The following is a 115343-nucleotide window of genomic DNA, read 5'->3' as shown; positions in this document are numbered from 1 at the left end:
TTCAAAAATCGGATGGAACAGAAAAGGTGCTGCCTTCAACAAAAATCACACCTAAAAGATTGGCGGCATGTTTGAGAGAACAAGTCCACGGAGGTGTGCAATGAAGGTAGATTCTAACTTCTTATGCGATTTATGGATGGCATTATCTCAATTTTCTAGACATGAAAATATGAGTGATAAGATTGTACTGCTCTGGTTGACATCATGAGTTTAGTAGAAAAAGCTTTGATTTTAAAACTTCAAGATGAAGTGCCTATCCTTCTTTCGATATCTTTCTCATCTGACGCTCCATAAAAAAAGCCCCACAAAAGTGGGGCTGGATAAAATGATGTTCTAATCAATCTCGCGTTAATTATAATAAAGTGGCTCGCTACATCCACGGGCGCCTATTTTTTCATCTTCTACATAACGAGAATGCGCAAAATTCCGTACAAGATGATCATTGTTAGAGCCACCAGTCCAATCGCCTCCTTCCAACATAACATTTATGTCTACACGTAAACTGCTTCCTTGCTCCCCTGTATGCCATTTAGTCACTGGATAACAACCAGATAAATATTGCCAAACATAACCGCAACCATCCTCACAACCGATATGCGAAATCATCCGTCTATTGTTTGTATCAACGTGTCCTCCAGACGTCTTAAGAGAAGGCGCTTGATTGCCGACAATACTGGTTGCTTGATTACTTCCATACATGCATGGCGAAAACTCATCACTCGTCAAAAATCTCTTATTAACAGACCAAAAATCAAATGCATGATCCGCATAGCTACGATTGGTCGTAATCGGAACACCATATGCCAACTTTGCATTTGCATCTGTCCCTGATTGAAGATAAATATCAACCCAAATATTCTTCCACGGATCGTAAACCATTCCCTATGGATCACTCCTCGGACAGTGATTTAAACACCAAACAGAATTGGGCAAAACATCCCCGGCTTGGTAACCCGATAAGAGATGACCTTCAATCTCACCAACATCCGCACATAGCGTATGAAATCCACCGATCTTTTCAGAATTATCCTTTGTATAGCCATCAGGAGCCGTCGGATTTTGCGAAAGCTCAAAGGATAGCTCATTCGTCTGATCTTTTAAGATGAGATATATATAATAATCCTTTCCTGCTTCAAGATCTTCGTCAAAAGTCATCCTTCCACGCCCTAGAACGCGGTAAAAGATGGACCTATCCCCATTCTCTCCACCATGATAAAAGCGAAAACATGCCCCGTCATTGATCACAACACCTTTTCTATTTTTCGGATCGGCTTCCAGAATTCTGTCAGGTTGATGAAAACGCACATTCTCTAAAAAATTAGTGGAAAGAGAACCTACCTTACTTTGAAGTTCAGAAAGACTGTCACTGTTCCTCTGTGCCTTCTCTTGAACTTCTGTCAATGCACTCTTCGCTTCTTCCGCTAACATTTTTGCCTCAGAGGCGGCTGTATTCGCAGAATTTGTCGTTGCTGTCACCGTGTCTAATGAACTCTTGACCTCTCCAAGCCCTTACTTTGTCGTATCAGCCTCTTCTTTTGCTTGCTCCGCAACATTTATCGCTTCTTCCGCTGTTATCTTCGCAGTCTCAGCTACTTCCTTGGCTTCTACAACCAAAGGTTCTACCTTATCTGCCTTAACCTGCACCGCTTCACAAATGATCAGATCAAATTCTGATAAACCGTATTTCTCTTGCGCATCCGCAATCACTTGGATTAATTGGTAAGTAGAAAACACCACGGTCATTGCATTCGCTAAGACTTTATTTGTTTTTTTCAAAGCTTTTGAACATCAGTTGGTAGCTGATAGAGCCAAGATCTGAGACATCGAGTTCGACAACAGCATCTTTGTTTTACGACTCTTGCCAACTTATGTATCAGAATACACCACAAAGGAATGAAACAGTACTTCTATATAGCGTGTCCATTCTCTTATCGTTTGTGACATCAAAGCCAGAAAAGGCACGAGAAACAAAACACGCTCTCCAGTTCCGGCTATTTGTTGTGCTATCTTAAAGCTGGTAAAAATCTTCTCCGTTCCAAATGCCATAATAAGTTTGCCACGGTCTGCTTCTTTTTAACCATCACAGACTTTCTCATACTTTTGGATTTGTTGAAAAGTTATCCCTAATTGGTGCCCTAATTGCTTTTACGACATTCCCAGCATTTTTTTTGAAAGCGATTTTTTGCCTATAGAAATGTCGTTAAAATGTGGCTTTTTGCTTTTCACTTTCAAGTCCCCCGCCGGTTGCGAGCACCCTCGCATTAGTATTCCGAGAGCCTGAAAGGATTGAATACGAACCAGATTTTTACTTTTAGTGCTCATAGCACCTAGACATAGAAAAATATCCATAATTCTGAGACACCCACAGAGTAGGCTCATTTATGATCGAACTTTAGGGCTTTCAGACCCTACTAATCGCTGCGTAGACGAGCAAAATCACTCTTTAAGTAATAAAGTAATTTCAGGAGATTAGCAATCAAAATGAAAATAATCTCAAAGACTATAAGATTGAGCACTCTTCAAAAGAGGATAATGCGAAGGGCTGTCATCGTGGTTAGTCATTAACCCACATAATGCTTCTTTTCCAGAAAACGCAAAACGCGATATAAGAAAAAATGTTGTTTGCAAAGTTTTCTCTTGCCTATACAAAGAGAAAATGAAAAATTTGGAGGGCTCCCATGATAAATGACATCTACTGTGTTGGATACAATTATGTTGAACATGTTCATGAACTAGGTAATGTTGTTGAAGATGAACCCGTTATCTTTAGCAAGCCAAAAAGTTCACTCGTTTTAGGCAATGAAATTTATCTCCCTAATTTTTCCAAAGAAATACATTTTGAAACCGAAATTGTACTCAAAATCTCAAAGGACGCTTTCATGATCATGGAGGAAGAAGCAGAAGAATGCTATGATGCCGTAGCAATAGGTCTTGATCTCACCGCGCGGGATTTGCAAACAAAACTGAAAGAAAAAAAGCTTCCTTGGCTTTTATCGAAAGGATTTAAAGGCGCTGCATACGTCTCTGACTTCATAAACAAAGAAAAAATAAACAACCCAATAACCTTTGCAATGAAGTTGAATGGCGAAACAAGACAAGTTGGCAATACGAAAAATATGATCTTTAGCTTTGAGAAGATAATCTCATTTTTAAGTCACTACATTCAGCTAAGACGTGGTGATCTCATATACACAGGCACTCCACAGGGTGTCGGAAAACTTTCTCAGTTTGACAGAATAGAATTGTATCTCGAAAATCAATTAATTTCAGAGCTAAAAGTAAAATGAATCATCAAATACTGACCTTTTTCATTGTTTCATTTTTTTTAGTCATCTCACCGGGGCCGAATATGTCCCTTATCATCGATAATGCAACGAGATTGGGAAGAAAGAACGCATTTGTAAACGTTTTAGGATTGTGTACAGCAACATATGTGCATGGGGCATTTTCCATACTAGGTGTATCAGCGCTCATTCTCAACAACAAAACGCTGTTTTTTTTAGTAAAACTCATGGGTGGCAGCTATTTATTATACATGGGCTTTAAATCAATTAAATCTGGAATACACAGCTTAAATTCAAAAGAAAGAAGTTCAACGAATGAAAAGCATGCTACGAGTGAAACAAAGCTTTTAACCAGCTATATGGACGGTTTTCTGACACAAATACTAAACCCCAAAGTATCTATATTTTACATAGCAGCTTTTCCAAAATTCTTAGCTTCTGGAGGTAGCATTAAAAAAGGTTTTGAACTTGTCACAATACATTCTTTCAACATCTTTGCATGGTTTACTTTAATGACCATTTTTATATCATTTGCCAGTACCGCCTTAAACAAGCAGCGGGTAAAAGGCTCGATTAACATTGCGACAGGAACAGTTTTATCTCTGTTTTCTTTTTTCATTTTCTTTGGATAGTTTTATCTTTGATAACAAATTGTAAAGTTAATAGAGCAATCTTTTCCTGATTCTGTCTCTCACTATGAATAGTGAGATCTCTAACAGAGCTTATACAATCCCCAGTTCTTTTTTTCTTTATATAACTGAATTACGTTGCATTTCTTTATCATACTCTCAAGGACGTTTGTGTAAACAATGTGAGTTTCTCGCAATATTTTATAAAATGTTACCAATATCTAAACAAAATCCTTATTCATCACTTTAAAAAAATAAGCTATGATATTCCTCTTTTCGTTTATGAAACAAAAGTAACTTTTTGATTTATGATAGCACCATACAAACAAAAAAATGATTTAAAAATCATTTTAATTTTCCATTAAAAATTGTTTCTTAAACTAAGATGAGAACTCTCGAGTGCTATTTGAGCAAAAAGTAAACTCTCACCATTATGAATAATAATAAATAATGCACTGATTACAAATAATAAGTTTCAAAAAATTATAAAAACTCCTGACAACTTTCTGAAATAATTTTAAAAGCCCCACGTCTTTTAATGAACAATTAATTTGTTATTCATAACAATAAAAAGCTCCCCATTCAAATATCTGTTACGTTATTTAAGAGGACAACATTCTCTTTTTTCAAAAGCATATTCCTAAAACATATTCTTTTCTTTATCCACACAAAATCATAAAAAACGTTTTTTTCCTTTACACCTCATTTATATCATGCTTCGATACAAAATAATGCTTTTTTAGTGTAATTTAATCTCAAAATAATTAAAGGGAACCCCCAAAAAATGAGCTACAAACAAAATTTAAAAGATAATTCTCAGAATAAGTTACAGCGTGGACTACACAACCGACATGTACAACTTATAGCCATTGGTGGTGCTATTGGAACAGGTCTCTTCATGGGGGCAGGAAAAACAATTAGTGTGGCAGGTCCTTCCATCATACTCGTTTATGCTATTATCGGTTTTGCTCTATACTTTGTCATGCGTGCTATGGGAGAATTGTTGCTTTCTAATTCACAATACCGATCTCTTATTGATTTTTCAACCGATATGCTAGGACCGGGAATCGCTTTCTTTGTTGGCTGGAGCTATTGGTTGAGCTGGGTTGTAACTGGAGCTGCTGACATTATTGCCATCATCACTTATATGAACTTTTGGTGGCCAACACTCAATCCATGGTTTACCGTTTTTACCTGCATTAGTGTCTTTTTAATCTTTAACCTCTTTGCCGTGAAACTATTCGGTGAACTTGAATTCTGGTTTGGCCTTATCAAAGTCGTCGCAATTTTAGCATTAATTGTTGTGGGATTTTATATGATCGTTACGGGCTTTACCTCTCCCAATGGTACGGTTGCTTCTCTCAATCACGTATGGAACGATGGCAATATCTTTCCGCGAGGAATGACAGGTTTTTTTGCTGGATTTCAAATTGCTATTTTTTCTTTTGTTGGTATAGAAATTGCTGGAACAACCGCTGCTGAAGTAAAAGAACCTAAAAAAGTGCTCCCCAAAGCAATTAATGCAATACCGGTCCGTATTGTACTCTTTTACATTTTTTCTCTCGCTGTAATTATGTCTGTCACACCTTGGGATCAAATTGTTCCAGATAAAAGCCCCTTTGTCTCGATGTTTTGGCTTGCAGGCATTCCGATAGCTGCTGGCTTGGTAAACTTTGTCGTTATCACCTCAGCTGCCTCTTCAGCAAATAGTGGTATTTTTTCTACCAGCCGTATGATATATGGACTTGCAACACAAAAAGGTGCCCCTCCAATTTTAGGTAAACTTTCCAGATACCATGTTCCAGCCAATGCTCTATTCTTTTCCTGTTTATGTATTTTAATAGGGTATACAATTGCCTCACTCTCTCCAAGCCTCATAAGTGCTTTTACAATTGTGACAAGCATTTCAGCTATTGCATTTTTATTCGTATGGTCTGTAATTTTGATTAGCTATATTGTGTATCGTCGCAATCGCCCTCATCTACACGCTGAATCCATTTATAAAATGCCAGGAGGTGTTATCATGTGTGGGATAATTTTAGTTTTCTTTGTTTTCATGCTCTATTTGTTGACATTAGAAGCTGATACTCTACTAGCCTTAAAATATAGTATATTCTGGTTTGTTTTCTTAGGTATAATGTATTTTATGTTTGTAAAGAAAAAAATAACTCAAGGTAACAAATAAAGTCTATACATAAAAACATCTCAAAAAAGGGTAATTTTAGTTACCCTTTTTCTACTTAACCTCCTCCCCAAACATCAAAAAACGACGATTCCTACCGGCACCGGTTTGTAAACAATCCGGCTTATTAAGGGGGAATGCTGCTGATCATTTATATGGTTCACCTACATAAGGCTCTATGGGCTAGCCCTGCCCTGAACACTCACCACCCATTCTAAAAATACTTAATGCGTAAAATGTTATATGCTTTATATCACTACTCTACACAACAGTATTTTACTGCACAATAGGATAAGAAACGAGCTATTCTATAAAAAATTCTCTATAAACTTCACTGACATTGTTTACTAATAAAACATGAGATTTATCTAAAACTTTCCCCCCAAAAAAATTTATATTCAATTTTTTATCAAAATTAAAAATATAGCTCTAAACAGAATATATCTTAATAGCTATCTGCAATAAAAAAAGATTCTATGAAAATATTTTTCTATTTGTAATAAATTTTAAATATTAATACTTAAATGTAAATTTAAAATATATTTTTTAATGTTTCAAATAATAGTTTAAATATTTAAAATTATTTTATTTATATACAAAGTTTTATATTTAATAAGTTTACAATTTTATTTATATTTTTATATAGATAACAATATCTATAAATAAATAAATTTAAATATAAAGATATTTATATAAAAATTACTATAAACAAATATACATAAATATAAATTATTATTTATATACATATAATAATATATAATATAAATTATATTATATATTATTATAATAATACTTATGTATAAAACATAAAAAAATCAAAAAAATATAATACAATTTATCTTTTGTTTCTTATATATAAAATAATTATTCCATTAATTAATAATGTTTTTGCTTTATTCACATATAGTCATAGAAAAAAATTCCTTTACTCCTTAACCATAGCGTGTTCCGATAGAAGGAATTACCTTTTTTAGGGTAATTTTTATTTAAAAATAACTAAGGAGAACTCCCCAAAAATGAACAAACAAAATTTAGAAAAAAAACCTAAGAAGAAATTGCAACGTGGACTACATAACCGACACATACAACTTATAGCCCTTGGTGGAGCGATTGGAACAGGTCTCTTCATGGGATCAGGAAAAACAATCAGTGTAGCAGGCCCCTCAATTCTACTCGTTTATGCAATTATTGGTTGTGCTCTATACTTTGTCATGCGTGCTATGGGAGAGTTATTGCTTTCTAATACACAATACCGATCTTTTATTGACTTCTCAACCGATCTTCTAGGGCCATGTGCCGGATTCTTTATCGGCTGGACATATTGGTTGTGTTGGATTGTCACTGGAACTGCTGAAATTATTGCTATTGTCACTTATACACATTTTTGGTGGCCTGAACTCAATCCGTGGATTCCTGTTATAATTGGTCTTATGTCCTTTTTAATTCTTAACCTCGTCGCCGTAAAACTATTTGGCGAACTTGAGTTTTGGTTTGGTTTTATCAAAATCGTAGCAATTCTAGTCCTAATCGTTGTAGGATTTTATATGATCTTTACCGATTTTGTCTCTCCAAACGGTACGGTTGCTTCTCTTAGCCATATATGGAACGGTGGGAATATTTTTCCGCGAGGAATTACAGGCTTTTTTGCTGGATTTCAAATTGTTATTTTTGCTTTTGTTGGCATTGAACTCGCTGGAACAGCTGCTGCTGAAGTAAAAGAGCCTCAAAAAGCTTTACCACAGGCTGTTAATTCAATACCAATCCGCATTGTATTCTTTTATATATTCTCTCTTCTTGTGATTATGTCTGTGACGCCGTGGGATCAAATCAGTCCAGAAAAAAGCCCATTTGTAACAATGTATGCACTTATTGGTATCCCAACTGCTGCAGGTTTGATGAACTTTGTTGTCCTCACAGCTGCCGCCTCTTCAGCAAATAGTGGAATTTTTTCTACCAGCCGTATGATATATGGGCTAGCAACACAAAAAGGTGCTCCTAAATTTTTAGGAAAACTTTCTCGTAACCACGTTCCAGCCAACGCATTATTCTTTTCATGTATATGCATCTTATTTGGTTATGCCGTTGTATCGTTATCTCAAACACTCATAGCTGCTTTTACAATTGTTACGACAATTGCCGCAACTTTGTTTATATTTGTATGGTCTATCATTTTGATCAGCTATATCGTCTATCGCCGCAATCGTCCTCTCCAGCATACTGTCTCTCCTTATAAAATGCCAGGAGGTGTTGTTATGTGTTGGGCGCTTCTTGTTTTCTTTGCATTCATTATCTATTTATTGTCATTAGAAGCTGACACTGCCATAGCTTTAAAATACACTCCAGCATGGTTCATATTTTTAGGAATTGTATACTTTCTTTTTGGGAAAAAGAATTATGCAAAAAATTAAAAAATAAAGCTTATATTACAAAAAACATATAAACAAAAAACATATAAAAAGGGTAACTAAAGTTACCCTTTTTATATTTATCTATAAAATTATAAAAGCTATTGACAAAATATCTCTGTAGAATCTTCAATTACGCTCTTTATCAACCAAAGCATTCGATTTTATCCAAGGCATCATAGAACGAAGTTTTTTACCCACTTCTTCAATAGGATGATTATCATTTAAACGCCGCATACTTTTAAAATGAGCAGCACCAGCTTTATATTCTTGAATCCAATTCGATGTAAATTTACCCGTTTGAATATCTTTCAATATACGTTTCATTTCTGCTCTGGTTTCATCCGTAATCACACGTGGACCAGACATATATTCACCCCATTCAGCTGTATTAGAAATCGAATAATTCATATTTGCAATGCCCCCTTCATACATGAGATCAACAATCAGTTTAACCTCATGCAAACACTCAAAATAAGCCATTTCCGGTGCATAACCTGCTTGTGTTAATGTTTCATAACCTGCTCGAATCAATTCAACAAGACCACCACAAAGAACCGCTTGTTCACCAAAAAGATCAGTTTCGCACTCTTCTTTAAATGTTGTTTCAATCACCCCTGCACGTCCACCACCAAGTCCACATGCATAAGATAATGCTACATTATGTGCATGCCCTGAAGCATCTTGCGCCACCGCTATTAAGCAAGGAACACCACAACCCCGTTGGTATTCATGACGAACTGTATGCCCTGGACCTTTAGGAGCAATCATCACAATATCAACGTTTTTTTTAGGTTCAATCAAGCCAAAATGAATGCTCAAACCATGCGCAAAAGCAATCGCTGCCCCATCGTGTAAATGATCATGAATATGTTCCTTATAAATATCAGCTTGCAATTCATCTGGTGTTGCCATCATAATGAGATCTGCCCATTTTGCTGCTTCAGCAACACTCACCACTTCAAAACCATCAGCCATGGCTTTTTTTACTGTTTCCGACCCTGAACGCAAAGCTATTTGCACATTTTTAACACCAGAATCTTTCAAGTTTAAAGCGTGCGCACGCCCTTGAGAACCATAACCAACAATGGCTACTTTTTTCCCTTTAATGAGATTAACATCCGCATCACGATCATAATAAACACGCATAAAAAATTCCTTCTTTCTCTATTTAAACTGGATTTCAGATTATTTTTATTCAATAAGAAACATTATCTACAGTGCATCACACACTTATAAAGACAAAAAACACCGCTTATAAGAACACAGCAATTGAATAATTTTAAAGTTTACATATTGCATAGAAAAAACTGTAGTCCCCAAACATTCCTAAAACATATACGGATCCCCAAATAAACTTCAACTGCTATTCTACAAAAACAATAATTACACAAAATAAGATTTCTAAAGAAAATTTAGCTAATATTCTACTCTTTTATCGTGCAACAAAACGCTATATTCTAAAAATTAAGATACAACATACAATCTTTAACATGAACCAAATCAATACGGATAGCAAGAAAAATTACAAAATAACAAGTATTGTTTTAATACAACCTTCAAAAGCATATACAACAATATCTTTAGAATAATAGAGAGGATGTTTTTACTTTTTACGTTCTTTTAATATCCACGCCTCTCACACGAAGAAGCCCCCATACGGCTATTATGTTATCCATTTATGGCGCCTTATAAAAAAATTTTAATATGCTCAAGCCCTTTTCAAGAATTCCCTATAATAGTGTAAGATTTATTGCACATCACTCTCTTTACTTCATAAAGCTACAAGTCGATATCATCATTCTATTTAACAGCTCCTATTGCATTAAGCTTATTCATAAGGAGATTTTACGTTATACTATTTACAGATAACCCAAAAATGAGCTCAAATATCAAGAAAATTTGTGTATTAATCCATTAAAATCCTACGCACTCCTTTATAAGGGAAATACTTTCAAAACCCTACTTCTTCTCCATTCAAAGAAATTATAATAAGAAGATTTTAAAACTTCCTCATAATGGATAGTACAAATAAAAAAGCATTTCATACCCTAAAAAACACAAAAAATAGAAAGCTACTAATAAACAGAGGAAAATAGAATATTTTATAATGTATGCTAATAGTGCTATTTATCTCAACATATATAAAATTGTTTTTTAGATAAATTGATAAAGCTTTATAAAAATTTTTTCCCAATTTTATAGAGAAACAAAGATTACGATAATAACCGGATAAAACGCTGAACAGTATCATGCATTCCATACTCTAATGCATCAGCAATAAGCCCATGGCCAATAGAAACCTCATCAAGCCAAGGAATACTTTTGACCAGAGCAGGAAGGTTCATAAGTGTCAGATCATGCCCAGCATTCATACCTAACTGCAACTCTTTAGCTCTTCTTGCTGCTAAAACAAGTTTATTGAGCTCTTGATCTTGTTTTGTTTTATCCTGAAATGCACCACCATAAGGTCCCGTGTAAAATTCCACACGATCAGCGCCCATTGCTTTAGCAATATCAAGACCATCGACAGCAGGATTAGCAAAAAGGGATACACGAATCTTTCTTTTTTTTAAATTCTGAATAATAGGTGCTAAAAATTCTGCATCATGAGCAAAATTCCACCCATGATCAGACGTTGACTGATCTGGATCATCAGGAACAAGGGTAATCTGGTCCGCATAATTTTCAGCGATATCCAAAAATTGATCACTTGGATAACCTTCAATATTAAACTCAGCAGTAGGAAAAGTGTTCTTTATTAAACAGTATATATCTGGCAAATCCGAAAAACGAATATGCCTTTCATCAGGGCGCGGATGAACCGTCAAACCTGTTGCTCCAGCAGCAAGCGCTATATGCCCAATATTCGTTATACTTGGCCACGGAAGATTACGTCGATTACGCAAAACAGCAACAGCATTAAGATTAACCGAAAGTTTTACCGCCATGCCCATTTCCATTTTTTATAGTGTGTAACAAGATAGAAAAAAGGCATTTTCCATCTGAAACTGAGATGATACACATATTTTCTCTATCGAACAATCGTTAAACGCTCTGCTGCGCGGGTAATTCCCGTATAAAGCCAGCGCGCATACATATCACGAAATGCAAAACTTTCATCAAACAAAACGACATTATTCCATTGAGAACCTTGCGCCTTATGAACCGTTAATGCATACCCATAATCAAAATCATCATATCGCTTTTTTAATTGCCATGAAATTTCTTGATCAGGGTTTTCAAACGCTGCTTTTAAAAGTTTAATCTTTGCTACCCCACGCTCACTTTCTTCTGGTTTCACAAGAAGATTAATACTTGGTTTAACGGTCTCCTTCTGTGAAGTCATCACCTTCCATAAAGAGCCATTCAACAAACCTTTAATCGGATCATTTCGCAAACACACCAGCTTATCTCCCGCTTGTGGATAATCTGCTGTAAATCCCTTTAACACACGCAAACGCTGATTATAAAGGTGGCGTGTACGATTAACCCCTACCAAGACCTGATCAGCATCCAAAACCAATTGTTGATTGACCTCTTTACGTGTCACAACGCGCGCTTCTCCATAGTCACCATAAGCAATATCGCGTCCTTCACGTACATCCATAGCAAGACGTATAATCGGATTATCTCGCGCTTGCCGATGAATTTCTGAAAGAAGAAAATCTGGTTCTCCATTAGAAAAAAAGCCTCCACCTGATATAGGAGGCAATTGACCCGGATCACCAAGAACAAGAATTGGCGTTCGAAAACTCATTAAATCACGGGCCAATTTTTCATCTACCATCGAGCACTCATCAACAATAATGAGTTTAGCTTGTGCAGCAGCACTTCTTCGATTTAACGTAAATGTTGGAGCAATAGACTTTTTTCCTGTTATTTCATCGGAAACTTCCTCTTCTCCACGCGGACAATAAATTAGCGAATGAATCGTACAAGCATTGCTTGCACCTTTAGAACGCAAAACCTGCGCGGCCTTCCCTGTAAAAGCAGCAAATTGAACAGAACCATCAACTGTCTCTGCAAAATAGCGTGCAAGCGTCGTCTTACCCGTCCCCGCATAGCCAAAAAGGCGAAAAAGAGGAAAACGCCCTTCCTTCAACCACGCGGCAACAGCCTTCAATGCATTATCCTGTTCCGGCGAAAACTGCATAGCTTACCAACATAAGATTTGCATAAAAAGAGCAGTATTTTGAAAAAAAACGACTATCAAGAAAAACCTTTTTATTAAGAATTGCTGACACACGCCCATCTAACAACTTTCGTAGCACAATTATCAATTATTTACCCATTGTTTTTTCAAGATATTGTAACAATCTAAATTTTATCTATACATCGATCTTCTTGGTAACACCTTATGCGTATCAAATAAAATATCATTTTTTACAACAGTAACACCAACAATGGAAGATGCATATCTTAAATTTAAAATAACACCTATATACGCTTTTTCTAACCAAAATTTAGAATGAGAAAAAGAGCATTGCAATTGCAAAACCCTCACTAGAAAAAATGTCCTTAACAGGATAAAAATAATGTAATTTTTGAACGCTATTTTACACAATCAATCAGCTTTCTTGCACATAAAATAAAGTACATCCACTATTACGAAATAATAATTAAATATATCAAAAACCTTTTAGCAGAAATAAAAATAGCTCTCAACAAAACGACTTAATCCTATGATGATACACCTATAAAGTTCCTATCTCCCTCTCATCATGATTTTAATAAATTTACTCTTCATGCTACAAATAAGTGATATCTCAACGAATAAAGAGAGACATCACACTTATATGAAGCACGCTTTATCTCGCACAAATATGTAGCTTTTTCTGTTTCAACAATAAAATATGGTTCGTAAGTATGGCCTTCTTGGTGGTCTATTATAGAAAACTGGGACATGGCTTTAGTCCAGCGTAGCACTTCAGGTTCGTCCTCTAGAATATGAGAAAAGCGCAATTCTCCATCTACTGAGTCAAACTTTTTCTTTTTGTCGCAATGTTTTAAAGTTTATAAAAACTAACTGATTAATGCTATTCTTATTGCTAGAAATAACAATAAATCAAGGGATATAATTTGTTAATAGGCTTGGCGTTATGTCAAAATATCAGCGATGAGATTGCTTTTTGGTTGTTTTAGAAATGAAATAATGAGCTCAAATATTGATGAATGAAACGGGAGGTTTAAATTGAAAATATTAATTCCAGATGACTATCAAAAAGCCACCCTAACATTACAGTCTATTACAAAATTAATGACATCACATGAAGTGCTGGTTATAAATAATTTAGCTAAAGAATGTGATTTAGAAGATAAGCTCAAAGAGATAGATATTCTTATCTTAATCAGAGAGCGGACTATAGTTGATAGAAATCTTCTCCTGAAACTGCCAAATTTAAAATTAATCTGCCAAACAGGCCCTATAGGTTCACATATTGATATAGAAACTTGTAGAGACTTAGGAATTGAAATATTAGACGGTGGTGGAGATCCAACTTCTGCTGCTGAATTTGCGTGGCTCTTAATTATGTCTGCGCGTAGAAAACTCTGTAAATCTGTATCTGATATGAAAAAAGGACGATGGCAAACAACATTTGGCAACCAAATGAAAGGGGCTACTCTTGGAATATTCGGGTTTGGCCGTATTGGTAAAATGGTTGCTCAATATGCTCAAGCTTTTGGCATGTCCATTTTGGTTTATGGGAGCGAGCGTTCAACGCAAGAAGCAAAAAATTTAGGTTATCATTTTACGCATTCAAAAGATGAATTTTTTACACGTCCTGACGTTATATCCGTCCATTTACGTTTAAGCGATAAAACCAGAGAAATCATAAAATTAGATGATCTATTGAGCATGAAACCTCATGCTATTTTTGTCAACACAGCGCGTTCAGCTTTGGTTGAAAAAGGGGCGATAGAAAAAATACTAAGTTTGGAAAATTCAATTTACTTTGCACTGGATGTTTATGACAGCGAGCCAGTATATGAAAGCAAATTATTGCAATCAGATAGAGTTCTTTGCACACCGCATCTGGGCTATGTGACTGAAGAAAGCTTTGAGAATTATTTTGAAAAAGCTTGCCAAAATATAGCTTCTTTTATAAAGAGCACTTAATGCCGGCTGAGCCAATGTTTGTAAAATTATCTTATATCACTAGCATATCAAATTTGTACGACACATAATAGCTTATTTCCTTAAATTAAGCATATTCCTTAGCTTTCATATTCATACCAATCGTATTGACAGATTTTTATGTAATCAGCATAAAATACCTCATTTATTATTGCAATCATTATTAAAAAAGGCTACTTCATTGGAATGCACTTTAATTGGAGGGGGCATAGTGGGCAATAATAAATTTATAGAAAAAAATTATTATAGATGGATTGTATTACTTGTTGCCACGATCGCTCAAGCATCAGCCTGCTTCTTTGTTCAAGGGATTGGTCCTTTAGCTGAATTTTTTAAGAAGGATTTCTCGCTTAGTGACTCTCAGATAGGTTTACTATCTTCAGCAGCACAGTTCCTACCTATTATTGGATTACTTGTAGCTGGTGAATTACTAGACAAGTTTAACGAGCACTATATTATTGGAGTTGGCGCGATCGGCGTTTCTGTCGCTCTTTTGTTGGAAGCAATCGCAGATAACTATATTTCCCTTTTGGTTTGTTTGCTAATTGTAGGGGGATTTATAGTTCTGCTCAACTCGGTAGTGCTAAATCCGTTTCTTCATGGTTTCCACAATCGCAACGCGGATTTGCAATGGGAATAAGGCAGGCGGGGCTACCATTAGGTAGAGGCATTAGCTGGGTATAGTTATTCCTGCGAGTGCCCTTGTCTATGGCATACAAGGTGCGTTTTTGGTCGGTGCCATCGTTTCTTTTTTAGGGGGATGTATATTTATTATTTTTTATCACGCACCAGCAAAAGTTATCACTATCGTTCCAGAAAGCAAGGCAAAAGTTTCGTTCTATGCAAATGTAAGGTCACGTCTTGCGATGTGGCTGCGCCGCATATGAAGAATAATATTTTTTCAAACGTTTCACTTGTGATCGTTTAATATGTTTTAACCATTTTTATAACGATTTATTTTTATAGAATCTATCACCTGTCTCTAGATAAAAGTGCTTATTTATTTTTTGTTTCACAGGCTTCTGGTGCCTTAGGAAGAATTATTTTAGCAGCGTGGAGTGATCATTGTAGAAAAGGACGATTTTTTCCTGTCTTGTTTTGCATGATTGCAATCGTTTTTGGATTTTTAATATTAATTTTGAGCATGAGTGGATCGATAATTTATTTAACTATTTTATCTGCTTGGTTAGTTTTTGGAGGAATGGGATAGTATGGCCCTTGGGTTGCTTATATTGTAGACTCTTCGCCGAAAGAAAGCGTTGGCTTTTCTCTGGATTTAGGAATGTCTATAAATCAAATCGCAATCATTACTGCTCCACCATTATTTGGATTAATCCAAAATTTTACAGAAACTTATTTACTAACATGGCTGATTTTAATTATTGTTTTTTCACTTTTCTTAATAAGAAAGTAGGGAAATATAATTGGGGAGGAAATTATAATGATAAATGAAAATACTTTTGAGTTGAGCAATATCGAAAGAGACAAACTTTGGGAGGCTTTAGACCATGTTATTTATGATCCATACGGGTGGTATTGAATATTCGGTTGAGCTAAAAAATAGCATTTTCGCTGCTACCCCATAGAATATTAACAATTCTTATGAACCAAAAGGTGTCTATTACTCCCAGACCATATCTAATCTTTGAAAATCTTCCAATTGATAGACAAATTAATACGTCACCTAATCCTTATAATTTAGATGAGTCTTGTAAAAGTGGCTATATTAGCGAAAATTTAATTATGATGTTTTCTTTATTGATCGGAGAGCCTTATTCAATTAAGTTTGAAGGCGAACATATAGTAAATAACCTAGTTCCTTTAGAGGATAATAAAAAAGATTATACAGGATTAGGATCTGAAGTTGAATTAGATTTTTATACAGAAAATGCTGCACTAAAATTTATAACGAGTTTAAATTTATCTCCTAAAGGGGATAATTTTATCTGGTGTTCGCAATGGTGTTGATGGCCCGTTAACGAGAATATCTGATACACGTCTAGCTTTAAAACTTTTAAGTGAGGAGGATTTGAGGAGCTTAAGGGATAATTTATATATAATTAATGTTCCCTATAGATGGAGAAAAAATGGGGTAACCTCTACAAGTAAAGTGCCCCTAGTTCAAGGGGACGGTGAATTCCCAGATATCAGCGCTGTTTTTTATCCAGGCATGTTAGAGCCACAGTCAAAAAAGCCAAGAAAGCTTCAGATCATTTTTATGAAGCTATTAAGGCTGTATCTTTTGGAATTGATGTACAACCCATAAGATTATTATACATTGATAACAGAATGGCTCTACACTCTAGAGATAAATTTTATGGATCATTTGATCGTTATGAAAATCCAATGCGGTGGATTCAAAGAGTGTTTGTGTCTGCAGATTTATGGAATCATAGATATGTAGAACAAATAAAAGAAAGAGTATTTGATTTTCAATGCTAATGTCCTGATAATGATATAATGGTGAGTATTATTCTGATTTATATATATATTGACTACATATCTCATATGTATAGATTCCTCCCGCATAATCAGGTGAGGCTACTACCTGATTATAGGCTATGGTGGCCAATTGATTTTCTATGACTGCATTTGCTTTTTGTTATATTTGCCCTTCTTTTCAAGTCGCTAGGGGATTCTCCTATCAAGCCCTTGAAAGAGTGATTTGGAGTAATTTCATAATGCGAAACCAAAACATAGTGACAAACTTTTCTATTGTTTTCACAAATATGACGGTTTGCATGGTTGCACCCTTCAAGCAGTGTGGCTTTTTTTCTTGCACGATGAAATCATTCATATATGAGACAACATAATTAATTTATAACAGATAATTCAATGTATTATCTAAAAAATGCAACGAAATAGCTATTAATGTGAACATATGAATTAAAAAAACAAACATCGCGTACAAATAAATTCAAACATAATTGTGCACACGACTTATAACATTTTTTAGATGAACAAATAATAATACACCCCATGTCTTTAAACAAAGAATGAAAATCATAAAATGAGCTCTAAGGATAATAGGAACTCTCCACAAAGAAGTGACAGAGATGAAGACTCCAAAGACTTCATCATCACCATCCTTCAGCATTTTGTTAACATATTCATTTTATACAAGAATCTTTCCCTCGGAAGAAATAGCATTTGCAATAGCTTCTTCGCTTGCCTCATCGGGTAATAACATCTCATTATGAGCACATCCCGATGGGATCATAGGAAAACAGTTTTCTAAATGATAAACACGACAATCAAAAAGAACAGGCTTATCACAGTCAATCATCTGCTGAATTTTATCATCAAGTTCATCGGGTTTTGAACAATGAATTCCCACGGCTCCATAAGCTTGTGCCAATTTCACAAAGTCAGGCATAGATTCCGTATAAGAATGAGAAAGACGATTACCATGCAGCAATTGCTGCCACTGGCGGACCATTCCCATATACTGATTATTTAAAATGAAAATTTTCACCGGTGTGTCATGCTGAATAGCTGTTGCAAGCTCTTGAATATTCATCTGAATGGAGGCATCACCAGAAATACACACAACAAGCGCATCAGGATGCGCTATTTGAACACCTATAGCAGCAGGTAAACCATATCCCATCGTTCCAAGACCACCAGAAGTCATCCAATGTTTTGGTTCATCAAAATGATAATACTGCGCTGCCCACATCTGATGCTGCCCGACATCCGTTGTAATATAAGCATTCGCATCTTTGGTAAAAGCATACAGCCGTTCAAGAGCATATTGCGGCATAATGACATCTTTTTTCTCCGCATATGCCAATGAATTACGAGCTTTCCAACGGTTAATTTGCGTCCACCACGCCTCACGGACTTCACTGTTAAACGCTGGTTGCTGTATCTTTAAGAGTTGCGTCATATCTCCTAAAACACAAGCCACATCACCAATAATTGGAACTTCTGCTTTTACAATTTTATTGATAGAAGAAGGGTCAATATCAATATGAATAATACGCGCATGAGGTGCAAATGCATCAAGGCGCCCGGTGATACGATCATCAAATCGTGCTCCAACAGCTAACATGACATCACAATCATGCATGGCCATATTAGCCTCATAGGTTCCATGCATTCCAAGCATTCCAAGCCAATTTTTACCGGAAGCAGGATAAGCACCAAGTCCCATTAATGTTGAAGTAATCGGAAAATCCCCCAATTGAACCAAATTACGTAAAAGCTGTATAGCTTTCATCCCCGATGAAATAACACCACCTCCAGAATAAATAATAGGGCGTTTTGCCTCAACTAAAAGAGAAACGGCAGATTCAATAGCCTTAGTATTCCCTTTCAACGATGGAAAAGAATGTAAAGACTCCTGAACTTGAGGTGCTCTATAAAATCCTGAAGCAAATTGAACATCCTTAGGAATATCAATCAAAACCGGCCCAGGACGACCTGATTGAGCAAGAAAAAAAGCTTCATGAATAATAGCCGCAAGATCATTGACATTTTTAACCAGCCAATTACGCTTCGTACAAGGCTTTGTAATTCCAACTGTATCAGCCTCTTGAAAAGCATTTGTTCCAATCACCGTTGTTGACACCTGCCCAGAAAAACAAATAAGAGGTATCGAATCCATAAGAGCATCTTGCAAAGGTGTAACAGCATTCGTTGCCCCTGGACCAGAAGTCACAAGCATAACCCCTACCTTCCCTGTGCTGCGTGCATAGCCTTCAGCTGCATGCCCTGCGGCTTGTTCATGGCGCACCAAAATATGCTGGAGTGTATCTTGGTGATAAAGAACATCAAAAATAGGCAAAACAGCCCCACCAGGATAACCAAAAATATGTTCAACGCCTTGATCTATAAGAGCTTGAACCACTATTTCAGCGCCCGACATTATTTTTCCATCTGCACTCTCTTGCTTTCTTGGATCATTTCTCATTTTTCCCACTCACCTACTTTATAGGACAATAAAAAAGCCCCTAACGGAGCCCATAAAAAAAGCCCCCAAAGGAGCCCATTACACAACACATACTGTATGATTACCCCCATTATTCCAACGTATAAAATATATAAAAAATTCCTTGTAGAGAGATTTCTAATTCCATTGATACCATTCGTCAATAAAAAATTATATTTTCTAAAAAATTTCTTTTTCACGAATTATCTTTTATCTTTCGATAAGTTTCTTTGCAAAGCTCTAACTCTTTTATCAAAAAGTAAGCATCCATTCTTCATCAAATTGATTACGAAACCATGTCATTTGTCTTTTTGCATATCTCCTCGTTTGTATTTTTACCGCTTCAAGAGCATTCTCAAAGCTTCTATATCCATCCAAATAAGCCATAAATTCAGGTATACCAATAGCCTTCATTGCTGGTAAAGAAGGGGAAAGTTTAAGTTTTTTCATAGCCACCACTTCTTCTAAAGCTCCTCTTTCAATCATAGAATCCAAGCGTTTATGAATACGTTCATAAAGCAGAGAACGTGGTGGCATGAGAAGAATTTTTTCGGTCAAATTCGGCGCAATGATAGGTGTTGTTTTTTGTTTCTGCCACCAACTGAGCGTCTTACCGGTTGCATCATAAACTTCCAAAGCACGGACAATACGCTGTCTATCGTGCGAAGAAATTTTTTCAGCAACAACAGCATCAATCTGCAACAACTGGCGATAAAGACTTTCAGGTCCCTCTTTATCAAGCAGCAAACGCCACTTCTGCCGCACAACATCTGGAACATGAGGGATTTCCGAAATCCCCTCTAAAAGAGCACGAAAATAAAGTCCTGTCCCACCAACAAAAATAACTGATCTTAAAGAAAAAGTAGTCAATAGCTTCTCGACATCACACAACCATTGCCCTACCGAATAATTCAAAATAGGACTCACATGACCATAAAGATAATGGGGAACAATCGCGGTATCAGCCTCCCCCGGCCGTGCCGTTAAAATATTTAAAACATCATAAACCTGCATTGAATCAGTATTAATAATGAGAGCATTTTTTTCTTGAGCCATTTGCAAGGCAAGTTCTGACTTCCCACTTGCCGTTGGCCCCGCTATTAATGTAACTGTTCTCTGTGCCATGAATAGCAATTTCTCCCAATCAATAATTTATTACAACATGCAGACACCCCCAAAGCCTTCCTGTATTTTCTCTCCATTATCATAGAGTAAATACTTCAAACAAAAAATACGAACACAAATTCCCCTTAAGACAAAGCCCCTTATGAAACTTATAAAAAAGAAAAAATGGACTTAATAACAACACCAAAGGAATTTCCAAGCATTTTTTGCTATCGTAATTCAATAACAAACCACAGCTATAATAATTCTGTCCGTTAAGGCCATTAAAAATATACTCTTTGTCATCATTTATGAAAATAATACTAAGTTTAATCTATACAATCAAATAGCTTTATTTTTTCCTATAAAAATAGCATGCTAAGCCGGTTTATAATAAGAGCCTCATAAAGCATCATATCAATACCATTTACTTGCGCATCACAAGCAGAGATAAAAATTGACTTAAGAAAGGTGTACCAATATCTCTTATGCAGCATTTCAAAGTCTAGGCTGTTACAATATTGAGAACTGAAAAATACTATGATGACACCAATTTATACTTTGATATTCAACATAAAGATATAATGATTTCCAATAGATTTTATATTGCACACCCCATGCTCTCTATCGTGAAATGAGCTTGAGAAATATTGGACATCACATGGCTGACTTGCAAAATATCCCACACACTAAGGCTGATAAAAAACAAAAAATAATTTTTTAAGGATCAATCCATTAGGAGCGTTACGAACCGTAACTCTCCATCTGGACGTGCTACAATAAAGAGAGCATTTTTGCGTCCAGCTTCACGTAATTTATGAATACGTTTTTTAGCCTCATCAATTGTTGTGATAGAACTCTGATTGATATCAACAATCACTTCACCAACGCGAATACGCTTTTTATCCGCTGCACTATTTTGTGCAACAGATGTCACCACTAGTCCTCGAAGTTTATCTGAAATTGAATAACGATGACGCAAATCCTCTGTCAGTTCAGATAACGTCATTCCCATAAATTGCATTGTCACGTTTTTCGACAAATCTTGATTTTTTTTATCATCAACTTCTTCTGTATCTTCATTTGGATCTGTTTCAATCAAACGTCCAAGCTTAACTTTTACTGTTGCTTCTTGCCCATTGCGTAAAATAGTAACGTCCACCACTTTTCCTTCTGAACTTTCTGCAACTAAACGCGGCAAATCACGTGCATGCTTAATTTTGGAATTACCAAAGGAAAGAATAACATCTCCAGTTTGTAACTGGCTATTATCTACATTATTTTCTTCCGTCTGTTCTATTTTACCAGCCACCAATGCTCCCACAGCATTGTCCAATTTTAAACTTTTTGCAATATCCTCTGTTACCGGCTGAATACGAATAGCCAACCAACCACGCCTTATTTCTCCAAAATCACGCAATTGATTAATAACAGAAAGAGCCATATCCGATGGAATAGCAAATCCAATACCGATAGATCCTCCCGAAGGTGAAACAATTGCTGTATTAATGCCAATGACTTCACCATTTCTATCAAATAACGGCCCACCAGAATTTCCCCGATTAATTGCTGCATCTGTTTGAATAAAATTATCATAGGGACCAGCATTAAGATCACGGTTACGTGCAGAAATAATACCAACCGTCACACTTCCACCAAAACCATAAGGATTACCAATAGCCATAACCCAGTCACCAATACGTGCTTTTTCTGAGTCACCAAAACGCACAGCTTTTAATTTTTTACTTCCTGCATCGACTTGAAGCAACGCCAAATCAGTTTTGCTATCCTTTCCAAGAAGCTTTGCCTTTAGTTTTGTACCATCCGTAAAATTAACTTCAATATCATCAGCATCTACAATAACATGATAGTTTGTAACAATAATCCCTTTTTGCGCATCAATCACAAAACCAGACCCTAAAGAACGCACCTTTTGAAATTGACTATCTTTTTGACCATCCTTGGGTGTAAAAAAATCACTGAAATATTCCTCCAGCAATGAACCTTTTGGGATAACGGGTACCGAGGTGTTTGCATCCTGTTCTGTTCCTTCAACAGTCTGCGCCGTAGAAATATTCACAACTGTTTCCAAAAGCTCAGAAGCTAAATCAGGAATAGAAAGCAATGCCTTGCTTGTCTCGGCTCCCCAAGACAAACTCACTGATCCTGATAGAAACAAAGTCACACAAAAAACAACTCTTGTGATAAAAAACTTTAAAAACGTATTTTTACTCACGACACTTCTATCCATGACATGCCTTTAATCAAAGATGCAAAGAGCCCCACTAAATTTATCTACGTAAAACCAGCACGGCTCGATACTCTCTACCACTTTTACCATAAAAGAAAATGGTCACAGATCATTCTTTTCATGCAAAATCTCGTATCTGCAATCCATTATTTTATCTATTCTCTCCCGATTTTGGATCAGTTTTACTGAAGCCAGTATTCATTGTCGGTAAGAATGCTTTATTTGCCTGCGGCGGATTACGAAAATAGAAAAAGAAATCCTCATTTGGAGAAATCACCATCGGTGTTTTCTCTAAATTCTTGTATTGTTCCATCGCCAACCAAAAATCGTAAAAAGACGGATTAGCCTCCCTCGCATTCAATAAAAGACGAATACTTTCAGCTTGACCTTCACCGCGGGTAATTTCAGCATCACGCTTTGCAGCTGCTACAATTTCTTCATATTCACGATTAGCTTCTGCCACAATACGATCTCGCTCCTGCTGACCACGAGCCCGGATATTTTCCGCAGCAGCTTCACGTTCAGCTGCCATTTGCCGATAGACATCTTCTGAAACAGCATCAGTCAAATCGGTTTTACGAATACGCACATCAACAATGGTAATACCCAACGAGCCTGCATCTACAGAAAATTGCTTCTGTACTTCAGCCATCATCGCGCCTCGTTCATCCGATAAGGCTGCTTTAAATTCTCGCTTACCATAAACAGCACGCAAAGCGTCAATAAACCGTGGTGCAAGGTTTTCACGTGCCGCAATTTGTGGACGCCCAGAAGCAATGCGCTGTAAAAACAACTTAGGATCTGTAATACGGTAAATAAAGAACGCATCCACCTCATAATACGCACCACCACGAACCTGTACAGATTGTGTAGGAACATCGTAACGCAATAACCGATTATCAACAATGATCATCTTATCGATAAAGGGCGCCTTGAAATAGATTCCAGGATTAGATTCTACCTGAACAATTTGTCCAAAACGCTTAATTGCTACTTGTTGACGAGGATAGACGATAAATACGGACATCCACAAAATCATCAAAACAAACACTATAGCACTAAAAACAAACAAAAAGCGAGATTGCTGCATAATTAATCTCCTCCAGAAATACGAGAATCTAAGAGTAACGCAGGACGCGCTGCTGTTGCCTTTACTTTTTCCGATGACTTGCTACGCAACAATTCATTCAAAGGTAAATAAGGCACCGCTGGAGAATTTGCCTGATCAAGAACCAGCTTATTTGGTGAAGAAAGAATCCGCCCCATCGTCTCCATATAGAGACGGTAGCGAGCAGCTTCTGGTGAAATCGCAGCCTCTCGAGCTATCGCCTGAAAACGTTCAGCACGCCCTGTTGCCTCTTCAACCATTTGTGCCTTTTCACCTTTTGCGATTTCCCGTGTGCGTGAAGCTTCACCATTTGCTAAACCAATTTTCGTAAAACGCACACGATTCCCCTCTTCAATCATTCTTCCACGTTCCTGCTCCGCCTGCTGAACAGAATTAAACGCAGCAGCAACCTTTGTCGGAGGAGCAGCTTCACTGATAGAAACACGGCTTATTTCGACACCAAGTTGATATTTATCCACAGTCAACTGGATAATCTTTCTAACGTCATTAGCAACTTCTTCTTTCTTGTCACGTAAAACATCATCAACCGGCCGCGAACCAATGACCTCACGCATTGCACTCTCAGCAACTTGGCGGACAGTTCCCTCTTGATCATTCACATTGAATAAAAACTGACTAGGGTATGAAATCCGATAATAAACGGAAAAATTAACATTAACGATATTTTGATCACTCGAAAGCATTAAACCATCACTTTGTTGCGCCTGACCGGGCTTCCCACCAATCGCGATTGTTTTTTCCGTTAAAGGGACTTTCATATAGGTCTCAATTGGCCAAAAATGAAAATGCAACCCATCACCAATAATGCCTTCTTTAGGGATGCCAAAGCGCAACTCTACCGCTTGTTCATTTTGCTGAACAATATAAATTGACTGGTATAGCCAAAAAAACACAATAAGCAGAAGGAATAAAACAGAAAAACTGCTTCTCCCGAATTGTTTAAACTGATCCTGCCCTTTGCGCAAAATTTCATTAAGATTAGGACCATTTTCGCCACCATTACCGCCACCAGAACCAAAGAGATTCTTAGCTGGTGTTTTTTTGTCACCACTGTTTTTATCGCCACTCCACGGGCCACCACCATTTTGATTTGTCCAGGGCATTATCACCTCTTTAACTGATTACCACTACTCGAACACCAACCATTTGCTTGATCTTATAGGGTGTCTCTTACCTCATTACAATACAACTGATAAACCCTTCCACTTCATATTACAAAAAATTATTTCCGCTCATAAACAACAAAACGTGTCGGATGACTATCTTTATCCCCTTTTGGAATATCTTGTGTTTGCACAATAGTCCACTTTTCTTTATCAAAAACAGGAAAAAAACTATCACCTTCTATAGAAGCTAAAACTTCTGTAAGGAATATTTTATCAGCCATATGCAACCCTTGTTGAAAAATTTCACCACCACCAATAATAAAAATTTCCTCTACATCATTTTGAGAAGCAACATTTGTTGCAAGAGAACAAGCTTGCGATAAAGAGTGAGCAACAACAGCCCCTTCAGCACAAAAGGTACAATCACGAGTAATAACGATATTTGTACGCCCTGGTAAAGGTCTCCCAATAGAATCCCAAGTTTTTCGCCCCATAACAATGGGCTTACCCAATGTCAAAGCTTTAAAGCGTTGCAAATCCGTTGATAAATGCCACGGCATTACACCTTCACGACCGATAACACCATTTTCTGCAACAGCAGCAATTAAACAAATGGAAATCGTCATATTGCTACCGGCGCTTTAATATGGGGTTGTGCTTCATAATTAAGCAACTCAAAATCCTCAAATTGAAAAGAAAAAAGATCTGTTACCGCTGGATTTATGCGCATACATGGCAAAGCATTTGGTATACGAGACAATTGATATTTTGCCTGTTCAAAATGATTAGAATAAAGATGAGCATCTCCCAGAGTATGAATAAAATCGCCTACTTTAAGACCGCTTACTTGCGCAATCATCATCGTTAGCAATGCGTAGGATGCAATATTGAATGGAACACCTAAGAAAATATCCGCCGAACGCTGATAAAGTTGACAAGATAATTTCCCCTCCGCAATGTAAAATTGAAAAAGACAATGACACGGAGGCAACGCCATTTCCTCTATTAATGCAGGATTCCAAGCTGATACAATCAAGCGACGAGAATCTGGCGTTTCCTTAATCATCGTTAAAAGATTGTTAATTTGATCAATATGGCGTCCATCAGGAGCGGGCCAAGAACGCCACTGATAACCATAAACAGGACCAAGATTTCCCTTTTCATCAGCCCACTCGTCCCAAATTGACACACCATGCTCTTTCAACCAAGCGATATTTGTATCGCCTTTAAGAAACCACAAAAGTTCATAAATAATTGAACGTAAGTGTAGTTTCTTTGTTGTCAACAACGGAAATCCTGCTTGTAAATCAAAGCGCATCTGATACCCAAAGATAGATCGCGTTCCAACACCCGTTCGATCTGTCCGATCAATACCCTGATTTAAAACATGAGATAAAAGAGCAAGATATGATTTCATGAGGGTATTATGTCCGATTCTTCTTATTATAGAAAATAAAAACTGTAAAATCCGTACAAACATAATTCAAATCTTTTTCCAAAAACATCTTACACAAGAAATTATCATGATCTAACTAAATTTTTGATGCAAAAGATAAAATACTATAGACAGCTTCTAAAAAAATGACATAAATGAACAAAGATGGATGAACATCAAATAAAGGGATCGACTATGGAAAAACAAGAAGCTTTAAAACCACATGATACAAGAAAACGTATCTGGGCTATCGTGTCCAGTGCATCAGGTAATCTAGTAGAATGGTATGACTTTTATGTTTATTCCTTTACATCTATTTATTTTGCATCACAATTCTTTCCCTCAGATGGCAATGACGTTACGCAACTTTTAAAAGCGGCGGGTGTTTTTGCTATTGGTTTTCTTATGCGCCCAATCGGCGGATGGCTTTTTGGCTTCATTGCCGATCGTTACGGACGCAAACGCTCAATGCTTATCTCTGTTTTTATGATGTGTGGTGGTTCGTTCTTAATCGCCCTACTTCCTACCTATGAAACCATTGGAATGGCAGCAGGAATTCTTTTACTTTTACTCAGAATGCTTCAGGGGCTTTCTGTCGGTGGTGAATATGGTACAACAGCAACTTATATGAGCGAAGTCGCCCTCAAAAATCGCCGGGGATTTTTTAGCTCTTTCCAATATACCACACTGATTGGAGGTCAACTTCTAGCCAGTCTCGTTATATTCATTTTAGCGCTTTATCTCACCGAAGATCAGCTAAAAGCGTGGGGCTGGCGTATTCCATTTGCCATTGGTGGATGCGGCGCAATTGTTGCGATTTATCTACGCCGCACACTCCATGAGACAACGACCAAAGAAAGTCGTTCTAGTGCACAAGCTGGTAGTATTAGGGGACTTCTGAGCAACCACCGAAAAGCTTTCTTTCTGGTTATTGGCTTTACAGCTGGAGGATCGCTCACATTCTACACCTATACGACTTACATGCAGAAATATCTGATCACAACCACTGGCTTTGATAAACATACAGCCACAACAATCATGACAGCTGCACTCTTTGTTTTCATGTTACTCCAACCCCTCTTTGGTGCTCTTGCAGATAAAATTGGAACAAGAACTTCACTCCTTATTTGGAGTGTCTTATCTATTATCTTTACCATTCCTGGACTTAATATGATTGGTAGTACTGATAGTACATGGATTGCTTTATCAGTCATTACTGGAATGCTCTGCATTATGAGCTTTTATACATCTATCTCTGGCATTGTAAAATCAGAAATGTTTCCCGCTTCAGTACGAGCAATAGGAGTTGGGCTCTCTTATGCTATTGCCAACGCACTGTTTGGCGGTTCTGCTGAATATGTCGCGCTTGGATTAAAAGATCTTGGATATGAATCTGTCTTCTATTTTTATATAACCGGCATGATGATTATTGCATTCATTGCTGTTCTCTTAATGCCAGATGCTCGCAAAAAAGGGTATTTACAAGGAGACGATATTCATTAACCTTTAATGTTAACAAACAAGGATTTTAATAAAAAAGCCCAGAGTACTGGGCTTTTTTATATCCTTTCCGATAGAAGTTTAAAGCTCACAATTTTTTATCCCTTCAAACACTCTAAAGAAGCAATGTTCCCTCCTGCACACGCCGCTTATAAAAATAAATGGCTTCATATTATTATGTAATAAATACTTCTTTAGCTTAATTTAATTCACTGAAGATAAAAAACGTTTGATTTATTTTAATATTCCCATGCCCACTCAAAATCGAAGAAAAGTGATTATCTTTCAAGAAATTTTATCAATAATAAAGATTACACTCATGATTTTGTTTAATACGTTCTTAATAGTACCCCCTCATGCAAAACAAATCCTTTCATGAAAAATAGAAAATACCATTTTATTATGAATTCGCACACTTTTTTGAGAAACATTTCTCAATGCACCCAACTCCATTTCACAACGGCACCCGTGAATGACATCACGTAAAAGCCCCGTAAAGTATAAACATGGGCATCACTCTCTTTACACTTAATAAAAGTGCAAGCCGCTATCATTATACTATTGAGGAACTCTTAATATTGTACTCCCCCTTAACACTTAAGATCATTCCTAAAAAGTATTTTAACTGATACACCAACCTAGCATGCAATAGTCAGTAACATCATTTTACGAAACAACATCAAGCATATAAACTAAAGAGTATCATATCTTCATAAACACTCTGCATATGCAAATAATTCACAATCAAACAAAAAATAATATTTCCTTAAGGATAGTAAAAAGCGTATAATTTACGCAATGTAACAACACCATGAGCCCAAAACACCACTGATAGCTCTAGAAAAAATCTTTATGTTTCCCTAAAAAATTATCATGATACAATAGCGTTTTTATAATGCACATCGTAAATAGCTTAAAAAAGAAGAAAAGTTATAAATCTAAAAGGGGAATACTTCATGAATAATCAAACAACTTTAGATCCACATGATACAAGGAAACGTATTTTTGCTATCATATCCAGCGCATCAGGAAATCTGGTAGAATGGTACGACTTTTATGCTTACTCCTTTGCATCGGTTTATTTTGCATCACAATTTTTTCCTGAAGATGAAGATATTGTTACACAACTGTTAAAAACGGCAGGAATCTTTTTTATTGGCTTTCTTATGCGTCCAATTGGAGCATGGCTCTTTGGATACATTGCGGATCGTTATGGACGTAAACGCTCAATGCTTATTTCTGTTTTTATGATGTGTGGTGGCTCTTTTCTCATTGCCATACTTCCCACTTATAAAACCTTGGGAATAACAGCAGCATTTCTTCTCCTTTTAATCCGTATGTTTCAAGGGCTTTCCGTTGGCGGTGAATATGGTACAGCAGCAACGTATATGAGTGAAGTTGCGCCCAAAAATCGTCGTGGTCTCTTTGCTTCTTTTCAATATGCAACAACGATCTCAGGTCAACTTCTGGCAAGTTTTATAATATTTATTTTAGCCATTTACCTTAACGAGGATCAGTTAAAAGCATGGGGATGGCGTATTCCCTTTATCATTGGTGGCTTTGGAGCAATCGTTGCAATTTATCTGCGTAGCTTGCTTCATGAAACAACAACCCTCAAAAGCCGCTCTGAACAACACGCTGGTAGTCTTAAAGAACTTTTTCGTAATCATAAAAAAGCTTTCTTTTTGGTTGTTGGCTTTACAGCTGGTGGATCTCTCACATTTTATACATACACCACTTATATGCAAAAATATCTGATCACAACCACTGGTTTTGATAAACAAACCGCAACAACGATAATGACTGCCGCCCTCTTTGTTTTTGTGCTACTCCAACCCCTTTTTGGTTCCCTAGCCGATAAAATTGGAGCAAGAGCTTCACTCATTAGTTGGGGGGCATTATCCATTATCTGCACCATTCCTGTACTTAAAATGATCGGTAATGCCCATAATCCATGGACAGCACTCTTAATTATTATTGGAATACTCTGTGTTATGAGTTTTTATACGTCCATTGCTGGTATCATAAAAGCAGAATTGTTCCCTGCTTCAATCCGAGCAATTGGTGTTGGATTTGCTTTTGCCATTGGCAACGCACTCTTTGGCGGTTCTGCTGAATATGTAGCGCTTGGATTAAAAAATATGGGATACGAATCTGTTTTCTTTTTTTACATCGTTGGTATGATGGTCATTGCACTCATCTCTATTCTTCTTATGCCCGATATAGATAAAGGAGGATATCTCGATAAAGACAATAGACTTCATTAAACTTATTTTCTGGATAAAAAAGCCCAAGAAATTGGGCTTTTTTTGATTCCCTCTCCACCCTAGTAAAGAACGAAAAGCCCGCCCCGCATTCGTCTTACAAACAACTCAGTTTCTCTTAAATTGTCTATAGTTACTGCCCTCTTTATGTAATTTACTTGATAAGATTCTATGGGCAGCCCTACCCTAAATATTTATCACGATATCTAAAAAACACCTCATACGGAAAACCTTATCTGAGGCTTACCTCACCCTCCTAAATAATGATGTGTTATGATACAATAAGATAATTAAGGACACAAAATCCCCTTTTACATTACTTAAGCTTTTTGAAATATTTTCAGTTTTGGGGCTTTCTGCTCATAAAGACCATCTCTTCTATAATCTTCCGGTATGCCAATAATTGCATTCTTCTCATAAAGTTTAAAGGTATCTTGATCTACTTTTCAATGTCCTCTCCCTTTAAATGCAACGTGATAACTTTTTATTCTATAACACAAGTAAAAATCTTAAAACGAATGACAACATAACTCTAATAAATCATCTTAAAGAGTTTCCCTAAGAAATTGTTATAATACCATTGAATTTTTCTGGAAATCATAAACAATTATGTTTAGAAAATATGAACTATAAATCCAAAAGGGGAACAATTCATGAAAAATGAAACAACTTCAGCATCACAGGATGCAAGAAAACGTGTTTTTGCTATTATAGCAAGCGCATCAGGAAATCTCGTAGAATGGTATGATTTTTACGTGTACTCATTTGCATCAATTTATTTTGCATCACAATTCTTTCCCTCCGATGGTGATACGATTACACCACTGTTAAAAACCGCGGGTGTGTTTTTTATTGGCTTTCTTATGCGCCCTATTGGAGCTTGGTTTTTAGGATTTGTCGCCGATCGTTATGGACGTAAACGCTCGATGCTTATATCCATTTTTATGATGTGTGGTGGCTCTTTTTTCATCGCCATACTTCCCACCTATGAAACCTTAGGAATAACATCAGCAATCCTTTTACTTTTAGCTCGGATGATGCAAGGACTTTCAGCGGGTGGTGAATATGGTACAGCAGCCACTTATATGAGCGAAGTTGCTCTCAAAAAACATCGTGGGCTTTTTGCTTCTTTCCAATCAGCCACCCTTATTACAGGTCAACTTCTTGCCAGCTTCATTATATTTATTCTAGCATCTTATCTCTCTGAAGATCAGTTAAAAGCATGGGGATGGCGTATTCCTTTTGTAATTGGTGGATTCGGGGCAGTGATTGCGATTTATCTGCGTCGTTCTCTCCACGAAACAACCACGAAAGAAAGCCGCTCTCACAAACACTCTGGCAGTCTTAAGGAACTTCTCACCAAGCATACAAAAGCCGTTGTCGTAATTGCATGCTTTGCATCAGGAGGATCACTCACGTTTTACACCTTTACGACTTATATGCAAAAATATCTGATCACAACCACCGGCTTTGATAAACATACCGCAACAACGATTATGACAGCTGTACTATTCATTTTCATCCTATTCCAACCCATAGCTGGTATCATAGCCGATAAAATTGGAACAAAAACTTTACTTATTATTTGGAGTATACTCTCTGCCATCTTTACATTTCCTGGACTCTGGATAATCGGTAATACGCATAGTATATGGGTTGCCTTTTCCGTCATTATTGGCTTGCTCTTCATTATGAGCATGTATACATCCATCTCTGGTGTCGTCAAATCAGCAATGTTTCCCTCTTCAATACGCGCATTAGGCGTTAGCATCTCTCATGCCATTGGCAACGCCTTATTTGGTGGTTCTGCTGAATACGTTGCGCTTGGATTAAAAAAGTACGGTCATGAATCACTCTTTTATTTTTATATAACCGTCGTGATGATCATGGCATTCATTGCTCTTCTCTTTGTCCCGAGTATGCGTAAAGGAGGCTACCTCCAAGAGGATGAAAAACATTAACCCTTTTTATCAACGAAAAAGCCCAAGAAATTGGGCTTTTTTTTATCATTATCACAAATTTAATATTGTTTAAATTTTATGAAGTGCATTAAGGTGCTTAGCAACTAGATAATAAAAAGTCACACGACTTTTTCTACGCTCTCCAGACATCATCTCAGCCACTTTTGAAACAGCCATTTTAGCACTCTTCTCATCGGCTTCTAAAACATCTTGAACCCATTTTTCAACACGTTCTAACTCTTTTGGATCCGATGTAGCAACAAGCGCTGCATCCTGCTTTTTCATCACTAAAGCTAAACGACGGCTAAGTCGTTCTACTGCTGCTTCATCGGGATTTAAATCATATAGTTTAATATCTGCTAGATTATTTGTCATTTTGCATCATCTCCTCTCCAAAAATGAGCGGACTATACTTTACAGCCGCATCATATAGCTCCATAAATAATTAGAGGATTAAAAATATTAACAACCCCCCTTTTCCTAAGACTGTTCTTCATCTATATTTAGAGGGCTGGTTTACCAGCTATGGTAATAAATGGACGGTGAAATAAACCTATTGGACCCGGGGGCGGTACCCGGCGCCTCCACCAAAATATAAAAAATCAAAATTATATTTTGGTGGGGGCGAAATAGGATCGACAAGGGTGTAAAGATCGCTCTTTTACTCGGCATTGTACCACCGTTATCGGGCTAAATGAGTAGTTGCAAATGACAACTATGCGGAAGCACGTCTCGCCGCTTAAGGTGGTGTGAATGTTTCAATTTAAGTCTTAAACCGTCGCAGGTTTAAGCGGGGTTCGGAGGCACCTGGCAACAGAAGCCTTCACTTTTTTAAATGTTGTTGATTGATCTTTCAGACATTATCAGACATTATTTACCATAGAGTTTCGTATTTATTCGATTTATTGAGGTGCATCGTAGAAAAAATCTGCTAATTTAAAATATATTCTGTCACACAATATCAATACGCCCCATTCTGCTACGTGAAATAAAAGGAATAAACTTCGATGGTTAAAGATCAAATCCGTTACGATATTCTCGTTCAGGATGCGCTTCGTGGAGTTATCCGTAAAGTTTTATCGGAAGTTGCCAAAGCAGGTCTTCCGGGAAATCATCATTTTTTTATAACTTTTTTGACAAATGCCCTAGGCGTTAAAATTTCTCCTCGGCTAAAAAATCGCTATCCCGAGCAAATGACAATCGTCTTACAGCATCAATTTAGAGATCTCAGTGTTTCAGAAACAGCTTTCGAAGTAACTCTCTCTTTCAGGGAAATAACCGAAAAGCTCGTGATTCCTTTTACTTCCATTCAGGTCTTTTATGATCCTGTAGCAGCATTTGAAGCAGCATTTGATCTGCCCTCAAATCTGACCTCTGGAGAAAGTGAAAATTCAGAAAATACCTCAACTACGCCTATTACCTTATCAAACAAACAAAAAATAGAAAATACGCTTACAAAAGAACAAAATCTCAGTACAAATAAAGAACCTTCAAATAACGATGCAAAACAAAATCAAAGTGCTGATGTTGTCTCTTTAGATTCCTTTCGGAAAAAATAATTTTTCTCATGACTGAATTGATTAATCTTCGCCAATTTCGAAAACAAAAAAAACGTACAGAAAAATCTCTTTGTGCTGAGCAAAATCGTTATCGTTTTGGACGAACAAAAACTGAAAAAAATTTTGAGCAGCAAAAATCTTTAAAAATGCAAAAATTTCTTGATCAAAATCGTTTGCGAAACGACGAATAAAGGTGGAAAAATGCACGAAAATAATTCTATCGATTGGTCAAAAGTCATTCCACGAAAGATATCTGTTCGCGTTGATGGACACGCAACAAGCGTCTCTTTAGAACCACCATTTTTAGATATTCTAAAAGATATAGCCCGCAAAAAAGGACAATCTTTAGCCTTTATTATTACCGATATTGATAGCAAAAGACCACAACAAGTAAATCTTTCGGCTTCGTTACGCGTTTATGCCCTTCAAAGCGTTCTCACCCAAAGCCTTTAATGGTTGTGCTTATTTTTTTACGTTCTCTTTCTGTCTGTTCAACTGAAACTGTTGTAACTTTTTAAGAGAAGTTTTTTTAATCTAGAACTTCAATAAAAAAAAGACTACAAAAGAGATATAATGAGTAATTTTTCTGATCACATCATACCTTTCTTTGAAGAAGATTCCCCTCCAGACCATGATAAGAAGAGCTCTGGTTTTTTCTCCCATACTCTAAAAGAACAAAAATCATATAACACAGACTATTTAGAACAACTCAATCCAGAACAGCAACAAGCTGTTATGAATACTGAAGGACCTCTTTTAGTTCTTGCAGGTGCTGGTACAGGAAAAACACGCGTTTTAACAACCCGTATTTCTCACATTTTACGCTCTGGACTCGCCTCACCTCAACAAATACTTGCTGTCACTTTCACCAACAAAGCAGCCCGTGAAATGAAAACACGTATTGGTGAACTTATTGGAGAAGTTGTTGAAGGTATGCCTTGGCTTGGAACCTTTCATTCCACTGGAGCTAAAATTTTACGCCGTCACGCAGAGCTTGTTGATTTAAAAAGAAACTTTACAATTCTCGATAGCGATGATGTTCTTCGACTTTTAAAACAACTTATTCAAGCTGAAGGATTAGACGATAAGCGTTGGCCCGCACGAAACCTTGCCATGATGATTGATTCTTGGAAAAATCAAGGACTTTCACCAACACATATCTCAAAAAGTGATGCTCATTCCTTTGGTAACGGCATGGGACGTGAACTTTATCACAGTTATCAAAATCGATTAAAAGATCTTAATGCTTGTGATTTTGGTGACCTTCTACTTCATTCTATCTCTATCTTCCAACATAATCCAGATATTCTTCGCGAATATCATTCTCAATTTCGTTATATTCTTGTCGATGAATATCAAGATACAAATACAGCACAATATCTTTGGCTTCGGCTTTTGGCCCAACATCCTCAAGGTCAACATGTTAATCTTTGTTGTGTTGGCGATGATGATCAATCCATTTATGGATGGCGTGGTGCAAAAGTCGAAAACATATTACGTTTTGAAAAAGATTTTCCTTCTGCTAAAATTATTCGTCTAGAACGCAATTATCGCTCAACATCTCATATTCTTAAAACCGCCTCCCATCTCATTGCTCATAATGAAGAAAGACTGGGAAAAGTCCTTTTTTCTGCTCAAGTAAAGAGTGAGGAAGAAAAGGTAAAAATTCATTCAGCATGGGATTCGGCAGAAGAAGCACGAGCAATCGGAGAAGAAATCGAACGTGCACAACAAACCGGTCATGCATTAAATCATATGGCTATATTGGTACGCGCATCATTTCAAATGCGTGAATTTGAAGATCGCTTTGTAACGCTTGGCCTTAATTATCGCGTCATTGGTGGTCCTCGTTTTTATGAGCGAATGGAAATACGTGATGCCATGGCTTATTTACGCGTTGTTGTCCAACCCACTGATGATTTAGCTTTTGAGCGTGTTATTAATACACCCAAACGCGGCATAGGAGATGCAACCCTGCGCATTCTTTATGAGAGTGCACGTGCACGTGCTGTTCCTCTCTTTTCTGCTGCCGCTGACATCATTGAAACAGATGAATTAAAGCCTAAGGCACGCAGTGCGTTACGAAGCCTCATTGAAAACTTCCGCCGCTGGCAAAATATGCTTCAAGACACTCCTCATAGAGAACTTGCCGAGATCGTCCTTGATGATTCTGGTTATACAACCATGTGGTTAGAAGATCGCTCACCAGAGGCTCCTACAAGACTAGAAAATCTTAAAGAAATGATTCGTTCCATGGAACAATTTGAAAATCTTCAAAGTTTTTTGGAACATGTTGCACTCGTTATGGAAACGGAAAATAATGAAAATATGGATGCAGTCAACATCATGACACTTCATTCAGCCAAAGGACTTGAATTTGAAACAGTTTTTCTTCCAGGTTGGGAAGAAGGACTCTTTCCCCACCAGCGCTCATTAGATGAAGGTGGACGTTCAGGATTAGAAGAAGAACGGCGTCTTGCTTACGTAGGTCTAACAAGAGCAAAAAAACATTTGCATATATGGTTTGTATCGAATCGAAGAATTCATGGACTTTGGCAACCTGCTCTTCCCTCCCGTTTTCTAGATGAATTACCAGCAGAACATATAGAAGTTGTAGAAATGGAAACATCCTATGGTGGTTATGGAAAATCTTCTTTTCAATATCACGATTCTTTTTATAATGACTATGCAACACCAAGACAAAAGCGTGCACAAAAAAACAAGAATATTGAAGGAAAAATTATCACGCAATCAATCTCTCATGTACCATCAGATTTTTCTGTCAATGATCGGATTTTTCACATAAAATTTGGTTATGGTCATATTACAGCAATAGACGATCATAAATTGACAATAATGTTCGAAAAAGCCGGAGAAAAGCGTGTACTAGACAATTTTGTAAACAAAGCTTAATTACAAGCAAACCATGATCCGTTTTTCCAAGAGATCATTTTGTTTTATTCTGACTATCATTTCCATTTACGAACAAAGGCTTCAATGGGCAGATTTTGCATATCAGGCAATGCGTCGTGAATTTTATCAAGTGGCCAATCCCACCAAGCCATATCTAAAAGGTATTCTATCACATGATTGGGAAAACGCATCCGCAATCGCTTAGCAGGCACCCCAACGACAATCGTATAAGGCATAACATCTTTCGTTATAACAGCGTTCGCGCCAATGATAGCGCCATGACCAATTGTCACTCCAGGCATAATAACCGCACCATGTCCAATCCACACATCATGCCCAATAATAACACGTTTTGCACAACGCCTTTCACGAAAACCACTATCTAATGCCATATAACGAAAATATTCGTTTGGACGATAGGTTATTTTATGCGTTGAAACGCGCTCCATAGGATGCTCCAACGCATTCATCCGTACATGAGATGCAATAGAACAAAAACGCCCAATATCGCTATAAATAGCCTCACTATTACGCTCTAAATAAGAAAAATCTCCAACGGTTACATCCCGTAAAATCACCCGCTCATTAATTTCCACATAGCGCCCTAATTTACAACCATGCAGCCGCGCTGTCGTATGGATACGAGGTTCACTTTCATGAAATCGAAGATCTTTCTCAATATTCATACATCTTTCACCAATGTTTTATCAATAGATATGGAAAGACATACCAATCAAGCCAATAAAATCAACCATGAAACAAACATTGCAAAACAAACCTGCCGATGTTACAATTTCTCGATCTATCTAAGAGAGTCAAACTATGAAAAATGTAATACGCATCTTGGGGCTGACAATCATATTTCTTGCAGGTGTTTTTATTTATGATACGCTGACAAATAAGCCTTTAGGTGATAACTTTACTCTCACTGATTCTAATGGAAAAAATATTACTGAGGCTGATGTTCGAAGCAAGCCTTCAATAATTTTTTTCGGCTTCACTATGTGTCCTGAAAGCTGCCCTACCACACTGATGAATCTTGATCGATGGCTTACAGCCCTTGGGCCTGAAGCTGATAAATTAGGTATATGGTTTGTGACTGTTGATCCTGAACGTGACACACCAAAAGTACTCCATGATTATCTCAGTAATTTTAACAATAAAATTGTTGGCATTAGTGGAGATCCTGATAAGGTTCATAAAATGGTCAATTCTTTCAACATCGTTGCTGAAAAAGTTCCTGAAACAGATGGAAACTATACATATAACCATACAGCAGCAATTTTTTTACTTAAAAAAGGTGGAAAATTAGCTGGCGTTATCCGTTATGACACGAAAGAAAGCGATAGCGAATTAAAAGATGAAATCGCCATTGAACGGTTAAAAAAACTCGTCTTAAACTAAAAAAACCGATCAAAAGAAAGAACAGCATGTCGCAACAAATTCGCCTCTATTATACTGCTTCTAAAAATGAAGCAGAACGGTTCTATACCCTTATAGAAACAGCCTTTGACGAAGAAGGTTATCCTCTTGCTCTTACAGAGATAGATGAACAAAATGCTGTATATGAGCTTTCTCTATATGTCGATCAAGACAATCAAGAGAACGCATTAAAACATTTTGCAAGCGTTCTCTCTATAGATTTTGATAAAATTAATATGGAAGTTTTACCCAACATTGATTGGGTACAAAAAAGCCTAGAAGGACTAAAACCTGTGCAAGCTGGTCCTTTTTTCCTTCATGGAAGTCACAACCGAAACGCCATTCCAGCAAATGTTCTCCCTATTGAAATTGAAGCTAATCAAGCTTTTGGCACCGGACATCATGGAACAACAGCCGGTTGTTTAGAAATGATTGCCAAAGTCATGAAACACGAAAATCCAAAAAATGCCCTTGATCTTGGTACTGGGAGCGGTGTACTAGCCATTGGTATAGCAATGCTCAAACCAATTACTGTGCTTGCATCCGATATTGACCCAATTGCTGTTCAAGTTGCACAACACAATATCGAATTCAATGGTGTCAAGGAATATATTACAGCTATTACAGCAACAGATTTTGCCCATGATGCAATTGCATCACGAACCCCTTTTGATCTCATCGTTGCCAATATCCTTGCTAATCCGCTTATTGAACTTGCGCAAGAAGTGGTAAAGGCACTTCAAAAAGGGGGATCACTTATACTCTCTGGAATTCTTGAAGAACAACATGCCCATGTTTTGGAGACTTATATAAAACAAGGAATGAAGCATATCGAAACATACCACCGGCAAGGATGGGTTACGATACATCTGAAATAAAATAAAAGAAAAGGACGTCGTTATGTATCAATCTTTTGAGGCGACAACAAATCCTGCTTATGCAGCAGAACGCATTTCTTGCCTTCGTAAAGAACTCGATCACCTTGGACTCGATGGTTTTCTTGTTCCGCGGTGTGATGAGCATCAAGGAGAGTACGTCCCTCCTCATGCTCAACGCCTTAGCTGGTTAACCGGCTTTACTGGATCAGCTGGGATTGCACTGATTTTAAAAAACAAAGCCATCATATTTACAGATGGGCGATATAAGCTCCAAATTCGCCAACAAACTGATCCTGATATTTTTAATTATGAAGATCTCATAACTTGTCCTCCCTCACAATGGCTTGAAAAAAATGGTCAAAAACTTTCTATTGGCTTTGATCCATGGCTCCACACGATTGCTGCCACCAATGCATTGAGAAATGCATTAGAAATGAAAGCAGGTGGAAAACTTGTAGAAGTTCAACATAATCCCATTGATTTGCTCTGGCATAATCAACCAAAATTACCACAATCTGCCTTATCAATTCACCCTCTCAAATATGCTGGGTGCGATACAGATGAAAAACTCGCTTTGATTTACAAAGATATACAGCAAACTCATGCAAATGCTTTTATTTTTACAGACCCCTCTTCCATTGCATGGACATTCAATATACGGGGCAATGATGTTTCCAACACGCCTTTTTCCCTTTGTTTTGCTCTCATTCCACTTAACGAAACACCAGCTTTATTCATTGACAGCAAAAAACTTGGTGTAGAACAGAAACAATATCTAGAACGTTATGCAAAATTATATGAACCAGAACAGCTTATTCCCAAGATCAAAGAGTATGTTCAAAAAGGGACAGTGTTTGCCTTAGATCCACAGCTAACATGCGAAAAATTACGAACTGTTATTGAAGAAAAAAATAGCTTTTTTATCACACTTACCGATCCTGCTGCTCTACCACGTGCCATTAAAAATGACACAGAACTCAATGGCGCACGCAAAGCGCATCTACGCGATGGTGTTGCCCTAACCCGTTTTTTTTCTTGGTTAGATAAACAAATACCAGGGTCAATAAGTGAAATTTCTGCTGCTCAAAAATTAGAAGAATTTCGCATAAATACAGCAAAAGAAATGGGAGAAAAACTTAAAGATCTTTCTTTTGATACAATTTCAGCAGCAGGAGAAAATGGTGCCATTATTCATTATCGTGTAACAACGCAAACAAATAAACAACTCAAAGCCGGTGAACTTTACCTCGTTGATTCAGGTGGACAATATCGTGATGGCACGACTGATGTCACACGCACCGTAGCAATTGGGAATATTGGAGAAGAAGAAAAACGCTGTTTTACGCTTGTCCTCAAAGGCATGATTGCTCTTTCAACTATCAGATTTCCAAAAGGCACACGAGGGCAAGACCTTGATGCTCTTGCACGCATTGCATTGTGGAAAGCTGGTTTTGATTATGCCCATGGCACCGGTCATGGTGTTGGATCTTATCTTTCTGTCCATGAAGGACCGCAAAATATTTCTCGCAAAGGGTGCCAAGAACTCATCTCCGGTATGATTCTTTCAAACGAGCCAGGCTATTACCGCGAAGGCGCTTTTGGTATCCGTCTTGAAAATTTGATGATTGTGAAACCAGCACAAAAAATTGATGGCGGAGATATAGAAATGCTCTCATTCGAAACACTCACACATTGCCCCATTGATCGACGGTTAATCCTTCCAGAGCTTTTGACACAAGAAGAACGACAATGGCTCAATGATTACCATGCGCGCGTTTATCAGATGAATGCACCTTACTTAAATGAAGAAGATAAAAAATGGGCAAAAGAAGCAACAATGCCCCTTTAAATGAAGCAACCTATAACTTTTACTCTTTCTACAAAACACAGGATTTTCTCTTTTTAAGGGAAAAATATTTATCTGCGTCAGGAAATATGAAAAATATTTCTACAAGATACTTCAAGTTTTTTGCTGGTATGGTAAACGCTAACCTAGGTGAAGCAAGATGAGATACACCTATACGTGGTAATACTTATCTTGGCGATCTCCATCTAGACATTATTATATCCCTATTTCCTTTATATGGAAACTTTCGTTATATTTTGTAATTTTCCGCGTTATATTTCTATTACGTCATTATAATTGGTTTATTACGGCATTTTGGATTAAATTATACATATTTATTTACAATTTTTACCTTGCTTCACAATGATAGTTTATAAATTTTACTAATAATAACCTTGTATATTCTTCATCATAATAGTTTAAGTTTAATATTTAAGCTCAACGTTAATTATTTTAAATAACGTAATAAATATTAAAATATATGGCGCTCTGTTTTTGCAAAAAACAGCCACTATTATCCCTCTTTTTGATTTCATCCCCCAAAAAATGTAAGAGAGATAATCATACAAACAGCATACGATCTTCTAGAAAACATCCTCTAAACATTATGTTTCTCAATCAGCTGTAGCCAAGCCTCTTCATCGATAACCTCAACACCTAATTCCTCAGCTTTAGCCAATTTGGAGCCCGCTCCAGGTCCTGCAACAAGAAGATCTGTTTTTTTAGAAAGTGAACCAGATGTTTTAGCCCCCAATCGCTCTGCCAATGCTTTTGCTTCATCACGTGACATATGCGCCAAAGTTCCTGTAAAAACAATGATCTTCTCCGCTATTGGTGAAGAATCTGCTATGATAGGCTCCTCATCAAGAGGAGTTACTTCTTCAAGCAAAACAGATAAAATCTCACGGTTATGCTCTTCTTGATAAAAATCAACAATTGCGCTCCCTACCTGTGGTCCAATTCCTTCGATATTGGTAAGCTCTATCCAAGCCTCATTTCCTTCTTCATTTTCCTTATCACATGGCATAAATGCTTCCATAGCCGCAGTCTCAAAAGCTGTATAATTTTTATAAGCACGTGCAAGGCGGCGTGCATTCACTTCGCCAACATGACGAATCCCCAATGCAAACAAAAAACGGCTCAAAGGAATTTCTCGGCGCGCATTAATGGCATCATACAATTTCCGCACTGAAACAGTACCAAAACCTTCCATATTTTCCAAACGTATCAAAGACTTTTCTTGGCGCCGTTGTAAAGTAAAAATATCGGCTGGTGTATGAATACAAAGCGCCTCATCTTGAACATGGAAAAAAAACTCTACCTGTTTTTTACCCAAGCCTTCAATATCAAAAGCATTGCGTGAAACAAAATGACGAATACGTTCAATTGCTTGTGCAGGACAAATAAGCCCCCCTGTACAGCGACGCACGGCTTCTCCCACTTCACGAACAGCATGACTCCCACAAGCTGGACACAAATGAGGAAAAATAAAAACAGCAGCATCTTTCGGGCGTTTTTCAATGATAACATCAATAACTTGAGGGATCACATCACCAGCACGTTGTACAATCACGCTATCACCTACACGGATATCACGTCCTTCACGAATGGGCTCTCCTTTATGACCAATTCCCTTAATATAATCCTCATTATGCAAACTAGCATTGGTCACCACCACTCCACCAACAGTAATAGGCGTAAGACGTGCAACAGGTGTCAAAGCTCCCGTGCGACCAACTTGAATGTCAATATCTTCCAAAAGCGCTATCGCTTTTTCTGCTGGAAATTTATGGGCGATAGCCCAACGCGGCGAACGAGAAACAAACCCCAAACGCTTTTGGAGCATCAAATCATTAACCTTATAAACAATACCATCAATATCATAGCTTAAAGAATGACGGCATTCTTCGATATCGTGATAATACGAAATAATTTCTTTTACTGTCTTAAAGACTTTTGTTAATGGATTGATAAAAAAGCCATATTCTTTTAGCTTTTTCATCATCTCCATTTGACTTTCTGCCAATATTTCACTCACCTCACCACAAGCATAAGCAAAAAATTGAAGTTTTCTGCTAGCGGTTATCCGTGAATCAAGCTGACGGAGTGAACCAGCCGCCGCATTTCGAGGATTGGCAAAGGTTAACTTGCCCTTCTCTTGTTGGCTGATATTCAGCGCTTGGAAATCTTCCCGCCCCATATAAACTTCACCACGCACCTCAATGATATCAGGAAAATCACCTTGCAAAACTTGTGGGATATCAGCAATTGTTCGGGCATTTGCCGTCACATTTTCACCGACAGTTCCATCCCCACGCGTTGCCGCACGCACAAGCCGCCCCTTTTCGTAGCGTAAAGACAAAGATAAACCATCAATTTTTGGCTCCGCTGTTATTTCCAACACTTGTGTTTCTGGAAGCCGTAAAAAACGACGAATACGCTCAACAAATTCAGTAACATCTTCAGAGCTAAACGCATTATCAAGTGAAAGCATAGGCTGTGCATGAACAGATTTTTCAAATTTTTCAGAAATTGGTGCTCCAATTTTATGTGAAGGAGAATCAATACGTATAAGCTCTGGAAAAAGAGCTTCAATTTCTGCATTACGACGACGTAAAGCATCATATTCTGCATCAGAAATTTCAGGCTGATCATCACGATTATAAAGCACATCATGACGTGCAATCTCTTTTGCCAACCACTCTAATTCACGTTCTGCTTCAACAGCTGTGAGATTTTTATATGCATCTTTGTTCATAAAATCTATTCCACATTACAAGCGCTGCCACAAGGGCCTCCCACGCCTCCTCATCAAGTGAATCTCAATAAATATAAGCTTTCTAGTATTTTTATCGCTGACTAATTACCTTTATGCTAGAAGCTTTTGAGCCGCTGCACGCGCTTCTTCAGTAATCTGTTCTCCAGCCAACATACGGGCAATTTCTTCTGCACGCTCATGTTCTTTCATTTTATGAATCGCAGTAACAAAGCGTCCTTTATCATGACTCTCAATTTTTGAAATAAGAAAATGACCATGCGCTTTCGATGCAACCTGTGGAGCATGCGTAATAGCAAAAACTTGGACATGTTCTGATAAGCGTTGCAACCGATGCCCAATAGCCGCTGCAACAGCCCCCCCAACGCCTGTATCAATTTCATCAAAAATCAGCGTCGGTGCTGATCCTCGATCAGATAAAACAACTTTTAATGCCAGCAAAAAACGAGATAATTCACCGCCAGAAGCCACACTAAGCATCGGCCCAGCACGTGTTCCAGGATTTGTTCGCACCCAATATTCAATACGATCACATCCCTCTGCACTCCGCTTTTCCATATCACTTTGCATTTCAACAATAAATTCAGCCCTCTCTAATTTCAATGCCGGCAACTCAGCCATAACACTTTCAGATAAATGCTTTGCTGTCTCCCGACGCTTTATTGTTAAGGCTTGCGCCAATGTATCATAATTTTTCTTTGCCTGCTCTGCCTCATCTTCAAAACATGTCAATATAGTCTGAGCCTCTTCAAAATCAGCGAGTTCTGCGTCCATTTTATCGCGTAACTGAATCAATTCATCCGCAGAAACTTGATATTTACGAGCAAAACCCCGAAGAGAAAAAAGACGCTCTTCTATCCGTTCCAATTCATCAGGTTCAAAATCTAATGCTCGTATTGCCGTCTCAATACCTTCTTGTGCTGTTGCAAGTGCATGCAATGCCTCATCAATAGATTTCACCACTGGTGCAATAAGTTCTTGCGCCTCAGGAATTTTCCGCTCCAAACGCCTCACCAAATTAGAAAGCACTGGGATTGGTGATTTTTGACCCGTTAAAAGATCATCCGCTTCTTTAATATCTGTCGCTATTTTTTCTAATTTAAGCATATCAGCACGACGAAGAGAAAGAGCTTCCTCTTCACCAACTTTAAAATCAAGCTTTTCAAGCTCTTCTACACACGCACGAAGATAATCAACCTCCCGTACAGCACTCTCTACTTTAAGACGCTGCCGTTGCAAACGCTCCTCAAATTCACGCCATGTGTGATAACACTGACGCAAATTTTCCACTTCATTTTCAAGACCACCAAAGGCATCTAATAATTGGCGATGTGTAGCAACATCAACAAGCGCACGATCATCATGTTGTCCATGGATTTCAACCAGCAAACGGCCAACACTCCGCATCAATGCAACACTAGACGCCTGATCATTGATAAAAACACGGCTACGTCCATCACTTGATTGCACACGTCGTAAAATAATATCACCCTCATCATCAAGACCATTCTCACGAATAAGTTGACGTGCAGGATGTGAAACAGACACATCAAAAACAGCTGTGACCTGCCCGCGGTCAGCCCCATGACGCACAAGCGAAGCATCACCCCGCCCCCCTAGAGCAAGTGATAAAGCATCAAGGAGAATAGACTTCCCCGCACCCGTTTCTCCAGTTAAAACCGTCAACCCCGCTGTAAAATGAATATCGAGCGTTTCGATCAAAACAATATTATGAATCGAAAGCTGCACCAACATAGAGAATCAACGTACCCTCTTCTTGTCACCACCTAAAGCATTTGAGATCCAAGAAGATTTATGCTCACGTGGTGATATTTTATTCTTCTGCAAGAGATTATAAGAAAATTTATACCACTCACTTTTGGGATAATTACGTCCTAAAATAGCTGCTGCCGTCTGTGCTTCCGACGTTAAGCCGAGAGCAAGATTAACCTCAGTCAAGCGGAAAAGTGCTTCTTCAATTTGATTTGTATCAGAATACTCTTCAACCACGGTACGAAACCGTCTACTTGCCGCAAGATAGCGCCGCCCCTCTTCATAATAACGGCCAATCTGCATTTCTTTACCAGCCAGTTGTTCGCGACCAAAACGGATTTTATCCTTAGCATCCTTGACATACTCAGAATTAGGATAACGCTCTATAAGAAGCTGCATAGCAGCAATAGCACGTTTCGTGTCACGTTGATCACGCGTAACATCAGGAATCCGACGGAAAGAAGAAAGACCAATAATATAGTATGCATAAGCCGAATCAGTCGACCCTGGATAAAGAGTAATATAGCGTTGAGCCATACTAATTGAATCATCATACTTTCCGAGTCGATAATTAGTAAAAGCACCCATGACCAAAGATTTACGTCCCCAGTCTGTATAAGCGTACTGTTTTTCAATCTTCAAAAACTTCTTCGATGCATCCCCAAGCCGCCCACTTTCAAGGCTAGCAAGCGCCTGATTATATAAAACATCTGGTGGCTCTATTTTCAAAACATAAGCAGATGGATCAAGGGTATTTTTCTCTTTAAAGAGGCATCCCGCTAACATACAGGTGCTTCCCAAAAGCACCACCCCCAATATCTTGCGTACAATGTTAGATTTTCTATATGTCATATTTCCAATGCACACATGAGATTTTTTCATAGTTTTTCCGGCCTCCACAGAATATCACCTTGTAGCAAAAACAATTTATCAAAGGTTTTATACCATATCACTTTAAAATCCACATAACCAATTTAGCAGTTTAGGTCAATCATCCCCTTAAAAATCAAATAAACGATAAAAAAATCTTGCCAATTTTTTTACTTTTTCTCTAAAAAGCTTTTTTCATAATATGATTCGTCTGCCAAAACAGCCTTCACCAATTGCGCATTAATTCTATGCCCACTACAATAAGAACGAAATAATCCAATAAAAGGTGCCCCAAGCAAAGCAGCATCACCAATCGCATCAAGCATCTTGTGCCGAACACATTCATTCTCCCAATAAGGACCATCGGGATTTAAAATTTTATCATTAAGGTCGATAACAAGAGAATTTTCCAAAGAAGCGCCTCTCGCCTTTCCAGAAAGCCTTAATTCTTCCACGTCTTTGATAAAACCAAAAGTGCGCGCACGTGACAAATCATCCCTAAACCCTCGAGTGGTAAGATCAAAACTGAAATGTTGCTTACCAATAGCAGAAGAAGGAAAAGAGATCGTTATATCAAAACGACGTCCATCGAATGGCAAAAGCTCTGCAACACCATGAGCTCCTTCAACCCGCACCGGCTTTTTTATAATGAAATAAGAACGCAACGCATTTTGCTTTACAATACCAACATCTTCAAAAGCTTGGCAATATAGCCACGCTGAACCATCCAAAATAGGAATCTCATTATGTGATACTTCAATAACAAGATTATCCAAATTATAAGCAGCAATTGCCGCCATCAAATGTTCAATTGTTTCAACCCTTACATCTCCATCTCCAAGTACTGTTGATAATTCAGTTTTTCCTGTTTGCGATGCATGGGCTTGAAATACTTTCTCTGTTCCGTCTAATCCACAACGCTTAAAAACAATACCACACCCAACATCCGCTGGACAAACCTTTACCACTGATAAACAGCCACTATGAACGCCAATCCCCTTAAATGTTACTGCTTTTTTAAGAGTAGACTGATATTTTGGTACTAAATTCATCATATCATTTTATTAAATTGCTTGTACATCTTTTAACAAAATTTATAAAACTATAAAAAATATTCATAGTAAATAATAAAAAAAAACCGCTTATTGTAAGCGGTCTTTTTAAAACAAAGTATTTTATCCAAAAAACAGTAATATATTTTACTGTATAATTTTTGACTGAGCATTAAAGAAATAATAAAATTTCTTACTTTACCTCATTTTTCATCAATTAATTTGCCTGACGACGTAAAAATGCTGGTATTTCCAACTGATCTTCTTCACTTATAAAAGTACGCTGATCTTGTGGTACCTGAGGATGCAGCTCACCAGAACGACGTGGAACATAAACAGAAGCATCTTGAGAAAGCGTCTGAGAATTTTTATTGTAAACATGAGAATCTTTCTGCTGAGACGATCTAACAGCAGGCTCCAGCCTCGCTTCTGGCTCAGCTTCTTCACGATGTGTCAAGCTCTGTTTCAAACGCTGCCAAAGATTACGAGGACCTTGATCAGTCACAAATGTTCTTTGACTTTGTCCATGAGCAACAGGTGGAAAATCCTTTAACTCAGGCATACGCATTGGAGCGCGCGCTTGCATTTGTTGCATTTGTTTTGGTTGCACTGGCTTTTCTTTTTGCTTCACAAGCCCTGTCATCTCATCAAGAACATGCGCTGTTGCCTCCATACTCACAGGAGCCGTCATCGCCTGTTGAGAACCACGGCTTACTTGCATACGAGGCACATTGGATCTCTGTTCCTGAACAGCATTTGAACCATACGCAACAGCATTCGTGGCACTTCGTGTCGTCATTGCTTCTGCAGGTTGTGCAAAAATTTGACTTTTGGGACGGAACTGTTCTCCGGTTGATTTACCCTTCTCTATTTCAAGTGATTCGATCACTTCTACCATTGACTCAGAACGCAGAGGCGATGATTGAACATGAAAAGAACTGTGTGACGTTCCAGGATCGCTCTTGCGTATTGAAGAAGCAGGCCTTTGAATCTGAGGATGAGAGGACTGAACCACATCACTAACTTCACGATCAATACCGGTGGCAACCACAGAAACACGAATAACACCTTCCAATGACTCATCATCAATAGCGCCAAAGATCACATTCGCATCAGCATCTACTTCTTCACGAATACGATTAGCAGCTTCATCAACCTCAAAGAGAGTCATATCACGACCACCCGTAATAGAAATCAATAAACCACGCGCCCCACGCATAGAGGTATCATCCAACAATGGATTTGCAATAGCAGCTTCAGCCGCAGCCAAAGCACGCCCATCACCAGATGCCTCACCCGTTCCCATCATGGCTCGACCCATTTCGTGCATAACAGAACGAACATCAGCAAAATCAAGGTTAATCAAACCCTCTTTAATCATCAAATCCGTAATGGAAGCAACACCAGAATAAAGCACTTGGTCAGCCATAGCAAAAGCATCAGCAAACGTTGTCTTATCATTTGCAATACGGAAAAGATTTTGATTGGGAATAACAATCAATGTATCGACAGACTTTTGTAATTCTTCAATACCTGCCTCTGCCGTTTTCATACGACGTGCGCCTTCAAACTGAAACGGCTTTGTCACAACACCAACAGTCAAAATACCTTTTTCACGCGCTGCGCGAGCAACAACGGGAGCAGCCCCTGTTCCAGTTCCTCCTCCCATACCAGCAGTAATGAAAACCATATGAGAGTCTGCAAGATGATCAATAATTTCATCAATACATTCCTCCGCCGCCGCTTGTCCAACTTCAGGCAAAGCCCCAGCACCCAAACCTTCTGTCACAGCTGCCCCAAGTTGGATAACACGTTCAGCCTTTGACATAGCCAAAGCCTGTGCATCCGTATTTGCAACAACAAAGTCAACTCCCTGAAGACCAGCATTTATCATATTATTCACGGCATTCCCGCCACCACCTCCAACACCAAAAACGGTAATGCGTGGCTTCAATTCCGCGATATCTGGCCGATGCAGATTAATCGTCATTTTCTTTTCCTTCTCATAAGACACCGCAAGCCAAAGCGATGAAATTTATCCAACTAGACTTAACTAAAAACTCTCACGCAACCACTGACCAACACGCTGAAAATATCCACGCGTGCCCATCGATAAATGATTTCCTGCCGCCTGCATTGTTTTTTCTTCAAAACCCACCAATTGCGGATAAATTAACAATCCAACAGCAGATGTAAACGCCGCCCCTTTTGCAAGAGAAGGAAGCCTCGAAATACCTAAAGGCCGCCCGATACGAACATTTCTTCCTAATATAGTACGTGCCATTTCTGGCAATCCTGTTAACTGGCTTGCTCCCCCAGTCAAAATAACACGTTTACCAATAATGTGACCAAAACCAGAACGATTTAAACAATCACGGACCATTTCTAAAATTTCTTCAACACGCGCACGAATGATACGCCCAAGAACCGCGCGAGGATATTGAGTTTCACGCTGTTCACTCCCAATTTCTGCTACATTAATCATTTGCCGCTCATCAGCGCTTGTTAAAAGTGCTGAACCATAAACAACTTTTAAACGTTCCGCCTCTGTTAAAGACATAGAAAATCCGCGCGCAACATCAAGAGTGACATGATGCCCCCCAACAGCAAGAGCATCTGCATGAATAAATTTCCCCTCAAAAAACACTGAAAATGTTGTTGTTCCACCACCAAAATCAATACATGCAGCCCCTAAACGCGCCTCATCATTCATCAAGACAGCAAGACCACTTGCAAAGGGAGTAGCAACCATTGCTTCAACACTCAAATGTGCACGATTAATACAAGTTTCCAAATTACGCAAAGAGGCTGTTTCTGCTGTTACCACATGCACATCGACACCAAATGTTTCCCCTGCCATGCCAATAGGATCAAAAATTCCTTTATCTCCATCCAATACATACGAAACTGGAACTGAGTGCATAACATGACGTTCAGCATCAAAGGCTTTACGCGAAACATCTGAAAAGGCCATACGCATATCACGCTTGGTGACTTCACGACCATTCAAATGAACCTTTCCATTAATCAAAGCACTTTGTAATCGACTTGAGGAAAAATTCACAATCACTGAATCCACCACCAAACCCGCCATTTTTTCTGCCGCATCAACAGCCAATCTTATTGATTGTTCTGCTGCAAACATATCCATGACAACACCGGATTTAATACCACGTGAACGCTGCACTCCAAAGCCTAGAATTTCCGTAGAATGTGTACGACCATGTAAATAGTGCGCATGCTTCAAAGGACGCAAACAAGCAATAAGACAAACAATCTTACTTGAACCGACATCAAGTACCGTTAAAAAACGTGTTTTACGCCCCTTCAAATGATGTGATCTGAGTAGCATCATAGGCTTCCTGCCTTTCGCGCTTTTAAAATACGTTCTTCTTCTGCTACAGTAGCATGATAACGCTCCAACGTTTCATCTGATAAAGAAACAGTAATTCGATCAGCAAGACGTAAATCAACACTGAGAATATCGCGAGATAAAAGATCTTGCATTATACCGGAAGAAAAAAGAGAAGAAAGCCTTTCAAGAGCACCATTTTCAGGCAACATAACGCGCATTCCATTATTCAAAACAAGATCCCAACGTCTATCACCTACCCGCACAAAAGCACGAATACGATCATATACTTTCGGATAGACTGACAGCGCTTGAATAAACACTTTAGCAGCATTTTGTGCACCCTGCCCAACCACAAGAGGTAAATCCCGAACAATTTCTCCTTTAAAAGGCACAATGACACGACCTGTATTATCAACAATATCCATTATGCCATCATGTTGCCAAATGGCATAGGGTTCACGCTCCACGATGGAAATGCGCATTCTATTGGGATAAATTTTCTGAACATTAGCCGATTGCACCCAAGCCTGTTTTTCCAACAGAGAACGCGCTCTTTCAACATCAAAAGTGAATATAGAAGGCGCAACATCAAGTTTTAAAATTTTAAAAATATCCTGCTTTGCCAAGCGCTTATTACCGCTTATATCGACATGAGTGACCACAAAACTACTATCCAATATGATCGTATTTACGATCACAGCCATCTGACCACTTGATGAAAGTCCATAAAAAGCCGTAACAAAGAAAAACCACACAACAGCAAAAGAGCCGAAATGGCGTGGAATATGAATATTGACAAAAACAAACTCAAACATAAACCGAAGAAAACGACGATAAAGACGTGGCAAAGCCGGCACTGAAAGCACCTTCATCGGAACATTTGTTTTATTAACATTCAACGCATACATGATGCGTCCTCCACCATCCATTGAACAATATCGCCGTAAGTACGGCCGCTCGCTTTTGCAATATCAGGAAGAAGAGACGTCGAGGTCATACCTGGTTGCGTATTAATTTCAAGCCAAACCAATTCTCCCGTTTTTTCATCAAAACGAAAATCAGAACGGCTAACACCTCGACACCCTATCGCCTGATGGGCTGCTAAAGACATTCTTTGCACACTTTGGTAAATATTTAGTGAAAGTTGTGCAGGACAAATGTGAAGAGAACCACCCGTTTTATATTTTGAGTCATAATCGTAGAATGGAAAGTGTTTATCGGGAAGAATTTCACACACATCCAGCACTTCATTCCCCAAAACAGCACAAGTCAATTCACGACCAGGAATATATTTTTCAATCATCACCTCATCGGCATACCCCCACTCAGCTCCCCCAATATTATGCGGCGGTGCAGCTTCATTTCCTTGAACAATGACAACACCAAAACTTGATCCTTCACACACAGGTTTAATTACATAAGGAGGCTCCATGGGATGCGTTCGGCCCAAAGCAAAGCGGCTCATGATACGAGAAGGAGCAACACAAACCCCAACATTTGCAACGATAATTTTTGCACGTCCCTTATCCATTGCCAAAGCAGATGCCATCACGCCAGAATGAGTATAAGGAATTTTTAAATATTCAAGAATCCCCTGAATCCGACCATCTTCACCAAATGGACCATGCAATGCATTGAAGGCAATATCGGGCTGCAACTGTTCAAGAACAGAAGCAATATGAGCATCAACATCCACGCGGCTCACGCGATACCCCTGCACCTCTAAAACATCAGCACACGCCGCCCCTGAAGATAAACTTATAGACCGTTCAGAAGAAAAACCTCCCATTAACACAGCTATATGTTTATCTTTCATAATAAATCACCCTCTTTCGCATACTATATGTAGCCTATATAGAATACATCAGCACTACATACAGGAAAAACAAAGTTTATCCTTGCGAATCAATAACCTAGCATTTTGCATAATGAATCAGACTCAAAAGCCTGATGCAAGAGATTCTTTGTTAATTTATTGATTCTTAATAGAAATTTTTTATTATCTCTTTGAAATGACTCAATTTTTTATTTTCACTTTTTAGTGAACAATAAATCAATGAAATGGATCAAAAGGAGAAACACTTCGACCACGCTCAAATTGACCAATACGCTCTATTTCCCATTGTAAAAGGTGGGCTGAATTTGCAAAAACACGCGCACGCACTGTTTCTCCCAATGCTTCAAGATCATATCCTGTTGCTTGCCCTGTATTAATCATAAAATTACAGTGCATTTCACTCATTTGAGCGCCACCAATCTGTAAACCACGACACCCTGCTTCATCAATCACGCGCCACGCGGATGTATTCTCAGGATTTTTGAAAGTTGATCCCCCTGTTTTTTCGCGAATAGGTTGCACTGTTTCTCTGTGGAGGGCAACTTCATCCATAGCAGCACGAATATCATCTTTATTGCCGAGTTTTCCTTCTAATAAAGCAGCCGTAAAAATAAAATCTTTAGGAATATCACAATGGCGATAGGAATAATGCATATCTTTCACACTCAAGATATGACGTTGCCCTTTACGATCCAGCGCATAGACCTCGACAACACGCGCTGCGGTTTCAACACCATTCGCACCCGCATTCATTTTGAGAGCTCCCCCAAGACCTCCAGGAATACCATGATAAAAATGAAAACCTGCAATCTCAGCTTCTAAAGCGGCAGCAGCTAAATGTTTATCCGCCGTACCAGCACCAACTAAAAAGCCTTTTGGAGAAACTTGTTTCACTTGCCCAAATTTTTTTGGCGAAAGACGAATCACAACACCAGGAACCCCCCCATCACGCACCAGAAGATTAGAACCAATACCGACAATTGTTACAGGAACAAATTCAGGCAAATTTTGAAGAAAGAGAGCCAAATCTTCTTCATCAACAGGCTGATAAAAAAGCTCTGCCAACCCGCCCGTGCGAAACCACGTTACCTTACGCATCTCAACATTAGGTGTAAGCTTTCCTCTCACGCCACCCAACAGTGGTTGCAATTGCGCCAATAGCGCCTCACCATCAATGTGCTGAAAATTTATCATGACCATCCAATACCGCTAACTGATGAGGCAACGCACAAGCCCATTGTGTGATATTGCCAGCACCAAGAAAAACAACATAATCCTCTGCCTGAGCAAATTTTGAGACAAGAGACACAACATCTTCCAAACCATGTATCAAGCGCACATCACGATGACCCGCCATTTTAATATGCTCTACCAATTCTTGAGAACCAAATCCTACAATAGGCTCTTCACCAGCCGCATAAACGGGCGTAATCAACACTGTATCTGCATCATTAAAACAAGCAGCAAAATCATCAAATAAATGATACAAACGCGAATACCGATGGGGTTGTGCAATCGCAATAACACGCCCTTTTGCACTCTCACGTGCAGCACGCAAAACTGCCTTTATTTCAACAGGATGATGTCCATAATCATCAAATATTTCAATGCCACGCCAACTTCCTGTTCGCGTAAAACGCCGTTTTACTCCGCCAAATTCTGCTAAGCCCCTTTTTATAGCTTCATTTGAAATACCAAGTTCATGTGCAATAGCAATCGCCGCCGTTGCATTGGCAACATTATGCTGCCCTGCCATGGGCAAAAGCAAATTTTTCAACTCAATCTTTCTTCCTGTTTTGCGTGAGCGAACAAGAACATCAAAATGCGTTTTTTGACCATCCATCGAAAGATTAAGAAAACGAACATCCGCTTGTGGATTTGCACCATAAGTGATCACCCAACGATCATCAATACGGCCCGCCAATGACTGAACCTCTGGATGATCAAGACACAAAACAGCAAAACCATAAAAAGGAACATTTTCTATGAATTGCCGAAAAGCCTCACGCACAGCATCAAAACTTCCATAATGATCCAAATGCTCAGCGTCAATATTAGTAATAACAGCAATATCAGCAGGCAGCTTTAAAAATGTACCATCACTTTCATCAGCTTCAACAATCATCCAATCGCCATCTCCTGTACGAGAATTCGTACCATAAGCATTAATAATACCGCCATTAATCACCACTGGATCAAAATGACCAGCATCAAGAAGGGCTGCGACCATTGATGTGGTTGTTGTTTTACCATGTGTACCACCCACCGCAATTGCACGCCGAAACCGCATCAGCTCCGCCAGCATTTCTGCACGTCTGACAAGCGGCAAATGTCTTTCCTTTGCAGCAATATACTCAGGATTTGTTTTTTTAACGGCAGTAGAAAAAACAACAACCTCTGCATTCCCTAAGTTTTCAGCACAATGACCTATATGAACGTTAATTCCTTTTTTCCGCAAACGTTCAACATTTGCACTTTCAACTTGATCTGACCCTTGAACTTTATAGCCAAGATTATAAAAAACCTCCGCAATTCCACTCATACCGATCCCCCCGATTCCGATAAAATGGATAACGCCTATATCAAGTGGCATTTTCATTAAAAAGCTCCTCTTTTATATCTGACAACAATCGCCCTGCAATTAAGGATTCAGCCATATCAGCAAGGCGACGGGTTGCATGAGGTTGTCCAACTTTTTTTGCAGCAAGCGCTTGTTTTTCCAATAAATGGGGCGCACAACAAGCGTGCATTAAAAGAGAAGAAAGCTTTTGTGCATTTAAATCTTTTTCTGATATAATTTGCGCTCCCCCCACACGAGCAAGCAAAGCTGCATTGGCAGCCTGATCATGATCTAAAGCATGGGGATAGGGAACAAGCAGAGCAGGTCTACCAATCACCGCTATCTCACAAACGGACGAAGCCCCAGCGCGCGACAAAATAAAATGAGCATGTGCCATACGTTCAGCCATATCATCAAAGAAAGGAGCAACTTCTGCTTGTACCCCCATATCACGATAGATTTTGATCAACCTTCCTGCTTCACCGCGGACTTGCTGTACAATTCGTAAACGTTTACGGTTCTTATCATCAAATAAAGCAATAGCTTCTGGAACAATATGTGAAAAAGCAGAAGCCCCTTGGCTACCTCCAAAAATCAAAAAATTAAATGGCTTTTCTCCCTCTGAAGAATGATAAGGAATTTTGGCCGCCTTCAACACAGCCTCACGGACAGGATTCCCCGTCAAAAGTATTTTATGAGCATAAGCGCCATTTGGTGACAACAAACCACCAGCGATTGCACGCACAAAAATTGCCAACATCCGATTGGCACGCCCCATAACAGCATTTTGTTCATGAATAAATGTCACACGCCTCGTTAAAGCCGCAATAAAAAGAGGAGGAAAGCTCGGATACCCCCCAAATCCTCCAACAAGAACAGGACGTAATTTATAAAACAACGCCAACGATTGCCCCATACCCCTTAGCAAAGACCAAAACGTCTTTATCAGAGCAAAAGGATGGCGTCGTGTAAATGTTGCCGATGAAACGATATGAATATGCTCTTCATCAAAACACCGAACAAAAGAGCGTGCTCTTTCATCTGTTATTAAATGAACATCATATCCACGCTGCCTTAATTCAACAGAAAGGGCTTCAGCAGGAAAAAGATGTCCACCTGTACCACCAGCCACCAAAATAATAACTTTTTTATCATTCATAAGGGGTATCCAAGACAGAAGAGGAAGAAAAAGCTGAAAGGCGCGCTTCTGGCCAACGACGTGTTAAACTAAGCAAAATGCCCATTGAAAACGCAATCGCCACCATCGAAGAACCACCATAAGAAATAAAAGGCAATGTCATACCTTTTGGAGGAATTAAGTGAAGATTAACGGCCATATTAATAGCTGATTGAAAGCCAATCATCATTGCTATGCCAGTAATACCAAGACGTATAAAGGAATCACGTGTATTCATGGCTATATACAATGAACGCATAACGATAAAGCCAAACAACATCATAATTAATAAACAAAGAATAATACCATATTCTTCAGCAGCAACGGAAAATACAAAATCTGTATGGCTATCAGGAATGATACGTTTTACTGTGCCCTCCCCAGGACCTTGCCCAAACCAACCACCATTCAAAATAGCCTCACGTCCCACATCCACTTGAAAAGTATCTCCTTCACCTGTCAAAAAACCATTGATCCGCTCGCGCACATGATGCAGAAAAAAATAAGCTAAAATAATTCCTACAACGCCTAAAATGAGAAAGAGAAAAATAATAGTAAGAGGGACACCAGCAATAAAAAACAGCCCCCCCCATGTTGCACTTATTAAAACTGTTTGTCCAATATCAGGCTGCAAAACCAGAAGCACACAACAAATGGCATAAAGTAGAATCGCTAACGTATAACCCAGAATGCCCCTCTTGCGTATCTGTTCCGAAAAAAGCCAAGCGGACATAACCACAAAAGCTGGCTTCATAAACTCTGACGCCTGTACAGAAAAACCAAATAGTAGAATCCACCTCCGTGCTCCCTTTAATTCTGGACCCCAAAATAAGGTTGCAACCATAAGAGCAAGCGTTACAATGAGCAAAAGAGCACATAAACGACGAATATTAGAAAGCGAAAAAAAGGAAATGGTAACCATCGTAAAAAATGCTGAAATGCTAAAAATGATATGCCACCGAACAAAATAAAAACTATCAGCAATTCCGATTTTTTTTGCAATAATAGGGCTGGCAGCAAAAGACAGCATAATGCCAATTCCCATTAAAATTAAACAAGCTGCAAAGATAGAGCGATCAATCGTCCACCACCAATTAGCAATTGGATCTCTATCTGCACGCGTCACCATGGTATCCACCTTATCCATTTTATAAATTATCTCAAAGTGATATGGTTCCCCAGCCTGTTTAACAAACACTTTAAAAACTAAATTACACAAAAAAAGATTCTGGAGTCTTAACGCAAAAATATTTTTTTATAACTGATGCTTTTTTATTGTAACTGCATCACAAAAGAGACAAATGCTTCGCCTCGCATTTCATAATTTTTAAATTGGTCATAACTTGCACAAGCAGGTGACAAAAGAACCGTCACCTCTTTTGCCTGAAAATCCATTGCGTCAACAGCTGCTTCACACACCGCATTTTTCAAAGTTAAGCTCATAGAAAAGGGAAAAGCAGATCCAATAGTGCGAGCAAATTCTTCCGCCGCGCTCCCAATTAAATAGGCTTTACGAATTTTAGGAAAAAATTCTCTAAGAGACTCTATTCCTCCCTTTTTTGCCTGTCCCCCAACAATCCAAAAAATATCATTAAAGGTGGAAAGCGCAGGAGCTGTTGCATCTGCATTAGTAGCCTTGCTGTCATTGATAAACAAAACCGCCCCCATTTTACGCACCTGCTGCATACGATGATCCAACCCTTTATAACTTGCCAAATGCTTGTTCACAGAAGGATCAGTTATTTTTAAAGCCTGCAATGTTGCTAATGCCATAAGGGCATTTTGCGCATTATGACTCCCACGTAACACCGCCATAGGAGCAAGATCTGCAAGCATATGACGCTGTCCTTGACGAACAGAAAAGAGCTTGGTCCCATCTGCATAAAAACCATTTTTAACAAAATGATCCTTGGAAACTGCCTCAATTTGCTTCCCATCATGAAGTAACTGTTGATATAAAACCCGACAAGCTGCATCATCAACTGAAATGAAAGCCTGAGAAGCCTGAGCAATCAGATGCCTTTTGGTTTGCACATAACAGGCAAAACTCCCATGTCGATCAATATGATCAGGTGTTAAATTCAATAAAAGTCCAATGGTCGGCTGAAGAGAGGGAGTAAGATCAATTTGAAATGATGAACATTCAATCACATAGATACGTTTTTTAACAAACGGTTTAAGCGTCAATATTGCCTTTCCGATATTTCCCCCCACCTGCACATCATAGCCCATTTTTTCCAACAAATGCGCAAGTAAAGCCGTTGTGGTTGACTTGCCATTCGTCCCCGTAATCGCAATGAAAGGAACATCTTGGTCACACAAACCATAAAGCTGTAAAAAATCATGGCGCGCACGAACAAATAATTCAATATCACCGATAATTTCTATATTTTTTTTTCGTGCTTTTTCAACAACCCAATGGGGTTGAGGATAATTTACAGGAACTCCAGGAGCTACAATCAATGCAACAAATTCTGACCAATCTTCATAACGGAGATCTCGTGTTGGAATATTGTGCCGAAAAGCCATTTGCACGCTTGAAGGACTATCATCCCACGCCACCACTTCTGCGCCACCGCACATCAATGCTTGTGCCGCCGCCAATCCCGACGTCCCTAATCCAAAGAGAGCAACTTTTTGACCTTTATAACACGCAACAGAAATCAAAATCTCACCGCAATTTAAGTGTTGAAAGACCTATGAGAGCGAGAACAATCGAAATAATCCAAAAGCGTATCACGACTTGGCTTTCAGTCCAGCCTTTTTTCTCAAAATGATGATGTATTGGTGCCATAAGAAACACGCGTTTTCTTGTTAATTTGAAATAACCAACCTGAATAACGACCGAAAAAGCTTCCACAACAAAAAGCCCACCAATAAGAACCAAAACAATTTCGTGTTTCGTAGCAACCGCAACAGTCCCTAAGAGTCCTCCAAGAGCCAATGAACCAGTATCTCCCATAAAAATAGCTGCAGGTGGTGCATTAAACCATAAAAAACCAAGCCCTGCCCCAACAACAGCTCCCAATAAAACAGCCAATTCACCTGTTCCCGATACATAATGGATTTGGAGATAATCAGCAAAATTCATATTACCAGAAAGATAAGCAATCAGAGCAAAAGATAAAGCTGCAACCATCACAGGAACAATAGCAAGCCCATCGAGTCCATCCGTTAAATTAACCGCATTACCCGTCGCAACAATGACGAAAGCAGAAAAAGGAATAAAAAACCAGCCCAAATTGATAAGATAATCTTTTAAAAAAGGCAAAGCTAATCCAGATGAGCCAACTTTCAAGATGGCAAAAGCTGCAATTGCCGCAACAAAAAACTCCAAGCTTAATCGTGCTTTCCCAGAAAATCCTTTGTCTGTTTGTTTTGTGACCTTAAGATAATCGTCATAAAATCCAATTCCCCCAAAAGAAAGCATAACCAATAGCGATACCCAAAAGTAAATATTCGATAAATTACCCCATAAAAATGCCGATACCACAATGCCGATTAAAATCATCAATCCACCCATTGTAGGTGTTCCAGCCTTTTTAAAATGTGTTTGAGGACCATCAGCACGTATCGGTTGCCCCTTACCCTGCCGCAATTTAAGAGAAGCAATGATGCTAGGTCCAAACAAAAAGACGATAAGCCCCGAAGTAAGCATAGCCGCTATCGTGCGAAAAGTAATATAACGAAATACATTCACACCTGGAAGCCAATCACTAAACGAAGAAAAAAATAGCATCATGGAATAAAAAAACCTCTTAAAACTATGAAGAAACCGCTTTATAGCGATCAAACAATGCAGTCACAATATTTGATGAACAAAGGCTATTGGATGATTTAACCATAAGCAGATCCCCAGAAGAAATTTCTGCTAAAAGAAGCGATAAAATTTTCTCAATATTTTCAGCATAATGAACCTTAACACCAGCAGACAAATCACTGACTAAATATTTCATCGCCTCACCAAATAGAAAAACCGGATTAGCACCAGAAAGACGTATTGGTTTTATTAAATCACGATGAAGCTTTTCACTATACTCCCCTAACTCTAGCATATCTCCTAAAATAGCAATTCGCCGCCCCCCTTTCCCTACAGGCCCTGTAGCAAGAAGCTCAAGTGCAGCACGCATAGAAGCAGGATTTGCATTATAGCTTTCATCAATGAGATAAAATTCACCCCCATTTGATAAAGACAGTCGATAACGAACACCTCGCCCCTTTTGAGAAGAAAAATGGCGAAAAGAAAGAAAAACAGGCTCTAGCTCAACCCCCATAGCATCACAAGCAGCAATAACCCCTAAACTATTTTGCACAATATGGCGCCCAGGAGCACCAATTTGGACCTCCCTATCCCGCCCCCCCATACGCACAATCATAGAAGAACTATCGGTTAGAAGACGTATATCATGCGCTTGATAATCAGCATCTTTAGTCTCACCAAAGCTTAAGATCTTTTTTACACCGCATTTCTTTGCTTTTTGAACGAGATAAGAAAAAAAATCACTATCCGCATTTAAAATGGCAATGCCTTCCTCATCCAATCCTTCAAAAATTTCAGCTTTTGCCTTTGCTATTTCTTCAAGATCCTTGAAAAAACCCATATGTCCTGCACAAATATGCGTAATGAGAGCAACATGCGGACAAACCAGTTTGACCAGAGGGCGAATTTCATCTCTGTGATTCATGCCAATTTCAAAGATACCATAATCACTCTCCACAGGCATCCGCGCTAAAGTGAGTGGAACCCCCCAGCAATTGTTTAAAGAAGCGAGATTCGCATGAACATTCCCAGCCGTTGCAAGTGCTTGTTTCAAAGCTTCTTTTGTCGTTGTTTTTCCCACCGATCCTGTTATCGCGATAATCTTAGCTCTTGAACGTTTGCGTGCAGCTTGTGCAAGTTGTTCTAAGGCTTTCAAAACATCAGGAACGACAATGAGTGGAGCCGATATCTTTTTCATATCCCTCAAACGGTGTTCCGTAACGATAAGAACGCCTGCACCTCGTTCATAAGCTTGCGCAGCAAAATCATGACCATCAAGATGATGCCCTTTAATGCAGAAAAAAACATCCCCTTCCGCAAGAGTACGGCTATCAATGGAAACCCCAGAAAAAGTTTCTGGCAGGCTTCCCATTACAACACCATTAACTGCAGCAACAAGTGCTTGCTTATCCCATAAAGCTGTCATTTCTTTCGGTCCTCTAAAGCTTCTATCGCTTTCAGACGATCTGAAAAAGGATAAGTTGTCTGCCCTATAATTTGGCCATCCTCATGACCTTTTCCAGCAATGATTAATGTATCACCAACTTTCAAAAGCTCCACCGCGTAAGAAATAGCCTCTCCACGATCTGCTATCTCTATTGCTGTTGGCACCGCCTGTAAAATATCCTTGCGTATTTTTTCTGGCATTTCTGTGCGAGGATTATCATCCGTTACAATAACAATGTCCGCTTTATCCGCCGCAATTTTTCCCATCAAAGGTCTTTTCCCTTGATCACGATCTCCTCCACAACCAAAAACAACGATCAAGCGCCCTTGCGTAAAGGGACGAACAGAAAGCAAAACCTGCTCCAAAGCTTCTGGTTTATGGGCATAATCAATGTAAACAAGCGCATTATTTTCTGTCTTTCCCACAAACTCTAACCGCCCAGGTGCCCCCTGCAAAGTTTCAAGCGCAGAAAAAACCTTACGAGGTGAAACGCCCGTTGCAATTGCTAACCCCGCTGCCATAAGCGCATTGGCGACCTGAAAATCTCCAGCTAAAGGCAAATCAAATGTATAAATATTGTTTTCCACACGACACTCAATACACTGTTTTGAGCGTTGATGTTCGACACGATTAATCGTGATAAATTGCCCCTTACGACCAATTGTCAAGACACGGCGGCGCGCTTGTGTAACAACATCAATAACCTTTTGTGAATAAACATCATCAGCAAAAATCAAAGCAGGAGCAGATACAGGCAAAAGTGTATCAAACAACCTCATTTTAGCCCGCAAATAATCCTCTACCCCCGTGTGATAATCCATGTGATCTCGCCCTAAATTAGTAAAGGCACCAGCCGTTAAACGGACTCCATCAAGTCGTCCTTGGTCAAGCCCATGCGAAGAAGCTTCAAGAGCTGCATGAGTCACACCTTCATAAGAAATTTCATAAAGAAGACGGTGCAAGACGACCGGATCAGGTGTTGTGAGAGAACCATAAACATTCCGTTTAGGAGAAACAACACCAACAGTTCCTATACTAGCAGCACAAAATCCAGCATAAGTCCAAATTTGCCGAAGAAAAGAGACAACAGATGTTTTACCACTTGTACCAGTCACAGCAACGACCGTTTCAGGCTGAGAACCGTAAAAACGTGCAGCTGCCAACGCTAAACTATGACGAACATTAGAAACACGTAAAATGGGAACAGATAAATCCTCAAGAACAGCATGATAATCTGTAACGATTGCTCGTGCGCCACGCTTTATCGCATCATCTATATAGTGCCTTCCATCACTTTTTTTTCCTTGAACAGCGACAAAAACATAGCCTGGCAAAACTTGCCGAGAATCCACACTTATTCCTGTTATTTCTATTGAAGAAAGACTTTCATCTTCAACACATTCTGTAAAAACTGTTCCCAACAACATGATAACGCACCTTTATATTCATTTTACCGTTGTTTAACGAAACTTGAATTGCTCTTTTTACTTAAAAGAGGCTCATATTCTTTTTTAAAATCGGGTTTTACACCAAGAAAACTAGCTGTGCGACGAACAATATTAGCAAGCATTGGTCCAGCATTCATTCCCGCTGTTGCTGAACGCTGTCCCTCCTCTGGCTTTGGTTCATCGATAATTGTTAAAACAACATAAGCAGGATCTTCAATAGGAAAAGCAGCAAGAAAACTATTGAAATTTTTTGTTTTAGAATATTTTCCATTTTCAACTTTTTCAGCTGTTCCTGTCTTACCACCTACACGATAGCCTTCTACTTTTGCATTACGTCCAGAACCAATATCACTATTTAATTGATAAAGGTAACGCATATTTTGACTTGTTTTAGCCTGCAAAACCCGTTTTGCATGGTGCAGAGTTTGTTCTTTTGTGCGTTTTAAAAATGTCGGAGCAATTAACCAACCACCATTCATTAAAGCAGCAGCCCCGACAGCTGTTTGCAAGGGTGTTGTTGCCATACCATGCCCAAAAGAAATCGTCATAGAATGTATATCCTTCCAATGATGTGGCACAATAGGGTGGGCAACTTCAGGCAACTCTGTTGTGAGACGATCCAGTAATCCAAGTTTTTGTAAAAAACCACGATGTTTATCAATCCCTATCGCCAATGCCTCTTTAGCAGAACCAATATTAGAAGAATAAATAAAAACCTCCCATAACGTTAAGGGTCGATTTTTTCCATGAAAATCATGAATAGTATACCCACTACTTGCTTTTATTGGCTTTGAAGCATCAATAATACTGTTTAAATGAAAAATATTGGAATCAAGTGCCATGGCGGTCGTAAAACTCTTAATAATTGATCCCATTTCAAAAGCTCCTGCCGTCATCCGATTGAGACGATCACTTTTTAAAGCTTCGATAGGATTTCCAGGATCAAAATCTGGTAGTGATGCCAAAGCCAAAACTTCCCCCGTATGTATATTTAAAATAACAGCTCCTGCAGCAATTGCCTTATAACGCTTCATAGCCTGAATAAGTTCATCATGAACAATTGCCTGAACACGCACATCAATCGAAAGCTGAACTTGTTTTAACGATTCTTCCATGGCAAGACCAGCGGCACGCAAAGCACTCAACCCCGCATCATCAATATATTTTTCCATACCTGCAATGCCCTGATTATCAACATTCACCATACCGAGAATATGGGAAGTTACAGGTCCATCAGGATAAAAACGACGAATTTCAGTCCGAAAACCAATTCCTGGTATACCAAGAGCCATAATTTGCGTCTTCTGCATTGGTGTTAACCCCCGCTGTATCCAAGAAAAACTAGATTTTCTTTTTAAGCGCTTATAGGTTTCCTGCCAATTAAGATCAGGCAAAACTGTTGAGAGCAATTCAATTGTTTCATCCACATCAATAATACGTCGTGGCTCAGCAAAAAGTGAATAAGTTTTAATATCTGTTGCCAATAAACGACCATTACGATCAACGATATCAGGCCGTGCCATCAATTGAAGAACTCCAGGCCCTTTTGCTTCTTCAATCTGTCCACCTTCCAACCCATAAGAAATAAGGCAAGCCCCCATGATGCCATATAAAATTAAAAAGCAGAACAACGAAAAAAGCAAACGTGGACGACTAGAATAGGGACGACGAACAGAAACATTATGATTATTCAACGAATTCTTTAAGCGCTTTTTCTTCTGTGAGAATAAAAAAGTCGATTTCATTACTGCGCGCCTTTTTGGACAACACCATTCATCTGAGAATCCCGACGATTTGCCAAAATATCTTGATTATCTTCCAAGATATTTTGTTTAATCAATTCTTCAATTGGATCATGTACCCGTACCGGAATGTCTTTAAATTCTACGATTTGACGCGGCTGTATAACTTCTAATCCAAGTTCTTTTTGATAACGTTTCGCAAGTTTTTGCATGCGCGAAGGCTTGATCATCACAGCCCACTCAGCATGAAGCAAACTCACCGTATTTTTTGCTGCAGCAATTTCATGCTCAAGATGAAGAACTTCATTCATTCGTTTTTGAACATCATATTTTACCTTATAAGTAAGACCTGCCATACAAATCATAATCATCACTAAAATCATATCAAATGTACGAAAAACTGTCATTTCTTGCCGCCTTCAAAACTGGCAATCTCTGCTAAACTAAATAATTTCATATCTTCTGTAAGAGCCTCTGCTTCAGTCCGTACACCAATACGCAACCGCGCAGAACGTGAACGAGGATTTTTCTGTAACTCCTCTTTAGTTGCCGTGACCCCACCTCTAAACAAAGGAAAAAATGTTGCTGGAGCAGCCTTTATTTCTGGCAGATAGCGTGATCTCATACGTTCTCCAGAACGAGTCGAAAAAAATCTTTTGACCATACGATCTTCAAGAGAATGAAAACTGACAACCCCCAAACGGCCTCCAGCTTTTAAAACGCGTTCAGCAGCAAATAAACCACGCGCCAATTCACCAATTTCATCATTAACATAGATACGAAGAGCCTGAAATACACGTGTTGCAGGATGAATACGATCTCCCGGTTTACGTCCTATCAACGTTTCGATAGCATACGCCAAATCACCCGTACGCAAAAAAGGCTGAACAACACGACGTTTTTCAATCATCCGTGCAATTCGTCCCGCATAACGCTCTTCTCCTAATACCTTAAAAATACGTGCCAAATCTCTTGCTTTTAAATGATTGACAACATCGCTAGCTGTAAAACCAGTCTGAGCCATTCGCATGTCCAATGGCCCATCTTTTTGAAAAGAAAAACCTCTTTCTGCTTCATCAAGCTGCATTGAAGAGACACCAATATCCAAAATAACTGCATCCACCTTCTCTTCAACGACACGATCAAGCTGTGAAAACGCCATATGGACCAAACGAAGGCGTGGAAAAAATTCTTCAACAAGCAATTGTCCTGCACTGATAGCATGAGGATCACGATCAAGAGCAATCACCTGTGCCCCTGCCTTTAACAAAGCGCGCGTGTAACCACCAGCACCAAAGGTGCCATCAATCACTTTTGCTCCAACCAATGGCATAAGCCCAGCCAAAACTGGCTGTAACAACACTGGAATATGGCGTTCAGCTCTTTGATCCTGCTTTATCAAAATAATCCGTCTTGAAGTTATGCTGTCTTAAATCAACAGCTCTCTCATGGCAACTGATCTTAGAATAACCTGGCCTTCAACTTTCACATTAATCACAATGAACGAAAAAACTAAAGTTATCCTAAAACAGATCCTAACGCATTATACTTAAAGAAATGTTATAATTTTTTAAAACACTCTTTGCTCAAGTGTCCATTTCAAACACATAGACTCCATAAAAGACCATATATAATTGATCTTATAAAATATCGCGTATCATCATGAAATATCAGTCGGCCTATAAGCCGGGTTCTGTAGAGTAAAGCTTACACTTTACATGGCAACCATTCATCTGGGACGGATGTTACCATCCGCCTCGTGCAACCTACCCGAATGACTCGCCCGGAAATCGGCTGCAAATTAAATTTTGCACGTCATTTCTATTTGGTCTTGCTCCCGGTGGGGTTTACCTTGCCACATTCATTACTGAATGCGCGGTGGGCTCTTACTCCACCCTTTCACCCTTACCTATAAAAATAGGCGGTTTACTTTCTGTGGCACTTTCCCTAGGGTCACCCCCGCCGGGTGTTACCCGGCACCGTCTTTCCATGGAGCCCGGACTTTCCTCACCTGCCGCCTTTCAGCATTGGACAAGCGCGGCTGCCCAGCCGACTGACATACTGATTTATAAAACATTTTTTGCTCCGTGAAAATAGCATCTTAAAATATTTTATGACAAACCTCTCTCAACAGATGTTTTTATTTTAATGAAGCCAGATAAGTCTTTACTTTTGCGCAATATTTCGCTGAAATGGAATTCATTTTTTTTGCAGCATGACCTGCGTTATATTTAAGGATTGTACCACACGTACTTCCACCACTGAGTTTATAGGCCCTTGCCAAATAACGCATACCATATTCAAGATTGGTCGCAGGATCGTACAAATCCTGTACAGAACCACTAAAACCCAATCCTCGTGCCGTAGAGGGTTTAATTTGCATCAAACCTATTTCACCAGCAGCCCCCTTTATACCTGCCTTATAATTACTTTCAACTTTTACAACAGCATGTGCTAAATTAACGGGAACATTATATTTATTCGCAAGTTTCTGAATAAGAAACTCATAAGGACGAGCAGAAATCTTAGAAGCAACAATCACTGAGGTTTCTCCTGATTCCGCAACATTTAAGACACTATGAGTCCAACTTATATCAAATACAAAAAATACAGCACATGCTGTATTTAACAAGATTTTCAAAAATTGCATTTTCTTTCTCTTCACTCAAACATTCTCAAATTCTAGCCGCAAGTAATTTGCAAATGTATTATACAAAAAAGAAAGCAAAAGAACGTCTTTAAAAAGGAAATAGTAAGACAATTTCAAGCTAAAATTATGAAATAAAAGAATATATCTTTATGCACAAGTCTCAGATTTCTCTATATCATAAAATAAAAAAATAAAAAGACTATAATTAATCTTATAGCGTATCAAATAAAATGATATAATCTATAACTTTCGGCTATCACTGTTGTATCAATCAATTTTTATATTAAAAAAATAGCATCTGAACTAGATGTAATATTTTTTACATAAGATTATTAATTTTTTTATTGAGATCAATCCCTCAAAGAAAGAGAGACAAGAGCATCTTTTTACCGAAGATGCTCGATATCAAAAAAGGTTCACAAAAAATATAAACCGTTATCAACGCTTCTCTCTGATTAATAAACACCCACTGCACTCTTTATGTCCGATAAAACCTCAAAAAATCACAAAACAAATCTCCCCATCATTGCGCATAAAAAATTCATAAATATATTAAAACCATCATACTCTTTACCAATTCAAAATATTGGAACAGACTTTTAGCTCTCAAGATGTCTCAAAGAAGCTTTTTAATTCCTTTTTAAAAGAGTTTTTATCCACACAAGCCTCTACTTGTGGTATACAAGAAACTGATTTTAATTTTTTCACCATGGATAAATTTAAAATGAGAGGATTTTACAATTCTTAAGATTCTCATTCAATATAAAATGATAAATTATCATTATAAAACAATATACTAAAAAAGTTATATCCGTTTTTATCCCTACAACAAAGCTTAAAAATTACTTGTGTCTATTTTTTTGAAAAATGTTAGAAAACTCAATACCCCCAAAGCCTTTTTAAATAAAAATAGACCTCTCATCTTCATTCAAATATTTTTTCTTTGTTACAGACTATCATCTTATCAGTCTTGCACCTCATTTTCAGAAATCATACAAGTGGATAAATATCCTAAAATCCGTAGAACAAAAAAAGCTTAAATCCTTTAAAAAATTTTATTTTCTCATATCAAATAAAAAAATAACCGGCATATAAAATGCAGTTAACGTGTTTTATTATAATCAATACTGCTTTTGTCATTGTAGCGATTGATAATGCAATTAACTTGGACCAATACCCTTGATAGACTTTCTATCACTCCTGTAATGATTGCAACATTACCCTTATACTCCAATTGCTTACCTTTTGAGAGATAAATTTTGTTAATACCTTAAAAATTGATTATCTCCTCGCACTTTTCAAAATTTCACGAAAAGCTCTTTCTCCTTAAAATAAAACCCAAAAGCGCAATTAAAAAATAGCTAAAAATAAGCATTAGCAACGGAAGGACGAGAAATCGCTTTTGAGAGAGCCATAGCAACAGTTTCACCAGATTTTTGAGCCTGCTCACGACTCTGACCACTTTTAGAAGCAAGCGCAATTACATCACGACGCAGCTGCGCAATAAACAACTCCTGCTGTTGAGGGGTCATCTTAGAAAGATGCTTGATAATATCTGGAAAAGATACGGATAATCTCTCTAACAACTCCTCCTCTGTTACATCAAGCTGCTGAGAAGAAAAAGAAGAGCGACCGGAAAAAAACTGATAAACAGCACTACTTTGAGAAGCAAAAAAGACAGCGCCAGAAATAAAAAATACAAATAAAATAAAAATAATACGATGTGAAAAAGATCCCATTATCTCTTACCTAAAGATCACAGAATACAAACATAGCTTCCTTTTATGATTCTTCTTATAACATGCAACAATGCCTCAATAAAGAAAAATCAAATTATTAAAAATGAATACGCTAACACTATCCGCCCAATAAGACTCGCCCCTCTATGTATTTAGGTACTATAGGCGAAACAATAACAGATCTTACACTCCCCCCCTAATAACACCTTACATTTCCTAAAATAATTACAAAAAGCCTGACTGAGGAAATCCTCAGTCAGGCCAGACAATCTAGGGGATCCACGCGGGGGGGGGGGGAGGAGGTTCCCCGATTGTCCTCTTACATCAACCACTAAGATAGCCGATGCAATATTCTTGCTATGGAATAAAATTCTTTAAACAACAAGAAATTCTTATCATCTTCTACGCAAAAAAACATAAAAGAATTATAAATTATTTAAAAATGTTTAAATTTAGGCAAAAAAAGTTTAAAATGACCCAATTTGAAGCAATTTTATTTCAATAAGCATCAATTAGAATCTACCATCATTATAACTTTTAAATAGTTTCTTTCATAACTCTGATGATCATATTAAAAAACCGTAATTTCTACGTATCCACCCTATAAAAATCAAACTACGTAAAAGTAGAATCACTTTTCCAACAGCAATCACCACAAAAAGAAAAACGTAGATTTTTAAAATCTTACACAAATAACCGTAAAAAATGGAAAACATCTTCTTGCAAGAAAGCTATGAATTATTTAAATAAAACAATAAATTAGAGAAAATAAAATCTTATCTATCTTTATAAAAAATTTCTGTAAATGATCATTAAAATATTGTTACATCCCTCATGTAACAATCAATGAGGAACTTAAACAGCTTAATCTTATGAGAAAATGAGAACTCTGAAGGTATTTTTTTCGAATCACGCCCCATCGTCATTCCAAATAACGATAAACCATTTTACAATAACCAACAGTCTCTAACGCATTTTAACATAACAAACCGAAATCAATGCAGACATTTTCTCTTAATCTCTATCATTTAAATGATCCCGTAAAATAATACACACAGTAGTTTCTATGCTCAAAAATTTTTATATTCTGTTCTTCTAACGTAAACAATTCATTAATTTACAATCATAACTCATCATTTTACAATTTACATGAGAAACCTCAAGAACGTAAGATTCCCATATTTTCAATCTTCGTCTATTGAATTAATGAATAGCCATACTATCGCACATCACAAACAAGAAGAAGCATATGGATAAAAAACATAAAACGATGATGCCGGCTTACAACTTTTACTTAAACTAAAGACGATGGTGCCCTATCAATTTTACGCTATAACCACGGACTGCGTCATAAGATGAGCGGCAAACATAAAAAGAAAGAAAATACTTTTGGCAAAAACAATGGACTTATTTAATAATCTTCATAACTTCTCATGATAAAGAGATACGAAACTTTAGTGTAATATCACGCTTTTCTTTCCTACTTTCAGCCACAAACTATCCATAGATCATCGCCGATCTTATTTTATGAATATAATGCATTGTCTTACCCTTTTACTTTTTCGTCTTTTTAGAGCATCTTTTTGCACCCCTCACTAAAAGTTCCAAGGTACTCCTTATCTAAAAACCTGTTTTAAAGAGATATTTTAAGATCTATTGGGCACCACCATCTCTGATATTTATAAAGGTATGAGCCTTCACTATGATTATATTGTGCGGCATTATATCATATTGCAGCCGCTCTCACATTTAGAAAATGTATTTTCTTTTACAAACGGTATCATTAAGATAAATACCTTCTTTTGTAGCAGACAAACAGACTCTTTCGGATTCTGAAACAGGAAATTTGAAATGAAACAACATTCCTGTATTTAAACCTCTTATTGAGTCTAAAAAATCAATGATCTTTTAAAATCAATATATTGGCTAATAAAATATAATATCAAGACACCTTAAATAATGATCCTCGTAGGCTTAACTCTATAGAAGGTGCTTCATTATACAGCCTACACGCCGCTATAAAACACCAATACTTCCATATAAAAACATAATACAAATGTAAAAAACAATAGCTCATCAATGATTGAATAAAGTTTTATCTCTACTCTATTCCTTGAGAAAAATCAGAGTATAAAGCACGTTAACAAACGCGATTTATGCAAAATCTACTTGTTTATCTTTGATATCGTCAACCAATAAACGCGGATCATGAGCAAGCCAAAGCGTAGCAATCCCCTCCTCACTGTTTTCATTTTGTATAGGAGTAAGACAAACCGTTTGTTCTAGAACAAGTCCCGCATTTTTAAGCCATTGTTCTATTTGTAAAGCCGAAAATCCAAAACGCATATGCACTTGATCAGAATATGAAGACTCAATTTCATGATAACCAAAATCCACAATCAATAAACGGCCATGAGGACGCAAAACACTTGATATCTCATGAAGGAATATTTCAGGATTTTCAAGAAAATGTAAAACCCAATGAAGAATAACTAAATCAAAAGTTGTATCTCCAACAGACAAGTGAAAAACATTGCTATCAAGCACAACTTGAACCGCATGCGTATAAAGATTAGAAAACAATTTTAAGATAGAGTCTCCACCTCTTCCAATATTCAGCATCGTCTGAAATGGTTTATCGCCAATGATTTCAAGTAAAGAGTTTTCTACACGATGATCTGCCATATAGGATGACCGTAATACATCCCGTTGCAACGCATTTTGTAAGAAATGCTTCTTCCTCGTTTTTTGACGCTGCTTTTTAACATCCTTCAAACGTTCTAAATCATGCGCTAACAACACATCATTCTTTGGCAAAGCCGAAAGAATACCCATCACAATGTCTTTACCCCAAAAATCATGACAAAGCTTAAAATAAAGGCTATCCCCCTTCTGATAACGCTCAATCAATCGTGCTTCGTACAATAAACGTAAATATCGTGATATACACGCTTGCGACTGATCAAGAATAAAAATAAAATCAGGAATTGTTAAATCTTCATGATGTAAGAGCCTAAGAACACGTAAATGGCTTACTTCTGCGACCGCTTTCAGCAGCACAATCATTGCATCTAAACTTGCACTTTTTTTCATAATTATCCCCTAAACATTCCTATAAACATTTGTTTATAGGAAAAAAAGTCAAGCATACAACGCATATTCTCATCTATTTTGTTCTCTCTATTTTATCATACTATGAAAAAAATAGGCTAATGTAAAAAACAAACAGATCTTATCTCCCTGCTTCTCGTTATAATGAGAATACATTGATTTATAATAATAATTCATTTTTAACTTGAATAAAAAACCGTAATACCGTAGATTTTCCTCATTTCAAATCTATTCATGATAAATCAATCCAAATCATTCTCTTACAGCTCATAAACGGAGGGGACAGATGGATAAAAATGCCTTTTATGCCCACCTCAAAACAAGAACTGCATACTATTGAGAAAAAATAACCCTATTTAGGTCATAATTTCATAAAGTGTCTCTTACTCTTTTCAATGAATAAAAACTCCCACAGAGTACACACACACTTTATTTATGAAATAACAAACGCAATAAAATACACTATTATTCTAACAAAGTTGCGATAAGATAAAAAATTCTAGCGTGTAAGAGGTTTATAATTTGCATGCTTAGGATTAAGAGATTCCGCCCCAAGACGACGAACTTTATCAGCCTCATATTCAGCAAAATTACCTTCAAACCATTCTACATGACCATCACCTTCAAAGGCTAAAATATGTGTTGCCAATCGATCAAGAAACATACGATCATGCGATATGATAACTGCACAACCAGCGAAATTTTCCAATGCATCTTCCAATGCACCCAATGTTTCAGTATCAAGATCATTTGTCGGTTCATCAAGAAGAAGCACATTCCCCCCCTCTTTTAGAAGTTTCGCCAAATGTACGCGATTGCGCTGCCCTCCTGATAAATTTGCCACCTTCTGCTGCTGATCTGCCCCCTTGAAATTAAAAGCCCCGCAATAAGCGCGGCTATTCATCTCATATTTGCCTAATTTAATAATGTCATTTCCACCAGAAATTTCCTCCCAAACAGTTTTATCCCCCACCAAGGAATCGCGACTCTGATCCACATAACTCATGTGAACTGTTTCACCGATACGTATCTGACCTGAATCGGGCTTTTCCTGTCCCGTCAACATTTTAAACAAGGTCGACTTTCCCATACCATTGGCCCCAATAACGCCGACAATGCCACCAGCAGGAAGTTTAAAAGAAAGAGAATCAATCAATACACGTTCACCATAAGCTTTAGAGAGATTATCAACCTCAATAACAACTTGTCCTAATCTTTCTCCAATAGGAATAATGATTTGCGCCTCTCCAGGACGGCGCTCACGTGCTGATTGAACCAACTCATCATAAGCCTTAATCCGAGCTTTTGACTTTGCTTGTCGCCCTTTTGGACTAGAAGCAATCCATTCTTGCTCACGTGATAAAGCACGTTGACGCGCTGCCTCTTCACGGCCTTCCTGAGCCAAACGCTTGGCTTTAGCCCCCAAATAAGCAGAATAGTTCCCCTCATAAGGAATACCTCTACCGCGATCTAATTCTAAAATCCAACCCGTTACATTGTCGAGAAAATAACGATCATGGGTTATCAAAAGCACAGCCCCAGGATATTCACGTAGATGCCTCTCAAGCCAAGCCGTCGTTTCAGCATCTAAATGGTTTGTCGGTTCATCCAAAAGTAATAAATCAGGTTTTGACAAAAGCAATTTACAAAGTGCAACACGCCGCTTCTCACCACCCGAAAGTTTTGTTACATCCCCATCGGCTGGCGGACAGCCAAGAGCAGCCATAGCCATTTCCACTTGACTTTCTAAATCCCAAAGATTCTGACTGTCAATAATGTCCTGAAGCTGTGCGCTTTCATCAGCCGTTTCCTCGCTATAATTCATCATCAATTCGTTATAACGCTCAAGAACTTCCTGTTTATCTGCAACACCTTCCATCACATTACCACGCACATCTTTGCTCGCATCAAGCAAAGGTTCTTGTGGTAGATAACCACAGCGTGCTCCTTCAGAAATCCATGCTTCTCCCGTATATTCCTTATCTAGCCCAGCCATAATACGTAAAATAGTTGACTTCCCTGCACCATTCGGCCCTAAAATACCGATCTTCGCATCTGGATAAAAAGACAAATGAATATTTTCTAGAACTTTTTTATTGCCGTAAGACTTGTTAAGCCCAGCCATATGATAGATAAATTGACGTGCCATAAATTTCTCTTTATATTATGCGATATTAAAGATTAGGATTTTGAAAAAACTGCTTTTGCTTTTTGAAACTGTACAGTAAATAGCACTTACGTCGTATCAAAAGCTTTCGCTTTATATTGGTACATTTTTTCTAATCTCACAAGCCCCAGTATGGTCCTGAATGCAAAAAAACATCCCCCTAAAGAGCAAAAAGCAAATCTTTTTAGCTGTACCTGAAACCTGTTATCAAACATTGCCTCTCTTTTCCATACCAGATATAACATTGTATTTTTATCGTATTAAACCGACTTATCAATGTAATATGATACCACAAAGAAAAGCAATTCTCTATGCGCCTTCTTTTCTCGCTTTATGGGCTTTATATTACGCAGTAAAAAATCCTTCTCTTTTTTCATCGATTTTTTGCTACGGAAAGCAATGGACTTCACCCCTTGCCTTGATATGGCTTAAATTACGTTTACAAAACGACCGCCGCCTTATGGGATCTGACGTCCCAAGCCCAATGATCATGAAAGCTTTGCATCAACACGTAGCAACAAATGACTACAGCGCACTTCCCATTGGTACGTGGTTACAATTCGTAAAAAACTATAAAACCAATTGTAAAAACTTATCCATCCCCCTCTTTTGGCTTGATAATTATAAAAATAATATCAATATCCAGCACATCATTTCAAAACTTCAAGACGACATATAGCTTTTTAAAAATACGATAAAAGCTCATCTCGTATAGGAATATATTTATGGAAAAAAAAGCCTTAATCGTCATTGATGTTCAAAATGACTTCTTACTAGGTGGAGCACTTGCCGTACCTCAAGGTGATGCTATTTTACCCGCCGTCAATAATCTCATAAATCATTTTGACCACGTTATCTTAACCCAAGACTGGCATCCCAAAAACCATTGCAGCTTTGCTTCCTGTTATCCTGAAAAAAAGCCCTATGATACAGTCATTCTTGACTATGGTCCTCAAATACTTTGGCCTGATCATTGCATACGAGGAACACAAGGAGCAGAATTCCATCCATCTCTTAGAGCAGAAAAGGCACAACTTATCCTTAGAAAAGGCTATAATCAAAAAATGGATAGCTATTCTGCTTTTCTTGAAAATGATCAAAAAACACCAACAGGTTTACAAGTTTATCTCAAAGAACATGGTTTTACTAAGCTCATTATGTGTGGCTTAGCAACTGATTTTTGTGTCGGATTTTCTGCTCTTCACGCTATACAATGCGGTTTTAAAGTCAGTGTTTCATTAAATGCCTGTGCTGGTATTGATGTAAACGGATCACTAAACACTATGCTTAAAACAATGAACGAAGCCGGTATAGAACTTTTAATGGTCTCTTAAAATATCCTTCTCTAATCTACCATTATAATACACTGATTTATAAAGGATAAATCATTTTGCACATATTTAAGTAAGAGTCCAGAATATCGTAAATTCTCTCATTTCAAACCTGTTTCAAAAACATTCTTTTACACGTTACAAAGAGAATCAATGTATGAATAAATCATTCAAAAAAACAGTAAGAATGCTTCTTATGACCCATTAAATGCAAGAGCTTGTCATAATATTGAAAGCTGGTAAAAAGTATAACATCAGCTTTCTATCTTATATTTAGGTCAAAAAGTATCCTAGAGATTGTACATTATTGGCTTCATGGGTAGTATCATGCAATGAACTCAACTTTAAAAAAACGCAAATAAGCAATAAAATAGTATTTTATTTTGCATAAAAGACCTCTTTCTATTCAAAGATATGCGATAAACAAAGTGTGAAAAAGGAAGAAATCTCCATTACTTAGATACAACATGTTTATCTAATTGACGATGCTTAAAACGAATCGAAGAATATAATGCCATTCCAATAATACAGACTCCCACAAGTCCTGTTAAAACTTCAGGAACCGATATAATCGTTTGCAGATACATAATCACTGCAAGAACTAGAATTGCATAAAAAGCACCATGCTCTAAATAACGATAATGCAATAATGTTCCTGATTCAACCAACATAATTGTCATAGAACGAACGTAAAATGCTCCGATACCAAGACCTATTGCAATAATAAAAAGGTTGTGTGAAAAGGCAAAAGCACCAACCACGCCATCGAAAGAAAAACTAGCATCAAGAACTTCTAAATAAAGAAACGCCCCTACTCCCCCGTGAGCTACTGTTGTTAAAGTCTTTTGAGGAGTATCCAAGAGATGACCGACAACTTCAACACCGATAAAGGTCAAAAGTCCATAAAGTGCTGCCAATAAAAAAGTTATTTTATTTTCTGCATCAATCTGAGCTGAAACAAATAAGATCAAAATCAAAACAATTGCAATATCAATTCCAACAAGCGCCCCAAACTTTTGAGCAGGTCTCTCTATAACATTAAGCCAATGCACTTCTTTTTCAGAATCAAAAAAATATTTTAAGCCAACCATCATAAGGAAAGTTCCTCCAAAAGCAGCAATCCCCATATGCGCATCGGTTAAAACTTCAGCATATCGATGTGGTTCCCATATCGCTAATTTGACTGCCGCAATTGGATTAATCCCAACAGCAACGACAACCACCAATAATGGAAAAACAATTCTCATCCCAAATACAGCTATCAAAATGCCCCATATAAGAAAACGACGACGCCACAATGGACTCATTCTACTAAGAACACGCGCATTGATAATAGAATTATCAAAAGATAAAGAAATTTCCAAAATTCCTAAAACAAAGCAAATAAAAAAATATTTAAGAAAACCAGTAATACTTTCCGTTTCAAACCAACCAATAACCCCTCCTAAAAAGACACCAATAATCGTGAAAAAAAAAGCAAACCCAAAATAGCGTAATAGGGCCATGATCATTCCTCAAAGTTTATTTTCTACTTCATCTAAGCACACCCAGTACCAATCCAAAGTTTGCATCTCTTTAAAGTTGCATCTATTAATGCAGAGGTGTATAGAATATATATGGTAAAATTACATGAAAATTCTCTCAAAAAAAGCAAGAGACAAATGTAGCAACAAGGAATTTTGTTTTGAAGTGAATATCAATTGTCAATACAATAAGTGCAAGATTGCTTTCTATCTACACAAATAAAAAAAAACAAGAAATTAAAGCTATAATATTGACATTATATCATAGAATATTAATACATAGTGTGCTTTTATTATTTAATGATTTATACCATGATGATTTACCGAGGGAGATAATTCGTGGCACGTCCTGAAACTGAATCAAAAACCATATTTGGAAAACGTTTACGTTATGTACGTCTTGCTTTAGGCGATCCATCACGTGAAACCTTAGCTAAAAGTTTTAGCATGACAAAAAATTCCATTGCTTTTTATGAGCGTGGAGAGAGAGAACCCAATCTTAGTGTCTTACAAACATACCGCACGTTATATGGTGTCAATATTAATTGGCTTTTAACTGGACAAGGAAAAATGTTTGACACCGAATATACAAAAGGTGATTTTGACTGGAATTATTTTATTAAAAAAATCGAAGGACTGGAAGAAACACTTGCCGATAGTGATCGTAACGAAAAACTAAATCAAGAAAAAATCGACAGTTCTTATGAAAAATTGCAGCAATATTTGTCAAGACAAGGTTTATCAAATGGTTTTAACCCTAAAACTACAACCTCTCTTATCGATATGAAAGCTAAAATGGCCAATTCTTATACCCTTAGCTTATTCATTGATTTACTCATTCGAAGCGTATCCCAAAAAGAGGTTATAGCTAATCAATAAACGTCTATTTCAAAAGAAAAAGCAAGAAATGATTAAACACCAGTATGGAAAAAAGTATTTTTTACTTTATCCATGCTGGTGAAGTTTTATATAATTTATAGACTTTATTTCTGTAACGACAGAAAAATATTTGCATTGTAAATGAAAGTATAGTGTCTTTAAATTAAAAAAAATAATTTTATAGTATAAAATTCTCATTCATGTCTTATTGACAATATTTTTTTTCTTGTTAAAAGAATAATAGCTCTCATAGAAATTATTTTTTAAGGTCAGAAAATTTAAGGGGAATATATTGACGACTTCCTAGAGAGACATACATTAATGTTTACAAGTGGATTAGTTAAATATTTATCCTGAAAATTATCAGCTATTTTATGAGGTGGGAAGCATGTATTTTGAGGTGTTTCAAGGAGTTCACAATCAATGGTACTGGCGTTTAATCTCAGGAGATGCACAAAAAATTGCTTTTTCTAGTAAAGGTTATCCAACAAAACAAGATATCCTAATCAATATTGAGCAAATAAAAGAAATTACACATAAGGCTCTTATTAGAGAACTACAGTCCTAACATTCTTTACCATTAAAACAAGCGTTTATTTTGTATAATGGTATGGTAGTTACTTTTGTGACAAATGAAAAGTGATTGATTTGCCCTCAATGAGAGGAAGTTTTTGTATTATTTCTGACACTCACAAAGAACATTCATATTCTTACAGATTATATGTTTATTTTCAATCATACTCAAATCTCTATAGCCTTTATCAAAAAGAAAATCTCTTAAGTTTTGTATTTTTCATAAAAAATAAACGCACATGAAGAGAAGATAAATCATCAATGAGAAATATATTTACTCTACAAGATATTAATATCTTTTACGTTCATATTCCTCTTCTGTATCTGATAATCATAACTGACTTACCCATTTCATCTTCATAAAAAGCAAATATCTCTTTCTTTCTATTATCATGCAATTTTTTATACCTATTAGCTGAAACTATCGTAGCATTTATACCTTACATCTAAAAAGAACGTGCAAAACTGTTTCCAGCAATAATATAAAATTGCTGGATTGTATAGACGCGCTTTTTAATAACTAGCCTACCTATAAACTGGTTTATCATCATAAACTCTTATTTTATGATCAACGACGCTCTGTCTTATAAACTTAAATGTTGTCATAAAATCAGAGTAAACTTGAATATTCTCTTCCAATACAATCTCTCCATCAGCACCATAATTGGCTTCATTAAAGTTTATCTCTCTCGTCATTCCAATCTTCCTAACACATTTCCAAACCCTTTAATGCAAAATATGAATACAATCACTCTTTATCATCTTCAGATTTAAGCATTTTTTTATATTTCTTTTCATTTTTTTCATATTGCTTAATTTGTTTTTTCAGTTTTTCAATTGCTTGGTCGCGTCTTTTAATCACCATACTTTGCTCTCTAATAGCCCTATCTCGTTCTTCAGTCATCTTCATAGTATCTCTTAAAAACTCATGCTTTATTCTTCTAGATTCCTCTTTTAAAATTTTCACTTGACTGCGATAATATAAAGAAAATCGAAATATAACCCCGCTGCACAACAAAACAACAATCATTGCTCCCAATAAAATTTCGTTTACACTCATTTGGATCTCCCTTAATTGTCGCTCAAGTGATCATCTTGACCAATTTGTTTCATCCTCAATCAAAAAAAGAATGCAATAAATCGCATGTTCCAAGTGTGAACAATCACTCTCGGCGTTCTTATTTTCTCCATTAAAGCATTGATAAATGACGCAAACAAATCTCTGAAAGCGGCTAAATCTACACTCACACCAATTATTTGCGACATATTTATTGACACAAAATACAAAAAATAAGGAACGTCAAATAAAACTAACGACGCAATCCAATCATACAAGCCTTGCCCAAATCGTTCCTATCTTCCTTTTTACGCCATGTGGAATGCGGCTATATATAAAAGTTTTTCATTATTACAAAAATCTTCAGTGTCACAAAGCACAGCATTTCTGTAAAATTTTGCCTTCCCACAAATCTTTACATCACCACAAACTAAAGCATCATTATAAACTCGAGCCTTTCTAAAATCACGAGTATCACCACAAAATTCAATACATTGAGCATTCAAAACTTGATCAAAAAAGACCGCATTAGCATAAACATATGCATCTCCACTCATATTCAAATAACGATAAAGTTCTTATTTTTCATAAACATGCGAACTCTTACGAACCACTAAACAACCATATGTTAATGCATTGTTATCAATAACAACATCATTATAAACACAGACTTCATTATAAACCGCAGCATCATAAAAACACATTCATCCCCATAAGGGCATTGATCGAATGTACAATTCTACCAAACAACCACCTTTGTGGATCAGATTACCTTCCTGTTTAATAAAATATCCAAGATCACTTTTTTGATATTTCCCATTTTTTTTACGCATATATACGATATACCATCTGATAGTGATCTAATTTATTACAATAAAGAAGAAATCAGTATTCTTTGTCTATGCAATTTACATTTTTTCTACAGCCATTATCCTATCTCTTAAGGCTCTAAAGCTTCGTTATATTCACACACTACCTCAACGCAGAATTTTTTTTACAAATTCTGATGTTGGGGTATATCTTGATTTATAATGCTGCTACGTATACTATCATAGTGAAATCTCATAAACATACGAGTGTGTATCGCCCTTTCTGGTATACACATTTACTTTTTCACAACCGTGGAACTAAGCAACCATTTTTATTGATTCGAATCTGAAAGTGTATGGGGACATTTTGTTATTAGTTAAAAACAACTCTATATGCTTCCTTAGCGAAGAGCTACACATGGATATTTTCACGCTCCTTGTATCATATATTCTGGATTCGCAACGCAATATTAACGCTATAGCGTAAATATGTAAAGGTCTAAAAATGACAAAGACTGAAAAAGATTGGTTCCAACGCTTAGTTGAATTGATAAAAAGTGACGGACGAACAATGATTGAAATAAGCAGAGCTGCAGGCTGTGGACAAAATTACGTCCAACAAATGATAAATGGAGGCAAGAGACCTTCTGTAGATAAACTCATGGCTATTTTGAATACACTGGGAAATGCTAGTGCCATATATGTAATAACTGGTTTCAACATCTCCGATGAAGACTTAAAACTCATAACTTTGATTTCGTCTGGAGATAAAAAGAAGATTGAAGCCTTAAATGTTCTGTTGAATGAGCAGAATCTGTAGCATTTTCTACTTTATCCAATATCGCTTGCTTTTGAGACGTCGATAAAGACTCCCATTTCACAATAATATCAGATAAAGTTGTTTCAAATTTTTTATCATTCTTCATAGTCATACTCCATGTAGTCACACTATATAACGCTAAAGCGTTCAAAATATATCTCATACCTTAGAAAAAAATATTTGCAATAGGCAGTATGGAAGCAATTGTGTACAAACTTATTTTACAAAATCAGATGAAGTTCTATTAGTCATGTACCATAGTGAAACAGAAAGCATCACACGATCCAGACCTTCTTATGAAAATTGGTATAATCTATCAAAAACGCGAATAATGTTACGCAGATCTTGCGATTCGGACCAATAAAAACTAATGTGAAAATATCCCTGAAGACACTCCTGAACTCTATATAAGAGAACACGAAAAAGCTTTTTTGAAAAAAATACATCACAATTTATTCTACATAGCACCATCTATGTTTTTTTAACAATATTGCAAAGCAAGAATATAACAATGTTATAGGAATAAATTCTTATAAACAGAGCCACACTACCTAAAACTCTGTAACACATTTACAGGTAACCTCTCCTCTAAACGCACCTTGTAAATACTAATATAAGTCTCTATCATAAGCAAAAATGATACTATTAAAAAATAAAACGAATCATCACGCACAATCTTTGTACGTAAATTTTATACAGATTTACAACAAGAGAGAAATCCCCTTATGCAAATGAAGAATTATATTTTCAAAGTATGACTTTGAAGAAGAAGTATACTTTTCCAAAAAAACACCCTCCCTGCCAATAATTTTTCATAAGAGAAAAAACTCATAATAAAGATAAAACTCTCTATACGATCAATACGAGAAAAATGTTAGCAATACAAAAAAGTGCTAGGGTTACCGCAATATTGCCAATTCCTTATCAGAGTAAAATCAAAAAAGACATCTGCTCTTCAATAATAATTCGGATCACATGAAAACTCTATAATTTAAACATTAAGCAAAAAATACACAAAAACAGAAAATGGCATTTTAACAAATTTTCCAATATCATAGAAAACATTTCTTACAGAATAATAAAATGCTTATTACAATAGAATCTGGATGATGCAAAGCGATAGAAACAATCACTCAATTGACTTTTCAAAGAACAATTAATAAAATTCTTTTCAGAAAACACGCCACCGTCACTATGAACAATATTTCTCAAAATATTAAATAGAATTCCTTTCTTGAGAAAAAGAAAATATCAACAAATGTTATCATCGTTGCCCCCATGATACATATGAATGCCCATAGATCACATTCTCTTATACACTAACCTTTCATCACAATGATGCTATTCGAACGTCTAAAAGACATTAACATCACTTAGAAAAAAGCAAATTTACACTAAATGTTTTTTGAGCCATTTGTTCTGAAAAGGTACAATCTTTAAAATTGGTTTTATTGAGGTCTGTTTATTTGCAGAACAAGTATAAATAAACTTATCCAATGAAGCTTTTAGCCTTCTATTTTATGAAGAACACCATATAGAAAAAGTACAAAACAGTATATGAATTAAGAAAGTAAATAGCGACCCATATCAGTTAATCCAAATGCTAAAAGGTTGCAAATGAGAGAACTTCTTTGATGAGACTAAGAAAACATACCATCATATTAAAGCGACTGAGAGACAAAACTGCAACAAACAACGACCAAAAGCTTCTAAAACAAACAGGAAAATAAATAAAAAACGAAAAAGGTAGAATCTCAAAACTTTTATATAAGCGATCCATTTTTCTATTGTACATTTCCCTATTGGTGGGCCCGGAGGGACTCGAACCCCCAACCAAGCGGTTATGAGCCGCTGGCTCTAACCAATTGAGCTACAGGCCCTAAATAGGTTGTTTCTCTCTAAACTAAAATGCCCTATGATACAAGAGCTGACAAAGATTATAACCCATCTTTTTCTCTTTTCTATTGGTTTTTTTTTCAGTGCTCTAATTTCTTTACAAAAACTCTTAAAAATGAGAGAATAATTAACTGACAAATATAAAGGTATAGATATGATAGAAAAGAAAATTCAACCACTGAAGAGTTCTCGGGTTAAAACAGTTATATTAGCATTTACACTCTTAGCCACATCGTTGACTGTACGTGCTTATGCTGAAGAAAATAAAATGAAAAATGCAACGATTACAGTGACAGCAATCGGAGAAAGTCAAGCAACACCGGATATGGCCATTATTAATCTAGCCGTTGTTACCTATGACAAAACTGCCCAAAAGGCATTAGCTTCCAATAATCAATCCATCAATGATATTATAAACGCTTTTAAAAACAATGGCATCCAAGCAAATGATTTGCAAACATCAGGCTTATCCATTTATCAGTCGACCTCTGATAAACACCACGAAAAAAAGAATAATGAAAAACTCTATCATGTTTCAAATTCTTTAACCGTGCGCATTCGTGATCTTACCAATGCTGGTAAAATCTTTGATCAAGCGATGACACTAGGTGTTAATTCAGTTAACGGCATTACTTTTACCAACGCAGATACAAAGCCATTTTATCAAGCAGCACGTAAAAAAGCCATTACTGAAGCCATTGAAAAAGCGCAAACGATAGCGCAAGCAGCCGATTTAAAATTAGGAAAAATTATTGAAATCAATGAAAAGGATGATTACTATCACCCAACACCACGTCTCATGAGTAGAGCAGCAGATGTAAGCTACGCAAATACAAATTTTGCAGGTGGTGAATTAAATTATAACGTGAGCGTCACTGTAGTCTTTGCGATCGATTAAGTCACAAACAAGTTGTATAAAAAATCATATTACTGGCCTTCACGTAGAAGACCAGTAATGTGATAAAGATAATCTTCCTCAGATAATAATTCGTCTTCGTAAATCTCTATTTGTCCGCGTGCAGAAATATGCGCTGTATGTACCGTCTGACAATCCCCTGATACCAATGGATGCCACCAATGAAGATCTTTTCCCTCATAAATTAATCTATAAGCACAACTTTCTGGGAGCCAACGCACTGTTTTAACTGTCGTAATATCTAGCGATATACAATCTGGTACAATTGATTTACGATGAGCATAATCTCGACACCTGCAGGTTTCCCCATCTAAAAGACGACAAGCAATACTGGTTGCATAAAGGTCACCCGTATCATCGTCCTCAACTTTATGGAGACAACAACAGCCACAGCCATCACAAAGGCTCTCCCACTCAGAAATGGAAATCTCTTCTAATTTTTTTACTTTCCAAAAGGGAAGTTCTCCACTCATAAACTCAGACACACCTTTTTTAATTAAGACGATCTATAAAAAATGAAACGTTTAATTTCTATAATTTTATCTATTTCTGTCTCTTAAAAAGATTCAACTTAATGTATACTTTAAACCATGTTCTTAAAAGCTATCTGAATAAAAAGAGAATATTCAAAAATAGCGCATATAAATGAACATAACCTATTGAAACATCTCTTTGTAAACTTAACGAAGAATAAAATGCGTCACCTAAAATGATAGAAAAATTCCGCAAAGAATATACATTTTTCATCAAAAAGTCCGTATGTTGCAATATAAGTTTATTCCTAATAGATCTCATTTCTTAAAAACGAGCCGCGCTATACGCAAGGTAATGTTTTTATCGTTCATTTCTTGAAAGCCCCCCTACTCTCTACTCCATAACCACCCTTTGCCCTATATCTATTCTTTTGAGACAGAGAAGTATAAAGCCCCAAAACTAAGAAAAACATTAAACATCGAAAACTTTCTAGATTGTTCAAATTCTTCCTATGTTTTTCTCAAGAAAGCATCCAAGTACAACATGAAGCACCTCCCCCCTTCATTAGGAAGAAAGAGGGAGTTATTAAAATGCACACGAATTCTTTTATTTAAGAATCGAGAAAACTGCGCAATTTTCGTGAACGGCTAGGATGTTTTAATTTACGAAGTGCCTTTGCTTCAATTTGACGAATACGCTCTCTTGTAACTGAGAACTGCTGTCCCACTTCTTCCAATGTGTGATCGGTATTCATCCCTATTCCAAAACGCATCCGCAAAACACGTTCTTCTCGTGGTGTTAATGAAGCAAGAACGCGTGTTGTCGTATCTCGCAGATTAGCTTGGATAGCTGCATCAATTGGTAATAACGCATTCCTATCCTCAATAAAATCACCCAAATGGGAATCATCTTCATCACCAACAGGCGTTTCGAGAGAAATAGGTTCTTTTGCAATTTTAAGAACTTTTCGTACTTTTTCTAACGGCATAGAAAGCTTGCTAGATAATTCTTCTGGTGTTGGTTCTCGTCCAATTTCATGGAGAATCTGACGCGAGGTACGAACGATTTTATTAATTGTTTCAATCATATGAACAGGAATACGAATTGTACGTGCCTGATCAGCAATTGAACGTGTAATAGCTTGACGAATCCACCATGTTGCATAAGTTGAAAATTTGTAGCCGCGCCGATATTCAAACTTATCCACAGCCTTCATCAAACCGATATTACCCTCTTGAATAAGATCAAGAAACTGCAAACCACGATTAGTGTATTTTTTTGCAATTGAAATGACAAGACGCAAATTAGATTCTACCATCTCTTTTTTTGCAATTGTTGATTCGCGTTCACCTTTCTGCACCTGCATAACAATCCGACGAAATTCACCAATCGAAATAGCCGTTTCTTGCGCAAGATTTTGTATCTCACTTCGCAGTTTTTGGATTTCTTTTGCTTCACGCACCGAAAACTCTTTCCAACCAGGTGTAGGCAAAGCAGCAATATAATTCATCCAATCTGCGTCCAATTCACGCCCTTGGTATTCTTTTAAAAAATCCTCATGGCCAATGCCATAGCTATTGGCAATCCGTTTCAGCTTACCTTCATTATGAATCAATCTCTTATTAATGTCATAAAGCTGTTCAACCAAAGCTTCGATACGATTTTGGTTTAAAGAAAGAGATTTTACTGCTTGAATCAACTCACCCTTTAATTGAATATATTTCTTCTTCTGAGAAGATGTAAGGGCCCCCTCTTTACGCTCTGCCAAACTGCTTTCAACATGCTGATCTTGTAATTTTCGTAATTTTACATAGGTTTGAGCAATAAAATCCAATGTTTCCATAACTTGAGGACAAAGTTCATTTTCCATTGCAGCAAGCGATAAGTTAACATCGTCCTCGTCCTCTTCATCATCGTCTTCAATGTTTCTCTCTCCTGCGCTCTCCCCCATATTACGTATACCAGAAGACATTTTTTCTTCTACGGTCTTATCAACTTCACTTCGCTCAATAACAGGAGCCTGCTTTGCTTCTGGACCAGCATAAGTCGTTTCAAGATCAATAATTTCACGAAGAAGAATACGCTGCTCTTTTAACTCGTCACGCCAGATAATAAGAGCCTGAAAAGTCAAAGGACTCTCACAAAGTCCTGCAATCATTGTCTCACGCCCTGCTTCAATACGCTTAGCAATGGCAATTTCGCCTTCCCGCGAAAGAAGCTCAACAGCTCCCATCTCACGCAAATACATACGCACCGGATCATCCGTACGATCTGTTACTTCGCGTTTATTCGTTGTCGTTGCAATTGCGTGGCTAGAGGCTTCTACTAAATCACCCCCCTCTACCGTAACTTCTTCTTCATAATTTTCAGACTCGACTTCATCCTCATCATCCACAACATTAACCCCCATCTCAGAGAACATCGCCAAGATATCTTCAATTTGTTCGGATGTAACCTCGTCAGAAGGAAGAACAGCATTGAGTTCATCCATTGTTACGTAACCATTTTTTTTGGCAAGTTTAATCATTTTCTTGATGGCATCATCAGAAAAATCAAGAAGAGGACTATCCAAACTCGCTTGGTTTGTTACTTCTGCATTATCTTTCTGTTTAACCTTTGTTGCCATACCATAACTCCACTCGATCACTTCACAGTTTCCATGTAACCATAGTTTCCATGTGACCAGTTTTTTTGTTCTCACTAAAATCTACCAATAGTTACTCATATATACTTCCTGTTAAGAGATTACCATTGGAAAGAATACATTTTGTATACGCCCTGACATCCAGACAAACTTGACATCCAGACAAAAACGCGGGAAAACTCCAGAAGTTTCCCCGACACCTCTCAGCCCTTCTGAGATAATCTCTGCACCCTATCGTAAGAACCAATTTCCCGCTTTTCCTAAAATTTACCCGCTTTTCCTAAAATTTAATTGTCATCTTTATAAAAATGTCACTCCACATAAACTTCCTCATCTAAAATTTAAGTGACTGATTCGCATTAAAAAAGCGAATCATTTTATCGTATCTTGTGTATTCCCGTCTATTTTTTCATCCAACCAACTTCCAAATCCTTCAATTAACGCTTCTGTTGCCTGCATCTGCTCCAGCTCATTTTTTACCTCACGAAGCAGATCAAAAACCTCACTCTTAGGATTTTCTACAAGTTGCTCTTCAATATCCTGTAACCTCTTATGTAGGTGGTGTTCTTGAAGATGCAAGTAGACAGCTTGTTTTAATATAGCACGCGCATCTTCTATAGGGGCTCCACCAAGAATAATACGCATACCAATATTTTGCACAAGATGTTTCATACGCTCTAACAGAGCCTTTTGCCCTCTTTTTTCTAAGAACGCAACCATCGTCTCTTTATCATGAAGCTGTTGGTCCCCAAGAATTTCCAACATAGCTTGATGAAAAATTATCAATTGAGTATTTTTTAATTCTAACTCAGAAAGAATTTCAAAATTTTCATACCACAACTCAGGATTGTAAGCTAAAGTGAGTAAAATCACTGCTTCACGCAAAGGGATAGATTGCGAAGAATTTCGTACTATTTCAGAATTTGCTAACAGAGAAAAGGTTTGATCTTTAAAGGTCCTATTTGGTGAAGATTGACCATATCGCCCTTCCCCCTTTTGTTTTGAAAAAGAGGGACGAAAAAAATCAAAAAGGCGTTTTTTTACATCTTGCAAATAATAACGACGGACATCTTCATCCTTAATCGTAAAAATTTGTTGTTTTAGTTGTTTTTCTAGCGCTGCTCGTGCCTCTGGAATTTCAAAATGCTTTCCATAGGTAGCACGCCACCATAAAAGCTCACTCAAAGGAATAGCTTTTTGCAAAAAAGAAGAAAAAAGCTGAGCTCCACCAGCACAAACAATTTCATCAGGATCTTTCCCTTGTGGCAACAAAACAAAGCGTACACAAACCCCAGCCTTTAAAAGAGGCAACACACGATCAGCAACACGAAAAGCAGCTTTTAAACCAGCATCATCACCATCAAAACACAAAATAGGTTCCTTCCCCATCTGCCATAAAAGCTCAATTTGCGCTTCCGTTAATGCTGTCCCTAAGGGTGCTACAACTCCTTCAAAACCAGCTTTAGTCAATGCAATGACATCCATATACCCCTCAACAACAAGGAGTGAATGAATTTTTTCATCGCCAACAAAGCGACTATTTTTGCGAGCTGCTGCCGCGTTATAAAGTATATTTCCTTTATGAAACAGCACTGTTTCAGGGCTATTGAGATATTTTGCTCGTGTCTCTTTCTCTAATGCACGCCCTCCGAAAGCCACCACACGTCCGCGCAAATCTTCGATAGGAAACATAATGCGATTTCTAAATCGGTCATAAGAATCTGCGCTCTCCTCATACACTGAGAGAAGCCCACATTCTTCCATTTGCTTTATTGAAATGCCCCGTGCACTCAAAGCTTCTTTCAAAGCTGTACGCCTTACCGGTGCAAAACCAATGCGGAAACGCTCTACAAGCTCTGGTGTAACACCACGTGCATCCAGATAACGACGTGCTTGCGTACCTTCTTTATCGCGTAAATTATATTGAAAAAAATCTGTAGCAATTTTCATCACATCATAAAGGTCAGCTTTTTCCAGTTGACGTTTATGACTTTGTGAATCCAAAATAGGGAGTTTTATTCCCGCAAAATCAGCCAAACGCTCTACACTTTCTGAAAAGTGCAATCCATCAAGCTCACACAAAAAGGTAAAAATATCTCCACTTACACCACAACCAAAACAATAATAGCGCCCTTTATGATCATCACAATGAAAACTTGGCGTTTTTTCACCATGAAATGGACAACAACACCAAAAGTCTCCCCGTGAAGGCTTACTTTTTCGAGGATCAAAATCCACCCGTTGCCCAATCACTGTTGAAATTGGGAGTCTCGTACGCAATTCATTAAGGAAATCGGGCGGAAAACGCATTATCTCTCACAGAGTTTGAAAATTCTTTTTTGCATATTTAACGACTTTAGAGCATAATTCCAATACTTCCTCTTAAGCAGTTGTAAAATTTTAAACCCTCAACTGCATATATTTTTAGAAATGGAGAATAAAAAGTGATCGAATTTATTGCTCAATATCCGTGGTTAGAGGCTATTTCTTGGCTTGTTATTCTTACTATAGCTGCCCTTTTAGTGAACTTTCTAGGACGAAAATTACTTATTCACGGAGCAAAAAAACTCTCTTCTTTTCTCCCCCAAAATACAACGATCGATATTAATAATGCTATTCAATACATAGCGGATATCATTTCAGCTTTTATTCTTTCAATTGGTGTTAATTTTATCTCAACATTGCCCGATGCATTTAGCACTGTCATCAGTAATGTTGCCAACGCCTTCATTATCTTCTTTGTCGTCCTGACAATTTCTTCCTGTCTCAATGTCATTAACATCCTTTACGAACAACGACCAACAGCACGACTAAAACCAATAAAAGGTTATATTCAAATTGCTAAAATTGCACTTTTTGCTGTTGCAACAATTTTAATGGTCGCTACATTGATTGACCGCTCCCCTCTTATTCTCTTCTCCGGTCTTGGTGCAATGGCCGCGGTTCTCATGTTAATTTTTCAAGATACGCTTCTTTCTCTCGTTGCCGGTATTCAAATTTCATCCACTGATATGGTTCGTGTTGGGGATTGGATTGAAATCCCCAATCTCGGTGCCGATGGTGATGTTATTGAAATTGCCTTGCATACTGTTAAAGTTCAAAATTTCGACAACACCATCACCTCAGTTCCTATCCGTAAACTTGTGACCGACCCTTTTAAAAATTGGCGTGGAATGCAAGAATCGGGTGGCAGACGCATCAAACGCTCTCTTTTTATTGATCAATCAAGTATCCATTTTCTCACAAAAGAAGAACAAAAATATCTTTCCCGATTTAATTTATTAGAAAATTATTTCACACAAAAAGTAGCAGAAATTGATCAATGGAATGCTCAATTAGATAAAAATCATGATGTCTTAGCCAATACGCGCCGTTTAACCAACATTGGAACTTTTCGTGCTTATGTTTTTGCTTATCTACAACAGCATCTAAACATCAACCCTAATATGACCTATATGGCACGACAATTACCTCCTACAGAAAATGGTTTACCCTTAGAAATCTATTGCTTTACGAACACCACCGTTTGGATCGACTATGAACAAATTCAAGGCGATATCTTTGATCACCTTTATTCCATTCTGCCCTGTTTCGGTCTAAAGGTTTTTCAAAATCCAAGCGGTTATGATTTTAATCAAGTATTAAAAGCAAAAGTGAAATAAAAACAATAAACTTCAATTTATTAATTTGAGGCAACCACATTCACAACAACAAAGAAAGAATAAAGTATCATGAATGGTTCATTGGTACTCCTTCATCTTGCCGGCGCTATTTCTTTACTTCTCTGGGCCACACGCATGGTGCGCACAGGAGTTGAACGCGCCTATGGTGACAGACTTAAATATAAAATGTGCCACGTCGTTTCAAAACCATTGTTTGCCGTAAGTTTTGGACTTTTTACAGCAATGATTTTACAAAGCTCTACAGCAATAACACTCCTCGTTGGCTCTTTCGTTGAATCTGGTTTTGTCTCTGGAGTAGCAGGACTTATGGCTGTACGTGGAGGAGAATTAGGATCAGCAATCGTTGTAAAAATTCTCACCTATGACCTCACTCTTGTTGTACCCTTGTGTCTTTTAATTGGCACTTGTATCTTCATGACAACAGAAAAACGTGAATGGCGTCAAATAGGACGTATTGTCATCGGTATTGGTCTTTTGATTTTATCTTTAGAGATGATAAGTACCGCGACAGAACCTTTACGTGAAAGCGAAATTTTACCTAGCATCATTCGTTATCTTTCAACCGATCCTATTTCCACTTTTTTGTTGGCTGCTGGCTTAACCTACCTCTTACATTCATCCATTGCAGGAATCATTTTGCTGGTCAATTTTGCCAACTACGATCTTATCCATACGCAACTCTGTGTTGTCATGGTTCTTGGCGTCAACTTTGGCTCTTCTCTTATAGCACCACTTTTAACGCGCAACGCCTCTCCTAATACCCGCCTCGTTCCCTTAGGAAATTTACTCATGCGTGGGGCAGGGTCAATCCTTATACTTATCTTATTTCTCTCCTTTCACCCTCCCATCACATGGCTTGGCAATAACGCCCCTACTCAAGTAATCAACGCCCATATCATTTTTAATGTTTTCATTCTCCTTGCTGGAATACCGCTTTCAAAATGGGTTTTAAAATTAACCACTCAGATCGTGAATATAAGTGCAAAAAAAATGCAAGCCGACAAAACACTCAATTTATCCGATCAAACAGCTCTTGATGACAGTGTTCTTGATCGCCCAACTCTCGCCCTCTCGAATGTCATGCGTGAAGTCATTCATATTTGTGATCTTGTAGACATCATGCTAGAAAAAATTATGGGACTTTATGAAAAGCCTGATCCCAATATTATTCGTGAACTCAACCAACTCAACACCATATTGGACAAAAAACATATCGCCATCAAACTTTATCTTGCACGATTAGCGGGACAAAAATTATCTGACGAAGAAGCTCTTCAAACGCAAGAACTTCTAGGTGCCTGTATAAAATTAGACCAAGCAGGCGATATCATTATTCATAATATGTTGATGCTGGTTAAAAAGAAACAACAAAAAGGTTTACAGTTCAGCAGCGAGGGCTGGAGTGACCTCCTTCGTTTCCACGCCATTGTACTAGCCAACGCGCATATAGCATTTAACGTTCTCGTCTCACGTGATACACACACTGCACACCTATTGGTACAAAAAAAAGATCAGCTACGAAACTTAGAAAAAGAAATGAGTTTAAAACATTTTAAACGTCTGCGTGAAGGGGATCTCAAAAATGTAGAATCATCCAGTCTTCATCTCGACACTGTGCGCGACCTTAAACAAATCAACTCTCTTTTGACCTCAATGATCTACCCCATTTTAGAAGAACAGGGACTTCTTCAAAGTTCTCGTCTACGCAACCCTGCTGAAGAACAAGCAGAAAAAACTTAAACTTTTCAAATAACTTGAATAAAACACACATCACATCGATTATTCAATTTTGAATATGGTCAAGATATTGATCTAATCAATAATATCTTATTATTCGACAATTTAAATGAGCTTTCTTCATCGTAAGTTTCTTTCATTTAAAATCTATTCATGATGATTTGCTCAAAGTCATTTGCTTGCACATTACAAACAAAGCAGCATGTAGAATAGAACTCTTGAAGAAAGATGTAAAAATGCCTAACCATCTCAAAGCCAAGACTGTTAAACACATAAAGAGTAGGTCAAGAGTATGATAGTTCCAACCTAAACCCGCCTTGTAAAAAGGGAACCGCTTCACAGTAGCAGCGAAACAGAAATACTCTATAAGAAATACAAAACCCCACAAAAATGCAACATTTATATCAAGATTGGTAGAGGTTCAACCTATACAGCCATGCTATAACGTATCAACGAAACAGTTTTCATTTCAAACATCATTGATATCAATTGGCAAGCTCCAAACTTTTAAATATCCATTTTACTTATTGCTTTAATCACAATTGTTTTTTTAATTTAAGAGAGAGATTTAAAAAGCTTATAAATACACTTTATGAGTTCTTAGAACATTTCTACTAATATTTTCTTCTTTTATTCATATTTATCAATTAATTAATTTATTTATAAATTAAAATATGTTGTATATTTATACTTATTAAGTATTATTATGATATAAATGTGAATATTATTTTTATATAAAGGAAAGTAATAAGTAAAATATCTAAAAGAAATATCCTTTCCACTGGTTAAAAAAGGAATAAACCTTGATTTTTACAAAGTTTACTCTAGTTACAATTTAAATTCAGGCAAAGGAGGGTATCATGGAAAATGCAAACATCGGTTGGATTGCTGCTATTATTATCGGCGGGATTGCAGGTTGGGCAGCACAGTATATTATGAAAAGCCAAACAGGAATATTGTTAAATATTATCTTAGGGATTATTGGCGCTGCACTAGCAAGCTTTCTTTTTAGTCTTTTAGGTGTAAGTTTTGCTGGTTGGCTTGGCTATCTTATTTCAGGTTTTATAGGAGCCTGTATTCTTATATGGATAGGACAAAAAATTCGATCATAGAGTATTTATTTTTTACACCTTTTGGGATTCAATACAAAACTAGGAAACAACGAGCAGAGTTTAAAATATTCCCCTGTAACTTGTTGTTACCAATTTTGATATGATGGTGAGATGCTTAAGCTGTGATTTTAGGCATACACCATCACCGTATTATAAAACCAAATGCAGTAAAGAACTTTATAACGCACCATTTCATACCTATATAAACTTACGCATATCAGAGGAGAGATATGTTGCGTTATTTTAACAAAATACGAACTGATTTTTGTACCACGTGCGCAAATCCAGCATATCTCACTGTAATAACAATTCATAAGGTTACAAAAATCACTAACGATGATTAAAGATTTTACCGTATAATGCTTAACACCTATACACTCTATCAACAATACCCTTTTTACCGAAAAACTCGAAGCGCTTTTTTACATTCTTAAGAAATAAAGAGAGACGGCAAGAATAAAATGATAAATATTTTTTTCTAATCTATGAAAGAAAATAGTATCTAAAATAAATATAAAAATTAAATTATAATGTGTTTTTTTAAATTTATTTTTAATAATAAAATATATAAGTAAAAATTAATAATATTAATGCAAATTTATTATAAAATTAATACAAATTATGTGATGTAATATTTCAAAATTTTAATAATATAATATATTTTAGAGTTTGCAAAAATATATGCATTAATATAAACTTCTTTATTATAAAGAATACGATCTCCTTTACATCTCAATTCAAAAGATTTGAATATCTCTTCACTTTCTAAAGTATAAAATAAAGTTTTGTTCCTCTTAAAATTTCCTCTTTATATCATCTTGCATAGATGAATTTTTAGCTCTTCTTTATATGCGTTACAAACGAATTTTAAAGCACGAAACATTTTTCCCATTGCTCTCATGCGATAAAGAAATTTCCGTAATGCATTGTGAAAGCGCTTTGAACAAAACATAATACTTTATTTTGCTTTTTTAAATGAAAAAATCCTATAATATATACTTCCTGCATATCTTCTTTTAAAGACCTTTGCTTTCGATTTTCCCTTTGATATCTTCCTGTTAAAATCTTGCTGCTTTTATACTCCTTGTATTACAATAGAGCTATCTATTTAACCCAACATAACATATGGAATAAGACTTTAGCTGTGGAGTAAAGCGATGTCTGATCTTGAAGATTCCATCTTACCGCCTCTAACGTGGTTCTCTGATCAAAATCCTCCAATACCAGAAAACGTTCGCGATTGGCTCATGGAATCGGGCTCGATGACGCTTCGATTAAAGAAATATTGTACCTGCCTCCAAGTTCAACCACAACGCGAATGTTTTATTACGCAAGATAAATTAACAGAAGAAGCAGAGCATCTCCCCGAAAATGCGCGTTATTGGCTACGCGAAATCATATTAATGGGAGATAATAAACCTTGGCTCCTTGGACGCACTGTAATTCCACAAGAAACCCTCCTACACAATCAAGCCTTGATGCATTTGGGAACTGTACCTCTAGGACATTATTTATTTAACAATGACAAATTAACCCGCGATTACATTCATATTGGTCAACAAGGTGCGCTATGGGCACGCCGTTCCCGTTTGCGGTTAACGGGTAAGCCATTGTTGCTAACTGAACTATTTTTAACAGATTCACCACTGTATCCCCACAAATAGAGGTTACTCATTTTATTCTGCATAACTTATAGATTTCATATAGCTTATAAGGGATTTAATCAGAGAAAAGAATTTCAAAATTATCTCAAGAACACATTAAAAACAAAGATTTCTTTTCAAAATATCCTTTTATTTCATCAACTCAGCTTAAAAAATCTCTTCCCTAGAAAAAACGTTCTAAAATTCTGATTTTCTTATCATTAAAACCAGCACTTGAATTAAAAAGATACACACCATATTGATAAAACCATCTATATTTAAATTTCTTGCTGAATAATCACTACTCTAAAATACGGTAACTCTTTATCAAACAAATGCTTTGAAACAGCAAAAAAGACAATAATACACTCGCCAAAATTGGAAATCTGTATCAATTAACTTAATCATCCTGTTTAAAAATTTTTAACAGTGCGAATAATAGATTTTTTTTAAAAAGTAAAAACTCTATAACCTTTTTGTTTTTTAATGGTCTAACAGCTTTGAAGAACAGAAAAATATAATACTTAAAAGAATGTTTATTGCTCTATAAGAGCCAAAAAAATTTCGTTGATATCAAAAAAATATTTTTTTGATAATAGTATGTATATAAAAAATAAATGATATTTATCAACATCCTACTGACTTACAAAGGCGACGCACAATAAAAAATATTTTCCAATCCCCTTGAATTAACAAGATCTATTGCAATTTTTGACGAAGACTATTGCACACTTTAGAAAAATTCATTTGCCCCGCATACCGTTCCTTAAGCCATGCCATCACCTTACCGATATCGCGTAATTTTTCTGCCTTTGTTTGTGCCAAAGCTTCACAAAGAACCTGTTCTACTTCCATCTCCTTAAGTTGATAGGGAAGAAACTCACGAATAACTTCTATTTCTGCTTGTCCTCTCTCTGCCAATTCCAAGCAACCAGACTCTTTATAGGCTCGCATCAATTCTTCACGCTGTTGAAGCATTTTAGTGAAAACAGACTGTATCTGCTGATCATCCACTTCTAGCTTCCCTTCATCATAATAAAGAATATCACGATCCCTAACTGCAGCATTCATTAAACGAAGTGTAGCAAGACGCGCACTATCTTGCGCTTTCAAAGCAGCCCTAAGAGCCCCATCAATCTGGTTACGCAACATAAATTTATCCAATTTTTGTTCAAGAAGAAGATGCCTTTTAACCAATCTTTATCCATCTTGCAATGGAGAATAAAAAAATAATTAAGGACTCGATCTTCGAAAAGCTAAAACAAGACTTTACCTCTTCATGGAATGTACTTATACTGCCTATTTCAAGCGAAACGTTACCAGAATAATATACACAGCATCTGTTAAAGGTATGATTTTTGTGTAAAGTTGATCATTATACCTTTCAGAGAATAAGCCATCATACCTTTAGAATAAATTGTGGATACATACTATGATACAAGCGACTTCACCCAGCTACCCTTGGAGTATCAAAAAACCTACAGCCCTCTTAGTCTTAGCAGATGGAACCGTTATTAAAGGCAAAGGAGCAGGTGCTACAGGTATCGCTGAAGCTGAAGTGTGTTTTAACACCGCCATCACAGGCTATGAAGAAATCCTCACAGACCCGTCATACACACAACAAATCGTTAATTTTACTTTTCCTCATATAGGAAATGTAGGGGCAAATAGCGAAGATATTGAAGATCTCTCTCCTCTCAATTGTCATGGTGCTGTTGGCGCTATTTTCAAGGCAGACATTACACATCCCTCAAATTATCGATCCAATGAAAATCTTAATCAATGGCTTAAAACGCGTAAAATTATTGCACTTTGTGGTATTGATACACGTGCACTCACAATTCTTATTCGTGAAAAAGGTGCACAAAATGCTGTCATTGCACATGATGCTAATGGAAATTTTGATATTCCTTCTTTAAAGAAACGTGCGCAAAAATGGCAAGGTCTTGTCAATCTTGACCTTACGAAAGATGTGACATCTCAATCATCAATGCAATGGGATGAAAAACCATGGAGTTGGAATAAAGGATACGGTACAAACAATGTGCACAATCTTCATATCATTGCAATTGACTACGGTATTAAACGTAATATTCTTCGCCTTATGGCAACACAAAAAGCCCGCATTACTGTTGTGCCTGCCCACACAACTGCAAAAGAAATTCTGGCAATGAACCCTGATGGCGTTTTTCTTTCTAATGGACCAGGAGACCCCGCAGCTACGGCTCAATATGCCATTCCAACAATCAAAACATTAATTGATTATAATTTACCAATTTTTGGAATATGTCTTGGTCATCAACTTCTCGCTCTTACGGTTGGTGCAAAGACCGTGAAAATGCACCAAGGACATCATGGTGCCAACCACCCAGTTAAAGACCTTAACACTGGAAAAGTTGAGATTGTATCGATGAATCACGGTTTTGCCGTAGATTCTTCCTCTTTACCACAACATGTTCAAGAAACACATATTTCTCTCTTTGATGGCTCAAACTGTGGTATTCGAATCATTGGAAAACCTGTTTTTTCTGTTCAATATCACCCTGAAGCTTCTCCGGGACCACAAGATAGCCACTACCTCTTTCAGCATTTTAGTGATCTCATTATGAATTATAAAAAAATATCTTAAAATAAAAAGCCTCACCTTTTAGCTTCTCTCCTTTAAATTATATCATCTTCCTACGCACAATTATATTATTTTTATACCTACAACTTATTGAATAAATATTCTTATTGATCATTCTGAAACTAAAAAGAGCGCTCTGAATAGCTTAAATTTTTCTCATTCCTCTCCTCTTAAGGTCGTATCCATCAAAATCATTGGCTTCTCCCCCCAAGCAAGATAAGTGGGTCGATAAAAACCATTTTTAAAAAGAGTAAAGTGCCTAATATTCAAATAAGCATTTGATTCACAATATAATTTTAAGCATTCTATTGTGCATGAGAAACATAATCCCTCCTAAAGAATAAAAAAATTAAAGTGTAAGACAGTGCAACAAATCTCTACTTTTTAAAAGATATTGCCGTAGATGGTTTTGAAAACTGTAAAGTCGAATAAAAAAGTAATCGCAAAACAGAAAACATCTTTTCAATTTTACAACTTTATATTCTTCCAAAATGAGGTTTTCTTTCGATTCCAGAAATGATGCCAACAAATATAAGCAATATTTTACTTCCAATTTGCCATATAAAATTTGGAATTGTTCATACAATACTGATACATCTAACTCAGATACGTTTTAATCTTTTTTTTCAATATGCTGCTACATTAGCACTGGATATTAATTTGCAAGCAATAGAAAAAATACGGTCTCCCCTATACAAACAATATCACAAAATAAAAAAATTATTTTCACTAAATGAGAAGGATATATCGATATTCTATACAACACTTTGTGAAACAAATATCACAAAAAACTTTCTGCCTATAAAATGATACATTTTGTTTATCTTGTGCATTCTCTAGCAAAATAGTACGTACCAGCCCCTCTCAACAAATTAACGTACCCGCAAGACAAAAATAACTGTCGCAACAACAAGAAGAAAAAAGCCTCCAACAAAAGGAGCACCAGAAAAATAAAACAGTGCATTTTTATCTGTAAAACATTCAAAAAGAAACACATAAAAAACAGAACCAAATGTTAAACTCAACGAAATAACAGATGTCATCGCTCCTTGCAGTTCTCCTTGTACATTTGTCGGTACCTGCGCTGAAGCAATAGCACGTATAGGTGCATGAACAAGATACTCAAGCATAGTACACACACAAACCATATAAACCATCCACCCCTGCGTCGCAAATGTATAACCCAGCATAGCAACAGAGGCAAACAAAAGCCCTACTATAACAATATGCCAATCACTCCATCGTTTAGAAAAATAAGGCAAAATGAGAGCGACTACAATAAATTGGCCTATCCCAAAAACACTATAGGAGAGTCCAATAGAAAAAGAACTCCAATCATAGCGTTCTTTTGCAATGAAAGCCCAAATGCTTAACCATACAGATTCCGCAAACCAATAAAGAAAAAAGACCAATAACACCCAAAGAACCATCGGGTATTGTTTCAGATGCCAAAAAGCACCTAAGGGATTTGCCCGCTTAATATCAAAAAAGCGCCTATTCCATAAAGAAAGGGTTTCTGGAAGCATAACCCAAGAAAAAATAAAATTAATGAGTGAAACACCAACAGCAAAATAAAACGGAATACGCGGACCAAACTGACCTAAAAAACCACCAATAAACGATCCTAAAATAACCCCCAATGCGGATGCAATGCCTAACAGACCAAAATTGCGTGTACGGGTTTTATCATCAGATATATCCGCAAGATAAGCTGTACAAGTTGCAAAACTAGCGCCACTTATCCCTGACAAAAGACGCCCGATAAATAACATAGAATAGCTCCATGCTATAGCACATATGAGATTATCAAGAGCAAAGCAAATAATAGAGAGAAGCAAAATAGGACGACGACCATAACGATCAGAGAGATTGCCAATAACAGGAGCAAACAAAAACTGCATCACTGAATAAGCTGCAAGTAATTTTCCTCTTTCTACAAAAGATGTACTGACCTCTTTTCCAGTTAATTGAGAAAAATATTCAGGCAAAACAGGACAAATGATCGCAATACAAAGAATATCTAACAATAAAGTGATGAACACTAAAATGAGCCCACGCTGAACAAATTTCGGATTGAGCATTTGGTCTTGCATAACATACACACTATTTTACGCATACAATGACTCCCCCGCTCTCTTTTAACTCCCTTTTCCTTTTAAAAGTATTCTATGCTGTATAATTTTCATATATGAAATAATAACAAATTAAAAATTACAAAAAGAGTCAAGATAAAAATATAAAATTATTTTTTACTTGATATATCATTATCAAAATATAAAAAATATATTTTATATTAATTTAAAAAAATACTTATGAGAATAAATCATTAAACAATTCCTCGTAAAACATAGAATATCAAAATAATTTTATAATACATTATTACAACTTATCATACTGCTAATTTTTAAAACATCAACTCTATTAGATAAATCAATGCCATATAATAATTTAAATATTTAATAATCATCGTAAAATATATTAATACTGTAAAAACTGATTATATTTATTGAATCAATCAATATTATATGTTATTACTACATTAAAATCTAATAAGCATGAGAAAACAGTTCTTTTAGTACGTGTTGTCCGTGAATTGTTAAATTTAAAAATGGTGTGTAAAATGCAAAAAATATCCCTATTAATTCTCACTTTAATGCTAGTGATAGGACGTGATGTCCAAAATTCTTATTCACAAGAGGGGGGGATAGAAAATAAAATAGAAACACAACAAACAACCAGCGTAGAGCTAGATCCCTATACTTTAAATAAATTAAATGCTCTTCTCAAAAAGCGTTCAGAAATAAATGATCACGAAAAAGGAGCCGTGATTGACTTTCTTTCTGAAGCTTTTTTAGGAACACCTTACAAAGCTAATATGTTACATGGCTCAGAAAATACACCAGAAAAACTGATTATTGATTTTAGAAGCTTAGATAACTTCACTTGTATGGATTATGTTGAAGCATTGCGCAAATCAACATCCCAAACAGAATTCATAAATAACGTCATAAAAACGCGTTATATTAACGGTAATGTTGATTTTTTAAATCGGAAACATTTTTTTACGGATTGGGCTTATAGAGAATATAAACTCGCCACTGATATTACCGCTGAAATAAGTCCCCATGCGGTAAAAATAGAAAAATATCTCAACAAAAAAGCTGATGGTGAAAGCTATCTTCCTGGACTTCCAGTTGTGAAACGCACAATAACGTATATTCCAAGTAACTTTATTAATGAAGAGGTTATAAGCCGTTTAAAATCAGGGGATTTCATTGGTATTTATGCAAAACTTGCTGGATTGGATGTAACACATGTGAGTTTCTTTATCATGACAGATAAAGGGCCGATGTTACGACATGCTCCTTCACACAAAGAAAATGAAAAAGTCGTCGATACCCCTTTTATGGATTATGTTGCAAAAACACCAGGAATCGTCGTTTTAAGAGCCCTTGAATAACATCATAGCGATATGAAATAGCTTTTCTATTCTTAATAGATATACTGAAGCTATTCAGATAAACGTCTAACTTTGTATAATCTACACGGATAAAATCATATTTGAAGAATGGCGGTTATAATTACCTTTACTGACTGAAGGCTGAAGGCAAGCAAAACTCTGTTATTTCTTGTATCATACTTTCTTTTCATATGCTCGAGCTAAGAATTATCTATAGACCACCGCCATTCTAATCTTTATGAATATAAAAAATATTTTTTTGCAAGCATAAGTAAAATAAGGTATGTTATGATTATTGTCTCACAAAGTATTTTATATAAAATTTATAATTAAGCTCTATTTCCTCTCGCCCTCAAAACCAAGAGATCTATTCTTGACAGCCCCGTAAACAATACATCTTCTTAAGCCAATTTCAGCGGATAACCATTTCATGTAATTCAATTAAACGCCACCAGCAAGCCTTACTGCTCGGCATTGACCGCGCACTCAAAAAATGCTTAAGAGATCAAATTTTATAGGTCTTATCTCACCACACCTTAAATGACAGTGTACGAAATAAATCTTGCCTTAAGAGACTCTGTTTAATCTTCCCCTTTATTGATGCAAAAATACAATCAACAAAAGAGCATCATCGTATTTTCAAGAGATATGAGTTGCCACACCGTAAAAAATTAATGTTCGTAACATGACAACCCATTTGAAAAAATCTTTTTATATAAAAGGGATCACCGTTGTACCAGGAGGCAATTTTGCCTCATCTTCAGGCTCGACATGAATAGAAATACGCACATTATCAAATTCTTTTTGAAGAACAGCTTCGATTTTATCACAAATTTTATGTGCTTCTCCTACCTGCATTATAGCAGGCACAACCAAATGAAACTCTATAAAAGTAACCCTCCCAGCAACACGCGTCCGCAAATCATGGACCTCAAGCGCACCCGATGCATTTGCAGAAATCAGCTCACGAATCCGCATGCTTTCATTCAATTCAACGCCAACATCCATTAATCCCTGAACAGCATTTCTAATCACCTTCCAGCCCTGTAAGAGAATATTAACGGCAACGATTATCGCTAAAATTGGATCTAAAGCTCCCCATCCTCCGACAAAACCGGCAATCAAACCAATTAAAATTGCAAGCGACGTAAAAACATCAGTTATAAAATGTACTCCATCAGCTTTAAGAGCCGGTGAGCGATGGAGTTTTCCCTGCCCAATAAGAACCATTCCCCACATACAGTTTATGACAGTTGCAATAAGATGAATAACAAGCCATATTCCAGGTTTCTGCAACAATTTAACGGTAGAAAGAGCTATCCATGCTTCTCTTAAAATAACAATTGCCGCAATAATAATGAGTACCCCTTCAAGAATTGCGGAAAAATATTCCGCTTTATGATGCCCAAAGGGATGATCATGATCTGCTGGCTTCATACTCACTTTAACAGCCCACCATGCTGCCAATGACGCAAGAATATTAACGATTGATTCCAATGCATCAGAATAAAGTGCAACCGAATCTGTGATGTGATATGCCCAATATTTCAAAGCAAAAACAATACACGCAATAAAAATAGAGTATAAAGTTAAGCTTTGTATATTGATTTTTACATCCATGAACCTCATCCTTTTCTTCACGAAATAGGGAATTAATATTTTCAACCATATCATTATACTTTTGGCATAACGACGATCTTTCCTCAATATTACAGAAGCTTCATCATACAATAAACGCCTCAGCTCACCATTATTATCGTAAAAACTGCTCAGTTACACGAACAGCACCAATAAATAAAGAAGAGAGAAAATAATAGAAAAAAGAGCTTTCCCAAGAGCAATCAAACACATAACCTTCATTATTAATCGTTTTCTGAATAACTTAAAGCCATCTCACTTCTCATAAACGAAAAACTTGTTTTTGCTCAAATCTATCATGATCATGCATTATTTTTCAGTCTTATGATGTGCATTATAACCCATCTATAAGCCATCTTTGCACCTTAGAAAAAATATCTTAGCACTCTACGGTAACTTTACAGGTCAACAGGATTTTAAAATATGATTTACTGAAAAATTTAGATATAAAAAGAAGAACAATGATTACCCTCAAAAAAAAGAATCTGGGCATTGGGGACCCAGATTCTTTTCCCTTAAAAACTAAGGGCATACAGAACTTGGGAAATAGCGGGGACCCAAGACACTGCACCCGATACGAGAAAAAATATATGATTCCGTATCAGTATTTTTACATTATACCTATGGTTGCATATTGTCAATACAAATTCTACCATAAGTTTTAAAAAATATTTTTTTATCTCTTCTTTTTAAATAAAACAAATTCTAACATCTGGAAATCATAAGAAAAAAGCACTAAAAATCTCGCATGCATTTGAATATCATAACAATCAATGAAACAGATGATCCACGCCTAAAAGCCTATCATAATATCCGTGAAAAAGATCTTGTTGGACGGCAACATCAATTTATTGCTGAAGGCAAAGTAACATTGTCCGCATTACTACATTCGAAAGAGTTTTCTGCCATCTCACTGCTCATCGTAGCAAACCGTCTCTCTGGACTTCTACCGCTTTTAGAAAAAACACAGCCCCTATGTCCCATTTATTGCGTTCCACAAAAAGTTATGGATAATATCACCGGCTTCCATGTTCATCGTGGTGTTCTGGGTATTGGTAAACGCAAAATACTGCCATCCTTACAAAGTTTTTTACAATATCTTCCAGAAAAAGCTTTGATTCTTGTTTTATGTGGTATCTCGAATCACGATAATATGGGATCAATTTTTCGTAATGCAGCAGCCTTTGCCAGTAATGGCATTATTGTCGACAAAACCTCATGCGATCCACTTTATCGCAAATCAATAAGAGTTTCTGCCGGCGCTGCTTTAAAAGTACCCTATACGCAAAACGCTGATATAGATGACATTATAGCTGCTCTAAACGATGAAAACTTTCATCTTTATGCACTCTCCCCTTCTGCCTCACACACTCTCAAACAAGCCAACAAAAGCAAAAGAATAGCACTTATTTTTGGAACAGAAGGCGATGGCTTACCACTCCACATACTAAAACAATCAAACACCTTACGTATTCCCATGACTGACGGTTTTGACAGCCTTAATGTTGCCACAGCCTCAGGTATTGCACTTGCTCATTTTACCAACTTTGACCACTAAAGATGATAACACTTCAAGTTATAGAACATACCTAATGTTGTATGTTATCTACCAGTCTCCAATAATATTGCCGTTCCCTAGCCTTTGAAAGCATTGATAAAAAACATTTTTACATTTTTTTCATCACTTTCCACCCCCTAACCCCGCTTATGACGTGCAGAAGATATAATTTTGATGGATTCAATCATAAAACAAACTTTCAATGAGAAAATCTTCCGGAAGTCTCTCATTCAAGTTTAAGATTAAAAAATATCATTATAAATCAATCTACTATGCTTTATAAAGCTGTTGTTTTTAGTTCTGAGGAAACAGGATCTTTTGTTTCGAGATTGCATAAAACGCGCTTCAACATCATTTCAGTATCAGCTGCACGTTCTGAATGTGTTACAAATCCTCCCCCAAGAATACGCGCCTCATGACCATTTCCATCATAAAGAACGCAAGCTTGCCCTGGTGCCACACCATTTTCACATTCCAATAAATCAACAGAAAAAATACCTTCTTTATAATGTAAGCGCGCAAGGTGAGGAGGACGCGTTGAACGCACCTTTACAGCCACCTCAATACCTTGAGAAGGGAAATTATCTAACGACTCATCACCAAGCCAATTCACATCACGTAAAAAAAGCTTATGCGTTTCTAACATTTCACGCGGTCCAACAATAACACGTGCATTTTCCACATCGAGATAAACTACATAAAGCGCTTCACCCGTTGACACCCCAATACCACGACGTTGACCAACCGTATAATTAACAATTCCCGAATGTTTACCTAAAATCTTTCCATCAATATGGACAATAACGCCAGGATTAGCTGCTTCTGGACGCAGTTTTGCGATAACATCTGAATATTTTCCTTGTGGAACAAAACAAATATCCTGACTATCATGCTTATTGGCAACCACAAAGCCCATTTCTGCTGCCATTTCACGAACGCGGGCTTTTGGAAGGTCACCAAGTGGAAAACGCAAATAATCAATCTGTTCTTGTGTCGTTGCAAAGAGAAAATAACTCTGATCACGATCATTATCGAGAGGACGAAAGAGTGCTCGATGCGCTCCGTTGGAACGCGAACGAATATAATGTCCCGTAGCCAAAGCATCCGCCCCCAATTCGCGTGCGGTTGCTAATAAATCAGCAAACTTAACCGTTTGATTACATGCAATACATGGTACTGGGGTCTCTCCATGAGCATAACTTTCTGCAAAAGGATCAATAACAGCTTCGCGAAAGCGCTTTTCATAATCAAGAACATAATGCGGTATTCCTAATGTTTCTGCAACGCGGCGTGCATCCTCAATATCTTGTCCTGCACAACACGCCCCCACCCGATGCGTTGCTTCCCCATGATCATAAAGCTGCAACGTAATGCCAATAACATTATACCCTTCCTTTTTCAAAAGACCTGCAACAACCGATGAATCAACCCCCCCCGACATTGCAACAACAATGCGAGAATCCTCAGGTTGTCCTGGTAAATCAAGACTGTTTAAAAACATGTATTCATTCTCTATTTAATGCTCTGTTTAATGGCTAGCCATATGTTGACATTCTGATGCACGCTCTTTAGCACTTTTACACGATTGATTGTCTTTATATTATTTTTTTATCCTTTCCACAACCATAGGCATTACTTTCTTAAAAGCTGCTGCAAACAAAAAAAGAATGATGGAAATAAGGCATAATGGTAATCGTTTAGGAGAAATCCTTTTAGAAAACCTTTTTTCTCTTTTGAAAAATCCGGTAAAATATTGCAAGAATCTCTTCTACACACTTCAACTTGAGCTTCTTTTTACATACCCAATCACTTTATTAATTTTCTTTCAGCGCTTTTAGCTCTTTTTTAAATTTCATGCTCTATAAACGAATCAAGTCCTTGACTAAAGGTAGAGGATACGAATGAGCAACTTGATAAAAACACAAATGAAATATGTTATTGGGCCAGATGGAAGTCCGCTTACAATTGCCGACCTACCGCCGCAAACAACACGGCGCTGGGTGATTCGTCGCAAAGCTGAAGTTGTTGCGGCTGTCAGAGGTGGATTGTTAAGTCTTGACGAAGCATGCCACCGTTATACTTTGACTGTAGAAGAATTTCTTTCATGGCAAAGTTTAATCGATGAACACGGTTTAGCGGGATTACGAACGACCAAGATTCAACACTATAGGCATTAAGTTGCCATTGATTAATAACATAAAGCAATCTATAAAACAGCCAAACTTGATAGAAGTTTGGCTATTTTATACTATATCCAAAAGATAAACCTAAAAGAATGGATTTTTCAATAATTGCTTTTATCATCCAGCCATTAAATTAGCCAACCATTGAATTAGATTGAATCAAAATATCCTTATCATCCGCAGCAATCTTCTTTTCTCGTGCTTCCAAAAGCTGTGCACGTTGCAGCTCTGTATTAGCTTCATGGAGAGCAATTTCAGCATTTGTTTTTTGAAGTTCTAAATCACGAATTGAATTGATCAGATTATCACGTCTTTGCCGCGCTGCACGCGCAAAAGCAGAATAAGCAAAATGGTGAACATCATTGTTTCCAGATTTACGTTCTTCATGAGTAATCTGTGCTTCCAACTCTAACACCATTCGTTCAAATTCTGCGATCATCATCTCAAGCTGTGCAATTTCACGGCGCTTTCCACGCACTTGAAACATCCTCAATCGCACCATATTTTCTCGTGGCTTCATACTCACTACTCCTTGATTGCGCCAACTCAAAACTCGTATTCACACCCAATAAATATCTTTTAGTTATATATCTATCCGACAAAAACAGTCTCTTAACTTGAAATTATAATAATTTTTGCCTTGCATTAAAGCATCTGAAAATACAATCTGCTTTAAAGAGCAATAACTATTTCTTTAACTTTTCCCCCCATTATAAACTGAAGAGGTTTAAAGCTCAGTAAATAAACACTGAAATTGTAAAAAAGTAATTTACAAAGCTCTTTTACAAATTTTTTTAAGTTAAAGTTTATAGAAAAAGCCCTCCTTTTTTATTATGTTAAAAAATATAAGATTTTTCTAAAATAATTTTGTAGCCTCTTTCAAAAATAAAAATATTTTGTTAACCACTATCATGGATAGTGGGGAATTTAGTAGTGATTGTTACGCGTACTACTGAAATGTTCATAAACGCTTTTTTATAAGTGTTTGATTTAATGAATTGTTTTTATAACAGTGGTTTTGCTAACTGATATAAAATAGAAATGCTCCTTATGATTCGTGAAGGAGCAAAGTGAGGGATCTAAAATGCGCGTATTATTAATTGAAGATGATAGAGCAGTTACTCAAAGCATTGAGTTGATGTTAAAGTCGGCAAACTTTAATGTTTATATCACTGATCTGGGTGAAGAAGGTATCGATTTAGGAAAACTCTATGATTATGATATCATTTTGCTTGATCTGAATTTGCCTGACATGTCAGGGTATGATGTCTTGCGGACTCTAAGGTTGGCAAAAATAAAAACTCCTGTCCTAATCCTTTCTGGTATGAATGCCATTGAAGACAAGGTTCGTGGTTTTGGCTTTGGAGCAGACGACTATATGACGAAGCCTTTTCATAAGGATGAGCTCATTGCACGTATCCATGCAGTTGTTCGTCGTTCAAAAGGACATGCACAATCGGTTATTGTTACCGGAGATCTCACCGTTAACCTTGACACAAAAACTGTCGAAGTTGCAGGGCGCCCTGTTCACTTAACCGGTAAAGAATACCAAATGTTAGAGCTTCTCTCTTTACGCAAAGGTACCACCCTTACCAAGGAAATGTTTCTCAATCATCTCTATGGTGGAATGGATGAACCAGAACTAAAGATTATCGATGTTTTTATTTGTAAATTGCGGAAAAAATTGGAAGCAGTCTCTTCCAGTGTAAATTACATTGATACAGTTTGGGGACGTGGTTATGTATTACGTGATCCAGTTGAAGAGAACGTACGAAAAACCGCTTAAGCAGTGAACATGCACATTGTAAAATCTCGGAGTGTAGCGGGCCGAGATTTTTTCCCGAGATCTTTTCTCTATTAAAAGTAGAGAACTCGCGCACTAAAAATCTCATATAGAAAGCGCTTAAAGCTTAAGAAGTAACCACACCCAATTTACACATATAACCTTATCGCTCATAAGTTCAATCGAAGCCACTTTTCCCAACACAGCTTAAGCGCTTCTCTCTTATTCAAAGCTTTTTTACACTTTCTAAAACAATACAACCATCACTTTCATCAATATTTATTTTCATCTCTGTCATCTGAGCAAGTAACATTGTGTAATAAAATTGGATGACATGTGCATCAATAAGCTCTTCTTGAACTTCTCCACGAAATAACGCAAGAAAATGAGGGGGTATACGGAGAGTTCTACCGAAAACCTCAAATCGAAAAGAACGTTTATTTTCTTCTTGCAAAATCATAACAACAATTTCACCACCACGAGAAACTGTTGCGTTTGCAATCAATAATAAATTAAGCAAAAGTTTAACTTCATCTTTTTCTAACAATAAAGAAGAAGCTTGCCATTTTAAAGTTGCTTTTTCTTCTTTCATATATTGTTGAGCAACCTGCTCCGCAGCCCGTGTATCTATTTGTCCTCCACTTGCACCAGCAAAACCAAAAGCCAATCGCGCAAATTGTAGACGTGCAGCAGCACTCGCAACGGATAAACGCACCAATTGTAAAGCATCTTCTTCAGCTCCTCCTTCATCATAAAGCTCCATTGCATTTTGAATAGCCCCCACAGGTGAAATCAAATCATGGCAAATACGACTACAAAGCAAAGCAGCAAGATCCATAGGCTTCAAAGAAATATCTAATGTCATAATGATTGAAAACTCCTAGATTCAAAAAAACAAAATTTATTTTAAAGAAAAACTCTTAACATCTGATGCATAATAGGAAACATTAACAATCATGCTAAAAAATTCAGAAATAAATTCAAGAATTTAAATAACCTTATATCTTATTTTTTATTTGAATAGAATGAAAATTCTAATATTATCTTTTTGTTTATCACTAATAAAAGGAGAAAACTCCATGGCTCTCTCTCTGCTCAAATACTGGTACAAAAATATTATATCTTTAATCTTCCTTTTATTCATCACCATAAACACTACACAAGCTCGACTAAAACCAATAGAGCAAAACGAACCTCATTATTCACTCCAAGAAATTATTGATTCTGGTCATATTTTTTTTGGAAAAACAGCCAGTGGTCTGGCTGTTGCAATTCAAAATATTTTTTCAAAATACGGTTATCCCAATGCCTATATTTTAGGAGAAGAAGCTTCTGGTGCCTTTTTTGCTGGATTAACCTATGGCGAAGGAATGGTTTTTACCAAAAGCTATGGTCAACATAAAGTTTTTTGGCAAGGTCCCTCAGTAGGATGGGATTTTGGCGGCCAAGGCTCCCGTTTAATGATCTTAGTTTACAATCTTAATGGCATAAATAATTTATGGAGACGCTATGGTGGTATTTCAGGTTCGGCCTATTTAATTGCAGGTGTTGGTTTTCATGTCCTAAAATACCATAATACCTTGTTAATCCCAATACGTACAGGAGTCGGCGCACGCCTTGGTATCAATATAGGATATTTAAAATTAACACATAGACCGACATGGAATCCGTTTTAAACGGTTTCTTATTTGAAAAGGGGTATTATGCTTATTCAATCATTTCTTTTTTTTATACTTGGAGTTGCTTTCACTTCTTGGTTACTGGTGCTTTTATCTCCTTTTATTTGGCGTAAAGCCGTTCATTTTGCGTATAAAGATGTTTGTGCGAAAATGCCATTATCACTCGCGGAAATAGAAGCAAATCACGATTTTCTTCGTGCACAACATGCTGTAGAATTAGCAAACAACCAACAAAAGTACGAATTTTTGCAAAAAAAATATGTCCAACAAAAAATACAACTGAGCCAAGTAACAGAACAATTTTATCGGCTATGCCTCCCCACAAAAGATACTCTCACCAAAGAAGCGATAGCAATCAAACAAAATATCGCCACACTACACACTTCCAAAGGAAAGACAAATGATGCGTGAAAAAGTCGCACACTATCAGCAACGCTTACAAAAAATCCAAACTCATGAGCTGGACACGACCGCTAACCACCAATTGCTAGAAGAACTCCGAGAAGAAACAAAAGAACTTGCAGCAACATTGGCAGCTCAAATAGCGCTACAAGAGGGGAATACATCACCCATCAACACATTGATTCAAAAATCCAAAAGCAAAAATGACCTAGCATCACGTATTCGCCAAAAAATAACTTTTCTCTCCAAAAGCCCTGTTAAATAAGTTATCTTTTAAAACACCTTAAATGAAGAGTAAAATCAACAAAGGTTCATTGTAACTTTCATAACCCAAATCCTTTTTACTAAACGTGACTTTTTTGCTAAGCTAAAGGACAAAGTTTCTTAGCCCATACCGTTCTGTTAAAAAATATCTTCTTGTCTAGAAGCTTCACTTTCTAATCATATCACCGCTCTAAAGGACAACATTTCATAGGTCCTAGAAAGGAAATAATACCAAAATATTGGCCACACACTTTAACAAAAAATACCTTCTAAGATGGATCACCAATAGAGCTTTGACCATAATTTTAAGGATAAAAACACGCTCTCAAGAGTGATAAAAATCTCTTATTTTTTTGATAATCATATCCTGATCCGTTTGTGTCAAGTAAGGATGCATTGGTAAACTTAAGACACACTCTCCTAAAGACTCTGAAACAGAAAGGGAATCTTTTACATAAGGGAAGTGTTTATAAGCTGGCTGTTGATGTAAAGGAGTTTTATAATAAATCATTGTAGGGATAGAATTTTTTTGTAAAAAATCTTTTAATTTATCCCGTTCTTTTACCTTAATCGTATATTGTGCATAAGCAGAACGAATATTTTCTCCTATTTCTGGAACTGTAACAATATCTCTTAAGCCATTGGAATAGCGTTGAGCAATTTCCACACGCTTTTCCATTTCATCTTCAAAAATCGCAAACTTTTCTAGTAAAATTGCAGCCTGAATGCTATCTAGGCGCGAATTCATACCAATACGTACATTGTCATATTGCGTTTCACCTTTACCATGAAACAAAATAGAGCGTAAAAGTTCTGCAAAATGATCATCATTGGTCATCATAGCGCCTCCATCGCCATAACATCCTAATGGTTTTGCAGGATAAAAACTTGTAGCAGCCACATCACCAAAAGCACCACACATAGTATTACCGCTTCTCCCCCCCATAGATTGAGCAGCATCTTCAATTACAAAAAGATTTTCCTTTGCAGCCACTTGAGCAATTTGCACATAATCAGCAGAAAGTCCAAATAAATCAACGGCAATAATAGCTTTTGGCTTTAGACGTCCCTCTTTTTTTACCATTTCGATAGCGTGAGAAAGTTTTTCAACATCAATATTGAATGTATCAGGTAAAACATCAACAAAAACAGGTTTAGCCCCCACCAAAGCAACCACTTCAGCCGTTGCTGAAAATGTAAAACTAGGACAAAAAACAGCATCGCCTGGACCAATATTTTTAGCCATAAGAGGCATCTTCAAAGCATCTGTTCCATTAGCACATGCAATCACATGTTTAACGCCAAGATATTCTGCCAATTTCTCTTCAAATTCTGTTACTTTTGGCCCCAAAATATACTTACCACTAGCGACTACATGCGCAATTGCAGAATTAATTTTATCTTCAATACGCGCACGCTGCGCCCCAAGGTCGATGAATTGCATATTAACTCCATTGATCATCACAAGAATGCAAAAGCGCTACCTATCTCTTTTATCTATTATAATTGACATCAGCAGCTGTTAAAATCCGTAAAACCGCAATAGCATCATCACCATTTGTACGAGGTGATTGACGCGTTTCAATACAATGAAGGAAATGCCGTAATTCGCAAGTAAGCGGCAAATCTTCACAAACATCAATGTAATTCAGCTCATCCATGCTAAAAGCCCACTCTTGATTTTCTTTCCAAACGGCAAAATGGTGCATTGCCAATTTACGACTCCACGGTTCCATATCATCAAAAACGAGTATAGCCTTTGTTCCAACAACAATTAAACGCCTCTCACGATAAGAACTCAAGCGTGAAGTAAAAAGATGACTACGCACACCATTTGGAAAAATCATATGAATATGAGAAAAATCAGAAATCTGATCAACGACAGCAGCCCCCTCACCGCGAATTTCGGAAGGTTCACATCCTGTCAACGCCAAAATCATTGAAAGATCATGAGGGGCAAGATCCCATAAAGCATCACTGTGTGTGTGAAATTTTCCAAAGCCTAATCTATGAGAATAAATATATCGCACATCTCCCACATCTCCGTTTTTCACCAATTCACACATTTTTTCAAAAGCTGGATGAAAACGCAAAATATGGCCCACCATAAAAACTCGCTCATAGGCCTCAGCCTCCTGAACTTGGCGTTTAGCATCAGAAACATTCAAGGCTATTGGTTTTTCCACCAAAACATCTTTACCATTTTTAACAGCACGGAGCACATTTTGCGTATGCAATTGTGGCGGCAACGCTAATACCAGCGCATCAATATCTCGATGAGTAAAAAGATCATCTGGTGTAACAACCTCTACACCATACAGTGTTGCAAAACTAGCAGCACGATCATTATCAATATCAGAAACTGCTGCTAAAGCCCCGAGAGAGTGGAGTGTCCGTATATGATTTTCACCCCAATGACCGCATCCTAAAACCGCTACACGTGGCACCATTTTCATGCCTTACCTTACTTTATCATATGAAAATTACACTTTTACATATCGAGGATAAAATAGAATGACAAGAGAAAAGCTTAAAAACGATGCTTGACATCTTACTATTCTACCCCTTATATCCGCAAAAGATGTAATTATTGACAATTATGATTGCTTATTTTGGCGGAGTAGCTCAGTAGGTTAGAGCAGAGGAATCATAATCCTTGTGTCGGGGGTTCAAATCCCTCCTCCGCTACCATTACTTTTTTATTGTGTGTGTAGCTTACTGTAGCTTGCCAGCAGGTTTTGTATAATTTGCCACTAGGTTTTGTACCAATTTATTTTTTTTCAAAGAGTTTTTAAGGGGTTCTCAAAGGGTCTTCAAAGACCTTTCAAAGATCATTTAAAGCCTCTTTTTCTTTTCTGCTCAAAATCGCAATTTGAGATGATCAATCATTGAGTTGGAATCGTATTATTTGAGAAGCAGCGTATATAAGATGGTATGACTTCTTTTAGCATAAATTGACTGATGATTTTTCTGTATCCTAAGCACATTATTCAGGACATTATTAAATAAGAGAAGCGTTTAAGGAATTCGGTCAACTTGACCAAATTGCTCTTCAGTCTGCAATTGTGCAATGTTTGCACCATTGCTCCTTTGAGGAATTGGGTAAACATTACCCTATTGCTGTACTCATGCAATTGGTGCAAGTTGCACCTATTCCTTACCTCCACACCAAAATGCGAACTTTTGATTTTGGTCTCAATACTCTTCAACACCGATCAAAGGGTCAAGTTGTCCCTTTGATTTTCTGTCTCTCAGAGGTTTCCTTTTCTCCTGCCTCTTTTCCCTTGTTTGGTGCCTCGAGTGTGATTTCTGTTGTGTATCCGCTTTGTTTTTCATAGCGGTGGGTGACAGTGGAAGCTTTCCATGGCCCATTGATTTGCCCACGAAACCCTTGAAGGATGAGAGGTTGATCCGCCATGATTTCTGGGCGTCCCTCTAAGGTCAAGGAGCCACTGCCCACAGCACGACACAACCTGTCCGACTCGGAAGCAGCGGCAGATAAAGCTTCCTCTTGACATGGATAACAACTGCGAAGACGCCGCACGGGACCGCTAAACCCTGTCTGATGCTTGACTTGGCATTGCTGCCCTTTTGAGCGATCAAAATAAGAAGCTTCAATGATGCCGTATTGCGTGCGTGGCTCTAATGTGAATTCCCAGTTAGAACAGTCGTGCTTATGAAGTTCAAGGGCTGGTAAATTATCCCCGCTTAAAAATAAAAACTTATGGTCTTTGATTAAAAAACGCGCCCGCATGCGGTCCGCAAGACGGGTTAAAAAATCAACCGCCGATTGATCTGTACGAATCACATAAGAAAGAGTTTGTGTGACAAATTGTGGACTCACCTTTGCTTGATAGCCATGGCGTTTGGCGAGTGTCTCAACAATCTCACCAACAGTTTTGTGATCAAAATGTTCACTCGCTTGTTCTTTGAGTTCTTTACGCATCGAGGCGCTTTTGCCACAAAGGCGCAAAATCTCTCCATCACTGCCACCAATACTCACCACCGACTCAACAACAAAACGCCCCATAAAGGCACTGATGCTGTTCTCATAGCCAAAAATCACTTGCAGAGTGCTGTTGCTTGAGGGAACCTCTAAATCATTACCACTATCATCAAACTCTGCTTCAAATGTATCGGCTTCATTGCCGGCATGGTCCGTAATGGTTGCGGTTAAAAGACGCTGATAAAAAACCTCATGAACAAGCTTATCCCCCACCCTCACCTCAATAAAAGGATGCGTGCGCAT

General features: G+C 37.2%; 92 protein-coding genes, 2 tRNA genes, 2 other RNA genes and 2 pseudogenes (1 of these 98 running past the window's edge). 39 read left to right on the top strand and 59 right to left on the bottom strand.

Going from position 1 to position 115343, the window contains the following annotated elements; genetic code table 11:
• Positions 1-104, top strand: a pseudogene (locus ACFINW_RS05260) (phage antirepressor KilAC domain-containing protein) (its annotated part extends 314 nt beyond the left edge of the window); the annotation flags it as partial.
• A gap of 244 nt (positions 105-348) precedes the next feature.
• Here the strand turns inward: ACFINW_RS05260 and ACFINW_RS05255 are convergent.
• From ACFINW_RS05255 to ACFINW_RS05240, 4 genes and pseudogenes are all read right to left on the bottom strand, one after another.
• Complete coding sequence (locus ACFINW_RS05255; RefSeq protein WP_375673867.1) at positions 349-879, bottom strand: hypothetical protein; 531 nt, start codon at positions 877-879, stop codon at positions 349-351.
• A 3-nt stretch (positions 880-882) separates the two neighbouring features.
• Positions 883-1476, bottom strand: a complete 594-nt coding sequence (locus ACFINW_RS05250; protein WP_375673865.1) for a hypothetical protein — start codon at positions 1474-1476, stop codon at positions 883-885.
• Positions 1477-1509: 33 nt separating this feature from the next.
• Positions 1510-1776 carry a hypothetical protein gene (locus tag ACFINW_RS05245; RefSeq protein ID WP_375621692.1) on the bottom strand — a complete coding sequence of 89 codons (267 nt, stop codon included), beginning with the start codon at positions 1774-1776 and terminating at the stop codon, positions 1510-1512.
• A 90-nt stretch (positions 1777-1866) separates the two neighbouring features.
• Positions 1867-2058, bottom strand: a pseudogene (locus ACFINW_RS05240) (DEAD/DEAH box helicase family protein); the annotation flags it as partial.
• A gap of 620 nt (positions 2059-2678) precedes the next feature.
• Here ACFINW_RS05240 and ACFINW_RS05235 point away from each other — a divergent pair.
• From ACFINW_RS05235 to ACFINW_RS05220, 4 genes are all read left to right on the top strand, one after another.
• A complete protein-coding gene (locus tag ACFINW_RS05235; RefSeq protein WP_375621691.1) occupies positions 2679-3287 on the top strand; it encodes a fumarylacetoacetate hydrolase family protein in 609 nt (202 codons plus the stop codon).
• Complete coding sequence (locus ACFINW_RS05230; RefSeq protein WP_375640997.1) at positions 3284-3916, top strand: LysE family translocator; 633 nt, start codon at positions 3284-3286, stop codon at positions 3914-3916. The genes ACFINW_RS05235 and ACFINW_RS05230 overlap by 4 nt, the downstream gene beginning before the upstream one ends.
• A 781-nt stretch (positions 3917-4697) precedes the next feature.
• Positions 4698-6098 (top strand): amino acid permease, encoded by a 1401-nt coding sequence (locus tag ACFINW_RS05225; RefSeq protein WP_375612030.1) that lies wholly within the window; start codon positions 4698-4700, stop codon positions 6096-6098.
• Between the two features lie 1013 nt (positions 6099-7111).
• Positions 7112-8503, top strand: a complete 1392-nt coding sequence (locus ACFINW_RS05220; RefSeq protein WP_375640998.1) for an amino acid permease — start codon at positions 7112-7114, stop codon at positions 8501-8503.
• Positions 8504-8629: 126 nt separating this feature from the next.
• On the opposite strand, the gene ilvC is transcribed toward ACFINW_RS05220, so the two are convergent.
• The 3 genes from ilvC to ACFINW_RS05205 all read right to left on the bottom strand — a co-directional run bounded on the left by ilvC (position 8630) and on the right by ACFINW_RS05205 (position 12656).
• Positions 8630-9649 (bottom strand): ketol-acid reductoisomerase, encoded by a 1020-nt coding sequence (gene ilvC / locus ACFINW_RS05215; RefSeq protein WP_375612028.1) that lies wholly within the window; start codon positions 9647-9649, stop codon positions 8630-8632.
• Between the two features lie 1067 nt (positions 9650-10716).
• Entirely contained in the window at positions 10717-11451 is a 735-nt protein-coding gene (locus tag ACFINW_RS05210) for a pyridoxine 5'-phosphate synthase (protein WP_375640999.1), read from the bottom strand.
• Between the two features lie 83 nt (positions 11452-11534).
• The gene (locus ACFINW_RS05205) at positions 11535-12656 is read right to left on the bottom strand and encodes an ATP-dependent RecD-like DNA helicase (RefSeq protein ID WP_375629922.1); all 1122 of its coding nucleotides are present in this window, start codon (positions 12654-12656) and stop codon (positions 11535-11537) included.
• 1038 nt (positions 12657-13694) lie between these two features.
• Here ACFINW_RS05205 and ACFINW_RS05200 point away from each other — a divergent pair.
• The 4 genes from ACFINW_RS05200 (at position 13695) to ACFINW_RS05185 (ending at position 16607) form a co-directional block, all read left to right on the top strand.
• The gene (locus tag ACFINW_RS05200; RefSeq protein WP_375629925.1) at positions 13695-14621 is read left to right on the top strand and encodes a D-2-hydroxyacid dehydrogenase family protein; all 927 of its coding nucleotides are present in this window, start codon (positions 13695-13697) and stop codon (positions 14619-14621) included.
• Positions 14622-14850: 229 nt separating this feature from the next.
• Positions 14851-15279 (top strand): MFS transporter, encoded by a 429-nt coding sequence (locus tag ACFINW_RS05195; protein ID WP_375621342.1) that lies wholly within the window; start codon positions 14851-14853, stop codon positions 15277-15279.
• Positions 15280-15367: 88 nt separating this feature from the next.
• Positions 15368-15526 carry a hypothetical protein gene (locus ACFINW_RS05190; RefSeq protein WP_375640849.1) on the top strand — a complete coding sequence of 53 codons (159 nt, stop codon included), beginning with the start codon at positions 15368-15370 and terminating at the stop codon, positions 15524-15526.
• 727 nt (positions 15527-16253) lie between these two features.
• Positions 16254-16607, top strand: a complete 354-nt coding sequence (locus tag ACFINW_RS05185) for a hypothetical protein (RefSeq protein WP_375640848.1) — start codon at positions 16254-16256, stop codon at positions 16605-16607.
• Between the two features lie 1147 nt (positions 16608-17754).
• Here the strand turns inward: ACFINW_RS05185 and ACFINW_RS05180 are convergent.
• The 7 genes from ACFINW_RS05180 to ACFINW_RS05150 all read right to left on the bottom strand — a co-directional run bounded on the left by ACFINW_RS05180 (position 17755) and on the right by ACFINW_RS05150 (position 26579).
• Positions 17755-19554 (bottom strand): acetolactate synthase 3 large subunit, encoded by a 1800-nt coding sequence (locus tag ACFINW_RS05180; protein WP_375613385.1) that lies wholly within the window; start codon positions 19552-19554, stop codon positions 17755-17757.
• A 270-nt stretch (positions 19555-19824) separates the two neighbouring features.
• The gene (gene miaA / locus ACFINW_RS05175) at positions 19825-20697 is read right to left on the bottom strand and encodes a tRNA (adenosine(37)-N6)-dimethylallyltransferase MiaA (protein WP_375640847.1); all 873 of its coding nucleotides are present in this window, start codon (positions 20695-20697) and stop codon (positions 19825-19827) included.
• A gap of 706 nt (positions 20698-21403) precedes the next feature.
• Positions 21404-22927 (bottom strand): Do family serine endopeptidase, encoded by a 1524-nt coding sequence (locus ACFINW_RS05170; protein WP_375621346.1) that lies wholly within the window; start codon positions 22925-22927, stop codon positions 21404-21406.
• A 151-nt stretch (positions 22928-23078) separates the two neighbouring features.
• Positions 23079-24017: a protease modulator HflC gene (gene hflC / locus ACFINW_RS05165; RefSeq protein ID WP_375621347.1), complete on the bottom strand. Its 939-nt coding sequence runs from the start codon at positions 24015-24017 to the stop codon at positions 23079-23081.
• Positions 24018-24019: 2 nt separating this feature from the next.
• Complete coding sequence (gene hflK / locus ACFINW_RS05160; RefSeq protein ID WP_375612019.1) at positions 24020-25159, bottom strand: FtsH protease activity modulator HflK; 1140 nt, start codon at positions 25157-25159, stop codon at positions 24020-24022.
• 119 nt (positions 25160-25278) lie between these two features.
• On the bottom strand, positions 25279-25788 hold the full coding sequence (locus tag ACFINW_RS05155) for a dihydrofolate reductase (RefSeq protein WP_375621349.1): 510 nt from the start codon (positions 25786-25788) through the stop codon (positions 25279-25281).
• Positions 25785-26579, bottom strand: a complete 795-nt coding sequence (locus tag ACFINW_RS05150) for a thymidylate synthase (protein ID WP_273722957.1) — start codon at positions 26577-26579, stop codon at positions 25785-25787. The genes ACFINW_RS05155 and ACFINW_RS05150 overlap by 4 nt, the downstream gene beginning before the upstream one ends.
• A 213-nt stretch (positions 26580-26792) precedes the next feature.
• Between ACFINW_RS05150 and ACFINW_RS05145 the strand changes: the two genes are divergently transcribed.
• The 3 genes from ACFINW_RS05145 to ACFINW_RS05135 all read left to right on the top strand — a co-directional run bounded on the left by ACFINW_RS05145 (position 26793) and on the right by ACFINW_RS05135 (position 32322).
• A complete protein-coding gene (locus ACFINW_RS05145; RefSeq protein ID WP_375621350.1) occupies positions 26793-28100 on the top strand; it encodes an MFS family transporter in 1308 nt (435 codons plus the stop codon).
• 953 nt (positions 28101-29053) lie between these two features.
• Positions 29054-30364 carry an MFS family transporter gene (locus ACFINW_RS05140; RefSeq protein ID WP_375640846.1) on the top strand — a complete coding sequence of 437 codons (1311 nt, stop codon included), beginning with the start codon at positions 29054-29056 and terminating at the stop codon, positions 30362-30364.
• Positions 30365-31014: 650 nt separating this feature from the next.
• On the top strand, positions 31015-32322 hold the full coding sequence (locus ACFINW_RS05135; RefSeq protein WP_375621352.1) for an MFS transporter: 1308 nt from the start codon (positions 31015-31017) through the stop codon (positions 32320-32322).
• Positions 32323-32391: 69 nt separating this feature from the next.
• Here ACFINW_RS05135 and ACFINW_RS05130 read toward each other — a convergent pair whose 3' ends face one another.
• A complete protein-coding gene (locus ACFINW_RS05130) occupies positions 32392-32697 on the bottom strand; it encodes a DUF2853 family protein (protein WP_375640845.1) in 306 nt (101 codons plus the stop codon).
• 96 nt (positions 32698-32793) lie between these two features.
• On the opposite strand from ACFINW_RS05130, the gene ssrA reads away from it, so the two are divergent.
• From ssrA to ACFINW_RS05105, 5 genes are all read left to right on the top strand, one after another.
• Positions 32794-33150, top strand: a transfer-messenger RNA (tmRNA) gene (gene ssrA / locus ACFINW_RS05125).
• A gap of 179 nt (positions 33151-33329) precedes the next feature.
• Positions 33330-33881 carry an SspB family protein gene (locus ACFINW_RS05120; protein ID WP_375629941.1) on the top strand — a complete coding sequence of 184 codons (552 nt, stop codon included), beginning with the start codon at positions 33330-33332 and terminating at the stop codon, positions 33879-33881.
• 8 nt (positions 33882-33889) lie between these two features.
• The gene (locus tag ACFINW_RS05115) at positions 33890-34072 is read left to right on the top strand and encodes a DUF4169 family protein (protein ID WP_375612011.1); all 183 of its coding nucleotides are present in this window, start codon (positions 33890-33892) and stop codon (positions 34070-34072) included.
• A gap of 10 nt (positions 34073-34082) precedes the next feature.
• The gene (locus ACFINW_RS05110; protein ID WP_375612010.1) at positions 34083-34334 is read left to right on the top strand and encodes a ribbon-helix-helix domain-containing protein; all 252 of its coding nucleotides are present in this window, start codon (positions 34083-34085) and stop codon (positions 34332-34334) included.
• Between the two features lie 120 nt (positions 34335-34454).
• Positions 34455-36794 (top strand): ATP-dependent helicase, encoded by a 2340-nt coding sequence (locus ACFINW_RS05105; RefSeq protein WP_375640844.1) that lies wholly within the window; start codon positions 34455-34457, stop codon positions 36792-36794.
• 56 nt (positions 36795-36850) lie between these two features.
• Here ACFINW_RS05105 and ACFINW_RS05100 read toward each other — a convergent pair whose 3' ends face one another.
• A complete protein-coding gene (locus ACFINW_RS05100; RefSeq protein ID WP_375640843.1) occupies positions 36851-37480 on the bottom strand; it encodes a DapH/DapD/GlmU-related protein in 630 nt (209 codons plus the stop codon).
• 136 nt (positions 37481-37616) lie between these two features.
• Here ACFINW_RS05100 and ACFINW_RS05095 point away from each other — a divergent pair, with 136 nt between their 5' ends.
• The 3 genes from ACFINW_RS05095 to ACFINW_RS05085 are packed head-to-tail and all read left to right on the top strand — an operon-like array spanning position 37617 to position 40943.
• A complete protein-coding gene (locus ACFINW_RS05095; RefSeq protein WP_375621357.1) occupies positions 37617-38198 on the top strand; it encodes an SCO family protein in 582 nt (193 codons plus the stop codon).
• A gap of 26 nt (positions 38199-38224) precedes the next feature.
• A complete protein-coding gene (locus ACFINW_RS05090; protein ID WP_375621358.1) occupies positions 38225-39094 on the top strand; it encodes a 50S ribosomal protein L11 methyltransferase in 870 nt (289 codons plus the stop codon).
• A gap of 22 nt (positions 39095-39116) precedes the next feature.
• Positions 39117-40943 carry an aminopeptidase P family protein gene (locus ACFINW_RS05085; protein WP_375621359.1) on the top strand — a complete coding sequence of 609 codons (1827 nt, stop codon included), beginning with the start codon at positions 39117-39119 and terminating at the stop codon, positions 40941-40943.
• Positions 40944-41538: 595 nt separating this feature from the next.
• On the opposite strand, the gene ligA is transcribed toward ACFINW_RS05085, so the two are convergent.
• The 24 genes from ligA to ettA all read right to left on the bottom strand — a co-directional run bounded on the left by ligA (position 41539) and on the right by ettA (position 74386).
• Positions 41539-43698, bottom strand: a complete 2160-nt coding sequence (ligA, locus tag ACFINW_RS05080) for an NAD-dependent DNA ligase LigA (protein WP_375621360.1) — start codon at positions 43696-43698, stop codon at positions 41539-41541.
• Between the two features lie 111 nt (positions 43699-43809).
• Entirely contained in the window at positions 43810-45471 is a 1662-nt protein-coding gene (gene recN / locus ACFINW_RS05075; RefSeq protein ID WP_375621361.1) for a DNA repair protein RecN, read from the bottom strand.
• Between the two features lie 6 nt (positions 45472-45477).
• Positions 45478-46371, bottom strand: coding sequence for an outer membrane protein assembly factor BamD (locus ACFINW_RS05070; RefSeq protein ID WP_375621362.1), 894 nt, complete (start codon positions 46369-46371; stop codon positions 45478-45480).
• A gap of 158 nt (positions 46372-46529) precedes the next feature.
• Complete coding sequence (gene lpxC / locus ACFINW_RS05065; RefSeq protein ID WP_375621363.1) at positions 46530-47414, bottom strand: UDP-3-O-acyl-N-acetylglucosamine deacetylase; 885 nt, start codon at positions 47412-47414, stop codon at positions 46530-46532.
• 214 nt (positions 47415-47628) lie between these two features.
• The gene (ftsZ, locus tag ACFINW_RS05060) at positions 47629-49401 is read right to left on the bottom strand and encodes a cell division protein FtsZ (RefSeq protein ID WP_375621364.1); all 1773 of its coding nucleotides are present in this window, start codon (positions 49399-49401) and stop codon (positions 47629-47631) included.
• Positions 49402-49464: 63 nt separating this feature from the next.
• Complete coding sequence (gene ftsA / locus ACFINW_RS05055) at positions 49465-50766, bottom strand: cell division protein FtsA (RefSeq protein WP_375613372.1); 1302 nt, start codon at positions 50764-50766, stop codon at positions 49465-49467.
• Complete coding sequence (locus tag ACFINW_RS05050; RefSeq protein WP_375640842.1) at positions 50763-51674, bottom strand: cell division protein FtsQ/DivIB; 912 nt, start codon at positions 51672-51674, stop codon at positions 50763-50765. The genes ftsA and ACFINW_RS05050 overlap by 4 nt, the downstream gene beginning before the upstream one ends.
• Entirely contained in the window at positions 51662-52582 is a 921-nt protein-coding gene (locus ACFINW_RS05045) for a D-alanine--D-alanine ligase (RefSeq protein WP_375611998.1), read from the bottom strand. Before ACFINW_RS05045 ends, ACFINW_RS05050 begins: the two co-directional genes overlap by 13 nt.
• A 237-nt stretch (positions 52583-52819) precedes the next feature.
• On the bottom strand, positions 52820-53797 hold the full coding sequence (gene murB, locus ACFINW_RS05040) for a UDP-N-acetylmuramate dehydrogenase (protein WP_375640841.1): 978 nt from the start codon (positions 53795-53797) through the stop codon (positions 52820-52822).
• Positions 53775-55202: a UDP-N-acetylmuramate--L-alanine ligase gene (gene murC, locus ACFINW_RS05035; RefSeq protein ID WP_375621368.1), complete on the bottom strand. Its 1428-nt coding sequence runs from the start codon at positions 55200-55202 to the stop codon at positions 53775-53777. Before murC ends, murB begins: the two co-directional genes overlap by 23 nt.
• Positions 55186-56322, bottom strand: coding sequence for an undecaprenyldiphospho-muramoylpentapeptide beta-N-acetylglucosaminyltransferase (murG, locus tag ACFINW_RS05030; protein ID WP_375621369.1), 1137 nt, complete (start codon positions 56320-56322; stop codon positions 55186-55188). The genes murC and murG overlap by 17 nt, the downstream gene beginning before the upstream one ends.
• A complete protein-coding gene (locus ACFINW_RS05025) occupies positions 56315-57469 on the bottom strand; it encodes an FtsW/RodA/SpoVE family cell cycle protein (protein WP_375621370.1) in 1155 nt (384 codons plus the stop codon). Before ACFINW_RS05025 ends, murG begins: the two co-directional genes overlap by 8 nt.
• A 143-nt stretch (positions 57470-57612) precedes the next feature.
• A complete protein-coding gene (gene murD, locus ACFINW_RS05020; RefSeq protein ID WP_375673861.1) occupies positions 57613-59007 on the bottom strand; it encodes a UDP-N-acetylmuramoyl-L-alanine--D-glutamate ligase in 1395 nt (464 codons plus the stop codon).
• Between the two features lie 4 nt (positions 59008-59011).
• On the bottom strand, positions 59012-60082 hold the full coding sequence (gene mraY, locus ACFINW_RS05015; RefSeq protein ID WP_375640838.1) for a phospho-N-acetylmuramoyl-pentapeptide-transferase: 1071 nt from the start codon (positions 60080-60082) through the stop codon (positions 59012-59014).
• Positions 60083-60104: 22 nt separating this feature from the next.
• Positions 60105-61526 carry a UDP-N-acetylmuramoyl-tripeptide--D-alanyl-D-alanine ligase gene (gene murF / locus ACFINW_RS05010; RefSeq protein WP_375673859.1) on the bottom strand — a complete coding sequence of 474 codons (1422 nt, stop codon included), beginning with the start codon at positions 61524-61526 and terminating at the stop codon, positions 60105-60107.
• On the bottom strand, positions 61523-62974 hold the full coding sequence (locus ACFINW_RS05005) for a UDP-N-acetylmuramoyl-L-alanyl-D-glutamate--2,6-diaminopimelate ligase (protein WP_375673857.1): 1452 nt from the start codon (positions 62972-62974) through the stop codon (positions 61523-61525). The genes murF and ACFINW_RS05005 overlap by 4 nt, the downstream gene beginning before the upstream one ends.
• A 23-nt stretch (positions 62975-62997) precedes the next feature.
• Complete coding sequence (locus ACFINW_RS05000; RefSeq protein ID WP_375613364.1) at positions 62998-64740, bottom strand: peptidoglycan D,D-transpeptidase FtsI family protein; 1743 nt, start codon at positions 64738-64740, stop codon at positions 62998-63000.
• Positions 64740-65144: a hypothetical protein gene (locus ACFINW_RS04995; RefSeq protein ID WP_375673855.1), complete on the bottom strand. Its 405-nt coding sequence runs from the start codon at positions 65142-65144 to the stop codon at positions 64740-64742. Before ACFINW_RS04995 ends, ACFINW_RS05000 begins: the two co-directional genes overlap by 1 nt.
• The gene (gene rsmH / locus ACFINW_RS04990; RefSeq protein ID WP_375640834.1) at positions 65141-66139 is read right to left on the bottom strand and encodes a 16S rRNA (cytosine(1402)-N(4))-methyltransferase RsmH; all 999 of its coding nucleotides are present in this window, start codon (positions 66137-66139) and stop codon (positions 65141-65143) included. Before rsmH ends, ACFINW_RS04995 begins: the two co-directional genes overlap by 4 nt.
• Before the next feature lie 264 nt (positions 66140-66403).
• Positions 66404-66794, bottom strand: an RNA gene (gene rnpB, locus ACFINW_RS04985) — RNase P RNA component class A.
• Between the two features lie 83 nt (positions 66795-66877).
• Positions 66878-67387 (bottom strand): lytic transglycosylase domain-containing protein, encoded by a 510-nt coding sequence (locus ACFINW_RS04980; protein WP_375613362.1) that lies wholly within the window; start codon positions 67385-67387, stop codon positions 66878-66880.
• A gap of 1361 nt (positions 67388-68748) precedes the next feature.
• Positions 68749-69126: a hypothetical protein gene (locus ACFINW_RS04975; protein ID WP_375613361.1), complete on the bottom strand. Its 378-nt coding sequence runs from the start codon at positions 69124-69126 to the stop codon at positions 68749-68751.
• A 2154-nt stretch (positions 69127-71280) separates the two neighbouring features.
• Positions 71281-72219 carry an ArsR/SmtB family transcription factor gene (locus ACFINW_RS04970; RefSeq protein WP_375621373.1) on the bottom strand — a complete coding sequence of 313 codons (939 nt, stop codon included), beginning with the start codon at positions 72217-72219 and terminating at the stop codon, positions 71281-71283.
• Between the two features lie 517 nt (positions 72220-72736).
• A complete protein-coding gene (gene ettA / locus ACFINW_RS04965) occupies positions 72737-74386 on the bottom strand; it encodes an energy-dependent translational throttle protein EttA (RefSeq protein WP_375611983.1) in 1650 nt (549 codons plus the stop codon).
• Positions 74387-74546: 160 nt separating this feature from the next.
• Between ettA and ACFINW_RS04960 the strand changes: the two genes are divergently transcribed.
• The gene (locus tag ACFINW_RS04960; RefSeq protein ID WP_375611982.1) at positions 74547-75083 is read left to right on the top strand and encodes a hypothetical protein; all 537 of its coding nucleotides are present in this window, start codon (positions 74547-74549) and stop codon (positions 75081-75083) included.
• Positions 75084-75129: 46 nt separating this feature from the next.
• Complete coding sequence (pncA, locus tag ACFINW_RS04955; RefSeq protein ID WP_375621374.1) at positions 75130-75738, top strand: bifunctional nicotinamidase/pyrazinamidase; 609 nt, start codon at positions 75130-75132, stop codon at positions 75736-75738.
• A 449-nt stretch (positions 75739-76187) separates the two neighbouring features.
• On the opposite strand, the gene ACFINW_RS04950 is transcribed toward pncA, so the two are convergent.
• On the bottom strand, positions 76188-77240 hold the full coding sequence (locus tag ACFINW_RS04950; protein WP_375613357.1) for a DUF475 domain-containing protein: 1053 nt from the start codon (positions 77238-77240) through the stop codon (positions 76188-76190).
• A gap of 357 nt (positions 77241-77597) precedes the next feature.
• Here ACFINW_RS04950 and ACFINW_RS04945 point away from each other — a divergent pair, with 357 nt between their 5' ends.
• Positions 77598-78137, top strand: coding sequence for a helix-turn-helix domain-containing protein (locus ACFINW_RS04945; RefSeq protein WP_375611979.1), 540 nt, complete (start codon positions 77598-77600; stop codon positions 78135-78137).
• Positions 78138-78525: 388 nt separating this feature from the next.
• The gene (locus tag ACFINW_RS04940) at positions 78526-78705 is read left to right on the top strand and encodes a DUF1508 domain-containing protein (RefSeq protein ID WP_142416545.1); all 180 of its coding nucleotides are present in this window, start codon (positions 78526-78528) and stop codon (positions 78703-78705) included.
• A 530-nt stretch (positions 78706-79235) separates the two neighbouring features.
• On the opposite strand, the gene ACFINW_RS04935 is transcribed toward ACFINW_RS04940, so the two are convergent.
• From ACFINW_RS04935 to ACFINW_RS04920, 4 genes are all read right to left on the bottom strand, one after another.
• Complete coding sequence (locus tag ACFINW_RS04935; RefSeq protein ID WP_375621377.1) at positions 79236-79406, bottom strand: hypothetical protein; 171 nt, start codon at positions 79404-79406, stop codon at positions 79236-79238.
• Between the two features lie 52 nt (positions 79407-79458).
• A complete protein-coding gene (locus ACFINW_RS04930) occupies positions 79459-79770 on the bottom strand; it encodes a hypothetical protein (RefSeq protein ID WP_375611977.1) in 312 nt (103 codons plus the stop codon).
• A 305-nt stretch (positions 79771-80075) separates the two neighbouring features.
• A complete protein-coding gene (locus tag ACFINW_RS04925) occupies positions 80076-80330 on the bottom strand; it encodes a hypothetical protein (RefSeq protein WP_375629965.1) in 255 nt (84 codons plus the stop codon).
• A 15-nt stretch (positions 80331-80345) separates the two neighbouring features.
• Positions 80346-80471, bottom strand: a complete 126-nt coding sequence (locus ACFINW_RS04920; protein ID WP_375611975.1) for a hypothetical protein — start codon at positions 80469-80471, stop codon at positions 80346-80348.
• A 610-nt stretch (positions 80472-81081) separates the two neighbouring features.
• Between ACFINW_RS04920 and ACFINW_RS04915 the strand changes: the two genes are divergently transcribed.
• On the top strand, positions 81082-81396 hold the full coding sequence (locus ACFINW_RS04915; RefSeq protein ID WP_007347852.1) for a helix-turn-helix domain-containing protein: 315 nt from the start codon (positions 81082-81084) through the stop codon (positions 81394-81396).
• On the opposite strand, the gene ACFINW_RS04910 is transcribed toward ACFINW_RS04915, so the two are convergent.
• Both ACFINW_RS04910 and ACFINW_RS04905 read right to left on the bottom strand, forming a co-directional pair.
• Positions 81320-81502: a hypothetical protein gene (locus ACFINW_RS04910; protein ID WP_375611974.1), complete on the bottom strand. Its 183-nt coding sequence runs from the start codon at positions 81500-81502 to the stop codon at positions 81320-81322. The genes ACFINW_RS04915 and ACFINW_RS04910 overlap by 77 nt on opposite strands.
• Before the next feature lie 1697 nt (positions 81503-83199).
• Positions 83200-83276, bottom strand: a tRNA-Ile gene (locus tag ACFINW_RS04905).
• 170 nt (positions 83277-83446) lie between these two features.
• On the opposite strand from ACFINW_RS04905, the gene ACFINW_RS04900 reads away from it, so the two are divergent.
• A complete protein-coding gene (locus ACFINW_RS04900) occupies positions 83447-84190 on the top strand; it encodes an SIMPL domain-containing protein (protein ID WP_375621378.1) in 744 nt (247 codons plus the stop codon).
• A 29-nt stretch (positions 84191-84219) separates the two neighbouring features.
• On the opposite strand, the gene ACFINW_RS04895 is transcribed toward ACFINW_RS04900, so the two are convergent.
• The 3 genes from ACFINW_RS04895 to dnaG all read right to left on the bottom strand — a co-directional run bounded on the left by ACFINW_RS04895 (position 84220) and on the right by dnaG (position 89636).
• Positions 84220-84681 (bottom strand): YcgN family cysteine cluster protein, encoded by a 462-nt coding sequence (locus tag ACFINW_RS04895; RefSeq protein ID WP_375621379.1) that lies wholly within the window; start codon positions 84679-84681, stop codon positions 84220-84222.
• A 611-nt stretch (positions 84682-85292) separates the two neighbouring features.
• Positions 85293-87308, bottom strand: a complete 2016-nt coding sequence (gene rpoD / locus ACFINW_RS04890) for an RNA polymerase sigma factor RpoD (RefSeq protein WP_375611971.1) — start codon at positions 87306-87308, stop codon at positions 85293-85295.
• 390 nt (positions 87309-87698) lie between these two features.
• On the bottom strand, positions 87699-89636 hold the full coding sequence (gene dnaG, locus ACFINW_RS04885; protein ID WP_375673853.1) for a DNA primase: 1938 nt from the start codon (positions 89634-89636) through the stop codon (positions 87699-87701).
• A 134-nt stretch (positions 89637-89770) separates the two neighbouring features.
• Here dnaG and ACFINW_RS04880 point away from each other — a divergent pair, with 134 nt between their 5' ends.
• The 4 genes from ACFINW_RS04880 (at position 89771) to ubiC (ending at position 95522) form a co-directional block, all read left to right on the top strand.
• Positions 89771-90988 (top strand): mechanosensitive ion channel family protein, encoded by a 1218-nt coding sequence (locus ACFINW_RS04880; RefSeq protein ID WP_375673851.1) that lies wholly within the window; start codon positions 89771-89773, stop codon positions 90986-90988.
• A gap of 69 nt (positions 90989-91057) precedes the next feature.
• Positions 91058-92749, top strand: a complete 1692-nt coding sequence (locus ACFINW_RS04875) for a Na/Pi cotransporter family protein (protein WP_375611968.1) — start codon at positions 91058-91060, stop codon at positions 92747-92749.
• Between the two features lie 857 nt (positions 92750-93606).
• The gene (locus ACFINW_RS04870) at positions 93607-93858 is read left to right on the top strand and encodes a GlsB/YeaQ/YmgE family stress response membrane protein (RefSeq protein ID WP_375611967.1); all 252 of its coding nucleotides are present in this window, start codon (positions 93607-93609) and stop codon (positions 93856-93858) included.
• Between the two features lie 1157 nt (positions 93859-95015).
• A complete protein-coding gene (ubiC, locus tag ACFINW_RS04865; protein WP_375640832.1) occupies positions 95016-95522 on the top strand; it encodes a chorismate lyase in 507 nt (168 codons plus the stop codon).
• Between the two features lie 678 nt (positions 95523-96200).
• Here ubiC and ACFINW_RS04860 read toward each other — a convergent pair.
• A complete protein-coding gene (locus tag ACFINW_RS04860) occupies positions 96201-96698 on the bottom strand; it encodes a GatB/YqeY domain-containing protein (RefSeq protein WP_375611965.1) in 498 nt (165 codons plus the stop codon).
• Between the two features lie 235 nt (positions 96699-96933).
• On the opposite strand from ACFINW_RS04860, the gene carA reads away from it, so the two are divergent.
• Entirely contained in the window at positions 96934-98130 is a 1197-nt protein-coding gene (gene carA / locus ACFINW_RS04855; protein ID WP_375673849.1) for a glutamine-hydrolyzing carbamoyl-phosphate synthase small subunit, read from the top strand.
• Between the two features lie 869 nt (positions 98131-98999).
• Here carA and ACFINW_RS04850 read toward each other — a convergent pair.
• The gene (locus ACFINW_RS04850; protein ID WP_375629975.1) at positions 99000-100220 is read right to left on the bottom strand and encodes an MFS transporter; all 1221 of its coding nucleotides are present in this window, start codon (positions 100218-100220) and stop codon (positions 99000-99002) included.
• Between the two features lie 527 nt (positions 100221-100747).
• Here ACFINW_RS04850 and ACFINW_RS04845 point away from each other — a divergent pair.
• Positions 100748-101587 carry a DUF1460 domain-containing protein gene (locus ACFINW_RS04845; protein ID WP_375611962.1) on the top strand — a complete coding sequence of 280 codons (840 nt, stop codon included), beginning with the start codon at positions 100748-100750 and terminating at the stop codon, positions 101585-101587.
• 711 nt (positions 101588-102298) lie between these two features.
• Here ACFINW_RS04845 and ACFINW_RS04840 read toward each other — a convergent pair.
• Entirely contained in the window at positions 102299-103207 is a 909-nt protein-coding gene (locus ACFINW_RS04840; RefSeq protein ID WP_375621387.1) for a cation diffusion facilitator family transporter, read from the bottom strand.
• Positions 103208-103973: 766 nt separating this feature from the next.
• Between ACFINW_RS04840 and ACFINW_RS04835 the strand changes: the two genes are divergently transcribed.
• Positions 103974-104783: a TrmH family RNA methyltransferase gene (locus tag ACFINW_RS04835; RefSeq protein ID WP_375611960.1), complete on the top strand. Its 810-nt coding sequence runs from the start codon at positions 103974-103976 to the stop codon at positions 104781-104783.
• Between the two features lie 277 nt (positions 104784-105060).
• Here the strand turns inward: ACFINW_RS04835 and mnmA are convergent, their stop codons facing one another.
• The gene (gene mnmA / locus ACFINW_RS04830) at positions 105061-106284 is read right to left on the bottom strand and encodes a tRNA 2-thiouridine(34) synthase MnmA (RefSeq protein WP_375621388.1); all 1224 of its coding nucleotides are present in this window, start codon (positions 106282-106284) and stop codon (positions 105061-105063) included.
• A 400-nt stretch (positions 106285-106684) separates the two neighbouring features.
• On the opposite strand from mnmA, the gene ACFINW_RS04825 reads away from it, so the two are divergent.
• Positions 106685-106960, top strand: a complete 276-nt coding sequence (locus ACFINW_RS04825; protein ID WP_273790817.1) for a DUF1153 domain-containing protein — start codon at positions 106685-106687, stop codon at positions 106958-106960.
• Positions 106961-107099: 139 nt separating this feature from the next.
• Here the strand turns inward: ACFINW_RS04825 and ACFINW_RS04820 are convergent, their stop codons facing one another.
• Entirely contained in the window at positions 107100-107486 is a 387-nt protein-coding gene (locus ACFINW_RS04820) for a flagellar export protein FliJ (protein WP_375606932.1), read from the bottom strand.
• Positions 107487-108050: 564 nt separating this feature from the next.
• Here ACFINW_RS04820 and ctrA point away from each other — a divergent pair.
• Complete coding sequence (ctrA, locus tag ACFINW_RS04815) at positions 108051-108752, top strand: response regulator transcription factor CtrA (protein WP_273790819.1); 702 nt, start codon at positions 108051-108053, stop codon at positions 108750-108752.
• A 223-nt stretch (positions 108753-108975) separates the two neighbouring features.
• On the opposite strand, the gene chpT is transcribed toward ctrA, so the two are convergent.
• Entirely contained in the window at positions 108976-109614 is a 639-nt protein-coding gene (gene chpT, locus ACFINW_RS04810) for a histidine phosphotransferase ChpT (protein ID WP_375621390.1), read from the bottom strand.
• Positions 109615-109828: 214 nt separating this feature from the next.
• Between chpT and ACFINW_RS04805 the strand changes: the two genes are divergently transcribed.
• The 3 genes from ACFINW_RS04805 to ACFINW_RS04795 are packed head-to-tail and all read left to right on the top strand — an operon-like array spanning position 109829 to position 111095.
• Positions 109829-110425, top strand: coding sequence for a DUF1134 domain-containing protein (locus tag ACFINW_RS04805; RefSeq protein ID WP_375613340.1), 597 nt, complete (start codon positions 109829-109831; stop codon positions 110423-110425).
• A gap of 27 nt (positions 110426-110452) precedes the next feature.
• A complete protein-coding gene (locus ACFINW_RS04800) occupies positions 110453-110839 on the top strand; it encodes a hypothetical protein (protein ID WP_375611956.1) in 387 nt (128 codons plus the stop codon).
• Complete coding sequence (locus ACFINW_RS04795) at positions 110829-111095, top strand: hypothetical protein (protein WP_375611955.1); 267 nt, start codon at positions 110829-110831, stop codon at positions 111093-111095. The genes ACFINW_RS04800 and ACFINW_RS04795 overlap by 11 nt, the downstream gene beginning before the upstream one ends.
• Before the next feature lie 324 nt (positions 111096-111419).
• Here the strand turns inward: ACFINW_RS04795 and ACFINW_RS04790 are convergent, their stop codons facing one another.
• Together ACFINW_RS04790 and ACFINW_RS04785 are read right to left on the bottom strand one after the other, a co-directional pair.
• Positions 111420-112538 carry a DegT/DnrJ/EryC1/StrS family aminotransferase gene (locus tag ACFINW_RS04790; protein ID WP_375611954.1) on the bottom strand — a complete coding sequence of 373 codons (1119 nt, stop codon included), beginning with the start codon at positions 112536-112538 and terminating at the stop codon, positions 111420-111422.
• Positions 112539-112587: 49 nt separating this feature from the next.
• A complete protein-coding gene (locus tag ACFINW_RS04785; protein WP_375613400.1) occupies positions 112588-113544 on the bottom strand; it encodes a Gfo/Idh/MocA family protein in 957 nt (318 codons plus the stop codon).
• A gap of 164 nt (positions 113545-113708) precedes the next feature.
• On the opposite strand from ACFINW_RS04785, the gene ACFINW_RS04780 reads away from it, so the two are divergent.
• Positions 113709-113785, top strand: a tRNA-Met gene (locus tag ACFINW_RS04780).
• A 532-nt stretch (positions 113786-114317) separates the two neighbouring features.
• Here the strand turns inward: ACFINW_RS04780 and ACFINW_RS04775 are convergent.
• The coding region (locus tag ACFINW_RS04775; RefSeq protein WP_375673847.1) for a phage late control D family protein at positions 114318-115343 on the bottom strand (1026 nt) is incomplete at its 5' end.

Origin of the sequence: Bartonella sp. AA18HLJMS (genome assembly GCF_042197245.1) — a bacterium.
Lineage (GTDB): Bacteria > Pseudomonadota > Alphaproteobacteria > Rhizobiales > Rhizobiaceae > Bartonella.
Note: the sequence above shows the minus strand (reverse complement) of the source record. Positions and strands in the feature narration are given on the sequence as shown.

Bases quoted from the DNA above. Each gene is read 5' to 3' on its own strand.
- ACFINW_RS05255 (WP_375673867.1), bottom strand. From the start codon at position 879: ATGGTTTACGATCCGTGGAAGAATATTTGGGTTGATATTTATCTTCAA.
- ACFINW_RS05235 (WP_375621691.1), top strand. From the start codon at position 2,679: ATGATAAATGACATCTACTGTGTTGGATACAATTATGTTGAACATGTT.
- ACFINW_RS05230 (WP_375640997.1), top strand. From the start codon at position 3,284: ATGAATCATCAAATACTGACCTTTTTCATTGTTTCATTTTTTTTAGTC.
- ACFINW_RS05225 (WP_375612030.1), top strand. From the start codon at position 4,698: ATGAGCTACAAACAAAATTTAAAAGATAATTCTCAGAATAAGTTACAG.
- ACFINW_RS05220 (WP_375640998.1), top strand. From the start codon at position 7,112: ATGAACAAACAAAATTTAGAAAAAAAACCTAAGAAGAAATTGCAACGT.
- ilvC (WP_375612028.1), bottom strand. From the start codon at position 9,649: ATGCGTGTTTATTATGATCGTGATGCGGATGTTAATCTCATTAAAGGG.
- ACFINW_RS05210 (WP_375640999.1), bottom strand. From the start codon at position 11,451: ATGGCGGTAAAACTTTCGGTTAATCTTAATGCTGTTGCTGTTTTGCGT.
- ACFINW_RS05205 (WP_375629922.1), bottom strand. From the start codon at position 12,656: ATGCAGTTTTCGCCGGAACAGGATAATGCATTGAAGGCTGTTGCCGCG.
- ACFINW_RS05180 (WP_375613385.1), bottom strand. From the start codon at position 19,554: ATGAGAAATGATCCAAGAAAGCAAGAGAGTGCAGATGGAAAAATAATG.
- miaA (WP_375640847.1), bottom strand. From the start codon at position 20,697: ATGGCACAGAGAACAGTTACATTAATAGCGGGGCCAACGGCAAGTGGG.
- ACFINW_RS05170 (WP_375621346.1), bottom strand. From the start codon at position 22,927: ATGGATAGAAGTGTCGTGAGTAAAAATACGTTTTTAAAGTTTTTTATC.
- hflC (WP_375621347.1), bottom strand. From the start codon at position 24,017: ATGCAGCAATCTCGCTTTTTGTTTGTTTTTAGTGCTATAGTGTTTGTT.
- hflK (WP_375612019.1), bottom strand. From the start codon at position 25,159: ATGCCCTGGACAAATCAAAATGGTGGTGGCCCGTGGAGTGGCGATAAA.
- ACFINW_RS05155 (WP_375621349.1), bottom strand. From the start codon at position 25,788: ATGACGATTTCCATTTGTTTAATTGCTGCTGTTGCAGAAAATGGTGTT.
- ACFINW_RS05150 (WP_273722957.1), bottom strand. From the start codon at position 26,579: ATGAAATCATATCTTGCTCTTTTATCTCATGTTTTAAATCAGGGTATT.
- ACFINW_RS05145 (WP_375621350.1), top strand. From the start codon at position 26,793: ATGGAAAAACAAGAAGCTTTAAAACCACATGATACAAGAAAACGTATC.
- ACFINW_RS05140 (WP_375640846.1), top strand. From the start codon at position 29,054: ATGAATAATCAAACAACTTTAGATCCACATGATACAAGGAAACGTATT.
- ACFINW_RS05135 (WP_375621352.1), top strand. From the start codon at position 31,015: ATGAAAAATGAAACAACTTCAGCATCACAGGATGCAAGAAAACGTGTT.
- ACFINW_RS05130 (WP_375640845.1), bottom strand. From the start codon at position 32,697: ATGACAAATAATCTAGCAGATATTAAACTATATGATTTAAATCCCGAT.
- ACFINW_RS05120 (WP_375629941.1), top strand. From the start codon at position 33,330: ATGGTTAAAGATCAAATCCGTTACGATATTCTCGTTCAGGATGCGCTT.
- ACFINW_RS05115 (WP_375612011.1), top strand. From the start codon at position 33,890: ATGACTGAATTGATTAATCTTCGCCAATTTCGAAAACAAAAAAAACGT.
- ACFINW_RS05110 (WP_375612010.1), top strand. From the start codon at position 34,083: ATGCACGAAAATAATTCTATCGATTGGTCAAAAGTCATTCCACGAAAG.
- ACFINW_RS05105 (WP_375640844.1), top strand. From the start codon at position 34,455: ATGAGTAATTTTTCTGATCACATCATACCTTTCTTTGAAGAAGATTCC.
- ACFINW_RS05100 (WP_375640843.1), bottom strand. From the start codon at position 37,480: ATGAATATTGAGAAAGATCTTCGATTTCATGAAAGTGAACCTCGTATC.
- ACFINW_RS05095 (WP_375621357.1), top strand. From the start codon at position 37,617: ATGAAAAATGTAATACGCATCTTGGGGCTGACAATCATATTTCTTGCA.
- ACFINW_RS05090 (WP_375621358.1), top strand. From the start codon at position 38,225: ATGTCGCAACAAATTCGCCTCTATTATACTGCTTCTAAAAATGAAGCA.
- ACFINW_RS05085 (WP_375621359.1), top strand. From the start codon at position 39,117: ATGTATCAATCTTTTGAGGCGACAACAAATCCTGCTTATGCAGCAGAA.
- ligA (WP_375621360.1), bottom strand. From the start codon at position 43,698: ATGAACAAAGATGCATATAAAAATCTCACAGCTGTTGAAGCAGAACGT.
- recN (WP_375621361.1), bottom strand. From the start codon at position 45,471: ATGTTGGTGCAGCTTTCGATTCATAATATTGTTTTGATCGAAACGCTC.
- ACFINW_RS05070 (WP_375621362.1), bottom strand. From the start codon at position 46,371: ATGAAAAAATCTCATGTGTGCATTGGAAATATGACATATAGAAAATCT.
- lpxC (WP_375621363.1), bottom strand. From the start codon at position 47,414: ATGATGAATTTAGTACCAAAATATCAGTCTACTCTTAAAAAAGCAGTA.
- ftsZ (WP_375621364.1), bottom strand. From the start codon at position 49,401: ATGACGATTAATCTGCATCGGCCAGATATCGCGGAATTGAAGCCACGC.
- ftsA (WP_375613372.1), bottom strand. From the start codon at position 50,766: ATGATGCTACTCAGATCACATCATTTGAAGGGGCGTAAAACACGTTTT.
- ACFINW_RS05050 (WP_375640842.1), bottom strand. From the start codon at position 51,674: ATGTATGCGTTGAATGTTAATAAAACAAATGTTCCGATGAAGGTGCTT.
- ACFINW_RS05045 (WP_375611998.1), bottom strand. From the start codon at position 52,582: ATGAAAGATAAACATATAGCTGTGTTAATGGGAGGTTTTTCTTCTGAA.
- murB (WP_375640841.1), bottom strand. From the start codon at position 53,797: ATGATAAATTTTCAGCACATTGATGGTGAGGCGCTATTGGCGCAATTG.
- murC (WP_375621368.1), bottom strand. From the start codon at position 55,202: ATGAAAATGCCACTTGATATAGGCGTTATCCATTTTATCGGAATCGGG.
- murG (WP_375621369.1), bottom strand. From the start codon at position 56,322: ATGAATGATAAAAAAGTTATTATTTTGGTGGCTGGTGGTACAGGTGGA.
- ACFINW_RS05025 (WP_375621370.1), bottom strand. From the start codon at position 57,469: ATGGTGACGCGTGCAGATAGAGATCCAATTGCTAATTGGTGGTGGACG.
- mraY (WP_375640838.1), bottom strand. From the start codon at position 60,082: ATGATGCTATTTTTTTCTTCGTTTAGTGATTGGCTTCCAGGTGTGAAT.
- murF (WP_375673859.1), bottom strand. From the start codon at position 61,526: ATGACAGCTTTATGGGATAAGCAAGCACTTGTTGCTGCAGTTAATGGT.
- ACFINW_RS05005 (WP_375673857.1), bottom strand. From the start codon at position 62,974: ATGTTGTTGGGAACAGTTTTTACAGAATGTGTTGAAGATGAAAGTCTT.
- ACFINW_RS05000 (WP_375613364.1), bottom strand. From the start codon at position 64,740: ATGAAATCGACTTTTTTATTCTCACAGAAGAAAAAGCGCTTAAAGAAT.
- ACFINW_RS04995 (WP_375673855.1), bottom strand. From the start codon at position 65,144: ATGACAGTTTTTCGTACATTTGATATGATTTTAGTGATGATTATGATT.
- ACFINW_RS04980 (WP_375613362.1), bottom strand. From the start codon at position 67,387: ATGCAATTTTTGAAAATCTTGTTAAATACAGCATGTGCTGTATTTTTT.
- ACFINW_RS04975 (WP_375613361.1), bottom strand. From the start codon at position 69,126: ATGGGATCTTTTTCACATCGTATTATTTTTATTTTATTTGTATTTTTT.
- ACFINW_RS04970 (WP_375621373.1), bottom strand. From the start codon at position 72,219: ATGAAAAAAAGTGCAAGTTTAGATGCAATGATTGTGCTGCTGAAAGCG.
- ettA (WP_375611983.1), bottom strand. From the start codon at position 74,386: ATGGCACGTCAATTTATCTATCATATGGCTGGGCTTAACAAGTCTTAC.
- ACFINW_RS04960 (WP_375611982.1), top strand. From the start codon at position 74,547: ATGCAAAAAAACATCCCCCTAAAGAGCAAAAAGCAAATCTTTTTAGCT.
- pncA (WP_375621374.1), top strand. From the start codon at position 75,130: ATGGAAAAAAAAGCCTTAATCGTCATTGATGTTCAAAATGACTTCTTA.
- ACFINW_RS04950 (WP_375613357.1), bottom strand. From the start codon at position 77,240: ATGGCCCTATTACGCTATTTTGGGTTTGCTTTTTTTTTCACGATTATT.
- ACFINW_RS04940 (WP_142416545.1), top strand. From the start codon at position 78,526: ATGTATTTTGAGGTGTTTCAAGGAGTTCACAATCAATGGTACTGGCGT.
- ACFINW_RS04935 (WP_375621377.1), bottom strand. From the start codon at position 79,406: ATGACGAGAGAGATAAACTTTAATGAAGCCAATTATGGTGCTGATGGA.
- ACFINW_RS04930 (WP_375611977.1), bottom strand. From the start codon at position 79,770: ATGAGTGTAAACGAAATTTTATTGGGAGCAATGATTGTTGTTTTGTTG.
- ACFINW_RS04920 (WP_375611975.1), bottom strand. From the start codon at position 80,471: ATGTGTTTTTATGATGCTGCGGTTTATAATGAAGTCTGTGTTTATAAT.
- ACFINW_RS04915 (WP_007347852.1), top strand. From the start codon at position 81,082: ATGACAAAGACTGAAAAAGATTGGTTCCAACGCTTAGTTGAATTGATA.
- ACFINW_RS04910 (WP_375611974.1), bottom strand. From the start codon at position 81,502: ATGAAGAATGATAAAAAATTTGAAACAACTTTATCTGATATTATTGTG.
- ACFINW_RS04900 (WP_375621378.1), top strand. From the start codon at position 83,447: ATGATAGAAAAGAAAATTCAACCACTGAAGAGTTCTCGGGTTAAAACA.
- ACFINW_RS04895 (WP_375621379.1), bottom strand. From the start codon at position 84,681: ATGAGTGGAGAACTTCCCTTTTGGAAAGTAAAAAAATTAGAAGAGATT.
- rpoD (WP_375611971.1), bottom strand. From the start codon at position 87,308: ATGGCAACAAAGGTTAAACAGAAAGATAATGCAGAAGTAACAAACCAA.
- dnaG (WP_375673853.1), bottom strand. From the start codon at position 89,636: ATGCGTTTTCCGCCCGATTTCCTTAATGAATTGCGTACGAGACTCCCA.
- ACFINW_RS04875 (WP_375611968.1), top strand. From the start codon at position 91,058: ATGAATGGTTCATTGGTACTCCTTCATCTTGCCGGCGCTATTTCTTTA.
- ACFINW_RS04870 (WP_375611967.1), top strand. From the start codon at position 93,607: ATGGAAAATGCAAACATCGGTTGGATTGCTGCTATTATTATCGGCGGG.
- ubiC (WP_375640832.1), top strand. From the start codon at position 95,016: ATGTCTGATCTTGAAGATTCCATCTTACCGCCTCTAACGTGGTTCTCT.
- carA (WP_375673849.1), top strand. From the start codon at position 96,934: ATGATACAAGCGACTTCACCCAGCTACCCTTGGAGTATCAAAAAACCT.
- ACFINW_RS04850 (WP_375629975.1), bottom strand. From the start codon at position 100,220: ATGCAAGACCAAATGCTCAATCCGAAATTTGTTCAGCGTGGGCTCATT.
- ACFINW_RS04845 (WP_375611962.1), top strand. From the start codon at position 100,748: ATGCAAAAAATATCCCTATTAATTCTCACTTTAATGCTAGTGATAGGA.
- ACFINW_RS04840 (WP_375621387.1), bottom strand. From the start codon at position 103,207: ATGGATGTAAAAATCAATATACAAAGCTTAACTTTATACTCTATTTTT.
- ACFINW_RS04835 (WP_375611960.1), top strand. From the start codon at position 103,974: ATGCATTTGAATATCATAACAATCAATGAAACAGATGATCCACGCCTA.
- mnmA (WP_375621388.1), bottom strand. From the start codon at position 106,284: ATGTTTTTAAACAGTCTTGATTTACCAGGACAACCTGAGGATTCTCGC.
- ACFINW_RS04825 (WP_273790817.1), top strand. From the start codon at position 106,685: ATGAGCAACTTGATAAAAACACAAATGAAATATGTTATTGGGCCAGAT.
- ACFINW_RS04820 (WP_375606932.1), bottom strand. From the start codon at position 107,486: ATGAAGCCACGAGAAAATATGGTGCGATTGAGGATGTTTCAAGTGCGT.
- ctrA (WP_273790819.1), top strand. From the start codon at position 108,051: ATGCGCGTATTATTAATTGAAGATGATAGAGCAGTTACTCAAAGCATT.
- chpT (WP_375621390.1), bottom strand. From the start codon at position 109,614: ATGACATTAGATATTTCTTTGAAGCCTATGGATCTTGCTGCTTTGCTT.
- ACFINW_RS04805 (WP_375613340.1), top strand. From the start codon at position 109,829: ATGGCTCTCTCTCTGCTCAAATACTGGTACAAAAATATTATATCTTTA.
- ACFINW_RS04800 (WP_375611956.1), top strand. From the start codon at position 110,453: ATGCTTATTCAATCATTTCTTTTTTTTATACTTGGAGTTGCTTTCACT.
- ACFINW_RS04795 (WP_375611955.1), top strand. From the start codon at position 110,829: ATGATGCGTGAAAAAGTCGCACACTATCAGCAACGCTTACAAAAAATC.
- ACFINW_RS04790 (WP_375611954.1), bottom strand. From the start codon at position 112,538: ATGCAATTCATCGACCTTGGGGCGCAGCGTGCGCGTATTGAAGATAAA.
- ACFINW_RS04785 (WP_375613400.1), bottom strand. From the start codon at position 113,544: ATGGTGCCACGTGTAGCGGTTTTAGGATGCGGTCATTGGGGTGAAAAT.